A 92,608-nucleotide genomic window follows, 5' to 3' on the forward strand; every position below is an offset into this window, starting at 1 on the left:
TAGTCCTCGAGCCTAGACCAGAACTCAGCAAGCGGGATAAAAGTTAGGTCCATACCCAACCGCTGCGCGGCCTGCTGGGCTCCCTCTGCGCGACGTGGGTCCCGCACAAAGACATCTACCCCGGTAGAGCCCATAAAACGTAGGGCAGCCAATGCTGCGGTTGCGGTACCGCCTCCGCCCAAAACAGCGGCACGGGCAGGTAGACCCAACAAACCTTCCTGTCTCAGGGCATTCACAATTCCAGAGACATCGGTGTTGTGACCAAAAGACCGCCACAAGCCCTCTATCTCTCTCCAGTAAACAGTGTTGACCACCCCTACCGCACGAGCGAATGGGGTCAGCTCATCCAGGTAGGCCATAACAGGGGATTTAAGGGGCATAGTGACCGAAAAACCGCAGGTTGAGCTGTGGGGGCCAAAACACTCGAATACAGAGGCTAGTTGGTCCTCTACTGTATCGAGACACTCATAAACGATCTGCTCCCCCAGAACCCGGTAGGCGGCCTGGTGTAGCGCTGGCGACTTACTGTGCCTAATGGGGTGCCCCAAGACAAAAGCCTTGGGGCACGAGGTCAAGCTGTCACTCATCTACTGGCACTCATCCGGGTGAGCAGAACAGTACTTGTTATAGACTTCTACGTTCTTAAGGTGCTGGCTGTAGGTCTTAGCAAACAGCGTCTCACCTGTGCTCAGGTCCACTGTGACCCAGAAGTAATAGTCATTCTTCTCGGGGTTAGCTGCCGCCTTGATGGCCGCAGCACCCGGTGAACCAATAGGACCGAGAGGCAAACCCTGGTAGTAGAAGGTGTTGTACTTATTGCTGGAGTCCTGTTTCTGGGCATCGGAGATGTGATAACTCTTAATGCCCAGCCCGTAGGCTACCGTAGCATCCGACTGCAGGTAACCGTTTGTTTCGCCATCGGGGTTGTTCAGTCGATTTTCAATTGCACCTGCGATCGGCAAGTAGTCCTTTTCGCGGCCCTCAAACTCCAGAATCGAAGCTACCGTGATGACATGGAAGATCCGGTCGTCACCGCTCACCCCGTCCTCTTTAAGCTGGTTCAAGGTGTTGTCAACCATAATCTGTAGGATTTCTTGAGCAGATGCTTCCTTGGGGAAACGGTATTCACCCGGGTACAAGAAACCTTCGATTGTAGGGAACTTAGACGGGATACCAAAGCTGGTGGGTTTTTCAGCCAGGTTCTTAAAATCTTGCTGACTGATACCCGTGCCTTTCGCAAGAGCATCGAGTGTTTCATCCATGCGCCAGGTCCGGGCAATTGCAACATAGTTGGTATTGGCTTCATCCACGCGAAGCAACTCATCGAGAGCGGCAGAACTACTCATTTCCTTTTGCAGGGTGTAGTCCCCTGGCTGGAAGAACTGGTCGGAAGCCTTATCGGAGTAGACCTGAAGAAAACGATCGGCGTTAGCAATAACTCCTTGTTCTTCAAGGGAATTAGCGATGCCAATGACCGAGGCGCCTTCGGGAATCGTGAAGGTCACTTCAGTACCGTTACCGCTTCCAGCAAAATCTTTACGCTGGAACCATCCCATCTGCGGGCTGATAACCGAGATAACCAGAACAAGCGCAACAGCAAAGACAAGACCGGCTGAAATCACGAAATTACGGCTTCGACGTTTCGCGCGTTCACGCTCATCGCTGCTGAATTCTTCTTGATCAGCAACAACGGCACCACCAAGCAGGCCCTCAAGATCAGTTTGCTGGTTCCGGGTCCGCAGGGTGCGTCGACGCGGAGGGCGGCTAGAACTCGAGTTTTCAGACATTCGGGTTCTCCGTTTCATGGTTGAAGGTGCTTGGGGCAGATAAGGTGGAGGGTTCTGTCAGCTCCACCTGATAACCAGGTAAATGCTGACCCACCTTAAGGGTATCGACCGCATGTTGCAAAATGTTGACTGCGGCCACCTGATCGACCATCGTTTTGAATTCTTTGCTGGAGACTCCAGCCTCATGAAGAGAACGGTGTGCGCTTACAGTAGTGAGCCGTTCATCCACCAACCACACAGGTACTTGCTGTGACTCAGCGGCCAGCTCATTCACAAGGGCCTCGGCGTACTCACGAGCCATGACTGTGGAGGAGCTCTCTCCCCCGCTCATCGTTTTAGGTAGTCCCACAAAAACCTCCCTGACTTCGTTGACCTCGATGAGTTTACGAAGCACACGTCTGTCTGAGTTCTTCTTCAGATCGCGACGTAGGGTTTTGAGCGGGGTTGCGAGTATGCCATCGGGGTCGCACAGGGCCAAGCCGACGCGGGCATTACCCACATCGACTCCCATGCGGCGGCCTCTTGTGAATGTCACCGGTTTAGGCCCCCAGCTGCGAAATAGCTTGACGGATTGATGCGAATGCCTCATCAATCTTGGTGGCGTCCTGGCCACCGCCTTGGGCAAGGTCGTCCTTGCCACCGCCACCACCACCCAGAACGGAAGTAGCGGTACGAACTAGCGCACCGGCCTTAACACCGGCATCGCGAGCAGCCTGGTTGGTAGCTACAAGGATTACCGGACGGCCGTTGTTTACACCGGCAACAACAACAGTTGCGGCATCTTCGCCCAGACGTGAACGCAGGTCAAGAGCCAGCTCACGAACGGCACCGGCATCGAGCTCACCGGCATTGTGGAGCAGAGTACGAACAGTCCCCACCATCTCGGCGGATTCGGTTAAGCGGCCTGCCTCGGCCTGGAGCTTTTCCTTGCGGAGCTTAGCGAGCTCCTTTTCAGCTTCCTTAAGCTTGGCCAGAGTCTGGGTAATCTTATCGGGCAGATCGGCCGAAGACTGAACCTTGAGCAGACCTGTGAGCTGGTTAACCAGGGTACGCTCGGTTGCAAGGTGATTGAAGGAGTCAAGACCAACCAGCGCCTCAACACGGCGGTTACCCGAGCCTACAGACTGCTCGGTCAGCAGGGTCAGCGAACCAATCTGGGCGGTTGAAGCAACGTGAGTACCCCCGCAGAGCTCGCGGGAGAAGTCCCCGCCCATCTCGACAACACGAACAGTCTCGCCGTACTTCTCACCGAAGAGGCTCATAGCACCCAGCTTCTTAGCTTCATCGAGAGGCATCTGGCGGGTCACAGTTTCAAAGTTATCGCGAATCGCAATGTTAGCGACTTCTTCAACTTCTTGCTTAGCGGCATCAGAAAGCCCCTCGCCCCAGGCGAAGTCAAAGCGCAGGTAGCCTTCCTTGTTGAAAGAGCCCCGCTGGGTTGCCTCTTTGCCCAGAACCTGGTGCAGTGCAGCGTGGATGATGTGGGTACCGGAGTGGGCTTTCTCGCCATCCTGGCGGCGCTGAACATCGACCTGAGCCACAACAGCTGAACCGCTCACCGCTTCGCCCTCACGAACCACAGCACGATGGACAGAAAGACCCTTAACGGGCTGTTGAACGTCCGAAACATCAATGACGAACCCGTTACCGGTGATGACACCGGTATCGGCAGCCTGGCCACCGGCCTCAGCGTAGAAGGGGGTCTCGTCAAGGACAACTTCAACCTTCTGGCCAGCAGAAGCGGCAGGAACGCTCACGCCGTCTACCAGTAGAGCGCGCAAGGTAGTCTCGGTGCGGAGCTGATCGTAGCCGGTGAAGACCGAGCCGCGTTCATCAGCGAGCTCACGGAAAACAGAAAGATCGGCCATGCCACCCTTCTTAGCCTTAGCATCGGCCTGTGCACGGTGACGCTGTTCTTCCATCAGGGCACGGAACTCTTTTTCATCAACGGTCAGGCCGGCTTCCGCTGCCATCTCCAGAGTCAGGTCAATGGGGAAACCGTAAGTATCGTGCAGGGCAAAAGCCTCGGCACCGGAAACAAGGTTCTGCCCCGCAGCCTGAGCAGCCTTAACGGCACCTTCCAGACGCTCAGTACCGCTTTCGATGGTTTTCAAGAAGGCACGCTCTTCGGCGTAGGCAATACGTGAGATGCGTTCGAAATCATCAGCGACGTAGGGGTAAGCACCGGCCATTGCATCGCGTGAAGTGGGGAAGAGGACGGGTAGGCAGGGCTCAGTAACGCCCAGCAGACGCATAGCGCGAATAGCGCGGCGCATCAGGCGACGCAAGATGTAGCCGCGACCCTCGTTGGAGGGGGTAACCCCGTCTGCAATCAGCATGAGCGAAGAACGAATATGGTCTGCTACAACACGCATACGCACGTCATCGTCGTAGCCTTCATCCTGGGCGTTCTCTGAACCGTGGTACTTCTTACCTGAGAGCTTTGAAGCGGCATCGAGAACAGGGCGAACCTGGTCAGTCTCGTAGAAGTTTTCTGCACCCTGCAGGAGCATTGCAAGACGCTCAACACCCAAACCGGTGTCAATGTTCTTCTTGGGGAGGTCACCGAGAATCTCGAAGCTGTCCTTGCCGGTGCCTTCACCACGCTGGTACTGCATGAAGACCAGGTTCCAGATTTCGATGTAGCGGTCATCATCGGCTGCGGGCCCACCATCTTTACCGTACTCGGGTCCACGGTCGTAGAAAATCTCTGAGTCGGGGCCTGCTGGGCCGGGCTGGCCGGTTGACCAGTAGTTCTCGGCCATACCCATCTTCTGGATACGTTCAGCGGGGAACTTAACATCGTTTACCCAAATGTCGTAAGCTTCATCGTCGCCCTCATAGACAGTAACCCACAGGCGTTCAGGGTCAAGGCCGTAGCCCCCGTCTTCAGGGGACGAAGTCAGCAGCTCGTAGGCCCAGGGGATAACTTCTTTTTTGAAGTAGTCGCCGAAGGAGAAGTTGCCGGCCATCTGGAAGAAGGTACCGTGGCGGGCGGTCTTGCCGACCTCGTCGATATCCAGGGTGCGGATGCATTTCTGGACGCTTACCGCGCGTGAGTAGGGAGCGGCTTCACGGCCCAGAAAGTAAGGGATAAAGGGCACCATGCCAGCAATAGTGAACATGGCACCGGGTTCATGGGATACCAGCGACGCAGACGGTACTACGGTATGCCCGCGCTTTTCGAAAAAGTCGATCCAGCGCTTTGAGATTTCCTGTGAGAGCATCGAGGCTATCTTCCTTCTTGTGTATGTTAAAACTTTTTAGTTCGTTGACTCGAAAAAATCTTTGCCCAGAGCGGCATCGCGGCGGAGCCTAGCTTCGGTTTCAAGCTCTGGGAGTGCCTCTGATTCAATAATCTCGCCGCGCTTCCTGTCCTGATCTCCGGTGTGCCAGTTATCCAATGAGCCTGGTCGGGGATCCTGAGCCTGGCGGTCAAAGCGTTCTTTGAGCTCGGCTTCTTTTTCGTTCATACCGGCTTTGACTGAGGCCGCAAAGTTGAGCGCCTTGAGCGCCGTGTGCTTAAAGGGTGCGCCGTACTTGGAATCAAAGAACTGGGCCATAGTGCTACCTTCGGAGAGAGCCTTTTGCAAGTGAGCCGACTGCTTAAGTTCTACTTCGCTCCCTGTTGGGGAGGTTGTAGTAGCCCGTGAGGCAAAGTAGCCAGTAGCTACTCCCCCGGCAATCAGAACAAGGTTCTTGAGGAAACTCATGAGAGGTCCTCACCTGCTGATGGGCTATCTGGTGCACGGTGGCGGCCCTGAGGAGCGTTTTCATCGCCCTTGAATGCTTTACGGACGCCGTGGGAGAAAGCAGCGACCTTAATGAGGGGCTGTCCGACCGTTGAGGTGACCAATGATGACAGTGCCGAGACATTGGCTGAGGCATCGGAAACATTGCTGGTAATACCATCGACTTTTTCAATCTGTGCATTGGTACTGGCAACGGTTTTGGTTACTTCCCCAATCAGCGGGGTTGTCTCATCGTTCAGTGAGCGAATGGTGCGTGTTAGTTCATCAAACACCTTACCGAGCTTAATGATCGGAACAGCAAGCAGGGCAACCAGGATGGCGAATACGCCTGCGGCAATAAGGCCTGCAATGTCGGCTCCACTCACGGATTACCTGCTTTCTGCCGGCTAGGGGCCGGCGTCAAAGAACACGATTTGGTAACAATCTTACTTTACAGAGTAAGACTTGACCTATTTTAGTTACCCTGTTTCGCCGGTCGGGAGCATCACACCTTGTCAGAGGGATAGATCAAGAGCCTATGGGTCTACTCCGGTCTAGTTATTAAATGAGGCCGGCCCGCCTCACCAGCGCCAGATAGCGCCAGGTAAGCGGGCCGGTTCAAGCTAGGCGGTTTAGGCCAGGCGTGAGTAGTATTCAACAACCAGCTGCTCTTCGCAGGTGACGGGAATTTCTTCACGCTTGGGGGCGCGCTCAAGCTTTGCGTGGAGCTTCTCAATCTCAACGTTCAGGTAAGCAGGAGTGTCGGGCAGAACGTCCTGGTGTGCGCCGGTGGCTGCAACCTGGAAAGGTGCCATCTTCTCGCTCTTGGGGTGAACGTGGATGAGCTGGCCGGGCTTGACGCGGAAGGAGGGGCGGTCAACGCGGATGCCATCTACCATGATGTGGCGGTGGACAACGAGCTGACGTGCCTGAGCGATGGTGCGAGCGAAACCTGAGCGCAGGACGAGAGCGTCCAGGCGGGTTTCGAGAATCTCGACCATGTTCTTACCGGTCTGACCTTCGATGCGCTTGGCTTCGAGGTAGGCGCGACGCATCTGAGCTTCACGGATGTTGTACTGTGCGCGAAGACGCTGCTTCTCACGAAGCTGGACAGCGTAGTTTGAGTCAGCCTTCTTGCGGCTACGGCCGTGCTGGCCGGGGCCGTAAGGACGACGCTCGAGGTACTTTTCTGCCTTGGGGGTCAGTGCAATGCCGAGGGCACGGGACTGGCGCACGGTACGGCGGGTACGGTTGTGGTTTGCCACAGCTTTTCCTTTTCATTAGCGGTTGGCGGAACCCTGCGTGGGGCACTCCACCATTGTTCTGGTGGTCTGGCCTCCAAGTACCCGCCCACGGTTTGGGCGGTGGAGAGTGTAGAGCAGCCGCACTCTAATCACTACGAGCTATCCGGTGATCAGTGGCTACCGTAAAAGCGGCACCTTACTGCGTTTTGGATAGTCTGCCAGCCAATGTATTAGCCTACCGCTGGCTACGGCAGCTTGTCAGCCCCCTGCGGCAGATGAAGCAGTGCTCTTTGACACAGATAGCTTCCGGGCTTACCGATGGCTATCGGCAGATCTCTATCGGGCAACTCAGTCTCTGGCACTGTTACGGGGTAGCGGTGTCCGTAAGGCTTTGAGCCTTTTGAGCCGGTCGCCCATGGCTTGTTCATTCCCGAAAACAGTTGGCCGGTAGTAGACCGCCCCAAGGAGTGTATCCGGTGAGTATTGCTGGCGGGCTACAGCATTTTTCTGGTCGTGTGGGTAGATATAGCCTTTACCGTGCCCCAGCGCGGCAGCTCCCTGGTAATGGCCATCGCGTAGGTGCAGAGGGACAAGTCCGGCTTTGCCGGAACGGACATCGGCCAGGGCATCGTCAATAGCCCGGTAGACTGCGTTTGATTTGGGAGCTGTGGCAAGATGGATTGTTGCCTGCGCTAGGTTAATACGGGCTTCGGGCAAGCCCACCAGTTGGACTGCCTGGGCAGCATTGACGGCACTGGTTAAGGCGGTGGGGTCGGCCATGCCGATATCTTCGCTGGCGTGGACAATGAGGCGGCGGGCGATAAATCGCGGGTCCTCCCCAGCATCAATCATGCGGGCAAGGTAGTGAAGGGCAGCATCAACATCGGAGCCTCGGATGGACTTGATAAAGGCACTGGTGATGTCATAGTGCTGGTCACCGTTTTTGTCGTAGCGTACCAGCGACTGGTTGAGGGCTTCTTGGGCATGCTCCAGGGTAATAGGCAGGGGTTGATTGACCGAGTAGTTCTGCCCCTCAGCATGGGCTTGCCCAAAAGCAACAGCTGCTGCGGCCTCAAGTGCGGTGAGCGCTCTGCGAGCATCACCGGCGGCTAGCTTCACCAGGTGGTCGGCGGCTTCTTCTTGGAGGGAAACAGCCCCTGCAAAGCCGCGCGGATCAGTCAGGGCGCGACTGAGAAGTTGGGCAATGTCGTGGTCTGTCAGCCCTTGGAGGGTGAGCAGAATCGAGCGGGAAAGAAGCGGTGCGATCACCGAAAATGATGGGTTTTCGGTTGTTGCCGCCACCAGAACTACCCAGCGGTTTTCTACACCGGGTAGCAGCGCATCCTGCTGGGCCTTGCTAAAGCGGTGAATCTCATCCAGGAAGAGTACCGTGGTCAGCCCCCGAAAATCACGGTCTTCGAGCGCCTGCTCCATGACCGAACGGACGTCTTTAACCCCTGCTGTAATAGCCGAAAGCTCAACAAACTTTCGACCAGCGCTACCAGCAATTACGTTAGCAAGTGTTGTTTTGCCTGTCCCGGGTGGTCCCCACAGAATGAGAGAGGACGGGCCAGCGGGGCCACCCTGATCACCCGCAAGGAGCCGCAGAGGCGAGCCAGGCTTCAATAGGTGTTTCTGGCCCACGACCTCATCAAGAGTTCGCGGTCGCATACGAACAGCCAGCGGGGCACGTTCACGGGTGCGTTTAACCGACCGGTCATCGCCGTTGTCCTGCGTATCGTCAAGGTAAAAGAGTGATGGATCCATGGTGCTGTCTTAAAGGTGGTCGCTATCGAGAATAAGGGTCACCGGCCCGTCATTGGTCAGCTCGACCTGCATCTGAGCACCGAATGTTCCGGTTTCTACGGTCAGCCCCATATCGCGGAGCGCCTGGACATAGGCATCAAATAGCGGCTGGCTCACGGGGCGTGGGGCGGCCTGCGACCAGGAGGGGCGGCGGCCCTTCTTCGCATCGCCGTAGAGAGTAAATTGGCTGACTGCGAGTACCGGTGCGCCGGCATCGAGCACCGATTGTTGGCCCTCCAGCAGGCGCAGGTTGGCCGTTTTTTCTGCAAGTTTTTGAACCTGCCCCAGGCCGTCACTGTGCGTTATACCTACAAGGGCTAGCAGGCCAGTCTGACGGATAGCGCCTACCGTCTGCTCCTCGACAGTAACTGATGCGGAGCTCACCCTTTGGAGGACTACGCGCATGGTTTCTCCTTGTAGATTTAGTGGCCCGCACACCTATCTTGTTTTAGCTAACCTGGCCAGAATTACTTGCCCTCAGCTCCCAATAAAAAATCTATTTATCCCAAAAGCGTTTTTGGGTGAAGAACTGGTTTCTTTAAGGTTAGCTTCGATTTCTTTAATAATTTTAAGCACCCGGTCATTATGGACTTTCCGCCGCTTGATATCTTCCTGTTGGGCTAAGGTGCAACAAGAGCCTGGATAGTTGTCATCAGCTTCCCCTCTCTTTGTCCCTATTATCCATGGTTGGCAATCTTTCGCCAACTATTGGCGGGTTGTTCTGCTCTGAAGGTTCTAATGCTGCTGAGCTTGGTTCTCGGTCCTCAGCATCTAGTTCTCTGTGCTCTGAGGTTAGTTCCTCTTCGTAGGCTTCAAGAATGACCAAGACTCTCCGATGCCTCCTCCAGGCGGCAAGCTTAAGAGCAAAAAGCAGGCTACGAGTGCTACAAGGAGAGCACAGACAGCAAGCAGTATGGAACGGTTTATAGGCCTCACCCTAACAGCCAGCAAAATACAGGCCAAACCTAATCTTTAAAGAGAACCGGCCCTTATACCTATCCAGGTACAAGGGCCGTTCGTGAGTTTTTGGCTAAGACTACTTCTCGTCGTCTTTCTTGGGCTTGAAGTCAACGCCGGCTTCCTTGCGCTGCTGGGCAGTGATGGGAGCGGGAGCCGCAGTCAGGGGGTCGTAGCCGCCACCGGTCTTGGGGAAGGCGATAACGTCGCGGATTGAGTCGGTGCCACCAATCAACTGGAGAACGCGGTCCCAGCCAAAAGCGATACCGCCCATAGGGGGTGCCCCAAAGCTGAAAGCCTCGAGTAGGAAGCCAAACTTCTCCTGGGCCTCTTCTTCGGAGATACCCATGACCTTGAAGACACGTTCCTGCACGTCACGCTGGTGGATGCGGATTGAACCGCCACCAATTTCGTTGCCGTTGCAGACGATGTCGTAGGCGTAGGCCAGAGCATCACCGGGGTTCTCGTCGAAGGTATCGATGAACTCAGGCTTAGGGGAGGTAAAAGCGTGGTGCACAGCGGTCCATGCTGAGTTGCCCAGGGCAACGTCACCGGAAGCGGTTGCATCCGCTGCTGACTCAAACAGGGGTGCGTCAACAACCCAGACGAAAGACCAGTCGCCGTCCTTAATCAGGCCGGTACGGTGGCCGATTTCTACACGGGCGGCACCCAGCAGGGCGCGGGAAGCCTTGGCTTCACCAGCAGCAAAGAAGATACAGTCACCGGGCTTGGCACCGGTAGCTTCGGCCAGGCCTGCACGCTCAGCCTCGGTGATGTTCTTGGCAACGGGGCCGGTCAGTTCGCCGTCTTCCTGAATCAGGACGTAGGCCAGGCCCTTGGCGCCGCGCTGCTTAGCCCATTCCTGCCAGGCATCGAGGGTGCGGCGTGCCTGGGAGGCGCCACCAGGCATGACAACAGCACCAACATAGGGTGCCTTGAAGACGCGGAAAGTGGTGTCCTTGAAGTAGTCGGTCAGTTCGGTCAGTTCAAGGCCAAAACGCAGGTCGGGCTTATCTGAACCGTACTTCTCCATAGCGTCTTTGTAGGTGATGCGCTCGATAGGGCGGGGCACCTTAACGTCAATTAGGTTCCAGACAGCTTCTACGATGCGCTCACCCAGGTCGATGATGTCTTCCTGGTCAACGAAGGAGGCCTCGATATCCAGCTGAGTGAACTCGGGCTGGCGGTCAGCACGGAAGTCTTCGTCGCGGTAGCAACGAGCAAGCTGGTAGTACTTCTCGATACCACCGACCTGTAGGAGCTGTTTGAAGAGCTGGGGTGACTGGGGCAGGGCATACCAGGAGCCGGGTGCAAGGCGAGCAGGAACCAGGAAATCGCGGGCACCTTCGGGGGTTGAACGGGTCAGGGTGGGGGTCTCGACCTCGGTGAACTTCTGCTCCTGCAAAACTTCGCGAGCGGCACGGTTAGCCTCAGAGCGCAGCCGCATCAGGCGGGCAGGCTCGGGGCGGCGCAGGTCAAGGTAGCGGTACTTGAGGCGGGCTTCTTCACCGACCTCAACATGCTCATCAATCTGGAAAGGCAAAGGCGCTGAGGTGTTCAGAACCTTGGTTTCCTTGACCATGACCTCGATTTCACCGCTGGTCAGGTTGGGGTTCTCGTTGCCCTCGGGGCGGCGGGTAACCTCTCCCATAACCTGCAGGACGTATTCGTTGCGCAGGTGTTCAAAGTCAGCTTCGTTGTGGAAGACCACCTGGGTAAGGCCCTCGCGGTCGCGCAGGTCAACGAAAGCTACCCCGCCGTGGTCGCGGCGGCGGGCCACCCAACCTGTGAGGGTAACGGTTTCTCCGATGTTCTTAGCGGTCAGTTCGCCAAGGGTGTGAGTGCGTAGCACTGATTTCCTTTCGATGGGGCACGGTAAGGCCAGTTTGAAACCGATTTTACCGTTTTTTGGTGCGGTGGGCACCGGTAGCTTGATGTGACTTAGGGGTGCTCCCCTGGTTAAGGGGAGCCGGTGGCAGAGACAGCCGACCCGGGTTTTACTCTTGGCCTGAGGGCAGAACGCGCACCCGCAGATCCTCTTGGGAGGGAGTCCACAGAGCGGGATCAGCGGTTACCTGCTCACCGGAGCGGATGTCTTTGACCTCGTGCTTGAGCTGGCCGTCCTCACCCTGAGAGGTGAACCAAACAAAGGGGATTCCCCGCTTTTGAGCGTATTTGATCTGCTTACCGAATTTGGCGGCGGTAGCTGAAACCTCGCAGGCAATTCCGCGTCCGCGGAGAGCATCTGCAAGGTCCTGGGCATCTGACCACATCTGATCGTTGGTCAGGGCAATAAGCACAGCCGAAGGTACCTTGCGGCTAGGGGCAGCGAACCCCTGTGAAAGAATGCGGGCAACCAGGCGGGTTACACCGATTGACAGGCCCACACCGGGGTAGGTCTTCTTACCGTTTGAAGCTAAGGACTCGTAGCGCCCGCCGGAGCAGATGGATCCGAGCTGTTCGTGGCCCACCAGCACGGTTTCGTAGACGGTACCGGTGTAGTAGTCCAAACCGCGCGCAATAGAGAGGTCAGCGACAACACGACCGGGGGCACGCTTTGCCGCTTCGCCAATGACCTCTGTGAGCTCAGCAAGGCCTTCCTCCATGAGAGGATCGGTTACACCCAGAGCACGGACCTGCTCCACAAAACCGGTATCTTCGGCGCGGATAGAGGCCAGAGCGAGGGCGGCCTGGGCCTGCTCATGGCTAGCTCCCAACTCGTCTTTCAGGAGCTGGGCAACAGCCTCGGCACCAATCTTTTCGAGCTTGTCGATATTGCGCAGAACACCAGCGGTATCGGTCAGGCCGATTCCACGGTAGAACCCCTCGGAGAGCTTACGGTTGTTGACCCGTAGTTTGAACTCTGGGATAGGGAGCTTAGAAAGCGCATCAACAATGACGAGAGCCAGCTCAACGTCATAGCGGAAAGGTAGAGCACCATCGCCCACAACGTCGACGTCGGCTTGAGTGAACTCACGCGCGCGGCCCTCCTGGGGGCGCTCACCACGCCAGACTTTCTGAATCTGGTAGCGCATAAAGGGGAAGTTCAGGTAACCAGCGTTCTCCACCACGTAGCGAGCAAAGGGAACGGTCAGGTCGAAGTGTAGGGCAAGCTTTTCTTTTGTGCCGGAGCGGGTCTGGTCCTCATCGTCTAAGAGACGTGAAACGGCATAGACCTCCTTATCGATATCTCCCTTGCGCAGGAGCTGTTCGATAGTCTCTACAGAGCGGGTCTCAATCGACGAAAAACCGTGAAGCTCAAAAGTCTCGCGTAGGGTATCGAGAACATAGTTCTCTACTAGACGTTCCTCGGGTAGGTGCTCCGGGAATCCAGAAAGTGATTGTTTGCGAGCCATGCGCTCCCCTCATATCGGTACATTAGTTCTTTAGGTGCTCATAAAAGCACAATCCATTCCATACTAACTGCCGCTACCGCCGGACAGCTAATCACAGAGTGGATCACCGCTAGCTCGTGCCTAATGGTGATCAGAAGCAAGGTCAGGGGTCAGGCATCACCACAAACCCGCTTAAACACGCTATGCTTGTCTATGCACCAGCTGTGCCCGATAGATTATTGTCTTTGGCAGGTTTACCTGCGCGACAACCGGCCCTATCGATTCGCCCCGGCTTTGGTGCGCTTTTCATTACCTGACGGGCGCTGAGCCCACACTATTGACGCGAAAAGAGTTATAGCGGTGACTACACAATCCGACGACACTAACCTCCCTGTTGACCTTGAAAAGGCCCGCCAGTTTGGCCGCGTAGATGAAGACGGTCACGTTTTCGTCATCGTAGATGGCGAAGAATTTGCTGTTGGCCAGGTACCCGGCGCTTCAGCCGACGAGGCACTCGCCTACTTTGCTCGCAAATTTGAAAACTTTGAAGCACAGGTTGCTCTGCTTGAAGACCGCGTTGAGCGCAAAGCTAAGGCCGCTGATTTGCAGAAGGCTGCTGCCCACCTGGGCCAGCAGGTTGCTGCCCGCAACATGGTAGGTGACTACGCCGCCCTGCAGGAACGCCTTGTCCTTCTCGTTGGCAGAATTAATGAGCGCGAAGAAGCCGAAAAAGTAGAAGCCGCTGAAGCCCGCGAAGCCGCTCTAGCTGCCCGTGAAGCTATCGTGTCAGAAGCCGAAGCTATCGCTGACCAGGACGATTCCAAGATTCACTGGAAGAACTCCCACGCCCGTATGAACGAGTTGTTCGATGCCTGGAAGCAGACCCAGCGTGAACACCACCTGGCAAAAAGCGTTGAAGATGAGCTGTGGAAGCGTTTCCGCGCCGCCCGCACCACCTTTGACCGTCGCCGCCGCGCCCACTTCTCCCAGCTCGATGAGGTCAATGCCAAGGCCAAGCGGGTTAAGGAAGCTCTCATCGCTCAAGCTGAGGCACTTTCAACCTCCACCGACTGGGCCGCTACTGCTGCTAAGTACCGTGACCTCATGGACCAGTGGAAGGCAGCTCCCCGCGGTACCCGCAAGGAAGATGATGCTCTCTGGGCCCGTTTCCGTGCGGCTCAGGATATCTTCTTCGATGCACGCACAGCGGTTAACGCTGAGCTTGATAAGGAGTTTGAAGCTAACCTGCAGGCCAAGGAAGCATTGCTGGAAGAGGCAGGCACCATTCTTCCTGTCACCGACCTGCCTTCTGCCAAGAAAGCCCTCCAAGGAATTCTTGATCGCTGGGAGCAGATTGGCCGTGTCCCCCGCAACTCGGTTCGCCGTGTTGAGCAGGAACTGCGTAAGATCCAGGACGAAATTCACCGTGCTGAGAACGCTAAGTGGCAGAAGACTGACCCCGAGAAGCAGGCCCGTGCCAACTCCATGCTGACCCAGCTCGAAGATACCATTGCCGGCCTTGAAGCCGACCTGGCCAAGGCTGAAGCAACCGGTAACACCCAGAATATTAAAAAGGCGCAGGCCGCTTTGGATGCTCGCAAGCAGTGGCTAGAAACTCTGAGGGCTTCATCTGCTGAGTTCGGTGCCTAAAAAGCGCATAGGTTGTTTTACCTTGCATCATGTGACGTGAGGTCCCCGTCTACCCACCTGTAGACGGGGACTTTTCTGTGGATTTTGCCTGTTTTATCCACAGAATTATGTAGACGCCTGTTGGGGCCAGCTCCCAGCTGATAAAACTGTGCCATGACACATCGGCTCAACATTCTTGAAGAACTGCCCCTCCCAGTGGCTCCGGGTAAGAACCGCCCCCAATCGGCGATTGACTGTTTAGCGCACAGTGCTGAGTTTTTACCCACACGGGGCTCTAGCCCTGGCCTACCCAGCACAAAGATCTCGGTGGACGAGAGCGGCTACCTGATCACTGCCGAAAGACTCGGGCTAAGTACACCGGAATGGCAGAAATATCGGCAAGAACAAGGCCTCATCAACCTGCATCATGATATCTGGGTTAGCCCTGACCAACCGGTCACTCGGGCGCTCCGGGCTGAAAGCCTGGCCGCCGTGGCACCAGCAGACTACCTGTACCGAATCCGTTTTTCACGGTTAAGTGCGGCCTGGGTGCTAGGGTACACACCCCAGTTTCCGTCAGGGCGCATAGACATCGACTACAGCAGAGATAACCGGTGCAATCTGCCCCGGGCCTACCGAGCCCGTTTTGCTGCCCACCAGACCACCGTCATCCCCTATGACTGCATAACGATCGGGCCTATCCGTGTTACTAGCCCACTGCGCACAGCGGTAGACCTAGTCAGCTACCACGACCAAGTGGAGCACCTGGACGCGGTAAGGGCTATTCTTCGGGACCCGCAGAACACCGTAAGCCCTCAGCTTTTCCTTAAGGCCTTGGCCGACAAGCCAAACCTGCGCCGCAGTAGCTATCTAAGAGCCCAACACCTGGCCCAGCAGTGCCTCAAGGGAGGTACAAGCAGGCAGGATGAGCCTAATCGCTCTTACCCCCGAGTAGCAGGCAAGTCCAGCTGGCAAACCTAGAGCAGGTAGCCCCCGTGCAGGAACCCTAGTTTCCCTCTTGAACGGGGCGGGAGCCGGTAAGACGATAGGCCCTGAAAATGCCGTGAACATTACGAATCTGGTTAAGCAGATGCTCAAGCATAAAACGATCAGCCAGTTCCACCGTGTAGCGGTTAACCACAAAACGGTCATCACTGGTGTGAACCTTGGCGTCTACAATGTTGCACCCGGCCTCGGAGATAACTCGGATAGTGTCAGACAGTAGAGCCTTACGGTCAATGCCCTCCACCTGAATAGATACGCGGTACACCGAGTTACCATTAGCCGCCCACTCAACCGCCGTTTGTCGGGGATCATCCTGCTGGCTCAGGACATTCGGGCAGTCTACCCGGTGAACAGAAATACCGTGGAGTCGGGTCACGATACCGATGATTTCATCGGGCGGAACCGGTGTGCAACAGCGGGCAATTTTGGTCAAAATGCCCTCAGCACCCGGTACCACTACACCATTGTCGTCACCAACCGATCTACGTTCAGTGACCAGTGAAGTATCAAAGCTGCCCGGCTCAACCGCCTGGTGGGTTTCCTCTTCACCGTAGTAGAGGCCAACCAGCGAGGTAATAACAGCCTGGGTTTCGACTTCTCCCTCGCCCACTGAGTGGTAGAGGGTTGCAAGGTCATGCTTGTGTAGGTCCTGGGCTACCTGCAGCATCAGCTCCGGGGTCATCATCTTCGTCAGCGGTAGCTCATGCTGACGCATGGCACGGATAAGGCGCTCCCGGCCCCGGTTCACCGCCTCCAGACGGCGGCCCTTAGCGTAGTGCTGGCGGATTTTGGTGCGGGCCTTGCTGGTACGGACGAACTTGAGCCAGTCTTCACTGGGCTGGTGATTCTCGTCCTTGGTGGTCATAATTTCCACCGATGAGGCCGTCTCAAGCTGGGTGTGCAAGGGTACCAGCTTACCGTTGACCTTAGCGCCAATGGTACGGTCGCCCACCTCAGTGTGGATGGCATAGGCAAAATCAACGGGGGTGGAACCTGAGGGTAAGCTAATTGGCTTGCCCTTCGGAGTCAGAACAACAATCTCGTCAGTTTCCAGAGTCTCGGCTAGCTGTTCATAGAACTGTGCAGATTCCGGGTTGGAGCTAGAGATCTCGGAGATGCTTTGAAGAATACCGATGCTGAAAGCCGCGGTGTTGCTCCCGGCTTCCTTGGGGTGGGACTGTGCGTCAATCATCTCACCGCGTGATGCGGCCTTATAACGCCAGTGGGCCGCTACACCGTACTCGGCCTCCTCGTGCATCTTAAAGGTACGGATCTGGATTTCAAGAGGCAGATCACCAGGACCGTTTACCGTCATATGCAGAGACTGGTAGTGGTTGTGCTTGGGCTGCTTAATGTAATCCTTGAAACGGCCCGGCACAGCTGTCCACAGCGACATAACGTGCCCCAGCGCCGTGTAGCACTCGTCCACAGACTCAACCATCACGCGAACGGCCAAGATATCGTTAATCTCGTCGAAGCTCTTGCCCTTGGTCTTCATCTTCTGATGAATGGAGTAGTAGTGCTTGGGGCGGCCTGTGACGGTAGCCTCAATGCCAACCTGCTTGAGCCGGTCTTCGATAGTGATACGGGCTTGGACCAGATATTTTTCGAGCTTGGGGGTTCGCTCCCCCACCATACGAACAATTTCGCTGTAAATATCCGGGCTCATGGCCGCAAAAGACAGGTCTTCGAGCTCCCATTTGATGGTGTTCAGGCCGAGCCGATGGGCCAAGGGAGCGTAGATTTGCAATGTCTCTTCAGCTTTTTTGGCGGCTGATGCGCTAGAGACAAAGCGCCAGGTTCTGGCGTTGTGCAGCCGGTCTGCCAGCTTGATGAGCAGAACGCGAATATCCTTGCTCATGGAAAGCACCAATTTGCGGATTGTTTCAATCGGGGCGTTCTCACCGTAGGAAACCTTATCGAGTTTCGTGACACCATCAACCAGGTAGGCTACCTCTTCGCCAAAGTCCTCTGTCAGTTGTTGGTGCGTATATTCGGTGTCCTCAACAGTATCGTGTAGCAAGCCTGCTACGAGTACCGGCCCGGTTGCACCGATCTCAGCCAGAATGGTGGTGACGGCAACGGGGTGAGTGATATAGGGATCGCCGCTCTTACGTTTCTGCCCGCGATGGTAATGGTTAGCGACCTGAAAAGCCCGTTGGAGTACCTCAAGGTCCTCCTCCGGGTGATTTTTCTTAACGGTACGAATTACAGGTGCAAGCACCGGCGAGAAACGCGGGGCATTCTCGGGGCCGTGAACTCTATCGCTCCCAAAGACAAGACGGGTGGGAACGCGACCCGAGGCAGACATCACACGATGGGAGCCGCGAACAGGTTTCTTAGCGTGCCCTGCGGGTACCTTTTGGCTACCTTCTTCAGACCGGCTCATATGGAACACTCCCCTTAAAACTTTATTCTGCGTGTGTGGGTCTATTTTAGTTGAAAAGCTGGGCCTAATGTGGTCAAGGACGCTCATGTTCCGCAGGTAGGTAGTCGGTCAAACTATTTTATCTGTTAAGACAGTGGGGTCGGGTAGAAATACATCTACCCGACCCCTAGCCAAGTTTACTGCTCTGCCCCCTGAGCTACTTGAGATTAATGTGCTGAACAGAGATCAGTACAGGGTCCACTTCTTCTGCAGCCTGGGCATTCTCCTCTTCCTGCGTAATCTCACCAGCGCCTACCTTGGCAACCAAGGGATCGTGCTCCTTGACTGACTTCTCGCGCAACCGCAGAGCGGCGTAGGCTGGGGCTGCCACAAAGAGCGTTCCGGCGGTACCGACGATAATGCCGATAAAGAGCGCCAAGGACAAATCCTTCAGGGTACCAGCGCCTAGAAGGAGCGCACCGATAAAGAGAATCGAGCCCACCGGCAGGATACCCACGATGGAGGTATTGATAGAACGAACCAGAGTTTGGTTGACAGCAAGGTTGAGCTGCTCGCCAAAGGTTGTGTCCTGGCCTTGATCAAGGTTAGCGGTATTCTCACGAATCTTGTCGAAAACCACTACCGTGTCATACAGCGAGTAGCTCAAAACGGTCAAGAAGCCAATGATTGCACTCGGAGTGATCTCGAACCCAATCAAAGCGTAAAGGCCAACAGAGGTAATGATGGTGAAGAGCAAACCCGCAATAGCCGATAGGGACATCTTCCAAGTACGGAAATAGAGAGCCATACCTACCATGACCAGTCCAATGAACCATGCCAGACCCACAAGGGCCTGCCTGGTAACGCCCTCACCCCAGGTGGGGCCCACAAACGATGAGGTCACCTTGTCACTACCTACACCGTAGGCTTTTTGCAGAGCCTGGCCAACTGCTAAAGTTTCGTCGTCAGTGAGCTCACCCATCTGAGCTCGAATAGTGCCATCGGCAATGTTGGTAACGCGCACATCACTAGCTTCGGGGGCGGCCTGGGCGATAGCCTGCTCACCTACAGCAATATCGGTGTTCTGGGTTTGGGAGACAGTAAATTCAGAACCGCCCCGGAACTCGATACCCAGGTTAAAACCGCCACGGATAAACGGGACGAGAGCGGCCGCTACAGTCATCAAAAGAGCTATGGTCAGTAAGCGCTTACGCAGAGCTACGAAGCCGAACGACCGGCGCCCTGAGTGAAGATCATTGCCAAACTGAGCCAGTACATTAGCCACGATTGGCCTCCTCGTTCTTGGGTGACTCTGCTTCTTCCGAAGTGTTTTCCTGTTCCTGCTTTTCAGCGGCCAAGCGTTCGAGTCGCTTGCGCTCAGCTAGGCTGAGACGTTCTTGGTTTTCCTGGACGGTACGGACGCGTCCGGCACCACGGTAAAGCGGAGTTGAGCCCAGAGCCACAGGGTCCATGCCCGAGAAACGCCCGCCCCTAGCAAAGTAGTCCTTACGCCCCAGCAGAACCATCACCGGGTGGATAAAGAGGAAAGTGATGATCAGGTCCGAAACGGCGGTAAGACCGAGGGTAAAGGCAAAGCCTCGCACGTTACCCACTGACGCGAAGTAGAGAACCACAGCGGCAAGGAGGTTGACCGCCTTAGAAGCCATAATCGTCCGTTTCGCCCTGTGCCAGCCATGATCAATGGCCGCTGGGATCGTTCGACCCGTCCGAATCTCATCGCGGATACGCTCAAAGTAAACGATGAAAGAGTCAGCCATCAGGCCAATAGATACGATCAGACCGGCTACACCTGCCAAGGAGAGGCGGTAATTCATCACGTAACCCAGCAGAACGATAACACCGTAGGACAGTAAACCCGCCACCAAGATTGAGGTGATATTGACTAGGCCAACCAGACGGTACTGGAAAAGCGAATAGACAAAAACCAAGAGCAGGCCGATCAGGCCGGCGATCAGACCCATCTTGAGTTGTTCAGCACCCAGGGTAGCCGAAATCTGCTGCTCCGACTGAATGGTGAAGCTGATGGGCAGCGCCCCATATTTAAGCTGTTCAGCAAGGTTCTTTGCAGTTTCCTCAGTGAAGTTACCGGTAATCTGCGGCTTACCATCAGAGATCACGGCCTGGGTTACAGGTGAGGACAGAACCTGCCCGTCAAGCATAATTGCGAACCGTGCCCGTGCATCAGAAGGGTTGGCACCACGAATAGCATTCAGGCGGGTGGTGACGTTCTTAAAAGTTTCGGTAGCAGCGGGGTCAAAGACAATGTTTACCCCCCATTGACCGGTCGAGATTCCGGTGGAGTTTGTGACCGGCGAATAGCTAGCGGTCTCAATATCGGTACCGTTAATTTCGATGGGACCCAGAATATATTTCTCTGTCCCATCGGTAGAACAGGCAACAATAGCCGCCCGGGGATCCTGAGTGGAAGTATCAACATGAGCCGGAAGGGTGCAGTCCAGAGCCTCATACTGCCGCCAAAGTTCAGAAGTTACCCAATTAGTATCCGAACCATCAGCAGGTTCAGCCGTGGGCTTGGGCAGGGCATCTTCTGCAAGAGCCTTATCAGCGGCAACAGCTTCCGCTGGTCCTGCGCTGATGACCGCACGGAAGCTCATCTGGGCTGATGTCTGTATCAGGTTGCGTGTCTCCGAGCTCAGGGTTCCGGGAACGGATACCACAACATTCTGCCCTGACTGGGTGGTAATCTCGGCTTCAGCAACACCAGAACCATCCACACGCTGGCGGATAATCTCAACGGCCTGATCAAGCTGTTCCGCCGTAATGGTACCGCCCTCAGCGTCATTAACCTGGGGTGCCAAAATAAGCTGGGTGCCGCCGGACAGATCAAGTGCAAGTTTAGGTAACCAGCTACCGCCCGATGATGTGGTGCTGAAAATACCACCGGCAACGATAAGCAAGACAAGCGCCATGGAAGCAAGTGCTCCCCTAGCCTTGGCTACGGTGGCTGTCTTAGCCATGAATGCCTCTTCTTTTCTACAAAATAGTGACTGAAAGGTGAAAAGGCGCGCCACCGTGGACAGATGGCGCACCTTTGAAGTGTGATTAGTTAGTTGGCCGGGTCATCGGCAACCTGACCCTCAAGTGTGGGTTTGGTTTGCGCTGCTGATTCCTCGGCGGGCTTGTTGCTCTCCTCAATGGTCGTTACAGTCATCAGGTGAACTTTAACGACGGTGCCGGGAGCGATTTCCAGGTAAGCAACGTTTTGCTCACGATCCAGGGAATCAAGGGTGCCAAAAAGACCGAAATTGGTCATTACCTTAGTGCCGGGAACCATGGTTTCCTGCCGCTCTTTAAGCTGTTGCTGAGCCTTTTTAGCTCGGCGGGCCGGAAGCACGATAAGAATAATCATCATCAGGCCAAGGAGCAGGAACATAAACAGGGGTGAACCGCTTTCCACTGGTGTCCTCTTATCTTTGGGATAGGGTCAAGAAACTAAATTCCTATTCTATGCCAGAAAGCTGAGTTAGGACCCAACGACAGGGCCAGCACTCCCTATTTTCGTCACTAGGGAAGTTCAGGAGGCTCCAGGCCCAGGTGTTCCCAAGCAAGCGGTAGTGCCACACGCCCCCTGGGGGTCCGACCTATGAGGCCTTCTCGCACAAGATAGGGTTCAGCAACGGTTTCCACGGTTTCGGTTTCTTCACCTACTGCAATTGCCAGGGTGGAAAGCCCCACCGGACCACCACCGAATTTGGTTATCAGCGCTGTCAGAACAGCCCGATCGAGCCGGTCAAGGCCACGCTCATCGACCTCATACATATTGAGGGCGGTAGCTGCTGCGGCAGCGTCTATGCGCTGGATGCCGTGAACCAGAGCCCAGTCCCGCACTCGACGCAAGAGACGGTTAGCGATACGGGGTGTACCGCGTGAACGGCCAGCAATTTCGGCAAAGCCCTCGGAAGAAATATTGAGCTCCATGAGCCCTGCTGACCGTCGGATAACGCTTTCCAGCTCAGCAACAGAGTAGAACTCAAGGTGACCGGTGAACCCAAAACGGTCACGGAGCGGACCGGGTAGTAGACCAGCGCGCGTGGTAGCCCCCACCAGGGTAAAGGGCGGCAACTCAAGCGGGATAGAGGTAGCGCCAGCGCCCTTGCCCACCACAATATCGACCCTAAAATCTTCCATAGCCATATAGAGCATTTCCTCAGCGGGCCTACTCATACGGTGAATTTCATCCAAGAAGAGAACTTCACCGGGAGTCAGGGACGAAAGAATAGCAGCCAGATCACCCGAATGTTGTATAGCCGGGCCGCTGGTAATTCTGAGCGGGGCATCCATCTCGGCTGCAATAATCATAGCCAGTGTTGTCTTACCCAAACCGGGAGGGCCAGAGAGCAAGACATGGTCTGCTGAGCGGCCACGCAATTTTGAGGCTTCCAGAACGAGCGAAAGCTGTTGACGCACCCGGTGCTGACCCACAAAATCATCAAGTGATTTGGGGCGCAGGGCGGCCTCAATCATCTTCTCTTCTGGCTCTTCGTCCATAGAGACCAGGCGGCCTCCGGGGGCAGGCCCGTCTGCGTTGGGAAATTGACTCATGCTTTTTCTGGCTTCTTAAATTCGAGGGGAAGGCAACAAGAAATTCTAGCGGCCGGTTGTGCTCTGGTTGCCCAGGGAAGCAAGCACGGAGCGGAGGGCTTGGGCAAGGCCCATAGTCTCGGCCTTAGGGTTATGTTCGATAAAGGACTCGATAGCAGCTGCGGCATCCTTTTCATTCCAGCCCAGGCTGGTCAGGGCATCTTGTACCTGGGGTTTCCAGCTAACGCCCTGGTTGATGGGTAGCTGATCGCTGGCACCATCGGCGAGGATTAGCTTACCTGCCAGCTCTAGCACAACACGTCGCGCCCCCTTGGGGCCGATACCGGGCACCCTGGTAAAGGCCTTATCGTCACCGGTAGCAACAGCCCGTTCAACCTCGGCAGGAGTGTGTACACCCAACACGGCCAAGGCAATACGGGGGCCAATACCCGAAACCGAGAGCATCATGTCAAAGACCTCACGCTCAGCGGCCTCAGCAAAACCGTAGAGAGTCATAGAATCTTCGCGCACAATCATGGTGGTAAGCACGGTAGCCTGCTCCCCCAGCCGTAGATGGGAGGCAGTTCGGGCGGTTAAGTGCACAAGCATGCCAAAGCCATTGACATCAATAACGGCAGTATCGAGGCCCAGGTGGGTTACCGTACCTGTGAGAGAGCTAATCATAGAAACAGTCTATTCGAATATATGTACTAAAACAAGGTGGGTTTATGAGCGCCGAGCACGCGACTCAGCTTCTAACCATGCCTTTTGGGCAGGCGTTAGCTGCCCAGAAAGCCGGGAGGCAGCAGGCTGGGATCCCTGGTGGGTTTGGGTTTTGGCGGCCATATTAATGCCCGAACCAATGCTACCCCCACGCCAGCCGTGACAAATCGCGAGGGCTAGAGCATCGGCGGCATCGGCAGGTTTGGGCATGGTGTCAAGGCCCAAAATTCTTGTGACCATTCTGCCCACAGAGGCCTTGTCGGCCCGGCCTGAACCTGTCACAGCGGCCTTAACCTCGGAGGGCGTATGGAAATGCACCGGTACCCCGCGCGCCGCAGCCGCCACTATCACCACACCAGAGGCATGAGCGGTACCGATAACGGTATTCACTTGCTCCTGCGCAAACACACGTTCAATGGCCAGAGCGTCGGGCTGGTAGGTATCGAGCCATTCTTCCGCTGCCCGAAAAATCTTAAGAATGCGCTGGTCAAGACTTTCGGCCGCGGCCGTTCCGGACACCCCCACCTTGACAAAGTGAGCCTGCCGGTTGGCCGTCATATCAATCAGGCCAAAACCGCACCGGGTCAAGCCCGGATCCACACCTAAAATACGGGCAGCGCCCGGAACCCGCTGCACAGCGGTTTCCGGGCGCCGGGTTGAGGTGCTGGCAGGTACAAGCCTGCCGGTTGGTACACCCTTGACCATTGCTAGGTTTTACTCAGCTTCCAGCTCGGCCATAACAGCCTCGTTGATATCGGCGTTGGAGTAGACGTTCTGAACGTCATCAAGTTCTTCAACGGCATCGGCCAGCTTAAGGAACTTCTTGGCGCCCTCGGCGTCCAGATCCACATTCATGGTGGGGCGGAAGACGGGGTCATCATTGTTGTATTCCAGCTCAGCATCAACCAGAGCCTTACGGATAGCAGGCAGGTCAGTTGCCTCGGAGACAACGGTGAAAACGTCGCCCTCGTCGATAACTTCCTCAGCACCGGCATCGAGAACAGCCATCAGCACGTCGTCCTCGGTCAGGCCGTCAGTCTTGGCGACTTCAACAACGCCCTTGCGCTCAAAGAGGAAGGCTACAGAGCCGGAGTCTGCCATGGTGCCTCCGTTGCGGGTAACAGCTGTACGAACTTCTGCCGCGGCGCGGTTGCGGTTATCGGTCAGACACTCAATGTAGAGAGCGGTGCCCTGGGGGCCGCGAGCCTCGTACATGATTTCGGTGTAGTCAATGGCTTCACCGGTCAGGCCGGCACCGCGCTTGATTGCGCGCTCGACGTTATCGTTGGGAACAGAGTTCTTCTTAGCCTTTGAAACAGCCAGATCAAGGGCGGGGTTACCGGCCGGGTCGGGGCCACCCATGCGCGCAGCAACTTCAATTGCCTTGATGTACTTGGCAAAGGCCTTGGCGCGCTTGGCGTCAATAGCGGCTTTCTTGTGCTTGGTTGTGGCCCATTTGGAATGACCTGACATGATTCTCCTTGTGCTTTTGAAGTTCCCGGCTATGCGGGCACCTTTTGACGCGTTCTATTCTAGCGATTTCGGCTCTGCTTCGCAGAACCCTCAGCATGGGCCCTGTCTTCGGGTCCCGGTTTAGCCCCCGAGCCCTTAACGAGGGCGAGCAATCGCGGAGGCTCGAGCCTGCTCAATCAGGCTGTCGTCAATGTCTACCGGTACGAATTCACCGTATTTTTTGAGCGCGGCCTGCTTGATTAAGAAATCCGAGATAGCGGGGTTCTTAGGCAGGAGGGAGCCGTGCAGATAGGTTCCCACTACGTTATGGACACGAGCGCCCTCCCCTGTATCGGACTTGTTGTTGCCGTCTCCCTTGGTAACGGTAGCCAGTGGTTTGGTATCACCGTTCAGGTAGGTCAGACCCGAGTGATTCTCAAAGCCAACAAGGGTTCCGAACTCAGCTGATTCCTCGACAATATTTCCGATCAGGCGTTCCTCACTGCCCACGGTGTGAGCATCGAAGACACCGATACCCTGTAGCCTCTGACCGCTGACAGTTTTAAAGTCTTGACCGAAAAGCTGATAGAGCCCACAAATGACCAGCATGGGGGTGCCATCAGCCGCGAGCTGGCGCAGAGTCTCAGCACGGGCCAGCAAATCGTCCTGGATACGGGACTGGCCTGAGTCCTGCCCGCCACCACCTAGGAAGATGTCGCCGTCCTTAGGGAACGGGTCACCGGGATTGTAGTCCACAACTTCAACGGAGAAACCGTGGGCCTTGGCACGCCGAGACAGAGACAGAGTATTACCCCAGTCACCGTAGATGTTCATGTCACGCGGGTAGAGCTGAACAATCTTCAGGTGTTTTTCACTTGCTAGATCAGCAGAGGCTTCGTGGCCGGGCTGGTTCTGGAGCTGGCTCATGAAATGGCCTCCACATCGGTAATCTTGGCTAGTTCTTTTCGGATCGCCAGCATGGCGGTGTAAGTGCAGAAGATGCGCATGGGGCGGCCCTGGGACCGAGTAATGAAGGTAGCCAGTGCCTGCTCCAGGTCTTCGTTAACAGCTTCTACAGGAACCTCGTCATGTTCAAGGCGCAGGGCCATATCGTAGGCTCGCACGCCTGAAACCATGCTGACCCCACCATTTATCAGTGAGTGGAAGTCGACGTCCCAGAGCCAGGACACATCGCGCCCATCGGCGTAGGCATCGTTAATGGTGATCATGGTTGAGTAGTCCCGGGCGTCGGCCGAGGCCAGTGATAGGCGGAAGCCGCTGGGGTTCTTGACCAGTAGAAGCTGGAGGGTTTGGCCCTTAACGGTCAGGGTTTCACCGCGACCAAAGGCAGGGGTGATATGTTCAAGCTCAGCCAGTAGCTGATCGGTCTTGAGCTTCTCCCCCATCACTGCGCGGGTCAGCGCTATAGCGGCGGCAGCGTTAAAGATGTTGTAGACACCGTAGAGGTTGATGGTGCCCTGCACTTCCTGACCGTCAAGGTCAAAGGTTGCCTGGGTACCCTTAAAGTCTTTGAGAGTGACCGCGGCTGCGGGCCTTTGAGGCCGGCTAACCACCTGAGCCTTACCGTCCGGGCCAAGACGCATCTGATCATCTGAGGGGAAGAGCACACGGAGCTTATCGGAAAGACCGAAGTAGCTGGTCTTGGTGCCTTCAAGCAGGTTCTCTGCTAGGGAGAGAATGCGCGGGTCTTCGCGGTTGAGAACTACAGTGCCGGTGGTAGCGCCCGCAACGCTGGACAGCATGCGGCGGGTGGTATCGATTTCACCAAAGCGGTCAAGCTGGTCGCGCAGAACATTCAGCAAGAGCGAGTAGCGGGGCTTGACCATGCGCACAAAGTGAACGGCGTGAGCCTCATCAAGTTCAAGAACAGCGATGTCGGCATCAAGCTTGCCGGTCAGGCTCATCTCACCTAGCAGGGCCGCAGCAACACCGCGCACAAAGTTAGACCCGGTCCGGTTGGTGAAAACTTTTAGACCCTGAGACTCTAGCAGTTGGACCACCATCTTGGTGGTGGTGGTTTTGCCGTTGGTGCCCGAGACAACAACGACGCCGTGCGGAAGTTTAGCGAGTTCTTGGGCCACAAAATTTGGGTGGAGCTTTTCCATGACCAGGCCGGGGAAAGCTGAACCGCCCCCGCGTAACTTAGTTGCATAACGAATGCCTTGGCCAACAAGGCGTACTACAGGTCGTGACATGCTCTCTATCTTACTGGTTTGCTCCACGCTAGCCAGCCAGGCCCACGCCCACCGCCTTTCCTGCTGGTTTTAGAAAGGTTTCCAGCCCCCGGTCAGTGAGTAGATCTTTTGGTTCGGGGTGCTAGCGAGAATAGCTTGGACCGCACGAGCTGACCGGCTACCGGCGGCACAGTAAACCACAAGCGGCAGCTCTGAGGGGTTGTCCATAAGTTCGCCCAGTGTGCTGCCCTTGCTCAGCTCTGCTAGAAGCTGGTCAAGAGGCAGATGCTGATCGTGTTCGTAGTGGCCGCCCCGGCGTTCGTCCGGACTGCGAACATCAAGTAGCTGGTAACGCTCCCGGTTCAGCCGCAGGTCCTCGTAGCTGATGGAGGGTACCTGCTGGCTATCCTGCTCACTCGAATAGCGCTGAATCTCTGCGAGCGCCGTCTTGAGGTTTCGGGTGGGTTGGCGGTTGGGGTCGGGGGTGATGGTCAGGGTTCTGGTGGTTGCTGTTCGTGCGTCGAAGAGCCAGAGTGTGCCCAGTAGTGGTTGGGGTAGGCCGGTGATGAGTTTGATGGCTTCGGTGGCCATGATGGAGCCGACTGTTCCGCAGAGGGATCCGAGTACTCCGCCTGCGGCGCAGGTGGGGACGGATTGGGGGTGGGGCATGTCGGGGTAGAGGTCGCGCAGGCTCCAGCCTTGTCTTGGGTGGCTGTTGAGGTAGCGGGGTGCGGACCAGAAGACGGTGGCTTGGGCTGTGTATTGGGAGAGGGTGCCCCAGATGAGGGGTTTGCCGAGTATTTCGCAGGTGTCAGCTACCAGGTAGCGGGTGGCGAAGTTGTCTGAGCCGTCGATGATGAGGTCGTAGGAGGCGAGCAGGTTTTCGATGTTGTGGGGTGTGAGGTAGAAGGGGTGGGCTGTGGCCTTGATGGAGGGGTTGAGGGCTTGGACTTGTTCGACGGCGGATATGGCTTTGTTTTTTCCGGCGTTTTGCCAGCGGTGGATGATTTGGCGTTGGAGGTTGGATTCTTCGATGGTGTCTCCGTCGATGATGTCCAGGTGGCCTATTCCTGCGGCGGCGAGGTAGAGGGCCAGTGGTGAGCCGAGCCCTCCTGCTCCGATGATCAGGACGCGGGCGGCGGCGAGGCGGCCTTGGCCGGTTTCTCCGATGCCGGGCAGGCTGGTGTGCCGTGCACCGATGCGGGTTTGGAGTTCGCTCAGGTGCGGGAGGGGTTCAACCAGCGGTGCTAGGGGTGGTAGTTCTTGACTCATGCTCTGCCTTTAGCTCTGGTGGGTGAGGTCCTGGGCGGTGGGGATGCCCTGTAAGATGCGCCCTTGCATGGGTGATGAGGCTTGGGCGTGGTGTCGTTTGGGGATGCGGCCGGCCTGCCGTGCCAGGTAGCCGGCTTGGACGGCGTGGCGCATGGCCTGTGCCATGGCGACTGGGTCTTGGGCGCGGGTGACTGCTGAGGCCAGCAGGACGGCGCTGCATCCGAGTTCCATGGCGAGCGCGGATTCTGAGGCTGTGCCGATTCCGGCATCGAGGATGACGGGTAGCTCGGTCTGCTCTGCGATCATTTGGATGTTGTGGGGGTTGAGGATTCCTAGGCCAGTGCCGATGGGTGCGCCTAGGGGCATGATGGCGCTTGCGCCGGCGCGTTCGAGTTGGCGTGCCACGATGGGGTCATCGTTGGTGTAGGCGAAGACGGTGAAGCCGCGTGAGGCGAGCTGTTCGGTGGCCTCGAGTAGTTCGAGGGTGTCGGGGAGCAGGGTGGTTTCGTCGGCTATGACTTCGAGTTTGACCCAGTTGGTTTCAAGTGCTTCTCTGCCGAGTTCTGCGGTGAGGGTGGCGTCTCTGGCGGTGTAGCAACCGGCTGTGTTGGGCAGGATTTTGATGCCCTTGCGTTGGATGATGGAGAAGAGTGATTCGCTGGTGGTGGGTGTGTAGCGGCGTAGGGCTACGGTGGTGAGTTCGGTACCCGATGCGGTGAGGGCTTCTTCCAGGTTGGTCAGGGAGGTGATTCCGCCTGTTCCCATGATGAGCCGGGAGTTGAGTCTTACTCCGTCGATGATGAGCTGGTCCTTGATGCCGGTCATGGTACTAGCCTCCTTGGACTGCGGTGATGACTTCGAGTGTGTCGCCCTCGGCTAGCGGTGTGTCTTGCCAGGTGCTTCGGGGTATGACGGTTTGGTTGCGGGCTATGGCGATTCCTCGGCGGGTGTCTTCTTGGGCTAGTGAGCTGCCGTGGAGGTGTTCGACGGCGGTGAGCACGGTTGCTGTTTCGGGGAGGGTGGTGGGTTGGCCGTTGAGCAGGATGTTCACGGGTGTGCCTTTCGGTTTGAGGGCAGGGGCGGGTTTAGCAGAGTGTCAGGGTTAGAGAGTATCGGGTTGAGCGAACCTGTAGGGGTTGCAGGTAGCTAGGTCTGCCAGGTCTTGTTCTGTGGTCTGGCCGGTGAGCTGGCGGGTGATGAGCTGGGCGGCCCAGGGGGCCAGGAGGATTCCGTGGCGGAAGAAGCCGGTGGCTAGCAGAGCGCCGGTGATTGGCTGGCCCCGGTGGGTGAGCTGGCCGATGAGGGGGATGTCATCGGGGGTTCCCGGTCGGGCGCGCGCTGTGGCCTCGTGTATTTCGAGTTCGCTCAGGGCGGGCACGAGTTCGTGGGCGTCGCGCAGGAGCTGGTAGATCCCCCCTGCGCTCAGTCCGGTTTGCTGGTCTTCTCGCATGGTGGCTCCTAGGACCAGGGTGTTGTCCTTGCGCGGAACCAGGTAGACGGGGTTGCCCCGGACAACCCCTCGGATGGTCCGGGTGAGGAAGGGCCGTTGGTGGGGCGGGACCGTTAGGCGCAGAATATCGCCGTGGACGGGCCTCAGCGGCAGACTTTCTAGCGAGTCCGGGCCGTGCAGTTGGGTTGCGGCAAGCCCGTTGGCAACTACCACTTGGGTGCTGGCCATGCTCCCTTGGTCCCCATCGGCATCAGCCCAGCTCACACCGGTAACCGTACCGTCTTCTAGGATGATGCCCTGCGCACTTGCACGAATAACCCTTCCCGCAAGCTCTTGGTCAAGGGCACGCATCAGGCGGCGTGGGTCTATCTGGTGGTCTTGGGCTATGGCAACGGCTCCGGCTAGCGAGGGGCTGAGGACGGGTTCACGGCGGCGAGCAGCTCGGGCTCCGATGGGCTCTGGTGTGAGCCCCAGTTCTTGCTGGTAGGTGGCAAGTTCAGTCAGGTGCTGGGCATCGGCCCGGTCAAAGGCCAGCACAAGGGTTTCGGTGGGCCTCCACCCGACGCTCTGGCCGCTAGTGGCCTCTAACCTAGCGACAAATTCGGGGTAGAGCTGGGCGGAGGTACGCATCAGCGGGAGCAGGGCCTCTTGGCGGTACTGCACTTCTGAGATAGAAGCGAGCATTCCGGCGGCGGCAAAGGAGGCACCGCTACCCGGGTGCGGGTCTAACACAATGGGTTGCCGTCCGGCCTGGAGCAAATGCCAGGCTGTACTGAGCCCGATGACTCCCCCACCGATAAGGACGATGTCGGCCTGCTCGGGTGGTGTCGCTTCAGGGTCTTGCCCCGAAGAACCTATCCCTGGTTCCTTCTGGCAGTTGAGCAGGGTACTGGACATGGTGAACAGATCCTTCCGGCGGCATGACCCGCATCAAGTTGACGGTCGGCTTTCGCCCTCTCAGCGCGCTTTGGGCACAGGTGCCGCACGCTCCCGTATGTTCTGCCCCTAGTATAGGAAGTAACAGTGTCTGAAAAAAATAGATACGTGACTCGGGAGGTAAAAATGCCCCAAAAGAATTTTGTTAACGTCACAGAGCCGTCATATACGCGCGCTCAAGGCCTTGAATTACTGGCCGCGGCTCAGCTCTACCTGTGCACTGATGCGCGCACCGAGCAGGGGGACCTCACAGAATTTTTGACCAAGGCTTTTGACGGGGGCGTGGATATTATCCAGCTGCGTGATAAGACCCTGCCGGTCAATGAAGAACTTGAAGCACTCGCGCTACTAAAAGAGATTGCCCACCGGGCAGGCAAGCTTTTTGCAGTCAATGACCGGGCCGATATTGCCGCACTGGTAGGGGCAGATATTTTCCATATGGGCCAGACCGATCTGACACCCAATCAGGCCCGTAGTTTGCTAGGCCCCGATGTGCTCTTGGGCCTATCAACGCACACACCGGCCCAGGGTCTAGCAGCTTTGAGTCACCCCGAGGTTGACTACTTCGCCTGCGGCCCGGTCTGGGAAACTCCCACCAAGCCCGGCCGTCCGGCCGCTGGCCTAGACTACATCAGCTACATCGCCACCCAGCAACCGCGCAAACCCTGGTTTGCTATTGGCTCTATCAACCAGGAAAGCCTGCCGCAGGTGGTACAGGCAGGAGCCAGCCGGATCGTCGTGGTTCGCGCCCTCACCCAGAACTCCGATGTTTCCAAGGCCGCTCACCAGCTCCGCCAGGGCCTGCCTCCACTACTCGGGGCATAAGATAACCTGGTAACTCAGCAAGCAGGCAAGGGAAAAGGGGCTTTTCGGTGTACGGTCTTCTCGATGATGTTCTTATGGGGCACGATTTTGTGTGGCGAGATATCACCTGGCGGGAGCGCGCCCCGGTTCTGACAGTTGAACCTCTCCAAGCCGGTAAGCCAGCGGGGCAGGTTCATACCCTACCTATCACCCCGGGTGCCTTCCTAGGGGTTCGGGTTCTACAGCCCGGGGAAGAATCTGCGGGAACCTACTGCACCGGTTATGCCCAAGCCAAGACTGATGGACCTGGTTTTACTCACCTGCCCTGCCCCAGCTCCGCCCTGGTGCCAAAAGGTAAGCAGTGCCCCACTTGCCTGGCCCGCGACGAGTTTGCCCCCATCCACCGGGTGCATTTAGGGGCGCAGATGACCCCGGCAGCGTTAGATTACGTTAACCTAGAGCATTTTCTCTATATTGCGACCTTTCCCGATGCCACCTCAAAGGTCGGTACCGCTTCGCTCCACTCCAATCCGCGCCGTCTGGACGATCAAGCGGTCGCTACAGCCACGATTATTGCCCGCGCGCAGACCGGCATCATTGTGCGCCAGCTAGAAGATTTCGTGTCCCGGGACGCTAACCTGAGCCAGTTTAAACACGCCTCCACCAAGTACCGTTCCTGGGTGAACCCGCTGACCCCCGCAGAGATTAAGTCAGCCCACTATATGGCAGTCGAGACCGCCACCTGGGCACTTGAAGATGCCGCTGACACTATCAGCGGGTTCCAGCCGCTGGCTGAGCCTTGGGTGCCTTCACTGGCTATGGGGCGGGCTTATGCCTCTTTACGGGCAGAAAACCCCGAACCGCTGTACGCTTACCCCTCACTGACCGAGGGTGAGCACGGCTTCTACGTCACCGGCGGTACCGGCAAATTCCTAACAGCCCACACCGGCAACCCGGAAGAAACCTTCTTAGTCAATACCGCCACGCTCTCAAACAAAGCCTGTGCCAGAGTGGGCGGGCTCATTCACAAGGAAAGTAGCGAACCGCGCCTCTTCTAGACTTTTAGCACGATTTTTGTCGCACAGTACAGTGCATTTAGTGCCTTGATTGAGCCCAGTGATCGGCCAGCAAGGTACGAATCTCATCCAGGGTTTGGGTAACAGTTTTAGTGCCGGCAACAATCGGCAGAAAATTAGTGTCACCGCTCCAGCGGGGAACAAGATGCTGGTGCAGATGATCGGCAACACCGGCCCCGCCGACCTTACCCTGGTTCATACCAATGTTGAAGCCAGCGGCATTACTGACCGACCGCAATAGGCCCATAGCCTGCTGGGTCAGCGCCGCAATTTCAGCGGTTTCCTGGGGTGTGGCGTCATCGTAGTTAGGAATGTGACGGTAGGGGCACACCAGCAGATGCCCGGGGTTGTAGGGGTAAAGGTTTAGAATGACGAAAGCGTGCTGACCCCTGTGTACTATCAGTGACTGATCATCACTGCGGCCCGGTGCTTCACAAAAGGGGCAGGTGTGTTCGGTGTAGTCCTTCTGACCGCCTTTGACGTAGGCACGGCGGTGGGGCGTCCACAGGCGCTGGAAAGCGTCGGGTACGCCGGGTAGCTCAAAAGAATCGGTGGTGTAATCGGGCGTAGTCGTCACCTTCTCTAGTCTACTGCCCATCTCGAGCAAGTGCAGGAGCCGGAGCACCCAAGAGAGGAAGCTCCGGCTCGCAAAGGTTTGTTAGCGCCGAGTGTTCCAGGCCCGCTGATACTGGGCCGGGTAGTAGTCAATGTCTTCTTTAAGCTCCTGCGCCCACTCCAGTGCGAAGGAGGGGCGACGCAGGGCCTCACGGCCCACCAGCACAATATCGGCCTGTCCAGAGCCCACAATGTATTCAGCCAGACGGGGTGAGTTAATCATGCCAACAGCCGCCACAGGAATCTCGGCCTGCTGCCTAATCTGGTGTGCCAGCGGGGTCTGGTAGCCGGCAAAGACCCTAATCTTAGCCGGGTAGTTACCGCCAGCAGACACATCGGCCATGTCAAGGCCATCCTCTTTGAGCCACTGCACCACCTGAACGGTTTCCTCCGGCGTGATACCGCCCTCCACAAACTCACTGGCCGACAGACGCACCAGCAGGGGCATAGTCTCTGGGATGCGTGAACGCATAAGCCGGACTACCCTGCGGATAAACCGTGCACGGTTTTCCAGGCTACCGCCGTAGTCATCGGTACGCTCGTTGGACAGGGGCGAGAGGAACTGGGTCAGCAGGTAGCCGTGGGCGCCGTGGATTTCAATAAAGTCAAAGCCAGCGGCAAGGGCGCGCTCAGCGGCGGCCCCAAAGGCCTCGACCAGTTCCTCAATCTTCTCCAGGCTCAGCGCCTGGGGTTGATCATAGCCCGGGTAGGCGATAGCTGAAGGGGCTAGGGTTTGCCAGCCTCCTTCTTGGGGGCTAAGCGTCCCCTTGTGACCGCCACGAGTCGCAATCTCACCGGCTGTTGAGGCTTTGCGCCCCGCATGGCCAATCTGGATACCGGCCTTAGCGCCCGCTGCCTGGATAGCCTGCACCACAGGTTTGAAGGCCTCGGTGTGCTGATCGCTCCACAGGCCCAGGCAGTTGGGGCTAATACGCCCCTGGGGCTCAATATCGGTCATTTCAACAATGACGGCCCCGGCACCACCGCGTGCCAGCGCGGAATAGTGGCCAACATGGTAGGCGGTGGCAAGCCCGTCGCCTTCGGTCACAGAGTACTGGCACATGGGCGGCACCCAGAGCCGGTTGCGGGTGCTCATAGAGCCAAGAGTGAAAGGTTCAAACAGTGGGGAAACCATAACTCCTCATCCTTTACAAAGTTAGGTAGGTACAGAGCCAACTCTATCTAACCGGGTGAACCTCTTGAACGAGCAAAACCGCAAACGCCCCTTAGCTGAGAAATATTGACTTTTAAGACCTGGCTAAAGCTAATCTAGGCAAGACTGATTCGCGCCGCATTGGCATACTGTGCGGGCACTGAGCCGGTTCGTGCCAAGCTAGCCCAGACAGCGCGCAGCGCCCACCCCTGTTGAGTACGGGTTGATGGCCCCGCACTTGCTCGGAGCGCTGAGCCTTCCCAGGCCGGATTGTCAAAGAGCAAGCTGAGATCCGAGCTGTGGGTTGAGCGCCGGTAGTGCCAGCCCGAGCCAGTTTCCAGCGAATAGACAGTCGCTTGCCCACCGGCCCGCCTGTATTTGTCGGCAAAGTTCCGGCTGGCTCGCGTGTAGATCCGCTCGGTGAGCCAACGGGTCAGCGGCTCGCCCCAGGCAAAGAGGAAGTTCCCCAGCGCGGTGGGGAACTCAGGAGTCAGCCCGGCCGCCTCCCTGGGCATGTTGCCCACCAACAGCGGTACCCTAGCCGCTAGCTGTGCCAGTTGGACGGGTTCTTCTTCCTCTGCCGGTAGTGGGTAAGCACCAAACTGACACCCCAGAGGTAGAAAGCCGGACCAGCCAAAACGTAGGGGGTTGGCGAAGAAGTAGCGGCCGCCCTGATGCGCCCAGACCTGGGCGGGTGCTTGGCGGTCTAGGTGCTCGGTGGCCGCCAGCAGGTGCTTGGTCAGCTTTTGCTTGCCGTAGCCCAGATCCAAGGGTGCGCTCTGGATGATAGCCCTGTGGATGAGGTTCTCTTCCGCCACCTTGGGGGTAGCTAGGAGGCGGGCAACTAGGTCTCCGCCAGCGGATTGTCCCCAGGCTGTGACACATTCCGGGTCACCGCCAAATCTCTCAATATTTCCTTTGACCCAGTGCAGGGCAGTGAGGGCATCCAGTAGCCCAAGGTTGGCGGGGCGGCCCGGGGTCCCTCCCAAAAACCCCAGTAGACCTAGCCGATAGGTGACCGTGACGACTACCAGGTTCTGCTCTGCAACCAGCTTGTGGGGGTCGTAGGCGGGGGCGTCTCCCCCACCGGTCAGGTAGGAACCCCCGTGGAAGAAGACCAGCACAGGCAACTTTCCGCTGTGGGCCTTAGCCGGGGTCATGACGCTGAGTTTGAGGCAGTCTTCTGAGAAGCTGGTGGGCTGGCCGATGTCCGGCCCGGCAGGCCCTGTGGGTTGGGGGCATCCTGGGGCGGGGGTCTTGGCCTTGGAGTTGGGAGTCAGGGTTTCTAAGGGGGTGAGTTGGGGGTAGCTAAATCTCTTTGCCTCGGCGTAGGGAATTCCCATGTAGTAGTTGATACCGTTCCGGGTTTCAGGGTTGGGCAGCGGGCCTGAGCTTGGCCCGTGTACGGTGGAAGCCGACTGTTGCTGGCGTTGTGTATCCATGTTCTTATGGTAGGACACCTAGAGGGCTATGCTAGGTGGCGGGCCTGCGGGGGCTACTGGGTCAGTACGATACGCCGAGTCGAGGCCCCTAGCACTAGCAAGACCCCCGTTTCTTGGGTTTGGGTGTTGTGATTTAGTGCCCTGGGCAGCCCCAGCCGCTAGGGTTAGTGGCGCAATCATCTGCAACGAGTCCAGCTTTGACCCGCCACACGCGAATCAGCTGGGGCTGGCTGCTTGCTTGGCCGGTGCCCTCAATAACCTGCCAGGGGCCGCCGGTTACGCTGAATTCGCCCCGGTAGTAGGTGGTGACGCTGTAGTTGAAGTCGCCCGGTTCAGTGTATTTGTGGCTGGTGGGGGTTTCTTGGTCCCAGATGTCTTCGCCTAGCTGGTAGCCGGGGTTGGTGGTCTTGAGGGTTTGACCGTCACCGTAGGTGAAGGTGTAAGAGATGGGGATAGCACGCACTTGGACAGGTAGGCCGCCCATTTCGATGTCGAAGATTTGTTCTTGGGGTGTGGCCCAGAAGTTGGTGTTGTAGTTTTTGAGGGTGTGGGGTGCGCGTTCTTGGTGGGCTTCTGAGGGCAGGATGCCGAGGTTTTGGAAGTCTTCGGTGGTGACGATGATTGGTTCTGGGGCGGTGACGATCTGGCCGTCGGGTAGGGTGTATTCGATGGGGTCTGCGGCTTGTCCGTCTGGTGTTTTGGGTAGGCAGAGGTAGGTTTGCCCGAATTTGCCTTGCTGGACGCCAGCAACGTCGGGTGGGGCCAGCACCAGATTGCGGGAAGCGTCAGGACTGCTACAGGGGACGTGTATGGGAGAAGACTTCGAGGCACCCAGTGAATTAGAGGAATAACGGTATACATCTTCATCCACTTGCCTAGGCACTGGTTGAGTTGTATTTTTATTGTCAGCAAATCTATCGGGATAGCCTGGAGGTAAATCTTTAAATTTCTGATTACTCCATACTTTGATTGTCGAGTTATCAATGGTTCCTTCGACGGCAAAGCAAGAGTCATTCAATGTGACCAGGCTCAATAGCGGAATTGTTACTATAACCCGCAGGCTCTTAAAAGTTTTTATCAATTCACTGCCCTTCTACTACTTCAACCCCTTTAAGAGTCCAGAACCCTTTTTCAAACTTCGCGATAAAATAAATTCCTTGGCCGCGAGTGTGAGACCAGTCCACTAAATCGCCAGGGCCGTCCAGCTGGACTCTCATATCCTCGATATTTAGGTTCCCACCCCAGGTGTAAATTCCATCCCCTTGGGCAACTAGCAGGCCCTCTCCAACGATTGCTTCTCGTCGGCCACCTTCAATCCACCCCTTTCGGTTGTAGATTTCATTGGACCAAATATAAAACTCTCGTTCGCTGGTATATTCATCAGAGACAAGGGGCTCAGCATATGAAAAGTCACCGGTCTGAATCCCATAATTCACACAGTCGTTCCAGTAACCGATGAATTTAAAGAGTCCATCCTCTGACTCAACGTTCATGCCCTCCGGCTTAACCGGCTTGGGTACATTTTGCGCAGGCCCCTGCTCATCAGCTTGTCGATATTCACCTTCCGGAGCCTTTGACCCCCCTGAGTAATGCTCGGCTGCGTCGCCGGATTCTGAGGGGGTCGCCGTGACGCTGGATGAAGATACGGCACTACTGGAAGGTGTTGGTGGCTCAGGAATAGATCCAGTTTTCTGCTGCCCACAGCCAGTAAAAGTTAGTGCTGCTAGAGCCACTAGGGTGATGGGTGTTGCGAGAGTTTTGCGGCTTACCATGCTGGTTCTCCTGGGTGACGTGGGGCAATGAACTGTTATTCAGTTTCTACCACTGCCGGTGTCCCCAGGCAAGCAGTGGGCCACGAGGCTGTGTAAAACCCTATTTATGTGTCTACTTGTTACAGTTCGACGATCTTATCTGCAGCCCAACGAACACCCAGACTTTAAACCGGTGCGCCTACCAGAACGAAGCCAAGCCGTATTGCAGGAACTTTACTACAGTCTGTAAGCCATATTCAGCCTCATCACTCTGAGGCATTTCGGCGGAACCGGGGAGAAGTAAGCTCTAGTACACATCAGGGACTCTTGTTTGTCTCTAGCAGTTACTTATTAGGGTTAGGGTGGGCTGAATACCAGTCAGACTTTTACCAGATACGGAGCCGGACCACTGCTCGATTTTTCACCGTACAAAGCCTATAGCTATGCGGAGTGGCTTCACCATTTCACGGTGAACAAAGAGAAGGTCCTTGAACTGGAATTCTCAGGTGAGCCCACAATATCTGAGGCCGAGGCTAAGCTCCTGCCCCCTTCTATTGCCGACTTCGAGCGCGGAGAAGCTAGCGAAGGGTTGCACCTCAAGAAAGCGGCCGAGGTATTCGCGCGTGAGAACGGGCAACCGACTATGCGGCAACAATCCACCTGGTTACTGAGGAGGAAAACACCCATTCCTCCTACCTGGAACGGTTCATGAGGCGCCACGGCTTAAAGCTTAAGAAAGCAAGCCTACTCGACAGCATTTTTACGGCGATCTGCAGAGTCAAAGGGATTGAATCTGAGGTGACGGTCCTGGTGACTGAGGATATTATTGCTATTCCCTACTATGCTCCGCTACGCTATGCGACGTCGTCACCTCAGCTTAAGCGGGTATGCGAGAGGATTCTTGAGGACGAGAGGTCCCGCACATTGCTTTCCAGTCATTTACGCTGAGGTCGCTCCCCCCCCCCCCGTCGGATGTTCGCCGGCTGATCCGTAGGGGGCTGATGCTTGGTACTTGTACAGTAATTTGGCTGTCATGCCGACCGCTGTTCAAAGCGGGCGGTTATTCGTTTACCAGCCTAGTCAGGGAGGCTATGGGTATTCTGAGGAACTCAATCAACTTTGCCTGTGATGTAGCCGCGCGTTAGGGCAAAGTTCAGCAATAATATGTATAAAGGCTGAGCACCCTAAGGTGGTCGCTCAGCTTTACTTTATGCAGAATGCTAAAAAATTGCTCCAAAGGGACTGCGCGCGATCAAGCATTGCTGTTTTGAAAGTTTAAAGCCAAAATTTCAATCGTATCAGGGGGGCTAGAGAATACAAGGAATAGCACTTTATTAAATCAGTCAGAAAATTTAGATTGATAAACACAGAGTTACTTATGTCCACCTCGATCCGTTTACCGTGCGATTAGGAAAGATGATTTTTTCTATGAACATTACGTGACTATGTCAAGTGATCATTAAATAATGGCGAAACAATAAATGTAAACTTACATATCAGCTCGAAGCGCGCAATCCCTCGCTTTAGATTGAAACGATATCATTAATCTTCCATGCACCATCGATATAGCTAACTTGAAATTCAACTTGCTGCCCAAGTATCCATAAATCATCAAGATAATCTGATTCACCACCTATATAGCTTAGCACCTTACCCGCGGGAAGGAGATCAGCCCAGGTTTATCTTCCATCCCCATATGAGACCAAGAGATTTTCACCAAGTTTAACTTTCCTAAGGCCACCTACAAACCAACCACCGCGATCATAAAGCTCAGTTGCCCACGCACACACCTCTACTTCAGTGGTGTATTCCTCTGATATCAGCGGTTGAGCGTATGAAAAATCGCTTGTTTGTATCCCATAGTTAACAGAGTCCATCCAGTACCCAAGAAACTTCTCTAAACCCTCAGCAAACTCAACGTTCATGCCCTCCGGCTTCACGGGTTTCTGTATATTCTGAGCAGGACCCTGCTCATCAGCAGGTCTGTATCACCCTCAGGAGTCTTAGACCCACCAGAGTAATGCTCAAACAGGAGCCCTAGACTCCGCCGCGGCCGCAGTGCTACTCGTGGAAGATGCCACGCTACTAGAAGATGTTGAAGGTTCAGGAATAAACCCGGTTTTCTATTCCCCACAACCGGTAAAAATGAGGGTTGCTAGGGCGGCCAGCGTGATGAAAGTTGTCAGTGTTTTCCGGGGTGTCATGTGCTACTCCTACGTGACGTGGTGCGATGAACTGTTACACAGTTTCTACCACTGTAGAGGTGCCCAGGCAAGAGACATTCGAAGAGGCAGTATAAAGCGCCACTCGTACAACTTATCTATGCAGATACCCAGGAGATTCGGCACCACCTCAGAAAGTCTGGATACTATAATGTAAAATTTGGCCCCTCCTAGAGAATAGTTGCAGATAATGTCTGATACTTTCATCTGAAATCAATCCGACTGATTATAAAATAGAATTTTAAGAATGGAAATTTATCTGCTTCTAAATAATCAAAGCCTATATTGACTCAACGATAAAAAATTGATTTACACTAGAACCATATTACATACCATAACAAAGGGTTGTACAGTATGGGATTTATTATTACATGCATTGACCCACAAAAATGAGACCAATTTAAAGAAAATCCACGAATTATTTTCAATCCATAAATCCCTATCGTTTGTAGAAAATATGTAAATTTAATAAAAGATGCCTTGGGAGATTCTGTATTTTTGAATAATGTTCGACCACCTTCTTTTCAAAGAATTGTAAAGAACAGGATTAGGAGCCTTGATGAAACTCAGATTTCCATTAATAAAATTAATAAATCCCTCAGGTGACTGGAATCCACGCTGTTGCGAATACTCTAAAACTCCATAAAGATCGCTCTGACGTATATGCCATTTCAGGTCTGAAACATACTTCTTCGGAACATGCACACCGTGACTATCAACAATTAATCCAAGTACTTTTTTATGCTTGCCTGGAGGAATGAGTATTGTTTTTCTTGAGTTAATTTCTAAACCAAGCTTAAGGGCTTCGGTTGAAACTTTATTTATGATAATACTAGCTTTATTGCCTGTGATAATTTTGTTTGATGAAAATATTAAATCATCACTATATCTCGTATAAATTAAATCGTTATTAATTGAAAATAATTCAATCTCTTTATCAAAATTTTTTAGAAAAATATTTGCGAGCTGTCCGCTAGTTGGGGCACCTTGCGGTAGATGTCCTGGGTTTCGTGGTGCGTACGGAAGCTTACTGGGTATGTTAAGATCACCGGTTCTCTTACGTCTAATTGTACATAATCTTGAAAATTCAAATGATAATATTTCACTATATCCAAGTTCATTAAAAATCTTATAAATTGAAATTTCATCAATAGAATCAAAAAAATTTCGAAGATCAATTTTTAACATCCACTTATTACCGATATGTTTTTCAGCTGCATCAAAAATTGATTTTCCGTTTTCATAGGCATATGAAGAACTAGAATTTTCTACCGATGAAAGTATAAAATCTAGTATCCATCTCTGAACAATTTTTAAATCAAGGATGGGTGAGTAAAGATTTCTAACTGTTCCATCGGCCTTCAAATGTTCAATCCGGTGATACGCGAACTGTTTTCCTGAAACAACGCGTCTAAGAAAAAAATAGTCTGTTTCCGTTAATAGCGATAAATGTTTAAGTGTTAAAACTGGATAACAATTATGGGATATGGTTTTTATTCTGATTCGATTATATTTCTCAACTAAATCTTTTGATAAATTTTCATTTCGAACCCCGTTCGAGAAATAGTCATGAGACGAAATATTCATCTACCTTTTCCTTCTTGGAAAACCGCGAAGCGGTTAATTTTCATCATTCTTTTACCTACAGACGAAAAGTCAAAAGTAAAAGAATGATGAAATGAAAATTGGTGAAAGCTAATATTTTGAGGGTAATGCCTATAATTAGCCATACTTAAAACACCAGTTAGTTACGTCAACCAACACGACCCCACCGTTACTAGGGGCAGGGCTACAAAATATAATTTTGCAGTGTATGCACTAAATGAATTTTCGTCTCATGACTAACTCCTAGGATAGTAAAAATATTCGTGGCTGTCAATCCCATTTGAAACACCCGATAAATTATGTCTGGAGAAGTACCTTTTTTGTTCATAGGGCAGAGTAGAAAAGTCTTGGAATTCAGGAGATAACTCAATAACGGGATTTCCATACAGTATACTTCCATCAGGGTTATGGCTAGAAATAATTATGTACCCTTGATCTTTAAGTTTCCTGACAAGCCCTTCGACAACAAGTGCATTTTCATTTAACAGTATACAAATATCTGAAAATCTTAATCGCAAGTATTTTTTTATATTATCAGGATTCCCTTTTATTTCATTGGAAGCCTGAAATTTTTTTATCATCAAATAGTATAACAATGATATTTTATATTTTTCTGATTTAGATTTCGCATGATTAAAAATATATTTATAACCCGAACTGAACATAAGTCTTTCTTCAAGTAATGCAATTTTTTGACTTCTATTTTTTTCATATCTTCTCGGATAAGCTGAATATCTATTTGAAAATATCCAAGAAAATCCTTCAACATTAGCCAAGCGCTTATTTGCATATAAAATTGATGGTGTATTATTGGGTAGAAAAAAATCAGTAATAGCCATATTTCCGCTATCTTTATATCCTAGAATTTCCTTTCTTTGTTTTGGCTTAAGCTTTCTTCCGCCCAATGTCTTGCACAGGTTAGCTATCCCATTAATCTCTTCATAATCTAGCCATTTTAAATCGAAGATACTTTTAGTAAAATATTCATAGTAAAATTTATCAAAAACCTGTTCTTCTCTGAGGGCATCTAAGGCAGCCTCTGAAATGGCGAAGCATAGCAGATTTATCTCAAGTTTTTCTCTATATATTTTCCAAATCGGACTATTTCTAAATGATTTTCCAAAAGTGACTGCTTCATCACCGGATAAAGACATATCAGTCACGCAGACAAATTTTATTTTCTTTCCCTGTTGTATAAATTCTGATATATCACTGAAAGATAGTTTGTCTGCTGGCAATATTTTATTTTTCCTGCTATCCTCCTGGTCTAAGATTGTGTTTCTAATCCAATGACTTATCTGCGCTTCACTACCAGGAGATATACCAATAATACTTTCTTGAGGTGTATAATCACTAAATGCCAGCGGCTTATATTCAGCACCGTCAAGTCTCCAGTTATAAAATTGGTCAGAGAATTTTATTTTTTTCTTTGAACTAATATCTACAATAGGGTAAAAAACAATTAGCTCATCACTGCCGAGTGAATATATTATGTTATTTATTTTCTGCCTAATTGCAAGCTGAATTCTTTCCGTACTATAGACGTCAATTTCTTTAATAAATTGCAAAGCATATTTTTTATATTCTCCATGAAAATTATTTAGCCAAAGCTCTGTTGCTTCTGACCAGGTCAATGTCTCGTTATACATATGTAATATTAATTATGGGCTACATATACTCTACGCATGCAGCCCAATTGAAGGCTTTTTTTAACAAAATTTCATCGGGTCCTCATTCACCCGCTGCTCGATGTGCTCCACAATTCGCTTCACGGCTTCATCAACGGGCACGCCGTTTTCTTGGGAGCCGTCGCGGAAGCGGAAGGAGACCGCGCCGTTCTCGGCGTCCTCTCCCCCGGCAATCAGAATGAAGGGAGCCTTCTGCTTGGAAGCGGTGCGGATCTTCTTGGGGAACCGGTCAGTACCGTAATCCACCTCAACACGCACACCGGCGGCCTGCAGTTTAGCGGCAACCTGGCCCATGTAATCGTTGAAAGCCTCAGCAACCGGCACACCAATCACCTGAACAGGGGCCAACCAGGCCGGGAACGCACCGGCATACTGCTCAATGAGTACACCCAAGAAACGCTCAAAAGCACCAAACTTTGCACAGTGAATCATGACAGGCTCCTGGCGGGTACCGTCCGATGCCTGGTATTCCAGCCCAAAACGCTTGGGCTGGTTGAAGTCGTACTGCACGGTAGACATCTGCCAGGTACGGCCAATGGCGTCCTTAGCCTGAACAGAAATCTTGGGGCCGTAGAAGGCGGCACCACCGGGGTCAGCGACCAGCTCTAGGCCGGTTTCGGTAGCAACCTGTTCCAGCACAGCGGTGGCTTCTTCCCACTGCTCATCGGTGCCAATGAACTTGTCCTTCTTATCGCCCTCAGTGTCGCGGGTGGACAGTTCCAAGTAGAAGTCGGTCATACCGAAATCTTCCAGCAGGGACAGCATGAACTTGAGCAGGTGGCGGACCTCGTCCGGTGCCTGCTCCTTGGTCACATAGGAGTGGGAGTCGTCCTGGGTAATCATGCGCACGCGGGTCAGACCCTGGAGCACACCGGACTTCTCATCGCGGTAGACGGTGCCAAATTCAAAGAGACGCAGGGGTAGCTCACGGTAGGAGCGGCCACGCGAACGGAAAATCTCGTTGTGCATGGGGCAGTTCATGGCCTTAAGGCGGTAGGCCTGGCCCTCGTCCTCCATAGCGGGGAACATGCCGTCTGCGTAGTAGGGCAGGTGGCCGGAGGTGTAGAAGAGGTCTTCCTTGGATATGTGCGGGGTCTTGACGTACTGGAAGCCCTCCTCAATGTGGCGGGTGCGGACATAGTTTTCCATCTCGCGCAGGATGACGCCGCCCTTGGGGTGGAAGACGGGCAGGCCGGGGCCGATAGTCTTGGGGAAGGAGAAGAGGTCCAGTTCTTCACCCAGGCGGCGGTGGTCGCGGCGCTCAGCCTCGGCAATGCGGTCCTTGTAGGCCACCAGTTCTTCCTTGGTGGGCCAGGCGGTGCCGTAGATGCGCTGGAGCATGGGGTTCTTCTCAGAGCCGCGCCAGTAGGCACCACCGGCACGCATCAGGGCATAACCGTTAGCAATCAGCTTAGTATTGGGCAGGTGGGGGCCGCGGCAGAGGTCCTTCCAGACCGTCTCACCCTTCTTGTTGACGTTGTCGTAGATGGTGATTTGACCAGCGCCTACCTCAACGGAGGCGCCTTCTGCGGCATCGGAGCCGGAGCCGGGCCCCTGGGAGAGGGTCAGCAGTTCCAGCTTGTAGGGTTCGTTTGCCATCTCCGCTTCGGCTTCGGTCTGGGTGACCACGCGGCGGCGGAAGGTCTGGCCGCTCTTAATAATCTTCACCATGTTCTTCTCGATCTTCTTCAGATCTTCGGGGGTGAAGGGTTCTTCAACGTCAAAGTCAAAGTAGAAGCCGTCGGTGATGTAGGGGCCAATACCCAGCTTGGCGTCCTTGCGGTATTCCTGCACCGCCTGCGCCATGACGTGTGCGGCTGAGTGGCGGAGCACGTTCAGGCCGTCTTCCTCATGGATACTGACAGGTTCAAGGGTGCAACCGTCGGTCAGTTCAGTGGAGAGGTCTACCAGGGTGCCGTCGATACGGGCAACGACAATCTCGGGGTTCTCGGCGAACAGGTCGGCTGCGGTGGTGCCTGCTTCAACGGTGTGAGCGGCGCCGGCTAGGGTGATGGAAAGGGATGACAAGGAGTCTCCTAAAGGGTAGTGCCCACCCCTACAACGGGTGAGCTGAAGTGTACATCTGCACGGTACGAGGGTGCAGAACAGTATCAAGTCTACCCTGCCAGCAGGAAGGGCAGCAGGATGCTGGAGACCACAATGACCAGAAAGATGATGCCAAAGACCCAGCTTGCCGGGTGCGCCCAGTTGGGTGAGTAGCCAACACCGATGTGTTTGGGCACCATGATGTTGGGGTTATCCCGGTTGTAGTAGAAAATCCCGTACTTGATGTGGTCGCTTTCATCGGGTAGTTCGAGTTCGGTGGGGTCCACTGCCCCGGCTTGGGCAAGCGCAAGGACGGCCCTATCGAGCGACCGGGTGGCCTTGATACTTGAGAAGCAAAGCAGCAGAGTAGCTCCCAAGACCAGCACTAAGAATATCCAGATTTGGGCTGCCTGGAACCAACCGGGCAGAGTAATCAGTGCGGAGAGGTCCAGTAGTCCGATACCGAGTGTTAGCGTAAAAGCAAGTAGCCCCAGGGAATGCAGGGTTTTCTGAGCCGCAACCTTGGTGCGGAGTCCCTGGTAGTCTGCGGCACTCACGCCCAAAGCATCGCTCAACAGGTCAAGGTTTTGGGGCGGCTTGGCAGAAAGACCAGCCAGCTTGGCCTCACCCGGTTTGGTCTGACCGTTTATCTGGTGGGCCACAAACCAGCCGCACAGCCATACCGTGCCGAGGGTAAAGAGGGCGCTAGAAAGAGGCATAAAGACAGCCCACACCGTTTTAGCCGCCCAGCCGTCGGCTTCACCCACCGCATTGAAGTGAACGGGGTAAGGGTCGGGCAGCTGGGGGTAGCGCAGAGCAAGGGCGAGAGCCCACAGGGCTACCAGGAGCAGAGAGGCCACAAACCAGCCGGTTGGCATGCTCAGGGGTGAGCCTTGGCTGACCTTGATGTTAAAGGTCTTTCCGGTTTCTACCCCGGCGTACCACTTGCCCCGCGCCTTAAGGTCTGCAACCACCGTGCGTGCTTTGGCAATAGCGTAGGCCGTTCCGGCCAGCTGTAGAAAAGGGAGCAGGGTGAGAGCCACCAGCCCGTTCAGCTGGCTAAGAACCGCTAAAAGGCTTGCCCCCAAAATAAGCGGTAGAGATGTGGCTACCGTCCAGAGAGTAAAGACCCGGTTTGCCTGCTTGAGCTCCGGTGTGTGGACGTAGCTCAGGGGGATGTTCACCCCGTAGGGCTTGTTGACCGCTACGAGATTCGGGGTTGTCAGCAGAACGGCCAGCATAAAGAGGCCCGTGATCAGGGTAAGTACGGGCAGCGCTAATGCGTTAGACATGACTAGCCTCCTGCTGGGATTCGAGCCAGGTCAGTTGCTGGCGCGCGGTGAGAAGAATGGCTTCGGTGTCTCTGCCTTGGGCGCGCCCTAAGGCCAACAGGTGCAGGAGGGCTTCTTCCCAACTACTACTGTCCAGGTCTGTAGCCGTATGGTGCGGGTCGGCGGCGACGGTTGTTTTCCCTCGGTTGTGGCTAACAACCAGGCCTTCTGCCTTAAGCAGGTCGTAGGCTTTGAGCACCGTGGCGGGGTTAATGCTGAGTTCCTGGGCCACGGCTCGCACGGAAAGAAGCTGGTCGCCGTAGGCCAGCTGGCCGGTAGCAATTGCTTGGACCACCGCATCGTGTATCTGCTGGTAGACCGGTAGCGGCGAATTATCCCTAATGGTGATGTTCATGGTCTCCCCCCCCTATCTGTATTAGTTTTAATAATACAGATAGGGGGGTGGGGCACAAGACCTCCGCGCAGAAATTGCGGGGCAAGCGAAACTTAGGAAAGTGCCTTGTACCCCAGTTCAAAGAAGTCATATTCAAGCTGAAGAGCCTTTCTCCACAGCGGCAGAAGGGTCTGAACCTGCTCACCATCAAGAAGTTGGCGCTCCAGCTCCCCTGCCAAGAAGTTCACCCACTCCTTGAAAGAATTGCCACGGTGCAGATCAATCCACCCCCGGTACAGGTCATTCTCTGGAAGCTCCCTCTGCAGAGAGCCCCAGTCCAGGTAGAGCCCTTCAGCGATAACCAACATGACCAGGAGCTCCGCGTAGCTACCCTCCCGGCCCACTGAGTACATTAGCTCTTGAAACTGCCTGGTTGTTGCATCCAGCTCAGGCTGCGAATAGTCCGTTTCGGGCACTCCGAACTGCCCGAAGGCCTTCAGGAAGTATGAGTCTTCATCGCTAGCCAGAAAGCCTAGCTGTTGTGAGAAGCGGATCTTTGCTTTCATGCTGTCAGCCCGGGCAACGCAAGAGCCCAACATGCAGATGAAAGCCTCGAAGAATTGGTAATCCTGAATCAGGTAGCGGCAAAAGACTTTTGGGTCCAAGGTGTCATTGAAGAGTTCATCAACGAACCTGTGCTGGATAGAGGCCTGCCACAGCTCCTGAGTCTCGGTGAGGAATTGTGAAAGGCGGGGGCCTACCTCAAAGGTGTGTTGGTTCTGAGCCATGAATCTGCACTTTCTCTGGGAGACATGGTTGCACCAACAATTATGCTGTTTTTAGACAGCCTTTGGGAGGTTTTGTGAAGCTTTAGCTCGTGATTTCTTAAAGGTGACGTCCAGACCGTCCACAGCTCTCAGGCGCTTGCGCATGACCTTAATGGCCTCGGGGTTCTGGTCAATCATCAGGAATTTACGGCCCAGCTCCGCACAGGCGTGCCCGGTTGTACCGGAGCCACCAAAGAAGTCCAGCACCCAGTCACCCTCGGCACTCGATGCCTGCACTATACGGCGCAGGATACCCAGGGGTTTTTGGGTGGCATAGCCAGTTTTTTCTCTACCGCTGGGTGAGACAATAGTGTGCCACCAAACGTCAGTGGGCAGTTTGCCAATCGCGGCTTTCTCTGCGGTAACCAGCCCGGGCGCCATGTAGGGCTCCCTATCAACAGCCAATGAATTGAAGTAGTAATTTTGGGGGTCTTTGACGTAGACCAGAATGTTGTCGTGCTTGGCGGGCCATTTTTTCTTTGACTTAGCACCGTAGTCATAAGCCCAGATAATCTCGTTCAAAAAGCATTCACGGCCAAAGAGCGCATCGAGTACCACCTTGGCGTAGTGCACCTCGCGGTAGTCCAGGTGCAGGTAGAGCGTGCCGCTGGGTTTGAGTAGTCGCCAGGCCTGCATGAGCCGGGGCTCTAGAAACTCCCAGTAGTTCTCAAATGAGTCTGAATAGCCGTAGATATCGCCCTTAATAGTCTCGTAAGTCTGGCCTTTATAGCCGACCCGGGTTCCGCTCTCAGCACGTACGGTTTTGATGCTCTGCCGCTTCTGGGTTTTACCCGTATTAAAGGGCGGGTCAATGTAGATGAGTTGGAAACTCTCTTCGGGCAGGTTTTTGAGCACGGCAAGATTATCGCCGTGAACCACCATGCTGGAACTATCTACTGACCACAAAGAACGTTTTGACACAAGCTATAGGATACCCCACGAGCTTCCCTACCCTTAGGGTATCCCCGCCACCGGGATCCAGCCAGTCTTCCTGATGAGCGGTTTGAAGCCCTTGACTTATAAAAATTTCTTTATATAAAATATTTCTTATGGATACCGCTGAAGAATACCCACTAGAGACCTACGAGCCCTCAGTGGCGCTCTTCTCGGCTCTAGCTCACCCCTTGCGGCTAGCTATGTGCCACCACATTATGGACCAACCCCATACGGTCAGTGAGATTCATAACTGCCTAGGGGTTTCCCAGCCCCTGGCCAGCCACCACCTCAAGCTCCTCAAAGAGGCCCAGGTTATTACTAGCTGGCAAGAGGGCCGCAAAACCTTCTACCAGCTAGCTGATCAACATATCAAACACATCATTCAAGATGTCCAACAACATACAAAGGAACAAAGATGAGCACCCTTAGCCACCGCGAATCAGAAGCCCACGCCCACACCCACGGCCCAGACTGCGGCCACCAGGCTATCATCCACCTGGACCATGTAGATTACCTGCACGATGGTCACGCCCACCGTGAGCACGAGGGCCACTACGATGAATGCAGCACCTGCCAATGCCAGGACTGCTCAGACATCTGCGCCACCTGCGAATGCAGTAACTGCGACTGCCCCACCTGCAACCACCAGAGTTGCCAGTGCGCAGAGTGCAGTGACAGTTGCGCCAACTGCCTCTGCGATAACTGCAGCTGCTCCACCTGCCAGCACGCAGCCTAAAAACTCTGGACCATAGAGCACCTACAGAGAAGGCCACAGGCGGCCCCCGGGAGCCGCAGGATAAAATTATCCTGCGGCTCCCGGTTTACTGAGGATAAGTAGGCAATCCCCCCTCAAGACGGTATTCTATAAATCACAAGTACAAAACTTGACATCCCCTGAGGAGGAGAGAAGAAGATGAGCGGAACAATTACCCTGGTATCGCAGACCTCTAAGTCGCATAAGCCTCTAACGGTAAACACTCGATGGGCGCAGCCACAGGATGCTCAGGATTTGGCTCGTTTGTACTTTGCCTCCTATGACGAGAACCGCTTTGGTTCCCAGTCAGAAGCTGAGCAAGAAATATCGAGCATCCTGCGCGGTGAGCACGGGGACTTCTATGCTGAAGCCTCCCCCGTCATCCTAGATGACCACGGCAGGATCATCGCCGCTGCGCTCTGCCTCAAAAACCGCATCGTGACCGAGCCCAAAAATATACCGACCATCTACGAGCTGTTCACTGCGGCCTCACGCCGCCGTGAGGGCCTGGCTGAGCAGCTGATTCGCCGGAGCCTGGATCAGATGTTTGCAGACGGCTACCAGCAGGTATCGGTATGTATTAGCGATAATAACGCTGCCGCGCTAGCTCTCTACCTGACCCTGGACTTTAACCGCTGGTTCCCTGAGCCCGAGGATATTATCTAGGCCTCCCGCAGCCTGCCTTTACAATCCGGTCAGTAGGTCCTCAACTGGCTCGATCAGGTAGCTGGCCTTATTGTGCACGTTACCCACGTCCTTACTGACCGGGTGCAGGGTCCAGGCAGAGAGCTGGGCGAAGGCTTCTTGGCGAATTGAGTCTAGCTCGGCTTCCGCGGCCTGTCGATACTGCGCTTTGAGGGCAGAGGTTGAGGGTGCTTGCCCGCCAGCGGGCCGACCTGCCTGCAACCAGCGGGTGAGACTGTCACTGGGGCTAATAGCTTTATCATCGGCGACAGAGAGAGGCACCGGTAGCCGGCTGTGTAGCTTCCCCAGTTCCTCTTCCATGGGGCTGGCATAGGCGGGGCTCCCTCCCACATCAGCCACAATTCCGGTGTCAAACTCACCATTGCCTGGTGAATCCATGGTGATAATGGAGCAGGACAGCAACCAGCTCTTGGCTCGACCCTCAAATACTTGACCGGGACCGGCAAAGTCTTCAGGAATCCGCCACCAGGAATACAGCCCCGCACAATAAATGGGTCTGCGGTCAGAACGGTGCACAAAGTAGGGTGTCTTGGCCTGTTTACCGCCAGCAGTGGTCTCGGTCTTCCATTCGTAGTAGCCGCTCATAGGGATTGCACAGTGCCCGGCTACAGCGGCATCACGGAAGGTGGGCTTAGTAAAAATAGTCTCGCTCCGGGCGTTAAAGGCACGGGAAGACTGCGCCGGGTCTTGAGCCCAGGCAGGTAGCAAACCCCAACGGGCACTGTGCAGTTCGCGCACAAAGCTACCGTTCTCAAGCCTATCGACCAGAATAGGCACGGAGGCTGTGGGTGCAACGTTGTAATTAAGGACTGGTTCAGCTAGCTCAACACCGGCCACATACTGGGGATGTTCCATAGCAAGCTCTAGGGCGTAGCGGCCACACATGAGAACCCCCCCTTTTCGTAGGCGTCAAGGAGGGCATCTTCGACATCATCAACGGTCACTAAAGGCTCAATGTCCTGGACTGCACCGACTGTTGCAGGGTCTAACGGTAGCTCTAAAGCCTGATAAACATCGCGAGTGACCGCGCGCAGGGGTGCTGAATCTTGCACTACTATCCCCGCTGAAAACCACCAGGCACCAGCGACAACCCGCTGAGCTGTTCCAACCAGTTTAACCTTCTTACCCTTGGACAGCTGACCCCAGACTGAATACTCACCGGGGCAGTACTCCCCCGCTATCTCTCCCAGGCCAGCCTCTACCCCCAGTGTTTCGAGCGCCTGAGCGAGTAAGTCCCCAAACTGCCGGTAGCGCAGGTGGTTGCCACTGACCGCATCCGGGTCGTGCTGAAAATGGTCAATGACCAGGCACCCCCGGTGGTAAGCGGCAGCTCGTCCGCCCACCCGCCGAACAAGGGGTTCAAAACCGTGTGCTTGCGCTAGCTGCGCTGCCTCTTCAAAGCCAGGATTGAGCTGATCCCTACGTCCAAAGGCAAGAGCAGCCGCAGGGCGGTAAAGCCTAATATGTGATTCTTCCTCCCCCCTGCCCACAGCCCTGACGGTTTCTAAAGCACGCTCAATCGTGTTGGCCATCCTCGACCCCTCTCGGCCAGGCCGCCGAATCTCTACCATTAGCTCACCGAAATTTCATTAAGACTGGTCGAGACAAACTCCCACCAGGCCGGGCGCAGACCGGCCTTCAGGGCTACCTGCTGGCTCAGGATATGTGAGGGGCTTGTACCGTAGAAAGGAACGAATCCTTCCAGCAGAATAGCAACTGCAAGTTCACGCACCAGATAAGAAGCCAGCCCCCTACCCCGGTACTCGGGGAGCACATCAATCCCAATTTGCCGGCACCAGTTGGAGTCTTCGCTAGCCCCTGAAAGAGCAACCACTTCGCCCCCGGCAAGGGCCCCCAGTACCTGGACATCCGGGCGGAGCTCCTTGAAACCCAGGGCATTTTCGAAGCGGCTATCGCCCCGGAATTTCTCGAATTCTTCCGGCTCAAGCCACCGGTACTCAAAGCCTGCGGGGGCAGACCGTTGTAGATTCTGTTCCTGCCAAAAATCTTTGCCGGGGGTATAGAAGAGCGAGGTACCGCTTAGCTGTAGCGCATAGGGGGTCAGGTAATCGTTGAGTTTGCGCAGTTCGGAGTAGTCCCCCACCCAGTTGCCGTTGTCCCCTGCTAGTAGGTTATCGGCGGCCTCGCGGACTCGCGGGTGCTGGGCGCAAATCACCGTCAGCCCTCGAAAGTTTATTAGCCTCAGCTCCCAGTGGTCACGGTAGCGGCGACGGGCCGGGTGCATTTGGTCCAGCGGTAGTCGAGGCGCAGAAAGCTGGGTGGAACCGTGCTGACGAGCTATGGCAATGGCCTGTTCAGGTAGGCACAAATCTACCGACAGTTGGGCGGCCAAAATTTCTTCTACAGCTACATAGCTGGTGATGGCGGCAGGCATAGCTCTCTTTCTCTGGCTATCTGGCTCGTCTCCTGGAGCGCGGGCAGCTACTGGTGAACGCACCTGTCATGCCTCTCCCCCGCTTGTGTGGGGTGGAGAGGCAGCTTTCTTCAGGTTAAACGTTGGGGCTTAGCTTAGAAGTCCCAATCCTCGTCCTCTGTGTTAACGGCCTTGCCGATCACGTAGGATGAGCCGGAGCCAGAGAAGAAGTCGTGGTTCTCATCAGCGTTGGGTGACAGGGCTGCCAGAATTGCCGGTGACACGTTAGTGACGGTTGCCGGGAACATAGCCTCGTAGCCTAGGTTCATGAGTGCCTTGTTGGCATTGTAATGCAGAAACTTCTTAACGTCCTCGCTCAGGCCAACCCCGTCGTAGAGTGAGTGGGTGTAGGCCACTTCGTTCTCGTAGAGTTCGTAGAGCAGGTCGAAGGTGTATTCCTTAAGTTCTGCCTGGCGCTCGGGGGTTTCCTTTTCAAGAGCGCGCTGGAACTTGTAGCCAATGTAATAACCGTGCACGGCTTCGTCCCTGATAATCAGGCGGATCAGGTCTGCGGTGTTGGTGAGCTTGGCACGAGAGGACCAGTACATGGGCAGGTAGAAGCCGGAGTAGAAGAGGAAGGATTCCAGCAAGGTTGAAGCTACCTTCTTCTTAAGGGGATCGCTGCCCTGGTAGTAGTCCATGACGATGCGGGCCTTCTTCTGCAGGTGCTCGTTCTCGGTGGACCAGCGGAAGACCTCATCGATTTCCTTGGTGGAGCAGAGCGTAGAGAAGATGGATGAGTAGCTCTTGGCGTGTACGGACTCCATGAAAGCGATGTTGGTGTACACGGCTTCTTCGTGGGCAGTTACGGCATCTGGCAGCAAGGAGACAGCGCCAACGGTTCCCTGGATGGTGTCCAGCAGGGTCAGGCCGGTGAAGACGCGCATGGTGAGCTGCTTTTCTTCCTCGGTGAGGGTCTTCCAGGACTGGACGTCGTTGGAGAGCGGCACCTTTTCTGGTAGCCAGAAGTTGGCGGTCAGGCGGTCCCAGACCTCTAGGTCTTTTTCATCTTCGATACGGTTCCAGTTGATTGCTTCAACGTGATGGACCAGTTCGACCTTCTCACTCATGGTGATGGGTTCTCCTCGCATGGGGGTGGTATGTGTGCCGGTGAGGGCACTTTTGTTTCTATTCTGTCACCCTACCGGGTAAAAAGCATGGTGACCTTGAGGCGGGTTTAGGGGTGCTCCCCCGCCGGGCTCGAAAAAGCTTGCTGGGCTTCATAGTCCAGCCCAGCAAGCTTCAAGCCTTTAGAGCATGCAGGACACGCAGCCTTCGACTTCGGTCCCTTCAAGAGCCATCTGGCGGATACGCGAATAGTAGATGGTCTTAATGCCCTTTCGCCAGGCATAAATCTGGGCCTTGTTGACGTCGCGGGTAGTTGCGGTGTCCTTGAAGAAGAGGGTCAACGACAGGCCCTGATCCACGTGCTGGGTGGCAACAGCGTAGGTGTCGATGATCTTCTCGTACCCGATTTCGTAGGAGTCCTGGTAGTAGTCCAGGTTCTCGTTGTTCATGTAGGGCGCGGGGTAGTAGACACGGCCCAGTTTGCCTTCCTTGCGGATCTCAATCTTGGAGGCAATCGGGTGAATCGATGAGGTTGACCCGTTAATGTAGGAGATTGAGCCGGTGGGCGGAACGGCCTGCAGGTTCTGGTTGTACATACCGTACTCGGCGACGTTGGCAGCCAGCTGCTTCCAGTCATCAGCGGTGGGTACAGAGTGTCCTGTAAAGAGTTCACGGGCTCGTTCGGTCTCAAAGTCCCAGGTTCCGTTGATGTACTTCTCAAAGTACTCGCCGCTGGCGTACTTGGACTTGTCGAACCCCGCAAAGGTTTCCTTGCGTTCACGGGCGATTTCCATAGAGGCGCGGATTGCGTGGTAGGTGACGGTGTAGAAGTACATGTTGGTGAAATCAAGTGCTTCTTCGGAACCGTAGTAGATATGCTCGCGGGCCAAGTAGCCGTGCAGGTTCATCTGTCCCAGGCCAACGGCGTGGCTCATGGAGTTACCGCGTTCGATGGAAGGTACGGAGCGAATATCAGACTGGTCTGAGACTGCTGTTAGCGCGCGAATTGCGGTTCCCACGGTCTGACCCAGATCACCACCGTCCATTGCCAGGGCAATGTTGAGTGAACCCAGGTTGCAAGAGATGTCCTTGCCAACGGTTGCGTAACCCAGGTCGGGGTTGTAAACCGAGGGCTCAGAAACCTGCAGGATCTCGGAGCAGAGGTTGGACATAATGATTTTGCCGTCGATGGGGTTGGCCTTGTTGACGGTGTCCTCAAACATGACGTAGGGGTAGCCGGACTCGAACTGGATTTCTGCCAGGGTCTGGAAGAATTCGCGGGCCTTGATTTTAGTCTTCTTGATGCGAGCATCATCGACCATTTCGTAGTACTTCTCAGAGACGTTGATATCTGAGAAAGGTAGGCCGTAGATACGCTCAACATCGTAGGGCGAGAAGAGGTACATGTCCTCGTTCTTCTTAGCCAGTTCGAAGGTGATATCGGGGATGACTACGCCCAGGGACAGGGTCTTAATACGGATCTTTTCGTCAGCGTTTTCGCGTTTGGTGTCCAGGAAGGAGTAGATATCTGGGTGGTGGGCGTGCAGGTAGACGGCACCTGCACCCTGACGGGCACCTAGCTGGTTGGCGTAGGAGAAGGAGTCTTCCAGGAGCTTCATCACGGGGATAACACCCGAGGACTGGTTCTCAATCTTCTTGATGGGTGCGCCGGCTTCACGCAGGTTGGTGAGCGCAAAAGCCACACCGCCGCCGCGCTTGGAGAGCTGCAGGGCCGAGTTGATGGAGCGTCCGATGGACTCCATGTTGTCTTCGATGCGCAGCAAGAAGCAAGAAACCAGTTCGCCACGCTGCTTCTTACCGGCGTTCAGGAAGGTGGGGGTCGCCGGCTGGAAACGACCTGCGATGACCTCTTCAACAATCTTGGTGGCAAGAGCCTGATCGCCCTCTGCTAGCAGCAGGGCTACCATGACCACGCGGTCTTCGAAGCGTTCCAGGTAGCGCTGACCGTCAAAAGTTTTGAGCGCGTAGGAGGTGTAGAACTTGAAGGCCCCCAGGAAGGTGGGGAAGCGGAACTTCTTGGAGTAGGCCAGTTTAGAAAGCTCTTTGACGAACTCGAAGGGGTACTTTTCGAAGATCTCTGGCTCGTAGTACTGGTGCTTGATGAGGTAGTCAATCTTTTCTTCTAGGTCGTGGAAGAAAACAGTGTTGTTGTTGACGTGCTGCAAGAAGTACTGGCGGGCTGCTTGCCGGTCAGCCTCGAACTGAATCTGGCCCTTCTCATCGTATAGATTTAGCAGGGCGTTGAGCTCGTGGTACCCCATGCCCTGGTATTTTTCGGGGGTGCTTGGGTCCTCGTGGCCTGGTTCTAGGCTGAGACCGGGTACAGGGAGTTTTGAGTCCAAAATTCTTCTAGTCCTTTTCGTACGGTGTCTACGTCTTCTTGGGTGCCCATCAATTCAAATTTGAAGAGCACCGGTACCTGACATTTAGCGGCGACTTTATCTGCTGCTACGCAGTAAAGGTCACCAAAGTTTGTGTTCCCGGCTCCAATGACTCCTTGTAGGAAACGGCGGTTTTCTGGGATGTTGAGGAACTTCAGCACCTGAGGTGGGATAGATCCGGCCCCTCCTGGACGCCCGTAGCTTGGTAGACAGAGGACGTAGGGGTGGTCTACTAGGGGTGGCTCGTCCTTGGTTTTCAGGGGGAGCCTGACACTGTTTATCCCGGTTTTCTGGATGAACTTGTGTGTGTTTTCAGAAACTGATGAGAAGTAAACGATAGTGGGTTGGCTCGTGATCTGTTCTGGTGTGTACTGGGGTTTTTCCATGAGCGCAGTCGCCTGGCCTGAGGTTGTAGTTACTGGGTTCTTGCCTGCTCTTATACGGCGGCAGTTCAAGGGGCCCTTGCTGGCTGTACAGTCCTCTAGAGCCCCAGAAGATTTTTAAGCGGCGAGTTCGGCTAGAGAGTTAATGCGGTCGGGCTGGAAACCTGACCAGTGGTTTTCGCCGGCGATCACAACGGGTGCCTGCAGGTAACCCATGCCCTTGATAAGTTCTAGCGCTGCGGGGTCCTCGGTGATATCAACGGTGTTGTATTCGACTCCGAGCTTATCGAGTGCGCGGTAGGTCATGTTGCACTGAACGCATGCTGGCTTGGTGTACACCGTTACGGTCATGGTGGGGTCTCTCCTTGGTATCCCGCTTGCGCAGGAAGTGACTGAAGCGAACAGCCCTTGCGAGCTGTGTGGGGGTGTTCTGGGGAGGAATCTCCCTTATCCCCCGAACCGGGATTTAATACTACATCTAGTGTTCAAAGCACGCACCTAGCCCAACATAGTGTGGTCTGTTACGAAAAAATTTTTGGTCGACGTCTATCCACAGGGCCTTCCGCGGGTTTCCGCGCTTTAAGGGGGTTATCCACATATTTATCGGTTACCGTAGCTCAGTTGCCCCATCATGTGAGTTACGATGCAGGCTCTGTTCCCGGGCTCGCACCGGGTGGCTAAAGCTACCGCGTATTTACAAGGGAATGGCGCTTAACCCTAAATTGAGCCTTGAGCCTTTAAGGCTTGTTGACCAAGATTTAAGAGATTTTTTTACCAAGGTGTGTCATCGAAAAAGCACCCTTGCCAGGCTTGACAAGGGTGCTTTTTAAGGTTTTGGGGGGACAAGGGCTACACTAGGCCGCGTTCTTTCAACTGCTCGTAGAGGGCAGTACCGTCATTGCCTTCCAGCCAGAGGTCACCTTTGATGATATCGCGGGCTCGATTATCGCCCCAGACACGGCCTGAGGAAAGGACCGATTCGCCAAAGGTGAGGTTACGAATCAGGATTGCTTCTACATTCTGGGGGTAGCGCACAGCAAACCCATTGTAGATTTCGGGGTCCCGCTGACCATCATCACCGATGAGAATCCACCGTATATTGGGGAACTCACCGGCAAGGCGTTTGAGGGCGTTTACTTTATGGAGCGATCCGGAGCGGAACCAGCGATCAGGGGTGGGCCCCCAGTCGGTGAGCAGGAAGGTGCCTTTGGGGTAGCCGTTACGGTGCAGAAAGCGGCGGAGGGTGGGGGTAACGTTCCAGGCACCGGTGGAAAGATACATGAAAGGCGCCTTGGGGTGAGCTCGGTGTAGGCGATCCATCATCACCGCCATGCCGGGGGTCGCACTCCTGGCGTGCTCGTTGAGCACAAAACTGTTCCAGGCTGCCACGAAAGGCCGGGGAAGGGCCGTGTTCATGACAGTATCGTCCACGTCGCAGATAATGCCCAGGGTTTGGTCTTCGGGTACGATGTAGACGCTGGTGGTTACCGGCTGGCTCCCCTCTGTGGACATCGTGACGTCGTGCAGACCGGGTGCAAGGTCCAGCTTGAGCTTCTCATCAATTACTCCCCCTCGGTCTGTATAAACTGTGTGGGTTAGACCGTCAATGGTGACGTTAATCGGGGCGTGAGAAATCGCTACCGAGGTAAAGGACCGCCAGCCCCGCACAGGGTCCACGGAGGGGTCGCCTTTTTCAACAGAGTCAAAGAACTCCTCAAACAGGTTTGTTTTGTAGAGTGCCCGTCCGAGTATCCGGACCCAACCTTGCCCACCGTACCCAACGCTGGGAACGAGGACGGGTTCAAGCCCGGTTTGGCGGGCACGTTTGGCTCGGAATGAGTGAATGTTATCGCCAACACGGTAAACGATGTTGGCGGCTTCGTCAGCTGCTTCTGCAACGATGGTTCTTAGTTCGTGCGCCCCGGGAGTGCTCATAGGGCTAGTTTTTCATATTCTTGCTCTCAACGCATATTTGGCTCGGCCTTAAAGCGTAAGGTGGGCACCGTCTGCGGCGCCCACCTGTGTGTGATGAGAGAGTGTTATTGGTTATGCAACATTGAGAACGCAGGTTGCGCTACCGGTGCCCTCAGCCGCGTTGTTGTGGTTAACATGCTCGCCTTCTTTAAGAGAGTAGCCGGTACCCTTAATAGCGCAGGAGACCTCGGCCTCAGCATCCTGAGCTGAAACTGAAATACGGAGCTGGGAACCTGAGAGGTCTGCCAGGTCGTCGAAGGTCAGCTTGTAGAAGTTTTCGCCTTCAAATTCTGTGCTGTTGCCCTCAAAACTAATCTGGTCCTGGTAAACAGTGACGGTTGCGGGTACTTCGGCGCCGTTATGTTCGGCAGTTACCTCAAAGGTGATGTCGTCACGGCCACCCCAGCCGTCAGTTTTTTCGAAGCCCAGGCCGGGAACAGTGGTTTGCGCACAGCCAGCGAGCAGGGCGGTCGCCGCAAGCGCGGATACTACGGTAACTTTTTTCTTTGCCATACATAAAAATATAGCCGGTTGGCAGGCTCTTGAGGTAATGCTACGCGCCGGGAGCTGACAGTTTGTGCTCAAAACTGTCTCAAGCTCCCTAGAAAGCTAAGTAACAATAACCTCTGAGACCCGACCCTATTGGTGGTGATAGGGGCGCCCAGCCGCAATTTCACCGGCCCGGTAAATCTGCTCGGTAATAATCAGTCGGACCAGCTGATGGGGAAAGACCAGCTCCGAAAGGCTCCATACAGTATTGGCGCGGGAACGCACTGTCTCATCTACCCCGTAGGCCCCACCGATCACCAGGACGATCCGTTTAAAACCCAGCTGTGCCTGAAGAACCCGAGATAACCCCGGGGAGCTGAGCATCTTGCCCCGCTCATCGAGCAGAATCAGGTAATCATCACGGTCAATTTTTTCCAGGATGCGCCGGGATTCTTCGGCACGAGCGGCTTCTTCTGCCAAAGATGAGTGCGGTAAATACTGCCAGGTCAGGTCCCAGGGCTTACGCAGGCGGGTTTCGTAGCGATCAATTCCGTCAGCAACCCATTTCTCGTGCTTCTTACCGATGGCAATAATTTTGATAGTCATAGTTTCTTTCTGCCTACTTCTTGCTGGCACTCAAGACGGTAAAGGTGGGTGTACGTTCCAGCTGGCGGGTATTGATGAAGAGTTCTTCTACCTGCTGGCGATAGCGAGCGTGCGAATTATGTACTAGATATAAGCGCCCACCGGGTGCCAGCACACGGTAAGCGGCTCTCAGGAGAGGACCAATCAAAGTAAGGTCCACCGCTGTTCCTACATGGAAGGGCGGGTTGAGCAGGACAGCATCTACGCTGGCATCAGGTAACCTACTCGCAGCGTCATCCCAGCTCACCTGTACGGCAGGGTTCTTAGTGAGGTTAACTGTAGCCGAGCGAATAGCGTCAAGGTCCAGGTCAGTGGCATAGAGCGCTGATACCCGGCACCCCACAGGTAAGCTACCCAAGATGTCCAAACTCACAGAGCCATTACCGCACCCTAAATCGAGCAGAGTTAATGGTCGTTTGTTCACAAGCTCATTATCGGAGCTTGCAAGGTCGCTAAGGAAGGCACGGGCTAAGAGCTGACCACCAGCATCGGGCTTACCGCCGGAGAACACCCCACCAAAAGCGGCGAGCGCACCAGCCAGCTTAGGTGGACTCCCCTGGGGTTTTGGTTCGGTTGCTAAGAGGCACCGGTGTTTGCCTTTGCCGCGCAGTCCACGAACGCTGGCGAAGCTCTGCCCCAGTGTCTCGTTAAAGGTGTGAACCATGTGTTTAGTATTACCGCCTACTAGCAGAGTTGCCCCGGCTCCCTTGGCCTGTTGGTAGGTGGAAAAATCGTAGCTGGTGTCCGCTAGTGCAGAGTGGCTCTTAGGTAGGTGCCCCAAAGCTAAGTTGCCCTGAAAGCTGTGGGCTACCAAAAAGTTGGTGAGGCCAAAGGTGCCTGGGTCTATCTCTCCTTTGTTATCGAGGCCGGCTATGAGGAGGCGGGCGGACGCTTCCTCCCCTAGGGTGTGAGCCGTGTGGAAGAGCTCTAGCGCTAGGTCATAGGAGCGTTGACGGCTGAGCACCCGCCCTCCGCGAGCAAGCACTAGGGCTAGTGACTCCAAAGTTAAAGCACCGGTGGGGTCATCGAGAATCAAGATATCCTGCCCCGGCCCCTTAGTAATCTGGCGCATGTCTTTGGAGTCAGCAAGAATGAGTCGGTCAAGGGCAGTGCCACGGGAGTCAGCCAGGGCTAGTATTTGCTTGCTCAGGAGGGTATTCACCGACCTATTATCTCACGGAGTCAGCATGGGACTGCACGGAAAACTATCTAGACAATTGTCAACATATATTGACACTATCCCCCATTAGCAACTAAGGTTGACATCATGGATCCAGAAGCAGCCACCCATCAGGCAGCCAACACCAGTGACCCTAGACGGGGTCTGCGTGCAGTAGCAACACTGAAAGCTCTTGCCGACTCTCTTGAACATCAGCAAGTCGAAGCCGCGCTCAAGAGCGGCATGAGCTGGCAGGCCATTGCAGATTGCCTAGGGGTTAGCCGGCAGGCTGTGCACAAAAAGTACGCCAAACGGATAGACCCATCTATCCCTCTCCCACGGAGGAAATCATGACCCTACAGAACAAGCAGGCGCCTTCATTAACTGATTACATCGCAACCCTTACCCTAGCCCGGGATATTGCAACAGAGCGAGGCAAAAATATCATCGACCTGCCCGATCTGCTCATGGCTCTCGCACTCGATGCTGGCCAAGTCGGGGTCACCCTCCGCAGTCACAGAGCACACCCAAGAGTCCTAGCTAGCGCGACCAGAGCAGTTGATAACAAGCTACTCAAAGAACTCGGTATCAGCGCACCAGCCCCAGTGTCACTCCCGGAGCTTGCTGGCTACCAGCTGACTGACCGCGCAAGGAGAATTCTCAATCAGGTAAAGACATCCCGTGAGCTAGCCCTTGCTCTGGCCCAAGAGTCCAGTGGGTATATCCAAGAGATCCTGAGCGAAGCCAAGATAGAGCATTCAGCGCTTGTAACGGCCCTAGAACAGCTGCCCTCCTCTACATCCAGGCAGGTTGTTGACACTTCACATCAGAACCGTATCGGTGCAAGTCACACGGTATTCCTTCCGACCAACCCGCAAAAGGCCTGGGAATTCGTCAGCAACCCCAGCAACCTCCCCAACTGGCTACCTGCTATCGAGTCTCTCGAGGTAAAGCCAGGATCCACCGGACCCTGGCTTGGTCGCTCAGCTGCTCCCACCGGAAAATTTTCTAAGGTTCCAAGCAAACCAAGCCGGCAGGTTCAAGAAGTCACTCTCATAGGAAAAGACGCAGAAAGTAAGCGCATTGAGTATGAGCTCAAGTTCCCCCATGAACCGCAGCTGAACACTCAACAGGTTTCAGTCCAGCTCACCGAGGACTCAAATGGGTGCATCTGCCAGCTATCTCTCGTATGGGTTCGGCCCAACAGCAAGAAGATAGGCACCCTCCAAGGCCTGGTGCGCAAGCCACTTGGCCTTATTGCTAAACCTGCCGTGAGGTACTTTGTGATGGGGCAGGCAACCGCTATCACGAGGAACCTACGTCAAGCATTAGATAAGGAACTTTAAGGTCAGCTAGGTAGACCGTCCCCAGGAATTAGCGTCTGCTAGCCCACAGCCCTATCGCCCCGGGGGCAAGGAGCAGACCAGCTAGCCCGGCAAGGACAGGGAAGGATGCAGCCGCCAGTACAAGGCCTGATGCCAGTGCTGCCATAGCTGCCCCCAGGTTCATGAGCGCATCTAGGCCGCCTGAGGCTTCAACTCTCTGTTTCTGCGGGAGCGAGGCCGCAAAGAGCGCCGATCCGGCGACAAACACCGCCGACCAGCCCAAGCCCAGCAGGGTCAGGGAAAGTACCATCACAGGCTGGTTCTCGGGTGCAACTATGGCTAGTGCGAGTGAAAGTACAAGTGTCATCAGCCCCGCCATAATAACCGGTCGTTGCCCAAACCTATCAGCGGCAATTCCCATGAGCGGGGACAGGCCGAACATGCCCAGAACGTGCAAGCTGATCGTCAGGCCAATGACTTCAATGCTGGCGCCCTGGTGGTTCATGTGAACCGGCGTCATGGTCATCACGCTCACCATCACAGTATGGGCACCCAGCAGAGCAAGAACAGCGCACCGTGCCTGAGCGTTACCAACAATATGCCGGTAAACCGCTGCACACCGGGCACCAAAAGAAGGCCGGTGGGGGCTGACTCCCGGCGGGTCAGTCACATTCGATATAAGGGAGGGGGCAGGCAGGAACAGGTAGGCCATCGCTGTAGCTAAGCAGAGAGCAAGGGCAGCTAGCCCGAAGGCTGTGCCGTAGAGGTTGGTACCCCACCGCTCAGAGAGCAGGCGGGCGGGCGTACCGATGTTAGGCCCGAGCACAGAACCGATAGTTCCCACCCACACGATAAAGCTCAGGGCTGAGGCAGGCTGAGACTCTGAGGCCTGGTCGGCCGCTGCAAACCGTGCCTGGTAGCTAGCTGCGCTCCCCGCACCAATCATGAGCATACCCAGGATAACCGGGGTAAGGTAGGCGCCCCCTGCAGAGAATGCCAGAAGAGCAGCCCCCAGGCTTGCGACCAGCCAGCCCACCGAGAGAGCACACCGGCGTGATGTTCGTGCTGCCAGGTTGGCCAGCGGAATACCGAATAGGGCCGCGCCAAAGGTGGAAGCCGTCCTCGCTACTCCTGCGAGCGCCTGGCTGTGGGTCATCTCGCTGGCAAGCAGAATACCGATGGTAGGGGCGACTCCTAGCCCGATGGTTCCAAAGACCTGAGTGAGGGCTAGGGCTAGGAGGGTGCGGCGTTGCGAAGCGGGGGCAGTCATAGCAACCATTGTATGAGGGGTTTACAGGGATGGGGGTGTCCATTTGTTGTTTGTTCTTTCGGCTTGGGTCTTGCCTCCGATTTTGGATAGTGCTATGACTTTCGCCCTCTGGCTTTGGTTGGTCGGGGCTTTTGGGTGAATATGTCTAACCCTAAGGTTATTGTTTTTATGCTTGCCTTTATGCCGCAGTTCATTAGACCCGATCAGCAGCAACTTCCCCAGTATCTGATTCTGGCCGTGACCATGGTGGCTATTGATCTTGCGGTGATGTGGGGCGGTTTTGCTGTGGTGGCTCAGCCGCTGACCCGGCTGAGCCATTCACCGCGCGGGCAGAAGATTCTTAACCTTATTTTTGGTTCCCTCTTCGTGCTGGTGGCCCTCCTGATGATTTTTGCTATCCACTAAGGGCCAAGCTCTTCTGGCCCATTACCTGCTAGACGGTAGCGGGAGCATCCGAAACCATTGGCAGACCACCAGGGTATTTTCATCAAGCTCAATCTCCGGTTGCCCCAAGTGGGTTCGGTAGTCTTCTGATCCCCAGAAAGTACGGTGAGCCGCCCACCAATCGTCAACCGAGGTAAACCCTTCACCTTCTGCCAGAGCAAAGTCAAGTTTCATGTCGCTCACCGGCAGTACCTCCACGGCTACGGTTTCGGTTAGACAGACCGGATGCTGGTGTGAATCAAGAACGATTTCGCGCTGGCCCACCTGGGGCAGGTCTTCCCCAAAGCGCCGGTATTCCTCGTATAGGGATGAGGTCGCGGTCTTCCGCCCGCTAAGAATTGCGGCGACAAGCCGGTCCCGCAGCGGCCCGGGAGTTCCATATTCCCCGACCGGTAGTGCGCCCATATCAGCCATAGCTGCACCTAACCTTATTATTCTCCAGCTCATGTGATGCGTGGTTAGTAGCCTACAGCATTTTGGAGATTTATCTTTCTACTAACCTATCCGATGCACAGGTCTTGTGCCTTGCCCGCCCCCGCGCGATTAGGTTCAAGTATGCGATAATAACCTGGTGCGAGATGAGAGGGGCCCCACCGTGGGAATTGAGAGTGAACGCTTTGCCCGGCTAAGACTGGTCCTTAGAGATGAGGGTCTACAAAAACTGCAGGATGCGACCGTCATGGTTCTTGGATTGGGTGGGGTAGGCTCTGCCTGCGCCGAAGCCCTAGCACGGGGCGGGGTAGGTAACCTGATTGTGCTCGATCGAGATGTGGTTGAAGAGAGCAACATCAACCGTCAGGCTCTGGCGTTTACCTCTACCCTGGGCAAGGTCAAAGCTCAGGTCATGGAGGGCATGATTAAGGAGATTCAACCCGACTGCAAAGTGATTGCCGAGCAGATTTTCCTGACACCGCAGAACATTGCTGAGACCCTTGGGCAGTTCCCACGCCCTGATTACGTCATTGACTGCATCGACACTATCTCCCAGAAACTGGCCGTCTACCGCTGGGCGGCAGAGAACAACATTAACCTGCTAGCCTCTATGGGTGCAGCCAACCGGCTTGACCCGACTATGCTGGAGTTCGCCAATATCCGTAAGACCTATAACTGCTCCATGTCCAGGGTCATTCGCTCGGAGTGCAAGAAACGTGGTATCTACGGTCTAGAGGTTCTTTTCTCCACAGAGCTACCCTTTGCCGTGGAAAAGACCGGTGGAAACACCAAGGGAGAGACCCTGGGGTCCATGAGCTATATGCCGCCTATTATGGGTCAGATGCTGGCAGGTAGGGTCATCCGCCAGCTAGCTGGCATGGAAGAGATTCAGGCACCGCCCTACCTTGCTCCTCAGCCCGGTGAGTAACTCTGTCGAAGAGGAGGGAACCAGCATGCCTAGTCTGCTTCTGGATTCTCATTTTCACCTTGATTTTCTGGCCCCTAAGCTGCGCGAACCTTTTATGAATTCCCTGATCGCTCAGGGTGCACAGGTTGTTGCCCAAACCCTGCTACCGTCAGCCTATAAAGAGCTAGCAGCTTACTCCCCCAGCTCTAGTCTAAGAGGTCAGGCTCCCCTGCTTTCTTTGGGCTTTCACCCCTGGTGGATTACCTCACCGGAGCAGGCCGAACGGGAGCTCGCTATTTTTGAGGAAGAGGTCATGAGCACCAGGTTTATCGGTGAAATTGGCTTGGACTTCCTCCCCCGGCGCTTAGAAACAGCCAGTGCTGACCTCCAACTGCAGGTGTTGGGGCGTATCTTGCTGTCAGTCAAGCAAGCCGCTACAGGATGGCCGGCAGATCAAACCTATGTGCTTTCTCTGCATGCGGTTCGGGCGGTCAGCCCGGTGCTTGACCTTCTTGATCAGTTAACTTCACCTGATTGCTCTGTCGTCCCGGTCATGCACCGTTTTGGGGGCAGCAGCGACGAGCTAACCCGGCTAATCAAGCTGGGCGGTTATATCTCGGTGCACCCGCAGATGTTGGCAACCAAGCGCGGGCGGGCCTATGTGCGCCAGGTGCCTGCTGAGCGGTTGCTACTGGAAACCGACCTGCCCGAAAGCCCGACAGCTGAACTGGATGCAGGTCTCTTCGCTCGCCAGGTTGCTGGGTATCTGCAGCAGATGGTGGATGACATATCAGCCCTGCGGGACGAGGACTTCCTGCTCACGCTACTGGCTACCCAGGCTCTGCTCTACCCCCTCTAGCCCTTCGGCTGGAACGGATATCGGGCACGAAAAAGCGGTCTCCGTGATATGTCATCACGAAGACCGCCTTTCTTGGTGGAGGTAAGGGGATTCGAACCCCTGACCTTCTGCATGCCATGCAGACGCGCTACCAACTGCGCCATACCCCCGTGGAGCTAAGGGGATTCGAACCCCTGACCTTCTGCATGCCATGCAGACGCGCTACCAACTGCGCCATAGCCCCTTATAAAGTTGTGTGCCGCTCTTGGCGACCTCTCCATCTTATGGCACACCCAAGCGCTAAGGCAAATTCACCGACCGGCAACATTTATGAACTGTGCCACACCCTGCGTCTATTGAGAGTTACAGAAAAAGGTGCCCCGCCCACTCGGGGCAGGGCACCTCAAAAAGTAAGCTACGTTCCTGGCTAGCTAGAGCAAAAAATTTAGTCCTCGCGCTGGTTCATCAGATCAGCCTCAGGGGTGATGATATTGAAATCAGCTTCAGCCCCTTGGGTATCAACCCTACCAGCTTCACTTTCCAGGCCAAGGTCGATACGGGGCGCTTCGCCCCACAGGCGGTCCAAAGCATAGAAGGCGCGGTCTTCTTCATGCTGAACATGAACCACAATATCGCCAAAGTCCAGCAAGACCCAGCGGCCCTCGGCGCGGCCTTCCCGGCGCAAGGGCTTGAGGCCCAGTTCTTCGCGGAGCTTGTCCTCCACCTCATCAACAATCGCGTTGACCAGTCGTTCGTTGTGGGCCGAGACCACCAAGAAACCGTCAATCAAACCCATGATATCCGAAGCATCGACCGCCAGCAGGTTAGTACCCTGCATCTGATCAGCCGCGCGTGCGGCTACCTTCAATGCTTCAATAGACTCTGCAGCAGCAGTCATTTCGCCCTTTCCGAGCACTTCACTCCCCCAAACTTTTTGAGGGGTTTTATTCATCTAAAATCTAATTGTAAAAAACGACCCAGACAAGAACCAAGGCAACCAGAAACAGGAAGATGCCCCCCATAGCGACAAGGGTGCCGCCCTTGCCGGGCTTCTCCGAAGATGCCGATTCAACAGCATCAGTCGCCTCAGCATCTGCTGATAGGTCAAGAGCACCGGTACCACCCTGTTGCTGACCTGTGATGACAGAAGCATCAGGTCCGTCAACCAAATCTGCCTGGCACGGTTCATCTGAGGTATCGCTCTCCGATTCAGCAAGAAGCTTGCCCTCAGGAACCTGAGTGTTTTCTTCAGAACTATCAGATTCTACAGCACGAGCCGTCTCGCTGGCTAGGGCATGCTCACTCGGTGCAAGCTGGGCTGGTGTGTCGAGTTCAGTCAAGTCCAGGCCTTGGGCATCGATAGCACGAACGGGGCTAGGTAGCTCTAGAGCAGGAGTCGCAAGGGGAGCCGAGACCGCTTGGGCTACAGCATCATCGGCCTGGTCGGCAGTTTCATTCGTTTTAACTTCTGCTTCTTCAGGGCTGATGGCTTCTTCCTGGGCATCTTCACCGGCAGCAGGCTCATCGTTAGCCTCAGAATTTTCATGGGCTGTTTCGTGGGCGTCGCCCCCTGATGCAAGATCTTCAATACTGATGAAATCGCTGTCGCTACCAATCTCAATCGGTGCTGCCGCAAAGTCAGTCTGGTCAGACCCTAGAGCTTGCCCATCATCGGGTTCGCCAAGAATCTGTTGGCCAATATGCCCCAGGGGGTCCTCAACAAGAGTGACCTGGTTATGGTCATAATCAATGTCAAACTCTCCCTCATCAGTGCTAATACTCCCCATCTGCGAAAGCCCCACCAGGGTAGCACTCGGGTCAGCTTTGACGGTCAGCCCCTCAACCTTCCCCATAAACACAGGAGGAGGGGGTAGCTCATCATCCCCGCGCGCCACGGCCCGCAGGTAATTGGCAGCTTCATCATAGTAGCGAGAAAGACGACGAGGACCCATCGGCCGCGTAGGAGGTGGCACCTCAATACCATCATCTGTGATGAAAGTATCGGAGAGATAACTGGGCGCGACATTTTTACTGGTGCCCTCTGCCTTCTTGGGTGTGCTGCTCACAGTTTCATTCCTCACGAAAGTGCCTAAATCTTGACTCAATAGTACCAAGTCAGCCTTAAAGTCCCCATCAGCCAACCTGGGCCGTTACCTATTTGTGGGCCGGCAAACCATCGCTGTATCGCCCGCCCCCCTCTTCATCGGCGGTGTGCTGGTAGAGGTCATACTTGTTGATGTACTGGACCACCCCGTCGGGCACCAGGTACCACACCGGCAGACGGTACCGCACCCGATCCCGAATATCGGTTGACGAAATCGCCATAGCCGGAATCTCAATAACACGGACTCTACCCTCCGCTTGGGGCGGTACGGTGAGCTCATGACCGGGCCTGGTCACCGCAACGAAGGTAGCCAAATCCCACATTTTGTCTGCGTCTTTCCAGGTAGCGATCTGGCTCATAGCATCGGCCCCGGTGATGAAGAAAAGCTCAACATTCGGTCGATCTTTATGCAGGTCAGTCAAGGTATCGATAGTGTAGGTCGGTCCCCCACGGTCAATATCGACCCGGCTGACGCTAAAGCGCGGGTTAGAAGCTGTGGCAATCACCGTCATCAGGTAACGGTGCTCCGGGTCAGATACCCGTTTCTTAGCCTTCTGCCAGGGGTTGCCCGTAGGCACAAAAACAACTTCATCCAGGCCTAGCACGGCAGCTACCTCGCTGGCGGCCACCAAGTGCCCGTGGTGGATCGGGTCAAAAGTGCCGCCCATGACACCTAACCTCGTTGCTGAGGGGTCAGGCTCAGGGATACTCAAGGCTTTACGGATATCTTGGGCAGGGCGAATCACGGGACTCCTGGGAAGCGGGTTCGGGGTACAGATTCGGCGCGGGCCCCGCGCCCCGAAAGGTCACTGCAGGCAACCGCGCCGAATCTACTAAAGGCTAATTAGTGCTTGTGCTTGCTGGTGTAATCACGCAGAGCTTTGGCCTCATCCTCTGAGAGATGGTCAGCTGCATGATCGGGGCGAACGATGCCGCGGCCAGAGAAAGAAATAGTAATGAAAAAGAGCAGGCCGAAGAAGACAAAGCCAAAAATGGCAAACATGTAGGTAGGCATACCCAGAACATGGAGCTGGTGGCTACCTTCTTCGGAGGCAAGGACTGCGGTGCCTGCTGCAAGAGCAGATGAGATCATGTGTGTACCTTTCAAACCTTAGGGGCGTATGCTCCCCTCAGCGCGGGCATAGTATGGAGCTAACACCATGCTACCGGTTAGAGCCGGCTTCTGCTGGTCTTTCCCCGATAGCCGACAAGTTTTTTACTCACTTAGTCGCGGGTGTGCCAGTCACCTCGCACAATCCACTTGCTTGTGGTCAGTTGTTCAAGACCCATGGGACCGCGAGCGTGCAGTTTCTGGGTGCTAATGCCGACTTCTGCGCCCAGACCGAACTGACCACCATCGGTGAAGCGGGTCGAAGCGTTCACATAAACCGCAGCCGAATCGATATCACGGATAAACTTTTCTGCGTTGCTCACGCTATTTGTCAGGATCGCCTCGGAGTGGCCCGTTGAGTATTTGCGGATGTGTTCAATAGCGGCTGGCAGGTCCGGGACGGTCTTAACCGCTAGGTCGAGAGAACCGTACTCGGTAGCCCAGTCCTCTTCTCTTGCATCAAGTGCCTGAGCACCGGCAGGCAGGTGAGCTCGTGACGCTTCATCAAGGTGCAGGGTTACCCCTGCATTGACCAGTGCGGCCAGGACAGCAGAGGATGCTTCGGAGCCCTCAGCCAGCAGAAGGGTCTCGACCGTGTTGCAGGTACCTGGGCGCTGGGTCTTAGCGTTCACCAAAATCTCAGCTGACTGTGCAGGGTCGGCTGAAACATCGACAAAGATATGGCAGTTGCCTTCACCGGTCTCAATGACGGGAACACGGGCCTTGTTTACCACCGACTGAATCAGCTGGTGGCCACCGCGCGGAATCAGGACGTCAATCAGGCCACGTGCCTGCATGAGCGCATTGGCGCCGTCGCGACCAAACTCATCAACAGACTGCACTGAGTCAATCGGTAGCCCGGTAGCGTGCACAGCATCACGGATAATTCGAACAATGACCTGATTGGTTTTGGCAGCAGCTGAGCCGCCACGAAGCATGACCGCATTACCGGATTTAATAGCCAGGCCAGCAATATCGACCGTGACATTCGGCCTTGCCTCATAAATGGCACCGATAACGCCCAGGGGCACCCGAACCTGCTGCATACGCAGACCGTTGGGTAAGGTTGAACCCCGCACCAGCTCGCCCACGGGATCTGGAAGGGCAACCAGCTCACGCAGAGCAGCTGACAGCTCACTCACACGCTTGGGGTTCAGGGCAAGCCTATCCAGCATGGCCTCGCTCATGCCCTTATCCCGCTCCCGGGCAAGGTCCAGAGCGTTCTGCTCCGTAATAATCTCGGCGTGAAGTTCCAAAGAATCCGCTACCGCAAGCAGGGCTTTATTCTTCCACCGGGTATCAGCCTTCGCCAGCCTACGCGAGGCAATGCGTGCATCCTCAGCCATATCGGCTACCTGACACATCACGTCTTCTGGAACAAGCAGTTGCTCTGCCATCACCCTAACTCCTTCACTCGTTCAAAACCTACACCCCATGCTAGCGACAGATCAGGGCATCAGCCAGGAAAACTTTATCTAACGCACGGCACTAGCAACCAGGGCAATATTATCGGCGTGGGCGACTGTACCGTCGTATGTTTCACCCATAGCCTGCTGAATCTGCCCGGTATGCAGCCCCACCATCTGCGCTGTCTGATCAGAAGAGTAGGAGCTCAAAGCGTGGGCAAGAACCGTGCCTGACTCATCGGCAATCGCTACGGGGCTACCGCCCTCAAAGTTCCCGGAAACACGCACCAGCCCAGCAGCCAGAAGCGAGCGTCGGCGGAGCAGAGCTGCGGCGGCTCCCTTGTCCACGACCAGGGTTCCCTCAATGTCGGCCAGATGTTCCAACCACAGGGTCTGGACGGGCCGGCGCTCGCCGGTAGCGTAGAACCAGGTGCCCACGTCCTCACCAGCAAAGGCTTGGCGGGCCAGAGCCGCGCTGGTGACCAGGGCAGGAATGCCTGAGGCGGCGGCCACCTGGGCGGCCTTGACCTTAGTAACCATACCGCCTGAGCCAACACCGGCAGAACCCACCGAGCCAATACTCAGCCCAGCCAAATCCTGCTCATTTTTTACGTGGCTGACACGTTCACCGCCCTGGTCAGGGTGACGTGTGTAGAGCGCATCAACATCGGATAGCAAGAGTAGAGCATCAGCTTTGACCGTATGGGCAACCAGCGCCGCAATCCGGTCATTATCGCCAAACTTAATCTCAGTGGTCGCCACCGCATCGTTCTCGTTAATAATGGGCATGACTCCCAAATCCAAAAGGCGCTCCAACTGGCGGTGGGCATTCTGGTAGCGGTCACGGGCCATGAGGTCCTCAGCGGTCAAGAGCACCTGTGAAACAGTCACGCCGTAGCGAGAGAAAATATCGGTATAGCGGCTCATCAACAGCGACTGCCCCACCGATGCCGCAGCCTGCTGGGTCGCCAAATCCTTAGGACGGCGTGACAGCCCCAGCGGTGCCAACCCGGCGGCAATAGCACCTGAAGACACAAAAACCAGCTCAATATTGGGGTGCTGCCGCTTTTTCTTGGCGAGGACATCGGAGATGGTAGCAATAGCCAGCTCGTCCAGCGAATTCTCAATAGAGGTAAGGGATGAGGAACCAACTTTCACCACAATGCGCTGAGCCAGCGGCATATCCGAGCGATGGAGAATCGGGCTACGCCGGTGTTTGCCCCGAGACTCAGCACTCGCCTGAAAGGCGTCCTTCAAATCCATTGCTTAGCTCCCTTAAAGAATCGTCTTTAGCTCTTTGAATATACAGCAGAGTCGCCCACCAACTCACGCTGGCAGGCGACTCATTGCACATTATGAAACCCTAATCGCAGCTTTATACCCGGCGCCCTACTGGTCCGAGGAATCCTGAGAGCGCTTTGAATTCTTCTGGGCAACAGATTCGGTCCAAATACCGGCTTTACGCTCAGCTTCAAGCTCTGCTCGAGCCTCAGCCTTGGCATCCATACGCTCGTGGAACTCAGCCTTACGCTGGGCACGAGTCGGGCGAATCAGCTCTTCAAGGCGGGCATCGGTACCGCGCGGTGAGGAGAGTAGCTCTGCGCCACCAACCATAGTGGGTTCCCAGTCAAAGACCACTGCATCGGCTTCTTCACCGATGACCACGGCATCACCCGCAACGGCACCGGCCTTGAAAAGTTCGTCCTCCACGCCCAGACGGTTTAGACGGTCGGCCAGATATCCCACGGCCTCATCGTTGTTAAAGTCAGTCTGTTTGATCCAGCGTTCAGGTTTTTCGCCCATCACGCGGAACAGGGGCTCCAGGTTACGTTCTTCCTTGCGGATAATGAACTCCTGGCGCTTACGCGAGCGGAAGCCCTTGGGCTTGACGATGGTGACATCTTCAGCAGGTGTCTCTTTGCTCTTCTTGCGTGCCTCGCGGTCTTCCTCCACCAGCTTGGCCATGGCAAAAGTGAGCTGGCGCAGGCCCTCATGAGAGGCGGTAGAAATCTCAAAGACTTTGTAGCCGCGCTCTTCAAACATGGGGCGCACGAACTCGGCAAGCTCACGAGCTTCGGGGACATCGACCTTGTTCAGAGCGATAATCTGGGGGCGATCGTTGAGGGGGACGGTCACACCGGCGGTGGGGTCAACCTCGTAGTTTTCCAGCTCAGCACGAATCACATCGAAGTCAGAGATGGGGTCGCGGTTGGGTTCCAAGGTAGCGCAGTCAATGACATGTACCAGTGCGCTTGAGCGCTCTACGTGGCGCAGGAACCTATGGCCCAGGCCCTTTCCTTCTGAGGCTCCCTCGATGAGGCCGGGTACATCGGCTACGGTGTAACGGGTATCGCCTGCCTGCACAACACCCAGGTTAGGAATCAGGGTGGTGAAAGGGTAGTCGGCAATCTTGGGGCGGGCAGCAGAAATAGCGGCAATCAGCGAAGACTTACCGGCTGAGGGGTAGCCCACCAGAGCGATATCGGCAATTGACTTGAGTTCAAGGACGATATCTCGCTGTGAACCGGGAATGCCCAGCAGAGCGAAGCCAGGTGCCTTACGCTTGGTCGAGGCTAGAGCCGCGTTACCCAACCCCCCCATGCCACCTTCAGCCGCAACGAACTCATCGCCCATGCGAATCAGGTCTGCAAGCACGTTACCGTCTTTATCTTTAACCACGGTGCCCTGGGGAACAGGCAGAATAAGGTCTTGCCCATTGAAGCCGTGCGACATGTCGCCACGGCCAATATCGCCGTTAGGGGCGTGCTGGTGAGGGCTGTGGTGGTACTCCAGGAGGGTGGTTGTTTGACCGTCCACACGCAGGATAACGTCACCGCCTTTGCCCCCGTTACCGCCGTTAGGACCGCCCAAAGGCTTAAACTTTTCACGGCGAACCGAGACACAGCCGTGCCCACCGTGCCCGCCTGTTGCGTGCAGGACCACGCGATCTACAAATTCTGCCACGAAATAAAGCTCCTTAAAGCTAAAAATAAAAAATAGTGTGGGTATAAGTCTACAGGCTCAAAAAAGAGCAGGTCTGGTTATTGCGAACCTTACCCAAAAACATGAGAAAGGGCGACCACGTCTAGCGTGGTCGCCCTCTACACTGAAAAAGCTATAAAACCTTACTCAGCGGCTGCAAGGATGTTGACTACCTTGCGGCCCTTGCGGGTACCGAACTCGACCTTGCCTGCTGCCAGAGCGAACAGGGTGTCATCGCCACCGCGGCCAACATTGTTGCCGGGGTGGAAGTGGGTGCCACGCTGACGAACGAGAATCTCGCCGGCATTGACGGTCTCGCCGCCGTAGCGCTTAACACCGAGGTACTGGGGGTTTGAGTCACGGCCGTTGCGGGTGGAGCTTGCGCCCTTCTTATGTGCCATTGATGCCTACCTTAGGTAAAAAGAATGGGTTGTTTTAAAACCAGTCTAGTGCGAACTTACGCCTTGATCGCAGTGATCTTAACGGTGGTCAGTTCGGCGCGGAAGCCCTGACGCTTCTTGTAACCGGTCTTGTTCTTGTACTTCTGAATAACGATCTTGGGACCGCGGAGGTCTTCGATCTTTTCAGCAGTTACCTTGGCAGAAGCCAGGGTCTTTGCATCAGCGGTGACCTTGTCCCCATCAACTAGCAGCAGTACAGGAAGCTCAATAGTGCTTCCAGGCTCACCAGCGACGCGGTCAAGGGTAACGAGATCTCCTACTGAGACCTTTTCCTGGCGGCCGCCAGCGCGAACAATTGCGTATGCCACTTGGGAACTCACTTCTCTTGACGTCATTTTAATAATTGCAAGATAACCATCTCTGAAAGCTTCACCGGCTCAACAGCAAGGTGCCTTACCCGGTTACCACAGTTTGCACCGGGTATTTTCAGTGATGAATTATCCTCTGTTGGCTTGGCCTTGAAATACCCTAGAGGATGTTCATGCCCTAGCTGAACTCACGCTAACGCTTGCTTGTGAGAACAGCACCAGCTCACAAGTTTACGCCTTAACCTTGCGTTGGGCAAGCAGAGAGCAGGGGTGTGGGCAAGCACTCACCCTCAATCTCGCGGTAGCTCAAAACGCAAACAGGCCCCCGTCCCGGCGAAGGGGCGGGGGCCAACCGGCTAGGGCTTAGCGGCCCTGACGCTTGATGTCAGCGGCAGAGACACCAACACCCAACATAACGGGGCCGTTCTCAGCCGCGGTTACCGGCTTCTGAACCTGCTCAAGGCTGGCAACAACCGAAGTACCCTGGGCAGCTGCAACTTGCTCAGTCTTGACAGCCGAAGATCCGGCACCTGAGCTGACAGCACGGCGGGGGCGGCGCTTCTTACGCGGAGACTCAGCTACCGGCTCAGCGATAGCTTCGACCTGCGCTACCTCAGCAACAGGCTCAGCAGCTTTCTTACCTGGGGTTGCCACACCGGTGACACCGGGTTCAGCAGGAACCTCAAGGGGAGCGACATACTTGACGTCCGAGCTGGTAGCCCTGCGTGGACGCCGGCCACGGCCCCGACCACCTTCAGGTGAGCTATCCCGCTCATTCCAGTTACGGCGGTTGGAGCTACGACCCGTACGGTCGCCACCGCGCTGGGGAGAGTCCTTAGACTCTTCGCCGTCGCGAGGTTGGTACTCACGGCCAGCACGCTGGGAGGCGCGGGCCCTAGCCTCAGCGGCACGGATAGCATCGAGCCTGGTTGAGCTTTGCGTAAAGCGAGAGTCAGCCTCGGGGTCAACTTCCAAACTGGCATCAGAGTTCGCAGACAGAGCATCGGCAGAAATCTCCTGACGCTGTTTACTGCCACGGCGCTTACCCTGGTTGCGGGCACGGCCTACGGGGCGGTTGTCCTCTTGATCCGGGGCCTCAGAGTCGAACACAGCGGCCAGAGTTTCAAGCGTGAAGGAGCCCTGCTCCCCCATGCCCTCTTCAAGAGACTCAAGCTCACCACCGGTGGGAAGCTCAATGACATCATCACCGATAGTAAGGACCTGCTCTGCACCCTGCTGGCTAGCATCAAATTCTGCACCAGCTTCGGCACGGCGGTTACGCTTGCGGCGCTTACGCTTACGAGCTGACTTAGATTCGGCTTCTCCCTCTTCATCCTCGTGCTGGCCACTGGTAGCGGCTACCAGATTGGCAAGAGCCGCCTTACGGGCCTCAGCCTTCTGCTCATCGCTCTCATCAATTTCGGCGATGTCAGCACGGCGAACCTGATTCTTCTGGTTGCGGTAACGCTTGCGGTCATCGCGCTCAGAACGGTGAATGAAGTCCGACGCGCCGCCGCTACGGCCCTTCAGCGGCTGGTCATGCACCAGCAGACCACGGCCTGCACAGGCCTCGCAGGGCTCCGAAAAAACCTCAAGCAGGCCGGTTCCCATACGCTTACGAGTCATCTGAACCAGACCCAGGGAAGTCACTTCAGCGACCTGGTGCTTGGTGCGGTCACGGCCCAGGCACTCCACCAGACGGCGCAGTACCAGCTCGCGGTTAGACTCAAGGACCATATCAATGAAGTCAACCACGATGATGCCACCAATATCGCGCAGACGGAGCTGACGGACGATTTCTTCGGCCGCTTCCAGGTTGTTCTTAGTAACGGTTTCTTCCAGGTTGCCACCGCTACCGGTGAACTTGCCCGTGTTCACATCGACTACGGTCATAGCTTCGGTGCGGTCAATCACCAGCGAACCACCGGAGGGCAGGTAGACCTTACGGTCAAGTGCTTTCTGGAGCTGTTCCTCAATACGGTAGTGGTCAAAGAGGTCATCGTCCTCTTCCCACTGCTTGAGGCGATCGAGCAGATCGGGGGCAACATAGGTAACATAGGCCTCAATCGAGTCCCAGGCTTCCTGCCCCTGGACCATCATGGACGTAAAGTCCTCATTGAAGACATCGCGGACCGTCTTGATAGTCAGATCGGGTTCCTGGTAGAGAAGCTCAGGGGCAAGTACCTTGCGGGACTCGCTCTTTCCCTTGATTTCCTCCCACTGAACACGCAGACGGTTGATATCGTTGCTCAGCTCTTCTTCGCTAGCGCCCTCAGCGGCAGTACGCACAATAACGCCCGCATCTTCGGGGAGCTTGTCCTTAAGAATCCTCTTCAGGCGCTGACGTTCAACATCGGGTAGCTTACGAGAAATACCGGTCATAGAGCCACCGGGTACATACACCAGGTAGCGACCAGGTAGCGAAACCTGGCTGGTCAAACGGGCACCCTTATGCCCCACGGGGTCCTTGGTTACCTGCACCAGCACCGAATCCCCAGCTTTGAGAGCGTTCTCAATTTTGCGGGGGGCACCATCCAGGCCACTGACATCCCAGTTGACCTCCCCCGCGTACAGCACAGCGTTACGGCCACGGCCAATGTCAACGAAAGCAGCTTCCATAGAGGGCAGAACGTTCTGGACCTTGCCCAGATAGACGTTGCCAATCAGGGAATCCTGCTGGGTCTTAGAGACAAAATGCTCGGCCAGAATACCGTCTTCAAGAACACCGATCTGGAGACGATCGTCCTTCTGACGCACCAGCATCTGGCGGTCCACCGACTCGCGGCGGGCCAGGAACTCAGCCTCGGTGATGATCTGGCGACGACGGCCGGTTGCGCGGGTTTCGCGGCGGCGCTGGCGCTTAGCCTCAAGGCGGGTAGAACCGCGAACACCGGTGACCCGGTTGCTACTGTGAGAATCAGGCAGGCGGGGTGCGCGCACCTTAACAACGGTGTCCTCGGGATCACCCTCAGTGCCACCCTCAAACTCAAGGTCAGCGTCGCCGCGGCGGCGACGACGACGACGACGGGAAGTAACCTCAGGGTCAAGATCAGCCAGACGGCGCTCGCGTCGCTCAGCCTCTTCTGCCGCACGGCGGGCCTCTTCCTCAGCGCGGAGCTGTTCCTTGATGGAATCAAGGTCGGGTGAGTAGAAGAGCAGGCTATTAGCGCTGGCAGCAGCTGCAATACGGGCCAGTTCTTCTTCTTTCTGTTCACGCAGGGTCTTCTGGCGGGCAGTTTCTGCGGCCTGTTCCTCGGCGGTCATGGTCGGGTCTAGCCCGCCAGCTTGGTCCTCTTCCTCGGCGACAACAGCTTCTTCTACCTCTTCCTCCGTCTGCCCTGAGGGTCCTTCGGTGGCTTCCGAGGCACTGTCGGTAGATGACTGCTCAGCGGGTTCGGCAGACTCGTCGACTTCGCTGGTTACTGTAGGACTTTCGGGCTCCGAATCGGATTCACCCTGCGGCGCGACTTCTTGGGGTTGAGCCTTCGTGACAGGGCGACGGGTGCGAGTCCGCTTTTTGACGGGCTTATTCTCAGCGGCCGGAGCCTCCTGAGTCTCAGGCTGATCTTTAACCGCAGTCTGAGGTTCCTCCACAGACTGGGGTTCGAGGTTTCCTGGGGCCTCGTTCTGTTCGCTGCTCATCAGCGTCCACTCTCCTTTAAGTACATGTGCCGCCACCGCATGAGCGGACTTATAGTTCGTCGATGATCCCACCGCTTACTAACGCGGTGTCCACCGAAATCCTGTCTACCCGGTTCGCTAGAGCACCTAGGCTTATCCTCGGTCGGTCAAGGCTTCTATGCTCCGTACCGAGTGAAAACCGGGCCAGCGGCGACCTCCGAGGCGGCCCATCCGGGGCCACTCTTTGCAGGGAATAACCGCTCCGACAGCGCAAAGCTAGCGGCGTAGCGGTCTCCTATCAGGGTGCCTACTGGGTAGTGAGACCGTATGCGGACGGCACACTACCACACTCATTCTCTCACAGACAGGGACATTTAGCCCCATTAAAGTAGGTGAGCCTTTCACGGCAGACCGAGCACAAAACCAGCCCGCTCCAAGGACCATCAAGGCCACAGCCATACAGCAGCTGTGAACTTTCGTAAAGAAACCCCGACGGTGGCACTTACCCCCTTGCTCCGGGAGACCTGCGCGTACTATGGAGAGGTAAGCGCTAGATAAAACCTAAGGATTCGCTGTGTCTACACCCGTTAGCAGGCTTGATACCCTACCGGAAGAAGAACATGCCAGAGCAGACCGCCGTCTGGGCTGGTTCACTCTACTCCCTGGCCTCATCGCTTTAGCTTCTTCCTCGATGCTAGTTTATGAGCGCCTGCAAATTTATATGGACGGGGCCCACAAATCTGTCTGCGACCTGAACGCCCTCCTCAACTGCGGAACGGTTATGCGTACCTGGCAGGCTGAAGTATTCGGCTTCCCCAACCCCTTCATCGGTCTGGTGGGTTACGGAATTGTTCTCGCTATCTCCACCGCTCTCATAGCTGGAGCCCGCTTCAAGCGCTGGTACTGGATCGGTATGCAGGTAGGGCACACGCTCGCTATGGCTTTCGTTCTTTGGCTCTGGTACAACACTACTTTTGACATCAATGCCCTGTGCCTGTTCTGCATGATTGTGTGGGTTATGCAGACCATGATTTTTGTTAGGGTGACAGCCCGTAACCTCCAGGCCGGTCTCATCCCGGCTCCCGAATCAATCCGTCTGGCCGCCCCCACCTGGACCTGGTTCTCCATCACACTGATTCTAATTCTAGTGTTCGGTATCGTCTTTATCCGCTTCTTTGACGTGATCGTGGGAATGTTCTAAACCCAGCCTCACCATCAGAAAAGCTGTGGCCTCCACTCAACTGGTGGAGGCCACAGCTTTTTGGCACCTGCCTCAAACCCTTAGGAGGCGAACCAGAGGGCGATTTCTCGGGCTGCCGATTCAGCTGAATCGGACCCGTGAACCAGGTTCTTCTGGACGCTCTGACCCCAGTCACGGGCAAAGTCACCGCGGATAGTGCCGGGAGCCGCAGTGGTGGGGTTAGAGGAACCCATCAGGCTGCGGGCACCCTCAATAACGCCCTCGCCCTCAAGTACCAGAGCAACAACAGACCCGGAACCCATGTAAGAAACCAGCGGCTCGTAGAAGGGTTTGCCCTCGTGCTCTGCATAGTGCTGGGCCAAAAGCTCCTGGGAGGGGACCAGCATCTTTAGCTCAGCCAGGCGGTAGCCCTTACGCTCAAAACGGGCCAAAATTTCACCGGTCAGGTTGCGTTCTACGCCATCGGGCTTAACCAAAATTAGGGTGCGCTCAGACATGAAGATCTCCTTTAGTAGTCAGGGAAAAGTTTATTCTCACCCTACCAGAGTAGGAGGATCAACCTTAGAGTTATCAGACATAAGCGCAGTGCCCCCGAACCGCACAGGGCGGGCGAGGGCACCGGGCCGCTTGAAAAGGTTGTAGCTAGAAGAGGTTTCAGTCTTTATCTATTTCGCTGAGCCTTCTCCCATTCTTCCTGTTCGCGGGCACGAATCTCGTTTTCCGCGTCAAGGCGGCTACCGCGAGTCACTCCAAACCAATAGGCCACCGCAAAAGCGGCACCCACCAAGAACATGGAAGGCAGAGCAAAGCCAACCGCAATCAGCAGGACCTGTAGGAGGTACCCCAGATGGTAGCCCCAGGGTTTACGGAGCAGAGCCGGAGTAAGTACCAGGGCACCTGCCAGGAAAAGACCCAGCACCCAGATCAGGACTTTGATCCAGGTAGGGTCATTGAAATGGTGGCCAAAAATAGCCAGGGTCGCAAAGAAAGCAACCAGAGCTTCCAAAGAAAGCACCATGGAGGTAAACAAAACCTTGATAGACCGCCGTTTGGGGGCTTGCCCGGGCTTCCACTCCCGCTGAGCGCGTGTCATACGAGCCATCGGTTATTCCTTTCCTTACAGACCTAGCAGGGTGCTGGCTTGGCCCACTACGGTGATAGAACCGGTGACCAGCACAGCAGAGTTCAGGTTGGGAACATCAGCCGCAACAGTGACAGCAGCAGCAAGAGCATCGGCCACATTTTCGTGGGTCTCGACCTTATCCTCATCAAAGCCTGCTTCAAGGGCCAGCTCCACAAGAGCCTCCGGGGCAATTGCACGCGGCGAATCAGAGGCAGTCAGGTGCAGGACAGTGCGGAAGTCCTGACGATCGACGTACTCGCTGAGCAAGATCTCGAACATGCCAGCAGCATCCTTCTCACCCAGAATACCTACCACCAGATGCAGTTCCTGGAAGCTGAAGGACTCCTTGAAAGCGGTAGCCGATGCAAGCAAACCGTGAGGATTATGGGCCGCATCAAGCACCACGGGCGGCTCAGTACGGGCAAGTTCCAGGCGACCGGGTGAACGAACCTCACCAAAAGCCAGTTTAACCAGCTCAAGGTTCAGTTCTTTCTGCCCACCACCTAAGAATGCTTCCACCGCTGCCAGGGCCACCGAGGCGTTCTGAGCCTGATGGGCACCAAAGAGTGGCAGGGCAATGTCATCGTAACGGGTAGCTAGGCCCTCAATAGTGATGAGCTGGCCCCCCACACCTGCGGTTCGTTGGGTCGTCCCAAATTCAACACCCTCGAAACGGTAGTCGGCGTTCTGGGCCTGGGCTGCTTCAAGTAAGACCTGTGCCGCCTGCGGGTCCTGAACGGCAGAAACCAGGAAACCATCAGGTTTGATGATGCCGGCCTTTTCAGCGGCAATTTCGGCCAGGGTCTCCCCCAGTATGTCGGTGTGGTCAAGGCCGATAGGGGTCACCACTGAAACCGTAGCATCGGCGACATTGGTGGCATCCCAGGTGCCCCCGATACCCACTTCAAGAACCATGACGTCAACCGGCTCATCGGCAAAGATAGCGAAAGCCAGAATGGTCAAGGCCTCAAAGTAGGTGATACGGGGCTGACCTGCGGCTTCAAGCTCAGCATCCACAATATCCAGATAGGGCTTGATTTCTCCCCAGATACGCACAAAAGTGCTATCTGCCACCGGCGCACCGTCAATACTGATGCGCTCGGTGACCCGTGCCAGGTGAGGGCTGGTGTACCGGCCGGTACGGATATCGTGGGCCATGAGCAGACGCTCAATCATGCGGGCGGTAGAGGTCTTCCCGTTCGTTCCGGTCACATGAATCACCGGGGCAGAGCGATGAGGCTCCCCCAGGATATCCACAGCCCGACGCACTGCATCAAGACGGGGTTCCATCTTGTTCTCGGGCGCACGGCCAAGAAGCTCCGCGTAGACCGTTGCCAGGCCGGGGGCGTCATCCGCAAGGACGCCCTGAGCCTGAACCTCGGTGAAGACAGGATCTATATTCAGGGACTGGTCCGTCATTTAGGCCTTCTCTACGGTGGCTGAGAACTCAGTTCCCTCAGCGTAGGAGATGCTCACTGCCAGAGTCTCACCTGCAACCAGCTGCTCGTGGGCGCGAATCGCTTCAAGGTCAGCAGCAGGTGCCAAGACGGTGAGCTTGATACGGTCAGCGACGTTCAGGCCGGCTTCTTTACGCTCGGACTGGATTGCGCGGATTGCATCGCGGGCAGTGCCCTCTGCAAGGAGCTCATCTGTCAGGGCGGTATCAAGAACTAGGAATCCTCCACCGGGCAGAACAGAAACCGCGCCTTCGGCGGCCCCATCGGCCTCAGCGACCACGGTTTCAAGCTCATATTCACCGGCCTCAAGAGCCATACCACCCTCAACAGCCTGGAAGCCAACGACCACAGTACCGTCCTCGGCGACCTTCCAGTCACCGCTCTTGGAAGCCTTGATAGCGACCTGAACCTGCTTGCCCAGGCGGGGCCCAGCGGCACGCGCATTGACCTTAAGTTGCTGAGAGATACCGAAGTCAGCAGGGGCCACCTCTGCGGCATCCAGCAGTTCAACGGTTTTGATATTTAGCTCATCAGCGATGATGCTCTCGAAGGTTCCGGCGAGTTCCTTACCGCCAGCAACAGCAACAGTCAGGTGAGCCAGGGGCTGGCGTACGCGCAACTTCTTAGCCTTACGCAAAGCCGAACCGGCAGAAGCAACTGCCCGGGTAGTCTCCATGAGAGCAAGCAGGTCCTCTTCGTTCTTGAAGTCCTCAGGGGTGGGCAAATCGGTCAGGTGAACCGAGCGCTCGCCGGTCAGGCCACGGTAGATTTCCTCGCTGGTCAGCGGAAGCAAGGGGGCGGCAACCTTGACCATAGTGACCAGGGCGGTGTAAAGCACATCAAAGGCTGCGGTATCTTCGTTGAAGAAACGCTCGCGGGAACGGCGCACATACCAGTTAGTCAGAGCATCGGTGTAGGAACGCAGAGCATCGCAGGCGGCAGACACATCGTAGGCGTCCATTGCCTCGGTGACCTGGGCGACCAGCTGGCGGGTCTTGCCCAGGATAAAGCGGTCCATGACGTGCTCGGCCTCGGAGACCAGTTTTGCCTCGTAGCCAGTGCCCTGGTGAGCTGCGTTGGTGTAGAGAGCAAAGAAGTGGTAGACGTTCCACAGGGGTAGCATGACCTGGCGGACCCCCTCACGGATACCCTGTTCGGTCACAATCAGGTTGCCACCGCGCAGAATGGGGGAAGACATCAAGAACCAGCGCATAGCGTCAGAACCATCGCGGTCCAGCACCTCGGACACATCGGGGTAGTTGCGCAGGGACTTAGACATCTTCTGCCCATCTGAGCCCAGCACGATACCGTGAGCAATGACGTTCTCAAAGGCAGTACGATCAAAGAGCGCGGTTGCCAGAATGTGCATGGTGTAGAACCAGCCGCGGGTCTGGCCGATGTACTCCACAATGAAGTCAGCCGGGTAGTGAGCCTCGAACCACTCCTTGTTCTCAAAGGGGTAGTGGAACTGGGCGAAAGGCATGGAGCCGGAGTCGAACCAAACATCCAGTACGTCCTCTACACGGCGCATGGTGGACTTACCGGTGGGATCATCGGGGTTTGGGCGGGTTAGCTCGTCAATGTAGGGGCGATGCAGGTCAACCTGGCCGTCCTTGTTCAGGGGCAGGCGACCGAAGTCTGCCTCTAGCTCAGCCAGTGAACCGTAAACGTCGGTGCGGGGGTAGTTGGGGTCATCGGAAACCCACACAGGGATTGGTGAGCCCCAGAAGCGGTTACGTGAAATTGACCAGTCGCGGGCGTTCTCTACCCACTTACCGAACTGACCGTGCTTGACGTTCTCGGGGATCCAGTTGATATTCTCATTCAGTTGGCTCATGCGGTCTTTGAAGTCGGTGACGCGCACATACCAGGAGGTGATGGCGCGGTAGACCAGCGGGGTGCGGCAGCGCCAGCAGTGCGGGTAGGAGTGCACGTAGGACTTCTCACGAATCAGGGTGCCGTCGGCCTTGAGTACGTTGATGATGGTGCGGTTGGCATCAAAAATCTGCACACCGGCAATATCTGCCAGGGGCGCACCCTCAGCCAGGCTGGGGTCGGCGAACAGGTCAAGGAACTTAGCGCCCTCGTCCATAGAGAGGATCACGGGAATACCGTAAGCCTCGCAGGCCTTCTGGTCCTCTTCACCGTAGGCAGGTGCCTGGTGTACCAGACCGGTACCATCGGTGGTGGTCACGTAATCAGCCAGCAGAATCTGCCAGGAGGTTGCGGTGCCAAACTTCTCGGCATCGGTGAAGTAGTCCCACAGGGGTGCGTAGCGCAGGCCTTCAAGCTGGCTACCGGTGTAGGTTGCCAGGACAGCGGCACGGGCTGCCTCCACCGGGTTTTCTTCAGCGGCGTAGCCCAGGTCCTTGGCGTACTCCCCTAGTAGGTCCTCAGCCAGCAGGAAGCGGCGGCCAGCCAGCTCACCGGCACCGGCTACAAGGACGTAGCGCACCTGGGGGCCAACGGCAAGCGCCTGGTTGGTGGGCAGGGTCCAGGGGGTGGTGGTCCAGGCAAGAGCCTCAACCCCCACCAGTTCAGCGGCAACAGCCTGATCGGCGGCTAGGGAGGTGTCGCCGGTAATGCGGAAAGCAACGGTGACCGAGGGGTCCTGGCGGTCCTTGTAGACGTCATCGTCCATGCGCAGCTCGTGGTTTGAAAGCGGGGTTTCGTCTTTCCAGCAGTAGGGCAGAACGCGGAAACCCTCGTAGGTTAGTCCCTTGTCGTGCAACTGTTTGAAGGCCCAGATGACCGACTCCATGTACTCAACGTTCAGGGTCTTGTAGTCGTTCTCAAAGTCGACCCAGCGGGCCTGACGGGTGACGTATTCTTCCCACTCTGTGGTGTACTTGAGCACTGAGGCGCGGGCGGCATCATTGAAGTTATCAATGCCCATCTCGATAATCTGTTGCTTATCGGTCATACCCAGCTGCTTCATGGCTTCAAGCTCAGCGGGCAGGCCGTGAGTGTCCCAGCCAAAGCGGCGTTCGACTTTGTGTCCGCGCTGGGTCTGGTAGCGGGCTACCAGGTCTTTAACGTAGCCGGTGAGCAGGTGGCCGTAGTGGGGCAGGCCGTTAGCGAAGGGAGGACCATCATTGAATACAAACTCGTTGGCCCCGTTAGCGCCTGCCTCCCTGTTGTCAATGGAGGCTTGGAAAGTACCGTCCTGCTTCCAGTAGCTCAGCACGGCTTCTTCGAGTGCTGGGAAGGAGGGGGAAGCGGCTACGAAGCTGGCACCGCTTGCGCTTGCCTTAGGGTAGACAGGCTTTTGAGTCATGGTTGCGACCTTTAGTTCTCGACATGGGTTGAGTTTGGGTTCTGCAAGGACGCTAGGCCCGAACTAGGTGCCGGGTTTGGCGCGGTACCACCTTGCTTACTGAAAGAACCGGCCCGACTCCCAGCCATTGCCTTACGGGGCTTGCATGGGCCTGCGCCAGCGGCTAGCTCGTCGTGAGATGAGCCAGCCGCTGGCGCAGGTGCCGAACCGGTTATCAGTCGCTTCATGACAGCTGTTTCGGGCTTACCCGTCCGGGTCTACTGGGGTTATATCTATTCCGCGCACTCCCCTCGTCGCAACGAATTTACGGGGGTGTGCAGGTATAACCTGTTCTTCCGGATTGCTCGCCGGTGATGGCCGGGTCTTTGCAACTGATACTTAGTTTATGCGCTGATTCTGCCTCTGTCTAACCTGTTTTTGACCCATTTTTTACCTGTTTATTCATTGAGGCCTCAAATTACAGAGATGTGAGTACAAGATATAGGGGTAGCGCCCCACGGTGCCCCCAAGATAGCGGCCAGTGCAGGTAAAACAAGGTGAGCAGACCAACCTAAATTACAATTTTGGGTTTTGGGAATTCTGCTCTTCGAAGCACTCTCCCAACTAGAATTACCACCGTGACAAACGATAAATCTACAGCTACTGTTCTCCCTTGGCCGTTCTTTGTTCGTCCAGCCTTGGAGGTACTTGAAGAGCACGATGTGGTCAGCACGAAAGACATCGTAAGACTTATCGAAGACCGATACCTAGCCTCCCCTGGTGCACGCTCAGCAAAAGTTGCCCAGCGGTATGAAAGTTTCTGCTCACCGTATTGGCTGGACGCTCAGCCACATCACTAAAGCAGGATGGGCAGTCCGTCCCTCGAAAGGCTTCTATACCATCACTGAAGCCGGTAAAAATTGGCTGGAAGGTAATAGAAACACCAACCTTACCTATGCAGAAGCGAACAAAATATTTAGGCAATTCTGGCCTCAGAGAAAAACGAATGGGGAAATAAGCTCTGTTGATTCTCATAATCTAGAAATTGATTTGGAGCCCCCGGCTGAATCAATCGAAAAGGGTATCGCTCTTCTCACTTCACAAGCGAAAGACGAGTTACTGGTGCGCCTTGTTGTTGAGCTGGACGAAGAGTTCTTCGATGATGCCGTATGTAGTGATCCAACCGATTCTGCGCCCCCATTGCGCCCTTTGAGAGCTTCCACCGATTAGTTCCTGAGATATTTGGTGCATGGGATATCACGGTAAGTAGCGTCAATGCCTGCCATAATAGTACTTGCACATTTTGTTTACTCTATCTATCTTGAGGTCTTACAGTGACTCAGTCAGCTACCCCCACGCACCCGTCACCCCGCCCACACGTCAGCTTTGGACAGGCCCTTAAAAATTGGCGCAAGTACATGTTCCGCTTTAGCGGACGCGCTTCACGCTCAGAATTCTGGTGGGTCATGCTCGTATGGTTTATTATCAGCTTGGTGCTTTCCATAATAGCTTTGGTGGCAATTGTTCCAACATTCAACCATCTTCAGCAACTACAAGAAGCGGCGTCCACAAGTCTGGATGCATACAATGAATACAGGCAGGCGTCTAATGAGCTCGGCCCGGCGTTGGCTGGTAAGACGTTGATTTTCGCACTTATTATCGGTGTATTTGGAATTGTACAGTTTGTCACCATGCTGGGCCTCTGGTGGCGCCGCCTGCAAGACGCCAATTTTCACGGTGCTTTTTACTTACTGAGCTTCGCAGGCCCCGGTGCACTTGTTCCCCTAATTATGGCTATTCTGCCCTCTAACCCTGCAGGTGTCCGCTTCGACAAACCAGAAGATGCAACCCGCCCGTAGAACTTACGTGGTTTAGCAATCATGCCGCTGACTCCTTACCCGGGTCAGCGGCATTTTTGTTGATCAAGCAGCCTACTGGAGCAATCCTTGCTCAGTCTGGGCCGCCCAGCTTGCGAAGCTCTGGTCGCGGTACTGGAGGTGGACCAGGTAGTTCCGAACCTGCGGGTCCACCTTACATATACGTAGCTGGTGGCCGGGACTCATGCTCCTTGTTGCCCCCTCCCGCCTAGGTTAGCTACCGCTGGCAAGCCCATTCACGCCAGCCCGACCATCCACTTCTCTGGACCCAGCCCTACCTACCCTTGATGTAGATCAGTCCTTTTAAGATTTGGTCACAAGCATGTACCGCCCCCTTTTTTCTATTGCCGCGTGGTGTAGTGAAAGGTCATAGGGTCACAGGGAATCATGGGTCTGTGACACAATACCTTTATGCGTATTTTGTCTATTCAGTCAGCCGTAGCCTACGGGCATGTCGGCAATTCAGCAGCAGTTTTCCCCCTCCAGCGCCTAGGCCACGAGGTTATGCCAGTCAACACCGTCCTCTTCTCTAACCACACCGGCTACGGTGAGTGGCGCGGCCCCTTGATGTCCGGCGACGATGTGCGTGAGGTTGTTACCGGTATTGAAGAACGCGGCGGCCTCGATGACACCGCTCTGGTCATTTCTGGTTACCAGGGTGGCTCATCCATTGGCGATGCCATCTTGGACGCAGTGGCTAAAGCCCGTGCCAAGAACCCCAAGGTACTCTACTCCTGCGACCCTGTTCTGGGTAACGCCACCAGCGGTTGCTTTGTTTCACCTGAGGTGCAGGAGCTGATCCGTGACCGGGTCATCCAGCACGCCGATATTATTACCCCCAACCAGTTTGAGCTGGGCTTTGTCACCCGCACCAACCCGCAGACCCTCGATGAGGTGCTCGAGTCGGTCAAGAAGGCCCAGAAAATTGGCCCGAAGACAGTGCTGGTCACGAGCGTTTCGACCCCTGAAACTCCCGGCAACAGCATTCAGATGCTAGCTGTCTCCGGCGATGAGGCCTGGCTAATTACCACGGACCGGCTGCCGCTGAAGGCTAACGGTTCAGGAGACGTGACCCAAGCACTTTTTGCTTCTCACTTTACATCGGGTAAGTCTTTGAAGGAGGCCCTGGAACTGACAACAGCCAGCGTCTATGAGCTTCTGAAGAACACCCTAGAATCTGGCCAGCGCGAGCTACAGCTCATTGAATCGCAGCAGTCCTATGTGGCTCCCCAGGTTTCCTTTGAGGCCGTGCGGATCCGCTAATTTCTACTTGCGTCAAGGCCCCGCTCCCCCGGTGGGCGCGGGGTTTTAGCGCCCTCCTGGGCACGAATTTGAGGTGGGGCTCCTCCGGCTCGAGTACTTGGGCTTCAGGATTTTACTGGAAGGGCGAAAGGATTAGCCCTGGCGGCGGTTAAGGTTATAGCGGGGTTTATATGTCCAGTAGTAAAAGCATCTCTAAGAGTTCTGCAACGCCTCTAGCCAAGCCATGTTATACACCCACCGCACCATCAGAGAACATTTGAGCGGTAGTGAGGGTTATGAGGCTGTATTGAGAGTCGTGTGGTTTGCAGTCTTCTTCATGTCTGGTTGATAACACTGAGATCGATGAATGTTGAGGCGTAGTTTCCAGGGGTGTCTATCCCTGGAATAAACAATATTTTGTTGGAGATACACTAAAAGATGACTATGAAGTTAAAAGATTTACTGGTGCTCTCTGCAGTACCGGGGGGTCTATTTGTTCTGTATTGGAGCTTTATTGGCTGGCAACATTTCTTTGTCTTGTTCCTGAGCGCTATTGGATTTGGAATATTAGGGTGTTTTCTGTTTCGTTCTTTACCGCACAATGTTGCTGGATGGTTATCCTTAATCCTCGCTGTCTCTGTGTTTGCATATGGTGTGGCAGGGAACAGTGTATGGCATAAAGCTATGGTTATGCTCATTCCAGGTTATTTACTGGGTGCACAAGTTGGTGCTACTTGGAGAGAAAGAACTAGAAAAATAGGCAGGAAGGGAAACACACGGTGATAACTTTTTGTGATTCTTCTAATCGGCAATTATGCATAGAGCAGACGCTTCAGCATAGAAAAGGTTTCCTAGGGAGAACCAAGATAATTCGTCGTGTTCGGGTAGGTATCGGTGAGCACTGGGCGGAGTTTGACTATCGTGAGTTGACTCAAGATTTTTTGGGTGGGCAGCAGATTGCGGAGTCGTTGTCTTCATCGGATGGTCCGGTATTTATTGCTAATGTTGATTGGGCTCCTAAGTCTTCTTTGTTTCAGGAACAGGTGGCTGGTGTCCCTGAGCATTGGTGGGTTCTTTGTTTTATGAATTTTGAGACTGACCCTGTTCAGGCGGCTTTTTCTCCAAAAGATTTTGATGAGTTTTTGAGTTTGGCGTCCGAGGGCTAGTGATTTGAAGGCTCCTGGTGTGTCGTAGGGTTTGATCAGGCTCGTGGGTAGTTGGAGAGGTGGTTTGTGTGGCTCTTGTTGATCAAGACCGTGGTGGTAAGTCTGGGGCTGGTGGGGCAGGTGTGGCTAGTCCGCGGGTGCGTAAGATTTTTATGCGGTGTGTGTGGACTTTTTGGGTTGTGGTTTTTGCTTATTACTTTGGTGATATGTATTTTTATCGGACGGTTGATTGTACTGTTGTGGGTGCTGAGGCTGTCAGTGGTGGGGGCGGTTTGCGGTCTGCTGGTTCGCGTCAAAGTGTTAATACTGAGACTGAGGAGTGTGGGCTGCTTGTGTTCGTAATGATGCAGAATGAGGGTTTGGATAGTGGGCAGGATTTGGCTGATGAGTTGAATCGTCATCGGGGTGAGCGGTTGCGGTTTCGGGTGAGTTATTTGTATGTGGGTCATTATGAGGCTCGTGCTGTGGAGTTGGAAGGTTTCCCGATTCAGGAGTAAGCGTCCTTGGAGAACTCATAGAAATAATGGTAAAAGAAAAAGATTCTAAAATAAGCTAAGCAGAATTCTTCTGGTTCTTACGTTATTAGGTTTTATCGGGGGGGGATGTATTTGGTTAATCCCCCCGCTTAAGGCCAGGTAAATCTCTGTACCATCTCCAGTGCCAGGGCATATCCAAAGGAAAATACGGGCTAGCAAACTTACCCTTGTCAGCTTCCTTCCCCAAAAAGAAATCCAGCAACTCCACAGCCAAAGAATGCTCCCCCACAAGCTCCAAAGCCAAAACATAATTCAAAGAATCCGGCGCAGCCGCACGCGGTAGTTCAGAACGCTTCTTCAACTCCGCCACAGCAAAATCCACCGTACACATCCGGCGCATCACATCAAACCCGCATTCTTGCACAGCTCGCAAAGGCAAACTTAAATCAAGCGCGCCCTCAGGACCATCCTGAACACTCCAAGTCCCCACCTGATCCTTCAAATCATCTGAAACATAATCATAAAGTGAGGACGGGTGCGAGACCTTCCTCGTATACATTTCAGGAGCAATCTCCTCGATGAGATTATTATGTGGGACCCAGCAAGAACCCACCTAGACCATAATCGAGGAACCGGTTCCGCTATTAGACTGAGTGGCAGTTGATGAGGTACCAAGCCAATCATCGGAAACAGGAAAGAGGTGCACTTCTATATTTTTTCGCAGTTGCATCTAGCGCGAGAAGTTCCTCGTGCCAGAGCTTTTGCACATCACCATCTCTTGCCATTGATCTTACCTTTCTGTGTATCCGTTAGGAATAAATGGTGAACCTCAATTGGATACTATAAATGCACCTAAAAGGCCTCAGTAATAAACTGAGCAGGAACACTATCGGCAAGCCACACCTTTGAACCGCTAGGGTAAAACGCAATACCGGCCGAAGACGCAGCAGCCGTATCAACTTCCAAAAGAACAACTTCAGTGCTATGCCTGCGCCCCACAGCAATGGCAGCCTCTTTACTTTCAGTTAGGTGAACATACTGACGGGTCATAGGTTTCAGCCCCTCCGCTTTTATACATTCCCAACTCTCTAAGCTCGTACCGTGATATAAAACTGCCGAAGGGATAGCCGGTGCCCTATCGACAGTTTGTACTGTTTGAGCAGAATGCCCATAAAGAGCACGAATCATGTCCCCCTGAATCTCATGGCGTTGCTTCTTTGCAGTACTGACCATTGAGTGCAGATCGTTTAAACTCACACCAGCATATTCAACAGAATACCTGTGGATTCCATCAAGTAAGTCAGAAATCTTGACCCACCCCTGGGAATCAGGGTTAAGCCCAAATTCCTGAGGTTCATGCCGCAGTGCATAAGAAATCAGCTTGCTGAGCTGGTTAGTTTTCATCGTTTTCTCCCGGGAAAGCAGATAGTATTCACCAGTTATTCTGAACCCAGTATCACAAATCATGCAAAATATTTCACTCTTAATGGTGGGGAGCCAAACTGCATTCTACTCATATAAAAACCAACAAAACCACCGCCCCTAAACACCACAACGCTCCCGAAAAGCCACCACAAAATCAACAAAATACGGCCGCTGAAACCTCAACTCCTTAGCAGCATGCCGCACCTCAAACTCATCCAGCCACCCCAAAGCCTCATCCCGCAAACCAGCAAGCTCAAGAGCCAACACATAACTAGCCCACCACCGAACACTACCCGCATTAGGATTACACCCCCACCGGCCCAAAACATCCAAGGTGTACTCCACCGAACACATCTTCCGCATATGCGGCACACCCTGCTCCACCAAACAGGTCAAAGGAGCCGACAAATCAATCGGCCCATAAGGACCCTCCTGAATCTTCCACTCCGGCCCCAAACGCTCACTCCGCAAAGGATCAATCTCAAACAAAGCCTCACCAAAAACCGGCTCCCCCTTATGCTCCACCAAAAAGGGCGCCACTTCACGAGCCAACTCCGTAAAAGGATGCCACACAACACCAATAGTCACATCAACAGAGGAACCAGTCCCATAATTAGAACTCGTAGTCAACCCAACAAAACCTGACCATTCCTCATCAAAAAAGTACTGGGCATCCCTGCCCACCTTCTTAAAACCCAACTGGGCTAGCTCAGCATGCCACAGCTTTTGCACATCACGATCTCTTGCCATACAAACCACCCTACCTAAACACCACAACGCTCCCGAAACCCCACCACAAAATCAACAAAATCAGAATCCTGGTACTTCAACTCCTTAGCAGCATGACGCACCTCAAACTCACCCAACCACCCCAAAGCATCCTCCCTCAAACCAACCACCTCAAGAGCCCACACATAACTAGCCCACCCCAAAACACCGCCCATATTAGGATTATTCAAAACCGCTGGTTTCTTACTAAGGCACCTCAACGAAAACTTTTATCATTCTCTCGCGGGGAATACCTGAGATATTATCGACAGGACTAAAAAGATACCGATGCGAATTCTCTAGCAGTTTAATAAAATCATCAGGACCTACAATAGTAGATTGGGATAATAAGTCAGAAAAATTCTTGATAATGATGACCCCGCCTTTGATTTCCCCCAGAGTCCATTCAGGTGAATCATCCCAATCCATATCAGCCAAACACTCCCCCATCGCTGACCAATTCTCACCATAGTACGCGGGAAAATGCATCTGGGAACCGATTTCTTGACATAAATCTTGCTCTGTTTTTACCCTTTTCCCATCTATTACTGCAGTGAGGTAACCTTCTTGCAAAGAATATTCAATTATTTCTTTTGCCTGCAAATTATTTACATTGCAGACTTGGAATTTTGGTGTCTGTCGGAAGTATCCCTGAATATTATCCACCATTGCTTGTTCCTTGTCGCATCATAATAAATGATTTGTAATGATTTGTTGTGTAGTATGCAGAACCGTCTGAGCCAGTGACTAAGCGATCAGCTGTTCTGGGGATGCCCTTAACCTTGGGGTCAACGTCCCATTCACGATAGCTAATTGGTTCGTTTTTTCCGGATGGTAACACAGCGCCCTTCCCATTATTTTCCCATATTTTTCCGCCCTTGAAACCACTTGGTGCCACGCCTTTTTGGTCTATAGTATCTAGCACCTGGTGGGCTTTCGCTTCCACCGGGCCGATAGGCTGAACAAACTGCGGCTCAGGAACAGGAGATAATTCGCCTATCCTAGGATTCGCACTAGAAGCACCACCTCCCGCTATTCCACTCGCATCCTTAGAAGCACTCTTAAGAGCGCCCCTCTCAAGCGTCTCAATGCCTCCACCCACGAGTTTCTTG

91 protein-coding genes, 2 tRNA genes, 1 pseudogene and 1 riboswitch (1 of these 95 running past the window's edge) are annotated in these 92,608 nt (G+C 55.0%); of the genes and pseudogenes, 18 read left to right on the forward strand and 76 right to left on the reverse strand.

What is annotated here, in order from left to right; all coding sequences use genetic code 11:
- The 11 genes from ACN08Y_RS04965 to hisS form a co-directional block, all read right to left on the reverse strand.
- On the reverse strand, positions 1 to 587 hold the 5' portion of the coding sequence (locus ACN08Y_RS04965) for a shikimate dehydrogenase (RefSeq protein ID WP_419112002.1). It extends 340 nt beyond the left edge of the window; 587 of the gene's 927 nt are visible here — the first part of the coding sequence; its start codon is at positions 585 to 587; the stop codon falls past the left edge of the window.
- Positions 588 to 1,787, reverse strand: coding sequence for an endolytic transglycosylase MltG (mltG, locus tag ACN08Y_RS04970; protein ID WP_419112003.1), 1,200 nt, complete (start codon positions 1,785 to 1,787; stop codon positions 588 to 590).
- A complete protein-coding gene (gene ruvX, locus ACN08Y_RS04975; protein ID WP_419112055.1) occupies positions 1,780 to 2,298 on the reverse strand; it encodes a Holliday junction resolvase RuvX in 519 nt (172 codons plus the stop codon). Before ruvX ends, mltG begins: the two co-directional genes overlap by 8 nt.
- A gap of 28 nt (positions 2,299 to 2,326) precedes the next feature.
- Entirely contained in the window at positions 2,327 to 5,014 is a 2,688-nt protein-coding gene (gene alaS, locus ACN08Y_RS04980; RefSeq protein WP_419112004.1) for an alanine--tRNA ligase, read from the reverse strand.
- Positions 5,015 to 5,050: 36 nt separating this feature from the next.
- A complete protein-coding gene (locus tag ACN08Y_RS04985; protein ID WP_419112005.1) occupies positions 5,051 to 5,500 on the reverse strand; it encodes a peptide chain release factor 4 in 450 nt (149 codons plus the stop codon).
- Positions 5,497 to 5,904 (reverse strand): DUF948 domain-containing protein, encoded by a 408-nt coding sequence (locus ACN08Y_RS04990; RefSeq protein ID WP_419104534.1) that lies wholly within the window; start codon positions 5,902 to 5,904, stop codon positions 5,497 to 5,499. Before ACN08Y_RS04990 ends, ACN08Y_RS04985 begins: the two co-directional genes overlap by 4 nt.
- 246 nt (positions 5,905 to 6,150) lie before the next feature.
- Positions 6,151 to 6,783, reverse strand: a complete 633-nt coding sequence (gene rpsD, locus ACN08Y_RS04995) for a 30S ribosomal protein S4 (RefSeq protein ID WP_419099642.1) — start codon at positions 6,781 to 6,783, stop codon at positions 6,151 to 6,153.
- Positions 6,784 to 7,110: 327 nt separating this feature from the next.
- The gene (locus tag ACN08Y_RS05000; RefSeq protein ID WP_419112006.1) at positions 7,111 to 8,529 is read right to left on the reverse strand and encodes a replication-associated recombination protein A; all 1,419 of its coding nucleotides are present in this window, start codon (positions 8,527 to 8,529) and stop codon (positions 7,111 to 7,113) included.
- A gap of 9 nt (positions 8,530 to 8,538) precedes the next feature.
- Positions 8,539 to 8,973 (reverse strand): D-aminoacyl-tRNA deacylase, encoded by a 435-nt coding sequence (gene dtd, locus ACN08Y_RS05005; RefSeq protein WP_419112007.1) that lies wholly within the window; start codon positions 8,971 to 8,973, stop codon positions 8,539 to 8,541.
- Positions 8,974 to 9,604: 631 nt separating this feature from the next.
- Positions 9,605 to 11,377 (reverse strand): aspartate--tRNA ligase, encoded by a 1,773-nt coding sequence (aspS, locus tag ACN08Y_RS05010; protein ID WP_419099639.1) that lies wholly within the window; start codon positions 11,375 to 11,377, stop codon positions 9,605 to 9,607.
- Positions 11,378 to 11,522: 145 nt separating this feature from the next.
- Entirely contained in the window at positions 11,523 to 12,881 is a 1,359-nt protein-coding gene (gene hisS, locus ACN08Y_RS05015) for a histidine--tRNA ligase (protein ID WP_419112008.1), read from the reverse strand.
- Positions 12,882 to 13,220: 339 nt separating this feature from the next.
- Between hisS and ACN08Y_RS05020 the strand changes: the two genes are divergently transcribed.
- Positions 13,221 to 14,510, forward strand: coding sequence for a DUF349 domain-containing protein (locus ACN08Y_RS05020; protein ID WP_419104538.1), 1,290 nt, complete (start codon positions 13,221 to 13,223; stop codon positions 14,508 to 14,510).
- A gap of 153 nt (positions 14,511 to 14,663) precedes the next feature.
- The gene (locus ACN08Y_RS05025) at positions 14,664 to 15,470 is read left to right on the forward strand and encodes a type IV toxin-antitoxin system AbiEi family antitoxin (protein WP_419112009.1); all 807 of its coding nucleotides are present in this window, start codon (positions 14,664 to 14,666) and stop codon (positions 15,468 to 15,470) included.
- Positions 15,471 to 15,495: 25 nt separating this feature from the next.
- Here ACN08Y_RS05025 and ACN08Y_RS05030 read toward each other — a convergent pair whose 3' ends face one another.
- From ACN08Y_RS05030 to thiO, 14 genes are all read right to left on the reverse strand, one after another.
- The gene (locus ACN08Y_RS05030) at positions 15,496 to 17,883 is read right to left on the reverse strand and encodes a RelA/SpoT family protein (RefSeq protein WP_419104540.1); all 2,388 of its coding nucleotides are present in this window, start codon (positions 17,881 to 17,883) and stop codon (positions 15,496 to 15,498) included.
- A 196-nt stretch (positions 17,884 to 18,079) separates the two neighbouring features.
- Complete coding sequence (gene secF, locus ACN08Y_RS05035; RefSeq protein WP_419112010.1) at positions 18,080 to 19,147, reverse strand: protein translocase subunit SecF; 1,068 nt, start codon at positions 19,145 to 19,147, stop codon at positions 18,080 to 18,082.
- Complete coding sequence (gene secD, locus ACN08Y_RS05040) at positions 19,140 to 20,861, reverse strand: protein translocase subunit SecD (protein WP_419112011.1); 1,722 nt, start codon at positions 20,859 to 20,861, stop codon at positions 19,140 to 19,142. Before secD ends, secF begins: the two co-directional genes overlap by 8 nt.
- 89 nt (positions 20,862 to 20,950) lie before the next feature.
- Complete coding sequence (locus tag ACN08Y_RS05045) at positions 20,951 to 21,301, reverse strand: preprotein translocase subunit YajC (protein WP_419112012.1); 351 nt, start codon at positions 21,299 to 21,301, stop codon at positions 20,951 to 20,953.
- A gap of 107 nt (positions 21,302 to 21,408) precedes the next feature.
- Positions 21,409 to 22,446 carry a Holliday junction branch migration DNA helicase RuvB gene (ruvB, locus tag ACN08Y_RS05050; protein ID WP_419099631.1) on the reverse strand — a complete coding sequence of 346 codons (1,038 nt, stop codon included), beginning with the start codon at positions 22,444 to 22,446 and terminating at the stop codon, positions 21,409 to 21,411.
- A 45-nt stretch (positions 22,447 to 22,491) separates the two neighbouring features.
- Positions 22,492 to 23,109, reverse strand: coding sequence for a Holliday junction branch migration protein RuvA (gene ruvA / locus ACN08Y_RS05055; RefSeq protein WP_419099630.1), 618 nt, complete (start codon positions 23,107 to 23,109; stop codon positions 22,492 to 22,494).
- Between the two features lie 42 nt (positions 23,110 to 23,151).
- The gene (gene ruvC, locus ACN08Y_RS05060) at positions 23,152 to 23,853 is read right to left on the reverse strand and encodes a crossover junction endodeoxyribonuclease RuvC (protein WP_419110387.1); all 702 of its coding nucleotides are present in this window, start codon (positions 23,851 to 23,853) and stop codon (positions 23,152 to 23,154) included.
- Between the two features lie 9 nt (positions 23,854 to 23,862).
- Positions 23,863 to 24,621: a YebC/PmpR family DNA-binding transcriptional regulator gene (locus ACN08Y_RS05065; RefSeq protein ID WP_419099628.1), complete on the reverse strand. Its 759-nt coding sequence runs from the start codon at positions 24,619 to 24,621 to the stop codon at positions 23,863 to 23,865.
- Between the two features lie 135 nt (positions 24,622 to 24,756).
- Entirely contained in the window at positions 24,757 to 25,527 is a 771-nt protein-coding gene (locus ACN08Y_RS05070; protein ID WP_419112013.1) for a type 1 glutamine amidotransferase, read from the reverse strand.
- Positions 25,524 to 26,825, reverse strand: a complete 1,302-nt coding sequence (locus ACN08Y_RS05075) for a MurT ligase domain-containing protein (RefSeq protein WP_419112056.1) — start codon at positions 26,823 to 26,825, stop codon at positions 25,524 to 25,526. Before ACN08Y_RS05075 ends, ACN08Y_RS05070 begins: the two co-directional genes overlap by 4 nt.
- A gap of 60 nt (positions 26,826 to 26,885) precedes the next feature.
- Positions 26,886 to 28,067 carry a ThiF family adenylyltransferase gene (locus ACN08Y_RS05080; protein ID WP_419112014.1) on the reverse strand — a complete coding sequence of 394 codons (1,182 nt, stop codon included), beginning with the start codon at positions 28,065 to 28,067 and terminating at the stop codon, positions 26,886 to 26,888.
- A 9-nt stretch (positions 28,068 to 28,076) separates the two neighbouring features.
- The gene (locus ACN08Y_RS05085; RefSeq protein ID WP_419112015.1) at positions 28,077 to 28,892 is read right to left on the reverse strand and encodes a thiazole synthase; all 816 of its coding nucleotides are present in this window, start codon (positions 28,890 to 28,892) and stop codon (positions 28,077 to 28,079) included.
- 4 nt (positions 28,893 to 28,896) lie between these two features.
- Entirely contained in the window at positions 28,897 to 29,118 is a 222-nt protein-coding gene (gene thiS, locus ACN08Y_RS05090) for a sulfur carrier protein ThiS (RefSeq protein WP_419104547.1), read from the reverse strand.
- A 51-nt stretch (positions 29,119 to 29,169) separates the two neighbouring features.
- A complete protein-coding gene (thiO, locus tag ACN08Y_RS05095; protein ID WP_419112016.1) occupies positions 29,170 to 30,414 on the reverse strand; it encodes a glycine oxidase ThiO in 1,245 nt (414 codons plus the stop codon).
- Positions 30,407 to 30,521: riboswitch (TPP riboswitch) on the reverse strand. It overlaps the preceding gene by 8 nt.
- Positions 30,522 to 30,579: 58 nt before the next feature.
- Here thiO and thiE point away from each other — a divergent pair.
- Positions 30,580 to 31,278, forward strand: coding sequence for a thiamine phosphate synthase (gene thiE, locus ACN08Y_RS05100; protein ID WP_419104549.1), 699 nt, complete (start codon positions 30,580 to 30,582; stop codon positions 31,276 to 31,278).
- Between the two features lie 47 nt (positions 31,279 to 31,325).
- Positions 31,326 to 32,315, forward strand: coding sequence for a hypothetical protein (locus ACN08Y_RS05105; RefSeq protein WP_419112017.1), 990 nt, complete (start codon positions 31,326 to 31,328; stop codon positions 32,313 to 32,315).
- A 37-nt stretch (positions 32,316 to 32,352) separates the two neighbouring features.
- Here the strand turns inward: ACN08Y_RS05105 and ACN08Y_RS05110 are convergent, their stop codons facing one another.
- The 13 genes and pseudogenes from ACN08Y_RS05110 to ACN08Y_RS05170 form a co-directional block, all read right to left on the reverse strand.
- On the reverse strand, positions 32,353 to 32,910 hold the full coding sequence (locus tag ACN08Y_RS05110; RefSeq protein WP_419112018.1) for an HIT family protein: 558 nt from the start codon (positions 32,908 to 32,910) through the stop codon (positions 32,353 to 32,355).
- Positions 32,911 to 32,991: 81 nt separating this feature from the next.
- Positions 32,992 to 34,083: an NADH:flavin oxidoreductase/NADH oxidase gene (locus tag ACN08Y_RS05115; RefSeq protein WP_419112019.1), complete on the reverse strand. Its 1,092-nt coding sequence runs from the start codon at positions 34,081 to 34,083 to the stop codon at positions 32,992 to 32,994.
- Positions 34,084 to 34,217: 134 nt separating this feature from the next.
- Positions 34,218 to 35,543, reverse strand: coding sequence for a carboxylesterase family protein (locus ACN08Y_RS05120; RefSeq protein WP_419112020.1), 1,326 nt, complete (start codon positions 35,541 to 35,543; stop codon positions 34,218 to 34,220).
- A gap of 133 nt (positions 35,544 to 35,676) precedes the next feature.
- Complete coding sequence (locus tag ACN08Y_RS05125) at positions 35,677 to 36,414, reverse strand: hypothetical protein (protein WP_419112021.1); 738 nt, start codon at positions 36,412 to 36,414, stop codon at positions 35,677 to 35,679.
- A gap of 211 nt (positions 36,415 to 36,625) precedes the next feature.
- Positions 36,626 to 37,315, reverse strand: coding sequence for a DUF6318 family protein (locus tag ACN08Y_RS05130; RefSeq protein WP_419112022.1), 690 nt, complete (start codon positions 37,313 to 37,315; stop codon positions 36,626 to 36,628).
- 1,658 nt (positions 37,316 to 38,973) lie between these two features.
- Positions 38,974 to 39,270: pseudogene (locus ACN08Y_RS05135) on the reverse strand (DUF6318 family protein); the annotation flags it as partial.
- Between the two features lie 711 nt (positions 39,271 to 39,981).
- On the reverse strand, positions 39,982 to 41,103 hold the full coding sequence (locus ACN08Y_RS05140) for a reverse transcriptase family protein (protein ID WP_419112023.1): 1,122 nt from the start codon (positions 41,101 to 41,103) through the stop codon (positions 39,982 to 39,984).
- Positions 41,104 to 41,357: 254 nt separating this feature from the next.
- Positions 41,358 to 42,770: a hypothetical protein gene (locus ACN08Y_RS05145; protein ID WP_419112024.1), complete on the reverse strand. Its 1,413-nt coding sequence runs from the start codon at positions 42,768 to 42,770 to the stop codon at positions 41,358 to 41,360.
- Positions 42,771 to 42,830: 60 nt separating this feature from the next.
- On the reverse strand, positions 42,831 to 44,837 hold the full coding sequence (gene thrS / locus ACN08Y_RS05150; protein WP_419112025.1) for a threonine--tRNA ligase: 2,007 nt from the start codon (positions 44,835 to 44,837) through the stop codon (positions 42,831 to 42,833).
- Positions 44,838 to 44,926: 89 nt separating this feature from the next.
- Entirely contained in the window at positions 44,927 to 46,147 is a 1,221-nt protein-coding gene (locus ACN08Y_RS05155; protein ID WP_419112026.1) for a DUF1648 domain-containing protein, read from the reverse strand.
- Positions 46,140 to 46,541, reverse strand: coding sequence for a GntR family transcriptional regulator (locus ACN08Y_RS05160; RefSeq protein WP_419112027.1), 402 nt, complete (start codon positions 46,539 to 46,541; stop codon positions 46,140 to 46,142). The genes ACN08Y_RS05155 and ACN08Y_RS05160 overlap by 8 nt, the downstream gene beginning before the upstream one ends.
- A 92-nt stretch (positions 46,542 to 46,633) precedes the next feature.
- Positions 46,634 to 47,308, reverse strand: coding sequence for a TenA family protein (locus ACN08Y_RS05165; protein WP_419112028.1), 675 nt, complete (start codon positions 47,306 to 47,308; stop codon positions 46,634 to 46,636).
- A 51-nt stretch (positions 47,309 to 47,359) separates the two neighbouring features.
- Complete coding sequence (locus ACN08Y_RS05170; protein WP_419099802.1) at positions 47,360 to 48,229, reverse strand: DNA-methyltransferase; 870 nt, start codon at positions 48,227 to 48,229, stop codon at positions 47,360 to 47,362.
- A 167-nt stretch (positions 48,230 to 48,396) separates the two neighbouring features.
- On the opposite strand from ACN08Y_RS05170, the gene ACN08Y_RS05175 reads away from it, so the two are divergent.
- Positions 48,397 to 48,702 (forward strand): ArsR/SmtB family transcription factor, encoded by a 306-nt coding sequence (locus ACN08Y_RS05175; RefSeq protein ID WP_419099608.1) that lies wholly within the window; start codon positions 48,397 to 48,399, stop codon positions 48,700 to 48,702.
- Between the two features lie 20 nt (positions 48,703 to 48,722).
- Here ACN08Y_RS05175 and ACN08Y_RS05180 read toward each other — a convergent pair whose 3' ends face one another.
- Entirely contained in the window at positions 48,723 to 48,860 is a 138-nt protein-coding gene (locus tag ACN08Y_RS05180) for a hypothetical protein (protein ID WP_419099607.1), read from the reverse strand.
- Positions 48,861 to 48,872: 12 nt separating this feature from the next.
- On the reverse strand, positions 48,873 to 49,010 hold the full coding sequence (locus tag ACN08Y_RS05185) for a hypothetical protein (protein WP_419099606.1): 138 nt from the start codon (positions 49,008 to 49,010) through the stop codon (positions 48,873 to 48,875).
- A gap of 186 nt (positions 49,011 to 49,196) precedes the next feature.
- On the opposite strand from ACN08Y_RS05185, the gene ACN08Y_RS05190 reads away from it, so the two are divergent.
- Positions 49,197 to 49,703 carry a GNAT family N-acetyltransferase gene (locus ACN08Y_RS05190; RefSeq protein ID WP_419099605.1) on the forward strand — a complete coding sequence of 169 codons (507 nt, stop codon included), beginning with the start codon at positions 49,197 to 49,199 and terminating at the stop codon, positions 49,701 to 49,703.
- 18 nt (positions 49,704 to 49,721) lie between these two features.
- On the opposite strand, the gene ACN08Y_RS05195 is transcribed toward ACN08Y_RS05190, so the two are convergent.
- From ACN08Y_RS05195 to ACN08Y_RS05245, 11 genes are all read right to left on the reverse strand, one after another.
- Positions 49,722 to 50,597, reverse strand: a complete 876-nt coding sequence (locus tag ACN08Y_RS05195) for an SOS response-associated peptidase (RefSeq protein WP_419112029.1) — start codon at positions 50,595 to 50,597, stop codon at positions 49,722 to 49,724.
- A gap of 8 nt (positions 50,598 to 50,605) precedes the next feature.
- Positions 50,606 to 51,274, reverse strand: a complete 669-nt coding sequence (locus tag ACN08Y_RS05200) for a lipoate--protein ligase family protein (protein ID WP_419112030.1) — start codon at positions 51,272 to 51,274, stop codon at positions 50,606 to 50,608.
- Between the two features lie 38 nt (positions 51,275 to 51,312).
- Positions 51,313 to 52,137: a GNAT family N-acetyltransferase gene (locus ACN08Y_RS05205; protein ID WP_419105301.1), complete on the reverse strand. Its 825-nt coding sequence runs from the start codon at positions 52,135 to 52,137 to the stop codon at positions 51,313 to 51,315.
- Positions 52,138 to 52,271: 134 nt separating this feature from the next.
- Positions 52,272 to 53,246: a class 1b ribonucleoside-diphosphate reductase subunit beta gene (nrdF, locus tag ACN08Y_RS05210; protein WP_419099601.1), complete on the reverse strand. Its 975-nt coding sequence runs from the start codon at positions 53,244 to 53,246 to the stop codon at positions 52,272 to 52,274.
- Between the two features lie 180 nt (positions 53,247 to 53,426).
- Positions 53,427 to 55,607 carry a class 1b ribonucleoside-diphosphate reductase subunit alpha gene (nrdE, locus tag ACN08Y_RS05215; RefSeq protein WP_419099600.1) on the reverse strand — a complete coding sequence of 727 codons (2,181 nt, stop codon included), beginning with the start codon at positions 55,605 to 55,607 and terminating at the stop codon, positions 53,427 to 53,429.
- On the reverse strand, positions 55,571 to 56,032 hold the full coding sequence (gene nrdI, locus ACN08Y_RS05220) for a class Ib ribonucleoside-diphosphate reductase assembly flavoprotein NrdI (RefSeq protein ID WP_419099599.1): 462 nt from the start codon (positions 56,030 to 56,032) through the stop codon (positions 55,571 to 55,573). Before nrdI ends, nrdE begins: the two co-directional genes overlap by 37 nt.
- Positions 56,033 to 56,146: 114 nt before the next feature.
- Positions 56,147 to 56,380 carry a glutaredoxin-like protein NrdH gene (nrdH, locus tag ACN08Y_RS05225; protein WP_419099598.1) on the reverse strand — a complete coding sequence of 78 codons (234 nt, stop codon included), beginning with the start codon at positions 56,378 to 56,380 and terminating at the stop codon, positions 56,147 to 56,149.
- 498 nt (positions 56,381 to 56,878) lie between these two features.
- Positions 56,879 to 57,964, reverse strand: coding sequence for an App1 family protein (locus tag ACN08Y_RS05230; RefSeq protein ID WP_419099597.1), 1,086 nt, complete (start codon positions 57,962 to 57,964; stop codon positions 56,879 to 56,881).
- Between the two features lie 111 nt (positions 57,965 to 58,075).
- On the reverse strand, positions 58,076 to 58,516 hold the full coding sequence (locus ACN08Y_RS05235) for a hypothetical protein (protein WP_419105303.1): 441 nt from the start codon (positions 58,514 to 58,516) through the stop codon (positions 58,076 to 58,078).
- 126 nt (positions 58,517 to 58,642) lie between these two features.
- Positions 58,643 to 59,098, reverse strand: coding sequence for a 23S rRNA (pseudouridine(1915)-N(3))-methyltransferase RlmH (locus ACN08Y_RS05240; protein WP_419105304.1), 456 nt, complete (start codon positions 59,096 to 59,098; stop codon positions 58,643 to 58,645).
- A gap of 13 nt (positions 59,099 to 59,111) precedes the next feature.
- Positions 59,112 to 60,299, reverse strand: coding sequence for a class I SAM-dependent methyltransferase (locus ACN08Y_RS05245; RefSeq protein WP_419112031.1), 1,188 nt, complete (start codon positions 60,297 to 60,299; stop codon positions 59,112 to 59,114).
- Between the two features lie 105 nt (positions 60,300 to 60,404).
- On the opposite strand from ACN08Y_RS05245, the gene ACN08Y_RS05250 reads away from it, so the two are divergent.
- Positions 60,405 to 60,650 (forward strand): hypothetical protein, encoded by a 246-nt coding sequence (locus tag ACN08Y_RS05250; RefSeq protein WP_419099593.1) that lies wholly within the window; start codon positions 60,405 to 60,407, stop codon positions 60,648 to 60,650.
- Positions 60,647 to 61,642: an SRPBCC family protein gene (locus ACN08Y_RS05255; protein ID WP_419112032.1), complete on the forward strand. Its 996-nt coding sequence runs from the start codon at positions 60,647 to 60,649 to the stop codon at positions 61,640 to 61,642. Before ACN08Y_RS05250 ends, ACN08Y_RS05255 begins: the two co-directional genes overlap by 4 nt.
- 28 nt (positions 61,643 to 61,670) lie before the next feature.
- Here ACN08Y_RS05255 and ACN08Y_RS05260 read toward each other — a convergent pair whose 3' ends face one another.
- Positions 61,671 to 62,891 carry an MFS transporter gene (locus ACN08Y_RS05260; protein ID WP_419112033.1) on the reverse strand — a complete coding sequence of 407 codons (1,221 nt, stop codon included), beginning with the start codon at positions 62,889 to 62,891 and terminating at the stop codon, positions 61,671 to 61,673.
- Positions 62,892 to 63,005: 114 nt separating this feature from the next.
- Between ACN08Y_RS05260 and ACN08Y_RS05265 the strand changes: the two genes are divergently transcribed.
- Complete coding sequence (locus ACN08Y_RS05265) at positions 63,006 to 63,296, forward strand: LysE family transporter (RefSeq protein WP_419112034.1); 291 nt, start codon at positions 63,006 to 63,008, stop codon at positions 63,294 to 63,296.
- Positions 63,297 to 63,317: 21 nt separating this feature from the next.
- Here ACN08Y_RS05265 and ACN08Y_RS05270 read toward each other — a convergent pair whose 3' ends face one another.
- The gene (locus ACN08Y_RS05270) at positions 63,318 to 63,749 is read right to left on the reverse strand and encodes an ASCH domain-containing protein (protein WP_419112035.1); all 432 of its coding nucleotides are present in this window, start codon (positions 63,747 to 63,749) and stop codon (positions 63,318 to 63,320) included.
- A 181-nt stretch (positions 63,750 to 63,930) separates the two neighbouring features.
- Here ACN08Y_RS05270 and ACN08Y_RS05275 point away from each other — a divergent pair, with 181 nt between their 5' ends.
- Positions 63,931 to 64,695 carry a ThiF family adenylyltransferase gene (locus ACN08Y_RS05275; RefSeq protein ID WP_419112036.1) on the forward strand — a complete coding sequence of 255 codons (765 nt, stop codon included), beginning with the start codon at positions 63,931 to 63,933 and terminating at the stop codon, positions 64,693 to 64,695.
- 25 nt (positions 64,696 to 64,720) lie between these two features.
- Positions 64,721 to 65,533 (forward strand): TatD family hydrolase, encoded by an 813-nt coding sequence (locus ACN08Y_RS05280; protein WP_419112037.1) that lies wholly within the window; start codon positions 64,721 to 64,723, stop codon positions 65,531 to 65,533.
- Between the two features lie 73 nt (positions 65,534 to 65,606).
- Here the strand turns inward: ACN08Y_RS05280 and ACN08Y_RS05285 are convergent.
- From ACN08Y_RS05285 to ACN08Y_RS05340, 12 genes are all read right to left on the reverse strand, one after another.
- Positions 65,607 to 65,682, reverse strand: a tRNA-Ala gene (locus ACN08Y_RS05285).
- Between the two features lies 1 nt (position 65,683).
- Positions 65,684 to 65,756 (reverse strand) — tRNA-Ala (locus ACN08Y_RS05290).
- A gap of 201 nt (positions 65,757 to 65,957) precedes the next feature.
- Positions 65,958 to 66,410 (reverse strand): ribosome silencing factor, encoded by a 453-nt coding sequence (rsfS, locus tag ACN08Y_RS05295; protein ID WP_419099583.1) that lies wholly within the window; start codon positions 66,408 to 66,410, stop codon positions 65,958 to 65,960.
- A 61-nt stretch (positions 66,411 to 66,471) separates the two neighbouring features.
- On the reverse strand, positions 66,472 to 67,578 hold the full coding sequence (locus ACN08Y_RS05300) for a hypothetical protein (RefSeq protein WP_419112038.1): 1,107 nt from the start codon (positions 67,576 to 67,578) through the stop codon (positions 66,472 to 66,474).
- A gap of 88 nt (positions 67,579 to 67,666) precedes the next feature.
- Positions 67,667 to 68,362 carry a nicotinate-nucleotide adenylyltransferase gene (nadD, locus tag ACN08Y_RS05305; RefSeq protein WP_419099581.1) on the reverse strand — a complete coding sequence of 232 codons (696 nt, stop codon included), beginning with the start codon at positions 68,360 to 68,362 and terminating at the stop codon, positions 67,667 to 67,669.
- A 98-nt stretch (positions 68,363 to 68,460) separates the two neighbouring features.
- Positions 68,461 to 68,709, reverse strand: coding sequence for a hypothetical protein (locus ACN08Y_RS05310; protein WP_419099580.1), 249 nt, complete (start codon positions 68,707 to 68,709; stop codon positions 68,461 to 68,463).
- A 131-nt stretch (positions 68,710 to 68,840) separates the two neighbouring features.
- Positions 68,841 to 70,124: a glutamate-5-semialdehyde dehydrogenase gene (locus ACN08Y_RS05315; RefSeq protein WP_419112039.1), complete on the reverse strand. Its 1,284-nt coding sequence runs from the start codon at positions 70,122 to 70,124 to the stop codon at positions 68,841 to 68,843.
- A gap of 78 nt (positions 70,125 to 70,202) precedes the next feature.
- On the reverse strand, positions 70,203 to 71,396 hold the full coding sequence (gene proB, locus ACN08Y_RS05320) for a glutamate 5-kinase (RefSeq protein WP_419099578.1): 1,194 nt from the start codon (positions 71,394 to 71,396) through the stop codon (positions 70,203 to 70,205).
- A gap of 126 nt (positions 71,397 to 71,522) precedes the next feature.
- A complete protein-coding gene (obgE, locus tag ACN08Y_RS05325) occupies positions 71,523 to 73,097 on the reverse strand; it encodes a GTPase ObgE (RefSeq protein WP_419099577.1) in 1,575 nt (524 codons plus the stop codon).
- Positions 73,098 to 73,258: 161 nt separating this feature from the next.
- Positions 73,259 to 73,516, reverse strand: coding sequence for a 50S ribosomal protein L27 (rpmA, locus tag ACN08Y_RS05330; protein ID WP_135013898.1), 258 nt, complete (start codon positions 73,514 to 73,516; stop codon positions 73,259 to 73,261).
- A 56-nt stretch (positions 73,517 to 73,572) separates the two neighbouring features.
- Entirely contained in the window at positions 73,573 to 73,884 is a 312-nt protein-coding gene (rplU, locus tag ACN08Y_RS05335) for a 50S ribosomal protein L21 (RefSeq protein WP_419099576.1), read from the reverse strand.
- Positions 73,885 to 74,247: 363 nt separating this feature from the next.
- Positions 74,248 to 77,526 (reverse strand): Rne/Rng family ribonuclease, encoded by a 3,279-nt coding sequence (locus tag ACN08Y_RS05340; RefSeq protein ID WP_419112040.1) that lies wholly within the window; start codon positions 77,524 to 77,526, stop codon positions 74,248 to 74,250.
- A 553-nt stretch (positions 77,527 to 78,079) separates the two neighbouring features.
- Here ACN08Y_RS05340 and ACN08Y_RS05345 point away from each other — a divergent pair.
- Positions 78,080 to 78,706: a vitamin K epoxide reductase family protein gene (locus ACN08Y_RS05345; protein ID WP_419099574.1), complete on the forward strand. Its 627-nt coding sequence runs from the start codon at positions 78,080 to 78,082 to the stop codon at positions 78,704 to 78,706.
- Positions 78,707 to 78,786: 80 nt separating this feature from the next.
- Here ACN08Y_RS05345 and ndk read toward each other — a convergent pair whose 3' ends face one another.
- From ndk to ileS, 4 genes are all read right to left on the reverse strand, one after another.
- Complete coding sequence (gene ndk, locus ACN08Y_RS05350; protein WP_419105316.1) at positions 78,787 to 79,203, reverse strand: nucleoside-diphosphate kinase; 417 nt, start codon at positions 79,201 to 79,203, stop codon at positions 78,787 to 78,789.
- A gap of 164 nt (positions 79,204 to 79,367) precedes the next feature.
- Positions 79,368 to 79,808: a DUF4233 domain-containing protein gene (locus ACN08Y_RS05355; RefSeq protein WP_419099572.1), complete on the reverse strand. Its 441-nt coding sequence runs from the start codon at positions 79,806 to 79,808 to the stop codon at positions 79,368 to 79,370.
- A 15-nt stretch (positions 79,809 to 79,823) separates the two neighbouring features.
- A complete protein-coding gene (locus ACN08Y_RS05360) occupies positions 79,824 to 81,248 on the reverse strand; it encodes a bifunctional folylpolyglutamate synthase/dihydrofolate synthase (RefSeq protein WP_419099571.1) in 1,425 nt (474 codons plus the stop codon).
- Positions 81,249 to 84,563 (reverse strand): isoleucine--tRNA ligase, encoded by a 3,315-nt coding sequence (gene ileS, locus ACN08Y_RS05365; RefSeq protein WP_419112041.1) that lies wholly within the window; start codon positions 84,561 to 84,563, stop codon positions 81,249 to 81,251.
- Positions 84,564 to 85,322: 759 nt separating this feature from the next.
- Here ileS and ACN08Y_RS05370 point away from each other — a divergent pair.
- Both ACN08Y_RS05370 and ACN08Y_RS05375 read left to right on the forward strand, forming a co-directional pair.
- Positions 85,323 to 85,772 (forward strand): winged helix-turn-helix domain-containing protein, encoded by a 450-nt coding sequence (locus ACN08Y_RS05370; RefSeq protein ID WP_419112042.1) that lies wholly within the window; start codon positions 85,323 to 85,325, stop codon positions 85,770 to 85,772.
- A 104-nt stretch (positions 85,773 to 85,876) separates the two neighbouring features.
- The gene (locus ACN08Y_RS05375; RefSeq protein WP_419112043.1) at positions 85,877 to 86,401 is read left to right on the forward strand and encodes a DUF805 domain-containing protein; all 525 of its coding nucleotides are present in this window, start codon (positions 85,877 to 85,879) and stop codon (positions 86,399 to 86,401) included.
- Positions 86,402 to 86,473: 72 nt separating this feature from the next.
- On the opposite strand, the gene ACN08Y_RS05380 is transcribed toward ACN08Y_RS05375, so the two are convergent.
- On the reverse strand, positions 86,474 to 86,605 hold the full coding sequence (locus ACN08Y_RS05380; protein WP_419110355.1) for a hypothetical protein: 132 nt from the start codon (positions 86,603 to 86,605) through the stop codon (positions 86,474 to 86,476).
- A 225-nt stretch (positions 86,606 to 86,830) separates the two neighbouring features.
- On the opposite strand from ACN08Y_RS05380, the gene pdxY reads away from it, so the two are divergent.
- From pdxY to ACN08Y_RS05400, 4 genes are all read left to right on the forward strand, one after another.
- Positions 86,831 to 87,682, forward strand: a complete 852-nt coding sequence (gene pdxY / locus ACN08Y_RS05385) for a pyridoxal kinase PdxY (protein ID WP_419099568.1) — start codon at positions 86,831 to 86,833, stop codon at positions 87,680 to 87,682.
- Between the two features lie 423 nt (positions 87,683 to 88,105).
- On the forward strand, positions 88,106 to 88,444 hold the full coding sequence (locus ACN08Y_RS05390) for a hypothetical protein (RefSeq protein WP_419112044.1): 339 nt from the start codon (positions 88,106 to 88,108) through the stop codon (positions 88,442 to 88,444).
- Positions 88,441 to 88,827 carry a hypothetical protein gene (locus ACN08Y_RS05395; protein WP_419112045.1) on the forward strand — a complete coding sequence of 129 codons (387 nt, stop codon included), beginning with the start codon at positions 88,441 to 88,443 and terminating at the stop codon, positions 88,825 to 88,827. Before ACN08Y_RS05390 ends, ACN08Y_RS05395 begins: the two co-directional genes overlap by 4 nt.
- 68 nt (positions 88,828 to 88,895) lie before the next feature.
- On the forward strand, positions 88,896 to 89,324 hold the full coding sequence (locus ACN08Y_RS05400) for a hypothetical protein (protein ID WP_419112046.1): 429 nt from the start codon (positions 88,896 to 88,898) through the stop codon (positions 89,322 to 89,324).
- Between the two features lie 115 nt (positions 89,325 to 89,439).
- On the opposite strand, the gene ACN08Y_RS05405 is transcribed toward ACN08Y_RS05400, so the two are convergent.
- From ACN08Y_RS05405 to ACN08Y_RS05430, 6 genes are all read right to left on the reverse strand, one after another.
- Positions 89,440 to 89,862, reverse strand: a complete 423-nt coding sequence (locus ACN08Y_RS05405; protein ID WP_419112047.1) for a hypothetical protein — start codon at positions 89,860 to 89,862, stop codon at positions 89,440 to 89,442.
- Positions 89,863 to 90,155: 293 nt separating this feature from the next.
- Entirely contained in the window at positions 90,156 to 90,707 is a 552-nt protein-coding gene (locus ACN08Y_RS05410; protein ID WP_419112048.1) for an RNA 2'-phosphotransferase, read from the reverse strand.
- Between the two features lie 138 nt (positions 90,708 to 90,845).
- Complete coding sequence (locus ACN08Y_RS05415) at positions 90,846 to 91,478, reverse strand: hypothetical protein (protein WP_419112049.1); 633 nt, start codon at positions 91,476 to 91,478, stop codon at positions 90,846 to 90,848.
- Between the two features lie 14 nt (positions 91,479 to 91,492).
- On the reverse strand, positions 91,493 to 91,687 hold the full coding sequence (locus tag ACN08Y_RS05420) for a hypothetical protein (RefSeq protein WP_419099566.1): 195 nt from the start codon (positions 91,685 to 91,687) through the stop codon (positions 91,493 to 91,495).
- A gap of 16 nt (positions 91,688 to 91,703) precedes the next feature.
- Positions 91,704 to 92,165: a barstar family protein gene (locus tag ACN08Y_RS05425; protein WP_419105322.1), complete on the reverse strand. Its 462-nt coding sequence runs from the start codon at positions 92,163 to 92,165 to the stop codon at positions 91,704 to 91,706.
- Positions 92,155 to 92,608, reverse strand: a 454-nt coding sequence (locus tag ACN08Y_RS05430) for a ribonuclease domain-containing protein (RefSeq protein WP_419112050.1), incomplete at its 5' end; no start/stop codon positions are given. The genes ACN08Y_RS05425 and ACN08Y_RS05430, both read right to left, overlap by 11 nt.

This window comes from Rothia sp. P5764, assembly GCF_048512965.1.
GTDB lineage: Bacteria > Actinomycetota > Actinomycetes > Actinomycetales > Micrococcaceae > Rothia.

What these genes read in the sequence shown, in the direction of transcription:
- mltG (WP_419112003.1), bottom strand. Translation starts at nt 1,787, where the DNA reads ATGTCTGAAAACTCGAGTTCTAGCCGCCCTCCGCGTCGACGCACCCTG.
- ruvX (WP_419112055.1), bottom strand. Translation starts at nt 2,298, where the DNA reads ATGGGAGTCGATGTGGGTAATGCCCGCGTCGGCTTGGCCCTGTGCGAC.
- alaS (WP_419112004.1), bottom strand. Translation starts at nt 5,014, where the DNA reads ATGCTCTCACAGGAAATCTCAAAGCGCTGGATCGACTTTTTCGAAAAG.
- ACN08Y_RS04985 (WP_419112005.1), bottom strand. Translation starts at nt 5,500, where the DNA reads ATGAGTTTCCTCAAGAACCTTGTTCTGATTGCCGGGGGAGTAGCTACT.
- ACN08Y_RS05000 (WP_419112006.1), bottom strand. Translation starts at nt 8,529, where the DNA reads ATGGATCCATCACTCTTTTACCTTGACGATACGCAGGACAACGGCGAT.
- dtd (WP_419112007.1), bottom strand. Translation starts at nt 8,973, where the DNA reads ATGCGCGTAGTCCTCCAAAGGGTGAGCTCCGCATCAGTTACTGTCGAG.
- hisS (WP_419112008.1), bottom strand. Translation starts at nt 12,881, where the DNA reads ATGGCTCGCAAACAATCACTTTCTGGATTCCCGGAGCACCTACCCGAG.
- ACN08Y_RS05025 (WP_419112009.1), top strand. Translation starts at nt 14,664, where the DNA reads ATGACACATCGGCTCAACATTCTTGAAGAACTGCCCCTCCCAGTGGCT.
- ACN08Y_RS05030 (WP_419104540.1), bottom strand. Translation starts at nt 17,883, where the DNA reads ATGAGCCGGTCTGAAGAAGGTAGCCAAAAGGTACCCGCAGGGCACGCT.
- secD (WP_419112011.1), bottom strand. Translation starts at nt 20,861, where the DNA reads ATGGCTAAGACAGCCACCGTAGCCAAGGCTAGGGGAGCACTTGCTTCC.
- ruvB (WP_419099631.1), bottom strand. Translation starts at nt 22,446, where the DNA reads ATGAGTCAATTTCCCAACGCAGACGGGCCTGCCCCCGGAGGCCGCCTG.
- ruvA (WP_419099630.1), bottom strand. Translation starts at nt 23,109, where the DNA reads ATGATTAGCTCTCTCACAGGTACGGTAACCCACCTGGGCCTCGATACT.
- ruvC (WP_419110387.1), bottom strand. Translation starts at nt 23,853, where the DNA reads ATGGTCAAGGGTGTACCAACCGGCAGGCTTGTACCTGCCAGCACCTCA.
- ACN08Y_RS05065 (WP_419099628.1), bottom strand. Translation starts at nt 24,621, where the DNA reads ATGTCAGGTCATTCCAAATGGGCCACAACCAAGCACAAGAAAGCCGCT.
- ACN08Y_RS05070 (WP_419112013.1), bottom strand. Translation starts at nt 25,527, where the DNA reads ATGAGCCAGCTCCAGAACCAGCCCGGCCACGAAGCCTCTGCTGATCTA.
- ACN08Y_RS05080 (WP_419112014.1), bottom strand. Translation starts at nt 28,067, where the DNA reads ATGAGTCAAGAACTACCACCCCTAGCACCGCTGGTTGAACCCCTCCCG.
- ACN08Y_RS05085 (WP_419112015.1), bottom strand. Translation starts at nt 28,892, where the DNA reads ATGACCGGCATCAAGGACCAGCTCATCATCGACGGAGTAAGACTCAAC.
- thiO (WP_419112016.1), bottom strand. Translation starts at nt 30,414, where the DNA reads ATGTCCAGTACCCTGCTCAACTGCCAGAAGGAACCAGGGATAGGTTCT.
- thiE (WP_419104549.1), top strand. Translation starts at nt 30,580, where the DNA reads ATGCCCCAAAAGAATTTTGTTAACGTCACAGAGCCGTCATATACGCGC.
- ACN08Y_RS05115 (WP_419112019.1), bottom strand. Translation starts at nt 34,083, where the DNA reads ATGGTTTCCCCACTGTTTGAACCTTTCACTCTTGGCTCTATGAGCACC.
- ACN08Y_RS05120 (WP_419112020.1), bottom strand. Translation starts at nt 35,543, where the DNA reads ATGGATACACAACGCCAGCAACAGTCGGCTTCCACCGTACACGGGCCA.
- ACN08Y_RS05130 (WP_419112022.1), bottom strand. Translation starts at nt 37,315, where the DNA reads ATGGTAAGCCGCAAAACTCTCGCAACACCCATCACCCTAGTGGCTCTA.
- ACN08Y_RS05140 (WP_419112023.1), bottom strand. Translation starts at nt 41,103, where the DNA reads ATGAATATTTCGTCTCATGACTATTTCTCGAACGGGGTTCGAAATGAA.
- ACN08Y_RS05145 (WP_419112024.1), bottom strand. Translation starts at nt 42,770, where the DNA reads ATGTATAACGAGACATTGACCTGGTCAGAAGCAACAGAGCTTTGGCTA.
- ACN08Y_RS05155 (WP_419112026.1), bottom strand. Translation starts at nt 46,147, where the DNA reads ATGTCTAACGCATTAGCGCTGCCCGTACTTACCCTGATCACGGGCCTC.
- ACN08Y_RS05160 (WP_419112027.1), bottom strand. Translation starts at nt 46,541, where the DNA reads ATGAACATCACCATTAGGGATAATTCGCCGCTACCGGTCTACCAGCAG.
- ACN08Y_RS05165 (WP_419112028.1), bottom strand. Translation starts at nt 47,308, where the DNA reads ATGGCTCAGAACCAACACACCTTTGAGGTAGGCCCCCGCCTTTCACAA.
- ACN08Y_RS05170 (WP_419099802.1), bottom strand. Translation starts at nt 48,229, where the DNA reads ATGGTGGTTCACGGCGATAATCTTGCCGTGCTCAAAAACCTGCCCGAA.
- ACN08Y_RS05175 (WP_419099608.1), top strand. Translation starts at nt 48,397, where the DNA reads ATGGATACCGCTGAAGAATACCCACTAGAGACCTACGAGCCCTCAGTG.
- ACN08Y_RS05190 (WP_419099605.1), top strand. Translation starts at nt 49,197, where the DNA reads ATGAGCGGAACAATTACCCTGGTATCGCAGACCTCTAAGTCGCATAAG.
- ACN08Y_RS05195 (WP_419112029.1), bottom strand. Translation starts at nt 50,597, where the DNA reads ATGGAACATCCCCAGTATGTGGCCGGTGTTGAGCTAGCTGAACCAGTC.
- ACN08Y_RS05200 (WP_419112030.1), bottom strand. Translation starts at nt 51,274, where the DNA reads ATGGCCAACACGATTGAGCGTGCTTTAGAAACCGTCAGGGCTGTGGGC.
- ACN08Y_RS05205 (WP_419105301.1), bottom strand. Translation starts at nt 52,137, where the DNA reads ATGCCTGCCGCCATCACCAGCTATGTAGCTGTAGAAGAAATTTTGGCC.
- nrdF (WP_419099601.1), bottom strand. Translation starts at nt 53,246, where the DNA reads ATGAGTGAGAAGGTCGAACTGGTCCATCACGTTGAAGCAATCAACTGG.
- nrdI (WP_419099599.1), bottom strand. Translation starts at nt 56,032, where the DNA reads ATGGAAAAACCCCAGTACACACCAGAACAGATCACGAGCCAACCCACT.
- nrdH (WP_419099598.1), bottom strand. Translation starts at nt 56,380, where the DNA reads ATGACCGTAACGGTGTACACCAAGCCAGCATGCGTTCAGTGCAACATG.
- ACN08Y_RS05230 (WP_419099597.1), bottom strand. Translation starts at nt 57,964, where the DNA reads ATGAGCACTCCCGGGGCGCACGAACTAAGAACCATCGTTGCAGAAGCA.
- ACN08Y_RS05235 (WP_419105303.1), bottom strand. Translation starts at nt 58,516, where the DNA reads ATGGCAAAGAAAAAAGTTACCGTAGTATCCGCGCTTGCGGCGACCGCC.
- ACN08Y_RS05240 (WP_419105304.1), bottom strand. Translation starts at nt 59,098, where the DNA reads ATGACTATCAAAATTATTGCCATCGGTAAGAAGCACGAGAAATGGGTT.
- ACN08Y_RS05250 (WP_419099593.1), top strand. Translation starts at nt 60,405, where the DNA reads ATGGATCCAGAAGCAGCCACCCATCAGGCAGCCAACACCAGTGACCCT.
- ACN08Y_RS05255 (WP_419112032.1), top strand. Translation starts at nt 60,647, where the DNA reads ATGACCCTACAGAACAAGCAGGCGCCTTCATTAACTGATTACATCGCA.
- ACN08Y_RS05260 (WP_419112033.1), bottom strand. Translation starts at nt 62,891, where the DNA reads ATGACTGCCCCCGCTTCGCAACGCCGCACCCTCCTAGCCCTAGCCCTC.
- ACN08Y_RS05270 (WP_419112035.1), bottom strand. Translation starts at nt 63,749, where the DNA reads ATGGCTGATATGGGCGCACTACCGGTCGGGGAATATGGAACTCCCGGG.
- ACN08Y_RS05280 (WP_419112037.1), top strand. Translation starts at nt 64,721, where the DNA reads ATGCCTAGTCTGCTTCTGGATTCTCATTTTCACCTTGATTTTCTGGCC.
- rsfS (WP_419099583.1), bottom strand. Translation starts at nt 66,410, where the DNA reads ATGACTGCTGCTGCAGAGTCTATTGAAGCATTGAAGGTAGCCGCACGC.
- ACN08Y_RS05310 (WP_419099580.1), bottom strand. Translation starts at nt 68,709, where the DNA reads ATGATCTCATCTGCTCTTGCAGCAGGCACCGCAGTCCTTGCCTCCGAA.
- ACN08Y_RS05315 (WP_419112039.1), bottom strand. Translation starts at nt 70,124, where the DNA reads ATGGCAGAGCAACTGCTTGTTCCAGAAGACGTGATGTGTCAGGTAGCC.
- proB (WP_419099578.1), bottom strand. Translation starts at nt 71,396, where the DNA reads ATGGATTTGAAGGACGCCTTTCAGGCGAGTGCTGAGTCTCGGGGCAAA.
- rpmA (WP_135013898.1), bottom strand. Translation starts at nt 73,516, where the DNA reads ATGGCACATAAGAAGGGCGCAAGCTCCACCCGCAACGGCCGTGACTCA.
- ACN08Y_RS05340 (WP_419112040.1), bottom strand. Translation starts at nt 77,526, where the DNA reads ATGAGCAGCGAACAGAACGAGGCCCCAGGAAACCTCGAACCCCAGTCT.
- ndk (WP_419105316.1), bottom strand. Translation starts at nt 79,203, where the DNA reads ATGTCTGAGCGCACCCTAATTTTGGTTAAGCCCGATGGCGTAGAACGC.
- ACN08Y_RS05355 (WP_419099572.1), bottom strand. Translation starts at nt 79,808, where the DNA reads ATGGCTCGTATGACACGCGCTCAGCGGGAGTGGAAGCCCGGGCAAGCC.
- ACN08Y_RS05360 (WP_419099571.1), bottom strand. Translation starts at nt 81,248, where the DNA reads ATGACGGACCAGTCCCTGAATATAGATCCTGTCTTCACCGAGGTTCAG.
- ileS (WP_419112041.1), bottom strand. Translation starts at nt 84,563, where the DNA reads ATGACTCAAAAGCCTGTCTACCCTAAGGCAAGCGCAAGCGGTGCCAGC.
- ACN08Y_RS05380 (WP_419110355.1), bottom strand. Translation starts at nt 86,605, where the DNA reads ATGAGTCCCGGCCACCAGCTACGTATATGTAAGGTGGACCCGCAGGTT.
- pdxY (WP_419099568.1), top strand. Translation starts at nt 86,831, where the DNA reads ATGCGTATTTTGTCTATTCAGTCAGCCGTAGCCTACGGGCATGTCGGC.
- ACN08Y_RS05390 (WP_419112044.1), top strand. Translation starts at nt 88,106, where the DNA reads ATGAAGTTAAAAGATTTACTGGTGCTCTCTGCAGTACCGGGGGGTCTA.
- ACN08Y_RS05405 (WP_419112047.1), bottom strand. Translation starts at nt 89,862, where the DNA reads ATGTATACGAGGAAGGTCTCGCACCCGTCCTCACTTTATGATTATGTT.
- ACN08Y_RS05410 (WP_419112048.1), bottom strand. Translation starts at nt 90,707, where the DNA reads ATGAAAACTAACCAGCTCAGCAAGCTGATTTCTTATGCACTGCGGCAT.
- ACN08Y_RS05415 (WP_419112049.1), bottom strand. Translation starts at nt 91,478, where the DNA reads ATGGCAAGAGATCGTGATGTGCAAAAGCTGTGGCATGCTGAGCTAGCC.
- ACN08Y_RS05425 (WP_419105322.1), bottom strand. Translation starts at nt 92,165, where the DNA reads ATGGTGGATAATATTCAGGGATACTTCCGACAGACACCAAAATTCCAA.